The 103,248-nt window shown below is 62.3% G+C and carries 93 protein-coding genes (1 of these 93 only partly in view); 67 read left to right on the forward strand and 26 right to left on the reverse strand.

Features of this window, described 5'->3' with window-relative positions; translation table 11 throughout:
• The 10 genes from R6254_RS19925 to R6254_RS19970 form a co-directional block, all read left to right on the forward strand.
• On the forward strand, positions 1-442 hold the 3' portion of the coding sequence (locus tag R6254_RS19925; protein WP_318409422.1) for a TonB-dependent receptor. 1,685 nt of this gene lie to the left of the window's left edge; only the last 442 of its 2,127 coding nucleotides appear in the window; the start codon falls outside the window, past its left edge; the stop codon is at positions 440-442.
• 10 nt (positions 443-452) lie between these two features.
• Positions 453-1,967 carry a PepSY domain-containing protein gene (locus tag R6254_RS19930; RefSeq protein WP_318409423.1) on the forward strand — a complete coding sequence of 505 codons (1,515 nt, stop codon included), beginning with the start codon at positions 453-455 and terminating at the stop codon, positions 1,965-1,967.
• Positions 1,968-2,006: 39 nt separating this feature from the next.
• Entirely contained in the window at positions 2,007-2,483 is a 477-nt protein-coding gene (locus R6254_RS19935) for a MotA/TolQ/ExbB proton channel family protein (protein WP_318409424.1), read from the forward strand.
• 85 nt (positions 2,484-2,568) lie between these two features.
• Positions 2,569-2,928, forward strand: coding sequence for a DUF2149 domain-containing protein (locus tag R6254_RS19940; protein ID WP_318409425.1), 360 nt, complete (start codon positions 2,569-2,571; stop codon positions 2,926-2,928).
• Positions 2,925-7,109: a cobaltochelatase subunit CobN gene (gene cobN, locus R6254_RS19945; RefSeq protein ID WP_318409426.1), complete on the forward strand. Its 4,185-nt coding sequence runs from the start codon at positions 2,925-2,927 to the stop codon at positions 7,107-7,109. The genes R6254_RS19940 and cobN overlap by 4 nt, the downstream gene beginning before the upstream one ends.
• Entirely contained in the window at positions 7,109-8,122 is a 1,014-nt protein-coding gene (gene cbiB, locus R6254_RS19950) for an adenosylcobinamide-phosphate synthase CbiB (RefSeq protein WP_318409427.1), read from the forward strand. Before cobN ends, cbiB begins: the two co-directional genes overlap by 1 nt.
• Positions 8,122-9,138 (forward strand): aminotransferase class I/II-fold pyridoxal phosphate-dependent enzyme, encoded by a 1,017-nt coding sequence (locus tag R6254_RS19955; protein WP_318409428.1) that lies wholly within the window; start codon positions 8,122-8,124, stop codon positions 9,136-9,138. The genes cbiB and R6254_RS19955 overlap by 1 nt, the downstream gene beginning before the upstream one ends.
• The gene (locus tag R6254_RS19960; protein ID WP_318409429.1) at positions 9,135-10,592 is read left to right on the forward strand and encodes a cobyric acid synthase; all 1,458 of its coding nucleotides are present in this window, start codon (positions 9,135-9,137) and stop codon (positions 10,590-10,592) included. Before R6254_RS19955 ends, R6254_RS19960 begins: the two co-directional genes overlap by 4 nt.
• A gap of 61 nt (positions 10,593-10,653) precedes the next feature.
• On the forward strand, positions 10,654-13,050 hold the full coding sequence (locus R6254_RS19965) for an ATP-dependent DNA helicase (RefSeq protein WP_318409430.1): 2,397 nt from the start codon (positions 10,654-10,656) through the stop codon (positions 13,048-13,050).
• A 40-nt stretch (positions 13,051-13,090) separates the two neighbouring features.
• Positions 13,091-13,732, forward strand: a complete 642-nt coding sequence (locus R6254_RS19970; RefSeq protein ID WP_318409431.1) for a helix-turn-helix domain-containing protein — start codon at positions 13,091-13,093, stop codon at positions 13,730-13,732.
• A gap of 130 nt (positions 13,733-13,862) precedes the next feature.
• On the opposite strand, the gene R6254_RS19975 is transcribed toward R6254_RS19970, so the two are convergent.
• Together R6254_RS19975 and R6254_RS19980 are read right to left on the reverse strand one after the other, a co-directional pair.
• Positions 13,863-14,849, reverse strand: a complete 987-nt coding sequence (locus R6254_RS19975; RefSeq protein WP_318409432.1) for a Bug family tripartite tricarboxylate transporter substrate binding protein — start codon at positions 14,847-14,849, stop codon at positions 13,863-13,865.
• Positions 14,850-14,939: 90 nt separating this feature from the next.
• On the reverse strand, positions 14,940-15,869 hold the full coding sequence (locus tag R6254_RS19980; protein WP_318409433.1) for a LysR family transcriptional regulator: 930 nt from the start codon (positions 15,867-15,869) through the stop codon (positions 14,940-14,942).
• 88 nt (positions 15,870-15,957) lie between these two features.
• Between R6254_RS19980 and R6254_RS19985 the strand changes: the two genes are divergently transcribed.
• From R6254_RS19985 to R6254_RS20005, 5 genes are all read left to right on the forward strand, one after another.
• Entirely contained in the window at positions 15,958-16,767 is an 810-nt protein-coding gene (locus R6254_RS19985) for a hydroxypyruvate isomerase family protein (RefSeq protein WP_318409434.1), read from the forward strand.
• Positions 16,768-16,778: 11 nt separating this feature from the next.
• A complete protein-coding gene (locus tag R6254_RS19990) occupies positions 16,779-18,104 on the forward strand; it encodes a Rieske 2Fe-2S domain-containing protein (protein WP_318409435.1) in 1,326 nt (441 codons plus the stop codon).
• 35 nt (positions 18,105-18,139) lie between these two features.
• Positions 18,140-19,150, forward strand: coding sequence for a Bug family tripartite tricarboxylate transporter substrate binding protein (locus R6254_RS19995; protein ID WP_318409436.1), 1,011 nt, complete (start codon positions 18,140-18,142; stop codon positions 19,148-19,150).
• A 72-nt stretch (positions 19,151-19,222) separates the two neighbouring features.
• Positions 19,223-20,092 (forward strand): fumarylacetoacetate hydrolase family protein, encoded by an 870-nt coding sequence (locus R6254_RS20000; protein ID WP_318409437.1) that lies wholly within the window; start codon positions 19,223-19,225, stop codon positions 20,090-20,092.
• Positions 20,093-20,105: 13 nt separating this feature from the next.
• The gene (locus tag R6254_RS20005) at positions 20,106-21,065 is read left to right on the forward strand and encodes a PDR/VanB family oxidoreductase (RefSeq protein WP_318409438.1); all 960 of its coding nucleotides are present in this window, start codon (positions 20,106-20,108) and stop codon (positions 21,063-21,065) included.
• A 43-nt stretch (positions 21,066-21,108) separates the two neighbouring features.
• Here the strand turns inward: R6254_RS20005 and R6254_RS20010 are convergent, their stop codons facing one another.
• Positions 21,109-24,183: an FAD-binding and (Fe-S)-binding domain-containing protein gene (locus tag R6254_RS20010; RefSeq protein ID WP_318409439.1), complete on the reverse strand. Its 3,075-nt coding sequence runs from the start codon at positions 24,181-24,183 to the stop codon at positions 21,109-21,111.
• Complete coding sequence (locus tag R6254_RS20015; RefSeq protein WP_318409440.1) at positions 24,180-24,863, reverse strand: GntR family transcriptional regulator; 684 nt, start codon at positions 24,861-24,863, stop codon at positions 24,180-24,182. The genes R6254_RS20010 and R6254_RS20015 overlap by 4 nt, the downstream gene beginning before the upstream one ends.
• 115 nt (positions 24,864-24,978) lie before the next feature.
• On the opposite strand from R6254_RS20015, the gene R6254_RS20020 reads away from it, so the two are divergent.
• The 6 genes from R6254_RS20020 to R6254_RS20045 all read left to right on the forward strand — a co-directional run bounded on the left by R6254_RS20020 (position 24,979) and on the right by R6254_RS20045 (position 31,841).
• Positions 24,979-26,199, forward strand: coding sequence for a pyridoxal-phosphate-dependent aminotransferase family protein (locus R6254_RS20020; protein ID WP_318409441.1), 1,221 nt, complete (start codon positions 24,979-24,981; stop codon positions 26,197-26,199).
• Between the two features lie 71 nt (positions 26,200-26,270).
• Positions 26,271-27,239, forward strand: a complete 969-nt coding sequence (locus R6254_RS20025) for a Bug family tripartite tricarboxylate transporter substrate binding protein (RefSeq protein WP_318409442.1) — start codon at positions 26,271-26,273, stop codon at positions 27,237-27,239.
• A gap of 109 nt (positions 27,240-27,348) precedes the next feature.
• Positions 27,349-28,548 (forward strand): CaiB/BaiF CoA transferase family protein, encoded by a 1,200-nt coding sequence (locus R6254_RS20030; RefSeq protein ID WP_318409443.1) that lies wholly within the window; start codon positions 27,349-27,351, stop codon positions 28,546-28,548.
• Positions 28,545-29,321, forward strand: a complete 777-nt coding sequence (locus tag R6254_RS20035) for an enoyl-CoA hydratase/isomerase family protein (protein ID WP_318409444.1) — start codon at positions 28,545-28,547, stop codon at positions 29,319-29,321. Before R6254_RS20030 ends, R6254_RS20035 begins: the two co-directional genes overlap by 4 nt.
• A gap of 113 nt (positions 29,322-29,434) precedes the next feature.
• Positions 29,435-30,556 carry an ABC transporter substrate-binding protein gene (locus R6254_RS20040; RefSeq protein WP_318409445.1) on the forward strand — a complete coding sequence of 374 codons (1,122 nt, stop codon included), beginning with the start codon at positions 29,435-29,437 and terminating at the stop codon, positions 30,554-30,556.
• Between the two features lie 163 nt (positions 30,557-30,719).
• The gene (locus R6254_RS20045; protein ID WP_318409446.1) at positions 30,720-31,841 is read left to right on the forward strand and encodes an ABC transporter substrate-binding protein; all 1,122 of its coding nucleotides are present in this window, start codon (positions 30,720-30,722) and stop codon (positions 31,839-31,841) included.
• Positions 31,842-31,855: 14 nt separating this feature from the next.
• On the opposite strand, the gene R6254_RS20050 is transcribed toward R6254_RS20045, so the two are convergent.
• Positions 31,856-32,758, reverse strand: coding sequence for a LysR substrate-binding domain-containing protein (locus tag R6254_RS20050; RefSeq protein WP_318409447.1), 903 nt, complete (start codon positions 32,756-32,758; stop codon positions 31,856-31,858).
• Positions 32,759-33,007: 249 nt separating this feature from the next.
• On the opposite strand from R6254_RS20050, the gene R6254_RS20055 reads away from it, so the two are divergent.
• From R6254_RS20055 to R6254_RS20120, 14 genes are all read left to right on the forward strand, one after another.
• Entirely contained in the window at positions 33,008-33,913 is a 906-nt protein-coding gene (locus R6254_RS20055) for an SDR family NAD(P)-dependent oxidoreductase (RefSeq protein WP_318409511.1), read from the forward strand.
• 14 nt (positions 33,914-33,927) lie between these two features.
• Positions 33,928-34,347 (forward strand): Zn-ribbon domain-containing OB-fold protein, encoded by a 420-nt coding sequence (locus R6254_RS20060; RefSeq protein ID WP_318409448.1) that lies wholly within the window; start codon positions 33,928-33,930, stop codon positions 34,345-34,347.
• Positions 34,344-35,525: a thiolase gene (locus tag R6254_RS20065; protein WP_318409449.1), complete on the forward strand. Its 1,182-nt coding sequence runs from the start codon at positions 34,344-34,346 to the stop codon at positions 35,523-35,525. Before R6254_RS20060 ends, R6254_RS20065 begins: the two co-directional genes overlap by 4 nt.
• Positions 35,526-35,669: 144 nt before the next feature.
• Positions 35,670-36,836 (forward strand): acyl-CoA dehydrogenase family protein, encoded by a 1,167-nt coding sequence (locus R6254_RS20070; protein ID WP_318409450.1) that lies wholly within the window; start codon positions 35,670-35,672, stop codon positions 36,834-36,836.
• A 137-nt stretch (positions 36,837-36,973) separates the two neighbouring features.
• Entirely contained in the window at positions 36,974-37,960 is a 987-nt protein-coding gene (locus tag R6254_RS20075) for a Bug family tripartite tricarboxylate transporter substrate binding protein (RefSeq protein WP_318409451.1), read from the forward strand.
• Positions 37,961-38,115: 155 nt separating this feature from the next.
• Positions 38,116-39,621: a class I adenylate-forming enzyme family protein gene (locus R6254_RS20080; protein ID WP_318409452.1), complete on the forward strand. Its 1,506-nt coding sequence runs from the start codon at positions 38,116-38,118 to the stop codon at positions 39,619-39,621.
• A 76-nt stretch (positions 39,622-39,697) separates the two neighbouring features.
• Positions 39,698-40,579 (forward strand): HTD2 family dehydratase, encoded by an 882-nt coding sequence (locus R6254_RS20085; protein WP_318409453.1) that lies wholly within the window; start codon positions 39,698-39,700, stop codon positions 40,577-40,579.
• A 23-nt stretch (positions 40,580-40,602) separates the two neighbouring features.
• Entirely contained in the window at positions 40,603-41,772 is a 1,170-nt protein-coding gene (locus R6254_RS20090) for an acyl-CoA dehydrogenase family protein (protein ID WP_318409454.1), read from the forward strand.
• Positions 41,773-42,418: 646 nt separating this feature from the next.
• Complete coding sequence (locus R6254_RS20095) at positions 42,419-43,618, forward strand: CaiB/BaiF CoA transferase family protein (RefSeq protein ID WP_318409455.1); 1,200 nt, start codon at positions 42,419-42,421, stop codon at positions 43,616-43,618.
• A gap of 69 nt (positions 43,619-43,687) precedes the next feature.
• The gene (locus tag R6254_RS20100; RefSeq protein WP_318409456.1) at positions 43,688-45,052 is read left to right on the forward strand and encodes an MmgE/PrpD family protein; all 1,365 of its coding nucleotides are present in this window, start codon (positions 43,688-43,690) and stop codon (positions 45,050-45,052) included.
• Entirely contained in the window at positions 45,049-45,903 is an 855-nt protein-coding gene (locus tag R6254_RS20105; protein ID WP_318409457.1) for an HpcH/HpaI aldolase/citrate lyase family protein, read from the forward strand. The genes R6254_RS20100 and R6254_RS20105 overlap by 4 nt, the downstream gene beginning before the upstream one ends.
• 62 nt (positions 45,904-45,965) lie before the next feature.
• Positions 45,966-47,105 carry a M20 family metallopeptidase gene (locus R6254_RS20110; protein WP_318409458.1) on the forward strand — a complete coding sequence of 380 codons (1,140 nt, stop codon included), beginning with the start codon at positions 45,966-45,968 and terminating at the stop codon, positions 47,103-47,105.
• A 3-nt stretch (positions 47,106-47,108) separates the two neighbouring features.
• Positions 47,109-48,077 (forward strand): tripartite tricarboxylate transporter substrate binding protein, encoded by a 969-nt coding sequence (locus tag R6254_RS20115; RefSeq protein WP_318409459.1) that lies wholly within the window; start codon positions 47,109-47,111, stop codon positions 48,075-48,077.
• Between the two features lie 121 nt (positions 48,078-48,198).
• Complete coding sequence (locus tag R6254_RS20120) at positions 48,199-49,188, forward strand: tripartite tricarboxylate transporter substrate binding protein BugD (protein ID WP_318409460.1); 990 nt, start codon at positions 48,199-48,201, stop codon at positions 49,186-49,188.
• A gap of 88 nt (positions 49,189-49,276) precedes the next feature.
• Here the strand turns inward: R6254_RS20120 and nth are convergent, their stop codons facing one another.
• Positions 49,277-49,918 (reverse strand): endonuclease III, encoded by a 642-nt coding sequence (gene nth / locus R6254_RS20125; protein WP_318409461.1) that lies wholly within the window; start codon positions 49,916-49,918, stop codon positions 49,277-49,279.
• A gap of 127 nt (positions 49,919-50,045) precedes the next feature.
• Here nth and R6254_RS20130 point away from each other — a divergent pair, with 127 nt between their 5' ends.
• The 3 genes from R6254_RS20130 to R6254_RS20140 all read left to right on the forward strand — a co-directional run bounded on the left by R6254_RS20130 (position 50,046) and on the right by R6254_RS20140 (position 54,501).
• On the forward strand, positions 50,046-51,233 hold the full coding sequence (locus tag R6254_RS20130; protein ID WP_318409512.1) for an aminotransferase-like domain-containing protein: 1,188 nt from the start codon (positions 50,046-50,048) through the stop codon (positions 51,231-51,233).
• A 120-nt stretch (positions 51,234-51,353) separates the two neighbouring features.
• A complete protein-coding gene (locus R6254_RS20135; RefSeq protein WP_318409462.1) occupies positions 51,354-52,184 on the forward strand; it encodes a hypothetical protein in 831 nt (276 codons plus the stop codon).
• Between the two features lie 4 nt (positions 52,185-52,188).
• Positions 52,189-54,501, forward strand: a complete 2,313-nt coding sequence (locus tag R6254_RS20140) for a UvrD-helicase domain-containing protein (protein WP_318409463.1) — start codon at positions 52,189-52,191, stop codon at positions 54,499-54,501.
• Between the two features lie 168 nt (positions 54,502-54,669).
• Here R6254_RS20140 and R6254_RS21985 read toward each other — a convergent pair whose 3' ends face one another.
• Both R6254_RS21985 and R6254_RS20145 read right to left on the reverse strand, forming a co-directional pair.
• On the reverse strand, positions 54,670-54,780 hold the full coding sequence (locus tag R6254_RS21985) for a YdeI/OmpD-associated family protein (protein ID WP_412103201.1): 111 nt from the start codon (positions 54,778-54,780) through the stop codon (positions 54,670-54,672).
• 259 nt (positions 54,781-55,039) lie between these two features.
• Complete coding sequence (locus R6254_RS20145; RefSeq protein ID WP_318409464.1) at positions 55,040-56,050, reverse strand: Vgb family protein; 1,011 nt, start codon at positions 56,048-56,050, stop codon at positions 55,040-55,042.
• A 274-nt stretch (positions 56,051-56,324) separates the two neighbouring features.
• Between R6254_RS20145 and R6254_RS20150 the strand changes: the two genes are divergently transcribed.
• Both R6254_RS20150 and R6254_RS20155 read left to right on the forward strand, forming a co-directional pair.
• Entirely contained in the window at positions 56,325-57,419 is a 1,095-nt protein-coding gene (locus R6254_RS20150) for a Tle-like phospholipase domain-containing protein (RefSeq protein ID WP_318409465.1), read from the forward strand.
• 111 nt (positions 57,420-57,530) lie between these two features.
• Positions 57,531-58,325: a CHAP domain-containing protein gene (locus R6254_RS20155; protein WP_318409466.1), complete on the forward strand. Its 795-nt coding sequence runs from the start codon at positions 57,531-57,533 to the stop codon at positions 58,323-58,325.
• Between the two features lie 163 nt (positions 58,326-58,488).
• On the opposite strand, the gene R6254_RS20160 is transcribed toward R6254_RS20155, so the two are convergent.
• Together R6254_RS20160 and R6254_RS20165 are read right to left on the reverse strand one after the other, a co-directional pair.
• A complete protein-coding gene (locus R6254_RS20160) occupies positions 58,489-59,181 on the reverse strand; it encodes an NUDIX hydrolase (RefSeq protein ID WP_318409467.1) in 693 nt (230 codons plus the stop codon).
• A gap of 5 nt (positions 59,182-59,186) precedes the next feature.
• A complete protein-coding gene (locus tag R6254_RS20165; RefSeq protein WP_318409468.1) occupies positions 59,187-59,978 on the reverse strand; it encodes a hydroxyacylglutathione hydrolase in 792 nt (263 codons plus the stop codon).
• A gap of 396 nt (positions 59,979-60,374) precedes the next feature.
• Between R6254_RS20165 and R6254_RS20170 the strand changes: the two genes are divergently transcribed.
• A complete protein-coding gene (locus R6254_RS20170) occupies positions 60,375-60,815 on the forward strand; it encodes a hypothetical protein (RefSeq protein WP_318409469.1) in 441 nt (146 codons plus the stop codon).
• A gap of 192 nt (positions 60,816-61,007) precedes the next feature.
• On the opposite strand, the gene msrA is transcribed toward R6254_RS20170, so the two are convergent.
• On the reverse strand, positions 61,008-61,730 hold the full coding sequence (gene msrA / locus R6254_RS20175) for a peptide-methionine (S)-S-oxide reductase MsrA (protein ID WP_318409470.1): 723 nt from the start codon (positions 61,728-61,730) through the stop codon (positions 61,008-61,010).
• The gene (gene msrB, locus R6254_RS20180; RefSeq protein ID WP_318409471.1) at positions 61,727-62,212 is read right to left on the reverse strand and encodes a peptide-methionine (R)-S-oxide reductase MsrB; all 486 of its coding nucleotides are present in this window, start codon (positions 62,210-62,212) and stop codon (positions 61,727-61,729) included. Before msrB ends, msrA begins: the two co-directional genes overlap by 4 nt.
• 175 nt (positions 62,213-62,387) lie before the next feature.
• On the opposite strand from msrB, the gene R6254_RS20185 reads away from it, so the two are divergent.
• The 6 genes from R6254_RS20185 (at position 62,388) to R6254_RS20210 (ending at position 69,414) form a co-directional block, all read left to right on the forward strand.
• Positions 62,388-63,023, forward strand: coding sequence for a DUF2889 domain-containing protein (locus R6254_RS20185; protein WP_318409472.1), 636 nt, complete (start codon positions 62,388-62,390; stop codon positions 63,021-63,023).
• A 78-nt stretch (positions 63,024-63,101) separates the two neighbouring features.
• Positions 63,102-65,501, forward strand: a complete 2,400-nt coding sequence (locus tag R6254_RS20190) for a penicillin-binding protein 1A (protein WP_318409473.1) — start codon at positions 63,102-63,104, stop codon at positions 65,499-65,501.
• Between the two features lie 135 nt (positions 65,502-65,636).
• The gene (locus R6254_RS20195) at positions 65,637-66,857 is read left to right on the forward strand and encodes an MFS transporter (protein ID WP_318409474.1); all 1,221 of its coding nucleotides are present in this window, start codon (positions 65,637-65,639) and stop codon (positions 66,855-66,857) included.
• Between the two features lie 72 nt (positions 66,858-66,929).
• The gene (locus R6254_RS20200) at positions 66,930-67,187 is read left to right on the forward strand and encodes a hypothetical protein (protein WP_318409475.1); all 258 of its coding nucleotides are present in this window, start codon (positions 66,930-66,932) and stop codon (positions 67,185-67,187) included.
• Between the two features lie 231 nt (positions 67,188-67,418).
• Positions 67,419-67,715, forward strand: a complete 297-nt coding sequence (locus tag R6254_RS20205) for a hypothetical protein (protein WP_412103202.1) — start codon at positions 67,419-67,421, stop codon at positions 67,713-67,715.
• Between the two features lie 448 nt (positions 67,716-68,163).
• On the forward strand, positions 68,164-69,414 hold the full coding sequence (locus tag R6254_RS20210; RefSeq protein ID WP_318409477.1) for a hypothetical protein: 1,251 nt from the start codon (positions 68,164-68,166) through the stop codon (positions 69,412-69,414).
• A 7-nt stretch (positions 69,415-69,421) separates the two neighbouring features.
• Here R6254_RS20210 and R6254_RS20215 read toward each other — a convergent pair whose 3' ends face one another.
• A complete protein-coding gene (locus tag R6254_RS20215; protein WP_318409478.1) occupies positions 69,422-70,345 on the reverse strand; it encodes a peptidoglycan-binding protein in 924 nt (307 codons plus the stop codon).
• Between the two features lie 209 nt (positions 70,346-70,554).
• On the opposite strand from R6254_RS20215, the gene R6254_RS20220 reads away from it, so the two are divergent.
• Positions 70,555-71,199, forward strand: a complete 645-nt coding sequence (locus R6254_RS20220; protein ID WP_318409479.1) for a glutathione S-transferase — start codon at positions 70,555-70,557, stop codon at positions 71,197-71,199.
• A gap of 209 nt (positions 71,200-71,408) precedes the next feature.
• On the opposite strand, the gene R6254_RS20225 is transcribed toward R6254_RS20220, so the two are convergent.
• Positions 71,409-72,299 carry a dienelactone hydrolase family protein gene (locus tag R6254_RS20225; RefSeq protein ID WP_318409480.1) on the reverse strand — a complete coding sequence of 297 codons (891 nt, stop codon included), beginning with the start codon at positions 72,297-72,299 and terminating at the stop codon, positions 71,409-71,411.
• A gap of 311 nt (positions 72,300-72,610) precedes the next feature.
• Between R6254_RS20225 and R6254_RS20230 the strand changes: the two genes are divergently transcribed.
• The 9 genes from R6254_RS20230 to R6254_RS20270 all read left to right on the forward strand — a co-directional run bounded on the left by R6254_RS20230 (position 72,611) and on the right by R6254_RS20270 (position 77,013).
• Complete coding sequence (locus R6254_RS20230) at positions 72,611-72,970, forward strand: translation initiation factor Sui1 (protein ID WP_318409481.1); 360 nt, start codon at positions 72,611-72,613, stop codon at positions 72,968-72,970.
• A gap of 4 nt (positions 72,971-72,974) precedes the next feature.
• Complete coding sequence (locus R6254_RS20235; RefSeq protein WP_318409482.1) at positions 72,975-73,187, forward strand: DUF3820 family protein; 213 nt, start codon at positions 72,975-72,977, stop codon at positions 73,185-73,187.
• A gap of 130 nt (positions 73,188-73,317) precedes the next feature.
• The gene (locus tag R6254_RS20240) at positions 73,318-73,938 is read left to right on the forward strand and encodes an FHA domain-containing protein (RefSeq protein WP_318409483.1); all 621 of its coding nucleotides are present in this window, start codon (positions 73,318-73,320) and stop codon (positions 73,936-73,938) included.
• A gap of 253 nt (positions 73,939-74,191) precedes the next feature.
• A complete protein-coding gene (locus R6254_RS20245; protein ID WP_318409513.1) occupies positions 74,192-74,974 on the forward strand; it encodes a DUF2726 domain-containing protein in 783 nt (260 codons plus the stop codon).
• A 139-nt stretch (positions 74,975-75,113) separates the two neighbouring features.
• Positions 75,114-75,599: a hypothetical protein gene (locus R6254_RS20250; RefSeq protein WP_318409484.1), complete on the forward strand. Its 486-nt coding sequence runs from the start codon at positions 75,114-75,116 to the stop codon at positions 75,597-75,599.
• A 221-nt stretch (positions 75,600-75,820) separates the two neighbouring features.
• Positions 75,821-75,985, forward strand: coding sequence for a hypothetical protein (locus R6254_RS20255; protein ID WP_318409485.1), 165 nt, complete (start codon positions 75,821-75,823; stop codon positions 75,983-75,985).
• A gap of 6 nt (positions 75,986-75,991) precedes the next feature.
• On the forward strand, positions 75,992-76,195 hold the full coding sequence (locus tag R6254_RS20260) for a hypothetical protein (protein ID WP_318409486.1): 204 nt from the start codon (positions 75,992-75,994) through the stop codon (positions 76,193-76,195).
• A 145-nt stretch (positions 76,196-76,340) separates the two neighbouring features.
• The gene (locus R6254_RS20265) at positions 76,341-76,553 is read left to right on the forward strand and encodes a hypothetical protein (protein ID WP_318409487.1); all 213 of its coding nucleotides are present in this window, start codon (positions 76,341-76,343) and stop codon (positions 76,551-76,553) included.
• Positions 76,554-76,617: 64 nt separating this feature from the next.
• On the forward strand, positions 76,618-77,013 hold the full coding sequence (locus R6254_RS20270; protein ID WP_318409488.1) for a response regulator: 396 nt from the start codon (positions 76,618-76,620) through the stop codon (positions 77,011-77,013).
• A gap of 115 nt (positions 77,014-77,128) precedes the next feature.
• Here the strand turns inward: R6254_RS20270 and R6254_RS20275 are convergent, their stop codons facing one another.
• From R6254_RS20275 to R6254_RS20285, 3 genes are read right to left on the reverse strand one after another with little or no spacing between them, the layout of a single operon-like run.
• Positions 77,129-78,112 carry a Bug family tripartite tricarboxylate transporter substrate binding protein gene (locus R6254_RS20275; protein WP_318409489.1) on the reverse strand — a complete coding sequence of 328 codons (984 nt, stop codon included), beginning with the start codon at positions 78,110-78,112 and terminating at the stop codon, positions 77,129-77,131.
• Between the two features lie 40 nt (positions 78,113-78,152).
• Complete coding sequence (locus R6254_RS20280) at positions 78,153-79,298, reverse strand: CaiB/BaiF CoA transferase family protein (protein WP_318409490.1); 1,146 nt, start codon at positions 79,296-79,298, stop codon at positions 78,153-78,155.
• Entirely contained in the window at positions 79,295-80,257 is a 963-nt protein-coding gene (locus R6254_RS20285; protein WP_318409491.1) for a hydroxymethylglutaryl-CoA lyase, read from the reverse strand. The genes R6254_RS20280 and R6254_RS20285 overlap by 4 nt, the downstream gene beginning before the upstream one ends.
• A 136-nt stretch (positions 80,258-80,393) precedes the next feature.
• Between R6254_RS20285 and R6254_RS20290 the strand changes: the two genes are divergently transcribed.
• A complete protein-coding gene (locus tag R6254_RS20290) occupies positions 80,394-81,293 on the forward strand; it encodes a LysR family transcriptional regulator (protein WP_318409492.1) in 900 nt (299 codons plus the stop codon).
• Positions 81,294-81,376: 83 nt separating this feature from the next.
• Here R6254_RS20290 and R6254_RS20295 read toward each other — a convergent pair whose 3' ends face one another.
• Entirely contained in the window at positions 81,377-81,706 is a 330-nt protein-coding gene (locus R6254_RS20295; protein WP_318409493.1) for a cupin domain-containing protein, read from the reverse strand.
• Positions 81,707-81,834: 128 nt separating this feature from the next.
• Between R6254_RS20295 and R6254_RS20300 the strand changes: the two genes are divergently transcribed.
• Positions 81,835-83,406, forward strand: coding sequence for an alkaline phosphatase D family protein (locus R6254_RS20300; protein WP_318409494.1), 1,572 nt, complete (start codon positions 81,835-81,837; stop codon positions 83,404-83,406).
• A gap of 13 nt (positions 83,407-83,419) precedes the next feature.
• Here the strand turns inward: R6254_RS20300 and R6254_RS20305 are convergent, their stop codons facing one another.
• Genes R6254_RS20305 through mfd form a run of 3 tightly spaced genes read right to left on the reverse strand, consistent with a single transcriptional unit; the run spans position 83,420 to position 89,453 of the window.
• Complete coding sequence (locus tag R6254_RS20305) at positions 83,420-85,276, reverse strand: ABC transporter ATP-binding protein (RefSeq protein ID WP_318409495.1); 1,857 nt, start codon at positions 85,274-85,276, stop codon at positions 83,420-83,422.
• A 2-nt stretch (positions 85,277-85,278) separates the two neighbouring features.
• The gene (serB, locus tag R6254_RS20310) at positions 85,279-85,989 is read right to left on the reverse strand and encodes a phosphoserine phosphatase SerB (protein WP_318409496.1); all 711 of its coding nucleotides are present in this window, start codon (positions 85,987-85,989) and stop codon (positions 85,279-85,281) included.
• Positions 85,986-89,453 (reverse strand): transcription-repair coupling factor, encoded by a 3,468-nt coding sequence (gene mfd / locus R6254_RS20315; protein ID WP_318409497.1) that lies wholly within the window; start codon positions 89,451-89,453, stop codon positions 85,986-85,988. Before mfd ends, serB begins: the two co-directional genes overlap by 4 nt.
• A gap of 125 nt (positions 89,454-89,578) precedes the next feature.
• On the opposite strand from mfd, the gene ispD reads away from it, so the two are divergent.
• A complete protein-coding gene (gene ispD, locus R6254_RS20320) occupies positions 89,579-90,391 on the forward strand; it encodes a 2-C-methyl-D-erythritol 4-phosphate cytidylyltransferase (RefSeq protein WP_318409498.1) in 813 nt (270 codons plus the stop codon).
• Positions 90,378-90,869, forward strand: a complete 492-nt coding sequence (gene ispF / locus R6254_RS20325; RefSeq protein ID WP_318409499.1) for a 2-C-methyl-D-erythritol 2,4-cyclodiphosphate synthase — start codon at positions 90,378-90,380, stop codon at positions 90,867-90,869. Before ispD ends, ispF begins: the two co-directional genes overlap by 14 nt.
• 294 nt (positions 90,870-91,163) lie before the next feature.
• Here the strand turns inward: ispF and R6254_RS20330 are convergent, their stop codons facing one another.
• Together R6254_RS20330 and ompR are read right to left on the reverse strand one after the other, a co-directional pair.
• Positions 91,164-92,540, reverse strand: a complete 1,377-nt coding sequence (locus R6254_RS20330; RefSeq protein WP_318409500.1) for a sensor histidine kinase — start codon at positions 92,538-92,540, stop codon at positions 91,164-91,166.
• 96 nt (positions 92,541-92,636) lie between these two features.
• Positions 92,637-93,374 carry an osmolarity response regulator transcription factor OmpR gene (gene ompR, locus R6254_RS20335; protein WP_318409501.1) on the reverse strand — a complete coding sequence of 246 codons (738 nt, stop codon included), beginning with the start codon at positions 93,372-93,374 and terminating at the stop codon, positions 92,637-92,639.
• 270 nt (positions 93,375-93,644) lie between these two features.
• Here ompR and R6254_RS20340 point away from each other — a divergent pair, with 270 nt between their 5' ends.
• A complete protein-coding gene (locus tag R6254_RS20340; RefSeq protein WP_318409502.1) occupies positions 93,645-94,346 on the forward strand; it encodes an SIMPL domain-containing protein in 702 nt (233 codons plus the stop codon).
• A 284-nt stretch (positions 94,347-94,630) separates the two neighbouring features.
• Here the strand turns inward: R6254_RS20340 and R6254_RS20345 are convergent, their stop codons facing one another.
• A complete protein-coding gene (locus R6254_RS20345) occupies positions 94,631-95,077 on the reverse strand; it encodes a multidrug/biocide efflux PACE transporter (protein WP_318409503.1) in 447 nt (148 codons plus the stop codon).
• Positions 95,078-95,202: 125 nt separating this feature from the next.
• Between R6254_RS20345 and R6254_RS20350 the strand changes: the two genes are divergently transcribed.
• From R6254_RS20350 to R6254_RS20365, 4 genes are all read left to right on the forward strand, one after another.
• The gene (locus R6254_RS20350; protein ID WP_318409504.1) at positions 95,203-96,087 is read left to right on the forward strand and encodes a LysR family transcriptional regulator; all 885 of its coding nucleotides are present in this window, start codon (positions 95,203-95,205) and stop codon (positions 96,085-96,087) included.
• Positions 96,088-96,252: 165 nt separating this feature from the next.
• Entirely contained in the window at positions 96,253-97,107 is an 855-nt protein-coding gene (locus R6254_RS20355) for an N-formylglutamate amidohydrolase (RefSeq protein WP_318409505.1), read from the forward strand.
• A gap of 3 nt (positions 97,108-97,110) precedes the next feature.
• A complete protein-coding gene (locus R6254_RS20360) occupies positions 97,111-98,226 on the forward strand; it encodes an NAD(P)/FAD-dependent oxidoreductase (RefSeq protein WP_318409506.1) in 1,116 nt (371 codons plus the stop codon).
• A 128-nt stretch (positions 98,227-98,354) separates the two neighbouring features.
• Entirely contained in the window at positions 98,355-98,801 is a 447-nt protein-coding gene (locus R6254_RS20365; RefSeq protein WP_318409507.1) for a GAF domain-containing protein, read from the forward strand.
• 10 nt (positions 98,802-98,811) lie between these two features.
• Here the strand turns inward: R6254_RS20365 and R6254_RS20370 are convergent, their stop codons facing one another.
• Both R6254_RS20370 and R6254_RS20375 read right to left on the reverse strand, forming a co-directional pair.
• The gene (locus tag R6254_RS20370) at positions 98,812-100,887 is read right to left on the reverse strand and encodes an NADPH-dependent 2,4-dienoyl-CoA reductase (protein ID WP_318409508.1); all 2,076 of its coding nucleotides are present in this window, start codon (positions 100,885-100,887) and stop codon (positions 98,812-98,814) included.
• Positions 100,888-101,050: 163 nt separating this feature from the next.
• A complete protein-coding gene (locus R6254_RS20375) occupies positions 101,051-102,103 on the reverse strand; it encodes a quinone-dependent dihydroorotate dehydrogenase (RefSeq protein ID WP_318409509.1) in 1,053 nt (350 codons plus the stop codon).
• A gap of 78 nt (positions 102,104-102,181) precedes the next feature.
• On the opposite strand from R6254_RS20375, the gene rpiA reads away from it, so the two are divergent.
• Positions 102,182-102,853 carry a ribose-5-phosphate isomerase RpiA gene (gene rpiA, locus R6254_RS20380; RefSeq protein ID WP_318409510.1) on the forward strand — a complete coding sequence of 224 codons (672 nt, stop codon included), beginning with the start codon at positions 102,182-102,184 and terminating at the stop codon, positions 102,851-102,853.
• Positions 102,854-103,248: the final 395 nt, after the last annotated feature.

Genomic DNA, 103,248 nt, shown 5'->3' on the forward strand with positions numbered 1-103,248 from the left:
GGCGATGGTGCCGGTGCGCGGCTGGAGTGTGGACGCCAACCTGGCCATGCTGCGCGCGCGTTACGACAATTTCAAGGAGGTGGTGGGTGCGGCGCTGGTGTCACGCGACGGCAACCAGGTCGCCAACGTGCCGGAGCGCACCGCCAATCTCTGGACCAGCTACCGCTTTGCGCCGCAGTGGCAGGCCGGGGTGGGCCTGCAATACGTCGGTGAACGCGCAGCCAACCCGGCCAACACACTGACCCTGCCGGCCTACACCACGGTGGACGCCTTGCTGCGTTACGAGGTTTCGCGCAATCTGAACCTGGCCTTGTCGGTCAGCAACCTCACCGACAAGGACTATGCGATTTCAGGCAGCGCGAATAGTACGGGCACGGCCAACACGCGCTGGCTGCTGGGTGCACCGCGCACCGTTTATCTCACCGCCCGCGTGAAGCTCTGAGCGGCCGACCATGTCGTTGCATCTCAAACGGGTATTTCATAAAAGCCTGATTTTTCTGCACAAGTGGCTGGGTGTCACGCTGGCGTTGTTGTTCCTGATGTGGTTTATCAGTGGCCTGGTGTTGTATTACGTGCCTTTTCCGAGCCTGAGCCAGGCCGAACGCCTGGCCGGCCAGGCGCCTTTGCAGTTGCCGGCGGCTTGTTGCCTGACGGCGCAGCAGGCCGCGGACCAAGCCGGGCTGACGGTCAGCGAGGCCAGGCTGGGCATGCACGGTGTTGTGCCGGTCTGGCGTGTGCTGGCCAAAGACGGGCAGAGCGGTGCGCCGCTGTGGCGTGCGATTGATGCACGCAGTGGGCAACTGCTGGCACCGCTGTCGGGCCAAGCCGCCGCTGCCGTGGCCGAAGCCTTCAGCGGCCGGCGTGCCGTACACAGCGAGTTGCTGGAGCGTGACCAGTGGAGCGTGACGCAAGGCCTGAATCCTTACCGCCCTTTGTTGCGGGTCGCGATGGACGGGCCGGACGGTCTGGAGTTGTATGTCTCGCCGGCAGCGGCCGAGGTGGTGCGCGACACGCGGCGTGCCGAGCGTTTCTGGAACTGGCTGGGTGCCGTGCCGCACTGGCTTTATTTCACCGAGCTGCGCCAATACCCCAAGGCCTGGCACAACGTGGTGGTCTGGCTGGCGATTCCGGGTGTGGTCCTGGCCGTGACCGGTTTGGTGCTGGGTGTGTGGCATCTGTTTCTCAACCGCGTGCGCTGGATTCCCTATCGCCAATTCTGGATGCGCTGGCACCACATCGGCGGTCTGGTCGCGGCGATTTTCACGCTGACCTGGATGTTTTCCGGTCTGCTGTCGATGAACCCGTTTGGCATTTTTTCACCGCGTGCGGCGCCGGCCGCAGAACGCAGTGCCTGGACCGGTCCCAAGGCGCTTGTCACCTTGAACCCGGCGCAGGCCCTGGCGGCGGCGCCCGGTGTGCAGGCGCGGGAGATGGACGTGGTGCAGGTGGCAGGGCAGGCCTGGTACCGGCTGCGCGGCGTGGCTGAACAAGTGCTGGTCCGGGCCGATGGTGCGGGCGCGCCCGTTCCGCAGCCCGCGTTGCCGGACGAAACGCTGCAGGCAGCGCTGCGCGCCATGCGGCCCGGCGCCGTGACGATCACGCGGCTCACGGCCTACGACGACCTGTATTACGCCCGCGAGCGCAATGACAACACGCCTTATGCGCGGCCCTTGCCGGTCTGGCGTGCGCAATGGGCCGATGGCGTGCGGGTGTATGCCGACCCGGCGTCCAGCCGGCTGCTGCTGCGCGCCGATGCCTCCAACCGCTGGCAACGTGTGCTTTACAACGGCCTGCACAGTTTTGACTTCGCGCCGCTGATGGCGTGGCCCTGGCTGCAGGGCAGCCTCATTGTGCTGTTGTCGCTGCTGGGCACGGCCTTGTGTGTCACCTCCTGTGTGATTGCCTGGCGTGTGTTGGTGCCGCGCAAACGCCAACGTGGGCATGCACGCCCAGCGCGTCCGGCTTGATTACTCCCTATTTTTTTGACTTGAAGAAAGACTGTCCTCATGTTTGCGTTTGAAACCATTCTGTTTGAACTGGCCCGGCTGTTTTTGTGGCCAGTGACTCTGGGCGTGTTGTTGTCCTTTGTTTATGCGCTGTACACCTTGGGCGCTTTTGGCATCGAGTACGTGCAGCGCAGGCGTGACCCCAAACGCGCGTTGGTGCTGCATTCGCACGGCAACGACCAGGATCAGATGGAACTGGCCTTGCTGAAAGACCTGGAAGGGGTGCGCCTGTGCAGCCGTGTCGCGCCCATGCTGGGCCTGATCGCCACCATGATTCCCATGGGCCCGGCGCTGGTGGCCGTGGCCTCGGGCGAGTCGCAAGGCGTGGCGGCCAGCCTGGCGCCGGCTTTTGCCAGCGTGATCGTGGCCCTGGCCTCGGCCTCCATCACTTTTGTGGTCTACACCGTGCGCCGCCGCTGGTTGATGCGTGAACTGGTGATGGTGCTGGATGCGCAAGCCGTGCAGGAGAAAGTATGAGCGCCGCGCAGAACCGCTTCAAGCAAGCGGGCGCCCCCTCGGGGGGCAGCGCCGTACACGCAGTGACCAGCGTGGGGGCCACCCTATGAGCAAGCGGCAGTTCTCCATTCTCAACAGCCTGGACGCTGACGATGACGACCCGGTGTTGTCCACCATCAACCTGATCGACGTGTTCATGGTGGTCATCGGCATGTTGATGATTGCGGTCATCAACAACCCCATGAACCCGTTTGCGCAGGACAAGCTGACCATCATCCGCAACGAAGGCCAGCCCAACATGGAAATCATCACCAAGGAAGGCCAGAAGGTCACACGTTTCAAGGCCAGCGGCGCCTCGGGCGAGGGCGACGGCGAAAAAGCCGGCACCGCCTACCGCATGAAAGACGGCACCATGGTTTATGTGCCGGCCGCGACGGCGCCCGCTAACGTCGGAGCCAAACCATGAGCTGGCTGCTGCGCGTTTTCTTGTGGCTAGCGGCCAGCATGGGGCTGGCGGCCGCGCAGCCGGCTCAGTCACCCATCGTGTTGCTGAGTACCTATGTGGTGACACCACCGCGCCTGGCGCAGTTGGTGGCCGTGGCGCAGCAGGCCGGCGTGCCCTTGACCGTCGTGTCGGCTGAGCAGGACACGCCACAAGGTCTGGAGCAGGCTTTGCGCGGCGCGCGCCTGCTGGTGATTGATGCGCCGCACAGCAGCGTGGCCAACAACACGGCTGCCAAGTTTGGCGAGCTGCTGGGCAAAATCAGCACACCTTATGTGCTGGTCGGCGAGTTCAGCACGGTTGCCATAAACCAGTCGTCTGCCGCCGCACCGTTGGCGGCCGAGCGCGGTGTCAGCGCCGCCTGGGCACAGCGCCTGCGCGAGTACTGGCGTTTTGGTGGTGTGGCCAACATCGGTCTGGCGATGGCCGCCTTGAAGCCCGGGGCGAGTTTCGCCGATAGCGCCGCCTTGCCGCCTGCCGTGCAGCTGCCGCTGGCCGGTTTTTACCACCCGCGCTGGCCACAAGTCGAAAACCAGGCCGCTGCTCTGGATAAACTCCCGGTTTATGCATCAAATGTGCCTCCAGCCCAGGAAGGTCGGGCGCAAGCAGCTCCTAAAACAATAGCGATTGCGGTCAACAACGCGGTCTTCACCGGTTCCGACACGGCCTGGCTGGACACGCTGATTGCCGCGCTGGAGCAGCGTGGCCTGCGTGCTTATGCGTTTTATGGCCCGCGCCAGCAAAAAGACCTGTTCTTCCAGGCGACGCATATCGCGGGGCCTTCCGGCCAGCGGCGTGTGGCTGACCTGATCATCAACGCCGCCCTGGTCTTCAACCCGACCGAACGCAAGGCCGAACTCGAACGTATCGGCGTGCCAGTGCTGCAAACCATGCCGGCGCTGGCCATGAACCCGGCCGAGTGGGCGCAAAGCAAGGACGGTCTCGCGCTCGGCGACGTGTCGTATTACTACACACCCAGCGAACTTTCCGGCATGGTCGATGCGATGTTGATCACCGCGCGTGACAGCACCAGCGGCTCGCTGCTGCCGATCGCCGGCCAGATCAATGCGGTGGCCGACAAGGCCGCCGCCATGACCCGGCTGCAACAAACACCGCCGGCACAGCGTCGCGTGGCGATGATGGTTTACAACTACCCGCTGGGCGAGGGCAATGTGGGCGCGTCTTTTCTCAACGTGCCCAAAAGCCTGCACAACATGCTGGCCGCGATGAAAACCGCCGGTTACCAGACCGAGGCACCGACGGCCGAGCAGATCACGCCGCAGGTGTTGGCCACCATGGCCGCGTTTTACAAACCCGAAGTGGTGCAAGGCCTGCAAGCTCAGGGACTGGCTGATGTCTTGCCGCTGCCCCGTTACCTGGACTGGTTTCGCAGCCTGCCGCCGGCGACACAAAAACGCATTGAAGACTACTGGGGCCCGGCCGACAAGGCCGCCATGGTGCGTCCTTCCGGCGTGGCCGGCCAGACCGGGCAGTTGGAGCCGGCCTTTGTGATTCCGCGCCTGCAACTGGGCCATGTGGTGATCCTGCCGCAGCCGCTGCGCCATGAAATCACGGCAGCCAACTCGGCCGAGATGCGCAAGAAACGTATAGGCCACCGCTCGCAAGTGCCGCTCAGCCACAACTACCTGGCGACCTACCTGTGGCTGCGCACGCAACTCGGCGCCCATGCGCTGGTGCATGTGGGCACACACGGCACGGTCGAATGGGCGCCCGGCAAGGAGCGTGGCCTCTCGGCGCAAGACGATCCGCTGCTGGCGCTGGGCGATGTGCCCAATGTCTACCCCTACATCATGGACAACCTCGGCGAAGCGCTGACCGCCAAGCGGCGCGGCCGTGCCGTGCTGGTCAGCCATTCGACACCCATGTTTTCGCCGGCCGGTTTTCGGCCGCAGGTGCACGAGATGCACGACCTGATGCACGACTGGGAAACCGTCGCACCCGGCCCGGTCAAGGCCGAGCTGGAGGCGCGCTTGCTGGCGCATTTTGTCGAGCAGCAATTCCACCGAGATCTGAAGTGGAGCCAGGAAAAAATTCGCGCCGACTTTAGTGGTTTCATGGAAGTTCTGCACCCGTTTCTGGATGACCTGGCGCAGACCGCCCAGCCGCTGGGCCTGGCGGCGTTTGGCGAGGTGCCCGATGCCAACCGCCGTCTGTTGACCGTGCTGCAGACCTTGCGCAAGCCGTTGATCGACGCCATGGGTGAAGACATCGACGAGGTGTTTTTGCTCGACGGCGCGCGCCTGATGCAGTCGCGCCCGGCGCGCTGGTTGCAGGTCGCGCTGAAAGACCCGCAGGCCGCAAGCCGTCTGGACTTGCGCGCGGAGGACACAAAAATGCCGAAGACCTCGGTGCCCAACCGCGCCGAAGCCAAGCTGCTGGATCCACAGGTATTGCTGGCCCTGGCGCAACGCGCGGTTCAATTGGAGGCCGCGCTAGCCAACAACGAGGAGATCAGCGGTTTCCTGAAAGCGCTGGACGGCCAGCATCTGGCGACCAGTTATGGCGGCGACCCGGTGCGCAACCCAGAAAGCCTGCCGACCGGGCGCAATCTCTACGGCTTTGACCCCAGCCGTGTGCCCACGCGCCAGGCCTGGGACACCGGCGTGGCGGCTTTTGACGCCTGGATGCTCCAGCACCGCAACGACAACAAGGGCCAGTGGCCGGAAAAAATTGCCTTCACCCTGTGGGCCGGCGAGACCATGCGGCACCAGGGCGTGATGGAAAGCCAGGCCTTGCATGCCCTGGGCCTGCGCCCGCGCTGGGACGAGGCCGGCCGTGTCGTGGGCCTGGACACCGTGCCTGCGGACACCTTGAAGCGCCCGCGGCTCGACGTTTTGCTCAGCGTGACGGGTTCTTACCGCGACCAGTTCCCCACCGTGATGCGCTGGCTGGACGAAGGGGTGCAGCAGGTGGCGGCCTTGCGCGAGAAAGACAACTTTGTGGCGCGCAACGCGCAGGCCATCGCCAAAACCATGGTGGCTGGTGGTGCCAGCGCCGCGCAGGCGCAGCGCTGGTCCACCGCACGGGTGTTTTCCAACGAGCAGGGCACCTACGGCACCGGTCTGTCCGACGCGGCCCAAAACACCGACCTCTGGAAGACCGCCGGCAAGGGCGGCGGCGACGCCGAGATGAGCAGCTTGTACATGGCACGTATGGGCCATGCCTATGGCGACAAACTCGGCGAGTTGCCCGCCCATGCTGGCCAGGCGCAGGTGCTGGAGAAAATGCGCAGCGGCGCCTACGCCAGCAACCTGGCGCAGGTCGATGCCGCCTTGCTTTCGCGCACTTCCAACACCTACGGTATGCTGAGCAGCGACGACCCTTTCCAGTACCTGGGCGGCATCGCACAAGCCGTGCGCCAGCTCACCGGCAAGGACCCGGCGCTGTATGTGCAAAACCTGCGCGACAACAGCGAAGTCAAAACCGACAGCGCGGCCAGCGCACTGACCAAGGAAATGCACACCCGTTACCTGCACCCGCAATGGATTAACGCGCAAAAGGCCGAAGGTTACAGCGGCACTTTGCAAGTCCTCAAGACCGCACAGTTTTTGTGGGGCTGGCAGGTGACCGCGCCACAAACCGTGCGGCAAGACCACTGGCAGTCCTTGCACAACGTGTATGTGCGTGACCAGTACAAGCTGGGCACACGCGAGTGGCTGGAGGGCGACAACCGTGCCGCTTTTGCGCAGACGCTGGAACGTATGCTGGATGCGGTGCGTCTGAACTACTGGCAGCCCGACGACGCGACCAAAAAGGAACTGGTCCAGGCCTACCAGGAGGCGCTCAAAGCCACCGGCTTGCGCGAGAGCAATCCAGCGGTGCAGCGTTTTGCGGCAGCACAGGCGCAGGCGGCCAAGCCGGCCGCACCCAGCCAGGCCAGTCCGGCTCAGGCCGCGCCACAGCCCGCCCAGCCGGCCCAGCCGGTTGACACCAGCGCAGATGACGCCGCTCCCGCGCCGGTGCGCGGCCTGACGCTGAAGCCGCAAACCGACGAGCCCGTCACGCCGCCCGCGATGCAGGTGGCGAACAGCCTGGCGGCCTTGTTGGGTGCCGCGCTCTTGATCGCGCTGGGTGCATGGCGCCAGTCGCGCCGCGCACGTCCCCGTGTGGCGCAGGCCCACTGATGTTGCTCGCCTTGTTGTCTTTGCAAGACCCGCTGGCCTGGGTGGCCGTGGCTGCCGGCTTGCTGGCAGCCTTGTGGCTGGCCCTGGCCATTGATTGGCGCTGGGGCGAACCCGTGGCCGCCTGGCATCCGGTGGTCTGGATGGGGCGTTACCTGGGGCTGTGTGGCCAGCGCCTCAAGGCCTGGCCCCCGGCCGCGGCTTTTGTGGGTGGCGCGCTGGCCTGGTGTGCCGGTGCGGCTGTGGTCGGTGGGTTGGCGGTCGGCTTGCAGTGGCTGGTGGTGGACCAGTGGTTGCGCCTGGACCTGACGACATGGGCATGGTCATGGGCCTGGCTCGCGTGGGCGGGCTTGGCGCTGTTGCTGGCTATCGTCCTCAAACCCATGTTGGCCTGGCGCATGTTGCGCAGCGAAGTGTTGGCCGTGGAAGCGGCCTTGCAGACCTCGCTGCCGGACGGGCGCAAACGCCTGTCCTGGCTGGTCAGCCGCGCCACCGCGAATCTGAGTGACAGCGAGGTGCGTGAAAGCGCCATCGAGTCGCTGGCCGAAAACCTGAATGATTCGGTGGTGGCGCCCATTTTCTGGTTTGTGTTGCTGGGTTTGCCGGGTGCGGCGGTTTACCGCTTTGCCAACACCGCCGATGCGATGTGGGGTTACCGCGGCGAGTGGGAGTGGGCCGGCAAGTGGGCGGCGCGCGCCGACGACGTCTTGTCCTGGTTGCCCGCCCGTTTGACGGCCGGGCTGATCTGGCTGGTGGCCGGTGATTTTCGTCTGGCCGGTTTGCGTCGGGAGGCAGGACTCACCCCGTCGCCCAACAGCGGCTGGCCGATGGCCGCCATGGCGCTGGCGCTGGGCGTGGCCCTGCGCAAGCCGGGGGTCTATGTGTTGAACCAGGCGGGCCGGGCGCCCCAGGCCGTGGACACGGTGCAGGCCATTGTTATTGCATCAAAAGTGGTCCTGGCCCTTGCTGTGTTTGCGCTGCCAGCTACGGTATTGATAGCATTTGGAATGGGTTGATGGTGACTGACAGTACTTTTTCAACACGCAGCCACGGCGGACAGGACAGCCTGGGCGTGCCGCTGCATGACTTTTCCACCAACAGCCATGCCTGCGGGCCCTGCCCGCCAGCGCTGGCGGCGGTGCAGCAGGCCGATGCCTCGGTTTACCCCGACGCGGCTTACAGCGCCCTGCGCGCCCAGCTGGCGGCTTTTCATGGCGTGGCGGTGCAGCGTGTGTTGCTGGCGGGCAGTGCCAGCGAGTTTATTTTCCGCATCACGGCCCTCGCCGCGCAGCGCGGCGCGGCGGCGGTCTGGCTGCCGCCGCACAGCTACGGCGATTACGCGCAGTCAGCTCAGGCCTGGGGCCTGACTGCGGTGCCGCAGCCGGCGCAAGCGCAGTTGCGCTGGGCCTGTGATCCGTCCAGCCCGCTGGGTGCGGCGCATGCCGGTTTGGCAGAGCAGGTGGACACCGCGGCGCTGTGTGTGCTGGACCGCGCCTACGAACCCTTGCGGCTCAGCGGTAGGCTGGCCCTGAGTGATGAAAGCTTGCAGCAGTGCTGGCAACTCTGGACGCCCAACAAGGCGCTGGGGCTGACCGGCGTGCGGGCGGCTTACGTGATTGCGCCGCTGGGTGCGGACGAGGCCGTCATACAACTGGAGCGCCTGGCGCCTTCCTGGCCGGTAGGCGCGCACGGTGTGGCCATGTTGCAGGCCTGGACCACACCCGCGGTGCAAACCTGGCTGGCCGACAGCCTGGGTAGCTTGCGTGACTGGAAAACACGGCAAATCGCGCTGTGTGAATCCCTGGGCTGGACTTGTTTGCCCAGCGAGGCCAACTTCTTCTGTGCCCGGCCGGCCTTGTCACCCGCCATGAATTTGCAGCAGGTATTGAGCGAATTGCGCGCGCAAGGCATCAAGCTGCGCGACACCACTTCCTTCGGTTTGCCCGGCCATGTACGTATCAGCGTGTTGGCGCCGGCCGCGCAGGACACATTGCACAATACCTGGCAACACATCATCAAGAAAGCAGCATGAGCGCAAAAAGTGTCATGGTTTTGGGCACCACCAGCGGCGCCGGCAAAAGCTGGCTGACCACCGCCCTGTGCCGGTATTACGCACGCCAAGGCCTGAAGGTCGCGCCTTTCAAGGCGCAGAACATGAGCAACAACGCAAGAGTTGTGGCTGGCGGAGAAATCGGAAGCGCCCAATACTTCCAGTCGCTGGCCGCGAATGCCGTGCCCGAGGTGCGCATGAACCCGCTGCTGCTCAAACCCGAAAAAGACACGCAAAGCCAGGTCGTGTTGATGGGCCAGGTGAATGCCGAACTCTCACGCATGGAATGGCGCGGCCGCAGCGCCTCGGTCTGGCCCGTGGTGGCGCAGGCGCTGGACGAGTTGCTGGCTGAAAACGAGGTGGTGGTGATCGAAGGCGCAGGTTCGCCGGCCGAGATCAACCTCAAAAGCAGCGACATCGTCAACATGCGTGTGGCGCAACACGCCAAGGCGGCTTGTTTGCTGGTCACCGACATCGATCGCGGCGGCGCGTTTGCGCATTTGTACGGCACCTGGATGATGCTCGACGAAGCAGAGCGAGCCCTGATCAAGGGGTTTGTGCTCAACAAGTTTCGCGGGGATGCCAGCTTGCTGGCGCCCGGCCCGCAAATGTTGCAGGACCTGACCGGTGTGCCCACTGTTGCAACGCTACCGATGTGGTGGCAACACGGCCTGCCCGAAGAAGACGGCGTGTTTGACGACCGCAGCGTGGCTGCCGGCGTTGTGACCAGAACCGTGGCGGTGATTGCCTACCCGCGTATCAGCAACCTCGACGAATTCCAGCCGCTGAAAAACGTGCCGGGTATTCACCTGAAGTGGGTGCGCAGCCCGGCCGAACTGGCTGGCTTGAGCCCCACCGACTGGGTCATCCTGCCCGGCTCCAAACACACCAGCGGCGACCTGGACTGGTTGCGTGCGCAGGGGCTGGACCGCGCCGTGGCCGCGCACGCCGGACGGGGCGGCGCTGTGCTGGGTATCTGCGGTGGGCTGCAAATGCTGGGCGAAGCGTTGATCGATCCACACGGCATTGACGGCAACGGGCCCGGCCTGGGCCTGCTGCCGGTGGTCACGCTGTTTGAAGCCGACAAGACCGTGCAGCGCCGGCAGGCGAGTTTTTCTGCGGTGAGTGGTGCTTGGGCGGCCTTGTCGGGGGTGGTGGTGCAAGGGTACGAAATCCACCACGGCCAGACCGCGCCGCACAGCGCCATGGCCGCAGCCGGCGACATCGCGCACCCGGTCATGCCCGGGGGCCTGGCCTGGCAAAACGGCAGCGGCAATGTGTTGGGTGTCTACCTGCACGGCCTGTTTGAAGACCCTGCCGTGTTGCAGGCCTTGTTCGGCGCCAGCACCCCCACGCTGGAGTCGGTGTTTGAGGGGCTGGCCGATTACATCGGCCAGCACTTTGAGCCAGGCGTGCTAGATGGGCTGATCAGTTAGTTCTCGCTACAATACTGGTTATCCATACAGTCATTGATAACCCCCCAGCCAGCCCTCCCTGATGAACACCGCCCGCGTCCCGGAGCAGCCCTACGTCGTGGCCGTGCGTGCCCTGTGCGAGTTCACGGCCAAACGCGGTGACCTGGATTTACGTTTCACACCTTCGCCGTCCGCGCTGGAAGGCATGGCGGGCCACCGCATGGTGGCGATGCGGCGACCCGCGCATTACCAGACCGAAGTCAGCCTGAGCGGCGACTACAAGGACTTGCGGGTGTGTGGCCGGGCCGATGGTTACGACCCAGAGCTGGGGCAGCTCGAAGAAATCAAGACCTTTCGCGGCGATCTCAACACCATGCGCGAGAACCACCGTCAGCTGCATTGGGCGCAGCTCAAGGTCTACGGCCACCTGCTCTGCCGTCAGGAAAACCTGGCAGAACTCAAACTGGCGCTGGTGTATTTCAACGTCGCCACGCAGGATGAAACCCTGTTGGTCGAATCGTTCAGCGCCGAAGACTTGCGCGTCTATTTTGAAGCGCAGTGTGAAGATTTTCTAGGTTGGGCACGGCAGGAACTGGCACACCGGGCGGCGCGCAACGCCGCGTTGGTCTCGCTGCCGTTTCCACATGCGGCTTTTCGACCGGGTCAGCGTGAACTCGCCGAGGCCGTCTACAAATCAGCCAGCAGCGGCCGCTGTCTGATGGCGCAAGCGCCCACCGGCATCGGCAAAACCATTGGCACCTTGTTCCCCTTGCTGAAAGCCTGCCCGACGCAAGGACTCGACAAGGTGTTTTTCCTGGCGGCCAAAACCCCGGGCCGGCAACTGGCGCTGGATGCGCTGGCGCGTATCCAAGCCGCCGCGCCGGCCTTGCCCTTGCGTGTGCTGGAACTGGTGGCCAAGGACAAGTCTTGCGAACACCCGGACAAGGCGTGTCACGGTGACGCCTGCCCGCTGGCCCAGGGCTTTTACGACCGCCTGCCGGCGGCGCGCCAGGCGGCGGTTGATGTGGCGGCCTCAAGCTCGGGACCGCTGGACAAACAGGCGCTGCGCGAGGTGGCGCTGGACCACCAGGTCTGCCCCTATTACCTGGGCCAGGACTTGCTGCACTGGAGCGATGTGGTGGTGGGCGACTACAACTACTACTTCGACGTGAACGCCATGTTGTACGCGCAGGCGCAGGCCAACCAGTGGCAAGTCAGTGTGCTGGTCGATGAAGCCCACAACCTGGTTGAACGTGCACGCAAGATGTATTCGGCCGAGCTGGACCCGGCCCATCTGGCGCTGGCGCGGCAGGCGGCGCCCACGGTGATCAAAAAGGTGCTGGACCGGCTGGCGCGCAGCTGGCGCGAGTTGCACCAGGACCAGACAGAGGACTACCAGGTCTATGAGGACGTGCCCCAGGACTTTCGCGGCGCGCTGCAACAAACCGCCAGCGCCATCCTGGACCACCTGGCCGAGCATCCGGCGGGCATCGATGCCAGGCTGCAAAACTTCTTCTTCGAGGTGCTGCATTTCTCGCGCATGGCCGAGTTGCTGGGCGACCATTCGCTGTTCGACATCACCCAAGGCGAGGGCGGGGCGTTGCTGTGCCTGCGCAACGTGGTGCCCGCCCCTTTTCTGGCGCCGCGTTTTGCCGCCGCACGGTCGGCAGCCCTGTTCTCGGCAACCCTGGGTCCGGCGCATTATTACAGCGACTTGCTGGGCCTGCCCGACGATGTGGCCTGGGTCGATGTGGTTTCGCCCTTCAAGGCCGAACAGTTGTCGGTGCAGGTGGTGCGCGATGTGTCCACACGTTTTAAGCACCGCGACAACTCGCTTTCGCCCCTGGTGGAACTGATGGCCAGGCAATACGCGGCGGCACCTGGCAACTACCTGAGTTTTGTCAGCAGCTTTGATTACCTGCAGCAACTGGCTGCATTGTTCAAGGCGCGTTACCCGGCCATTCCGGTCTGGGAGCAGTCGCGCGGCATGGAAGAGGGCGCGAAAAAAGCCTTTCTCGAACGTTTCAGTCCCGAGAGCCAGGGCATTGGTTTTGCCGTGTTGGGCGGCGCGTTTGCCGAGGGCATAGACCTGCCGGGCAAACGCCTGATAGGCGCTTTTATCGCCACCCTGGGTTTGCCGCAGATCAACCCGGTCAACGAGCAGATCAGGCAACGCATGGAGACCAGTTTCGGCAAGGGGTATGACTACACCTACCTCTACCCCGGCTTGCAAAAAGTGGTGCAGGCGGCGGGCCGGGTGATACGCACCGAGTCCGACCAGGGCGTGGTCTACCTGGTGGACGACCGTTATGCGCAGGCGCAAGTGCGTGAGTTGTTTCCTGGCTGGTGGCAGGTCGGCTACCAGCAGGCGCGTGTACGGTGGCAGCGACCTGAGGCGCAGGACTTCAAGGGAAATCTTGATTTCCATATCGAATTGCGACACCCCCGAGCGCAGCACGAAGGGCTGAGGATGGAGTGAATTGGTTAGCCTTTTGGTTCCTACACCGACAGGTTTACCAATGAAGCACAACCACCTCAGCCCGAACGAACGCTATCAGATTCAAGCCTGGCTTGCCCAGGATCTGAGCAAGTGCCAGATCGCGCGGCGCCTGGGCCGCCATCGCAGCACCATCTACCGCGAGCTGGCGCGTTGCGAGGGGGCCTACGACGCCCAGCACGCCCAGCGTCACCGCGCCGACTGTGCCCTGCGCTGTGCCGCCAACGATTCACTGGTGTTGGTCGCAGGCCGCAACTTCATCAACAACGCTGGTGCTGCGCCGCTGAACCCTGGCGCGGGGCGCTTCCTGGTTTATTCAAGCGATCCGGCGGCGAACAGCCTCGGCGCTTTCACTCCAGCCAACACGCTGCTCGGTCACCGTTATGCCGCGAACCCGCCTTCGGATGGGTCCATGACGGGTTTGGCCGGCAACTACATGGTTTACAGCAAGGCGGCGGTTGTTTCTGTGGTGCCAACACCTCCGGCCAAACCCGGTGCCAACGGCTTGGGCAGTCCGGCGCTGAACAGCGCTTATGCCAGCGCCTTGACCGCTATCGCTGAGAGCGCGAATACCTTTAGCCGCCGGATGAATAGCGCTGTCCAGGATGACGCCGGCGCACTGGCGGCCGCCGCGGCCGAAGCCGAAAACAGCGATGCGCTGTGATCCGTGGGACAAACACAGTCGAGGGCTGGTTTGTCCTGGATTTTTAAGAAAAATAAGGCTCTAGCCCATAAGGGGTGTGCGCAGGCAGCTATTAAAAGAGTAGCGACTGTGGGCACCCCGCAGTCTGGGTTTATTGCGCCTGGAAACCGCTGGCCTTGATGATGCGTGCCCAGGTCTGGGCATACGCGTGTTCGCGGCTGGCCAGTTGTTGTGGCGACATATAACCCACGGTCAGGCCCATGGCCGTCAGTTTCTCGCGCACGTCGGGCATGGCCACCACCTTGCTCATGGCTTCGGCAAAACGGTCAATCGCGGCCTTGGGGGTGCCCGCGGGGGCGAAGATGCCGTAATAGGGCACGTCTTCAAAACCGGCCAGACCTAACTCGGCAAAGGTCGGCACATCGGGCAGCGCGGCCTGGCGCGTGCCGCCCAAGACGGCCACCACGCGGATTTTGCCGGCCTTGTGGTTTTCGATGAAATCGGGGATGGAGCCGACACCGGCGCCAATCTGGTTGCCCAGCATGTCGGCAATCATGGGTGCGCTGCCGCGGTAAGGCGCGGCCTGCAAGTCCAGCGCGTATTTCTGGCCGATCAGCTTGACCAGAAATTCCGGCACGGAAGCCGGGGCGGGCACACCCACATTGCCTTTGCCGGCTTGTGTGCTGCGCACCCAGCTCACGTACTCGTTCATGGACTTGGCGGGGGTGCCGCCGGCCACGGCGAAGGCGTTCACAAAGGTTGCGAAGCCGGCGACCGCCACAAAATCCTTGGCCGGGTCAAAGCCCGGGTTTTTGGTCACCAGCGGCAGGATGGAGACAGTGTGGTCGTGGGTCAGGAACAAGGTCATGCCGTCGGCCGGTGCGGCCTTCAGCGCTTGCGCCGCAATCTGCCCGCCCGCGCCGGCACGGTTTTCAACAATCACGGGGGTGCCCAGTTGGTCCTTGAGTTTCTCAGCCAGCGTGCGGGCAATCACGTCGGTGCCGCCACCGGCCGGAAAACCGACCAGCAAGCGGATGGTGCCGGTCTGTGCCTGGGCCACACCCGCCAGCAAAAAGGCGCTGAGGGCGAGGGCGTTGCGCAGCGTACGGAGGGCACGCGTGCTGGATGAGCTGACCATGAGGAACTCCATTTCGTGGGTGGAAAACAAGACCGGTATTTTGCAGCAATATGTATGTCGGCTGTGCAGCCGGCGTCGGCCAGGGTGGGACTACGTCGCCCCTTTTGATGTTGTCGTGATCTGTTCGCCCATCGTCTGGCACAGGAATTCCCTGAAACTGGCCGCAGCCGGTGACAGTTCATACCCCCGTTTGTAGAACAGCGAGAGATGGCGGTGCACGACTGGCGTCACGATAGGCCTTGCCACCAGGCCAAAAGGCTCAATCAGCGGCAGGGAACGGCCTGGCTGCGCCGTGATGCCGTGGCCCCATTGCACCATGCCGAGGGCGGTGGTGATGAATGAGACCTCGTGTGCCGGGTTTAACACCAGTTTTTCCGAATGTTTGAACAGGTCGCCCTGCAAGCGGGTGGTGAAATCGCGGGTGAGGCTGACGAAAGGCTGCTGCAGCACCTGGGCCCAGGTCACGCGCTTGAGTGCGGCCAGTGCATGGTCCGGCCGGCAGATCAGCCACATGCGATCGCGAAAAAGGCTCTCCTGCACCAGTTCTGGTGGCGCGGTGCGTTGTGGCGCGATGCCCAGGTCGGCCTCGCCGCTGACCACACGTGCCAGCGCTTGCTGGTTCAGCGAGTCCAGCACGTAGACCGCAATGGCCGGGTACTGTTGCCGATAACGCAGGATCAGCTCCGGCAACGTGGTGGACGCATACAGGGGCGTGCAGGCGATGCGCACCGTGCCGCGTTTTTTCTGCTCCAGGTCCTGCGTGGTTTCCAGCGCCAGCGCCAGATCATCCAGCACCTTGCGCGCCAGCGGGTAAAACTCGCTGCCCGCCAGCGACAGGACCGTGCTGCGTGTGGTGCGGTCGAACAGGCGGACGTTCATGCCACTTTCCAGCTCCTTGATCAGCAGGCTCAGCGCCGAGGGTGTCAAGTGCAGCCGGCGCGCCGCCGCCGCAAAGCCGCCAGCATCCGCGATCGCGAGAAACGCGCGCAACTGGCGCAGGGTGACATGGTTGGTATTCATTAATAAAACTCAATGCTTACTAAAAATTACTGGTTTGTCTAAACAGTGAGCGCACCTTACCATGCCGGCATAAAGGAGTTTCCCCACCATGCTGCGTTTTGATCCCAACCTGAGATGGCTGTTTACCGAAGTCCCCATGCTGGAACGTTATGAAGCCGCCGCCGCGGCCGGTTTCCAGGGGGTGGAAGTGGCTTTCCCCTATGACTACCCGGCAGCAGAAATCGCCGCGCGCCTGCAGGGCAACGGGCTGGAACTGGTCCAGATACTCTCGCCCTTCGACTGGGATGCCGGCGAGCGTGGTTTGGCCGCCTTGCCGGGGCGCGAAGAGGCGTTTCGGGCCAGCATACATACCGCGCTGGATTACGCCGTGCAGGTCGGCAAGCCGATGATTCACGTCATGCCCGGCAACATGACGCCGGAACTCGACCGCCGCCAGTGCATGGATTTGTTCCTGGCGAATATCGCCTGGGCCGCTGATCTGGCAAAACCAGCCGGCGTGACCCTGATTTTGGAGCCCTGCTGCCGCGCACGTTTCCCGCAGTTCCTCTACCACCGCATCGACGAGGGCGTGGAAGTGGTCAAGGCGCTGGGGCGCGACAACGTCAAGCTGTGCTTCGACACCTTCCACATCCAGATGGAAGAGGGCGCCATTGCTGACCGACTGCAGGCGGCTTGGCCGTACATCGGCCACATCCAGGTGGGCAACGTGCCGGGCCGCCACGAACCAGGCACCGGAGAAATCCATTTCCCCTACCTGCTGGACCTGATCGAAAAACTGGGCTGGGAGCGCTGGATAGGCTGCGAATACACCCCCTCGGGCCACACGCTGGACACCCTGGCTTGGGGCAAACCTTATGGCCTGCGTGATCCGCGCAAAGCGAGCACCGCCACCCACTGAAAGGACTTGCCATGTTGACTGCTGCCGACAATGAATTGCTGACGCGCACAGATGCGCAGACCCCGATGGGTCAATACTTCCGCCGTTTCTGGCAGCCGGTCGCGCTGTCGCGCGAACTGTCGGAAAACGACGGTGCGCCGCTGCGCGTGAACATCATGGGTGAAAACCTGGTGGCCTTTCGCAACAGCGAAGGTGTGGTCGGACTGACGGATTCGCGTTGTCCGCACCGCGGCGCGAACCTGTACTTTGGCCGCAACGAAAACTGCGCCATCCGTTGTGTGTTCCACGGCTGGAAGTTCGATCTGCAGGGCAAACCCATTGAACTGCCCAATGTGCCGCCCGGCTCGGCCTACCACCAGACCATTCGCCTGAAGGCCTACCCGACACGCGAGTACGGTGATGTCGTGTGGGCCTACATGGGACCCGACCCCTGGGACCGCGCCTTGCCGGAGGTGCCCGAGCTTGAGTTTGGTGCCTTGCCCGCCTCGCACCGTTATGTGACCAAGAAACTGCAGGAATGCAACTGGGCGCAATCGATTGAAGGTGCGCTGGACACCTCGCACTTCTCCTTTCTGCACATGCCCGCGACGGGTGTGCCGTCGAACGCGAATCCGGACGCCCCGGCTGATGAAAAACGCTTGCGCTGGATCCGTGACGACCCGTTGCCGAAGTTCTCCATCCTTGAGCACGACGTTGGTTTTGTGGTGGGCGGCGCGCGTCGGGCCGAAGGCGATACGCGTTACTGGCGCAGCGCCCAGTTCGCGCTGCCCGCGCACAGCACCACACCGTCCACGCTGCCGGGAGAAACGCATTTCGGCTACACCTGGGTGCCGATTGACGACGTCAATTGCTGGATCTATACCTATGCGTGGAACCCCGACCGGCCACTGACGGAAGAGGAAATCTTGAAATTCAAGGGCGGCCATGGTGTCATCGCCGAAGTGGATGACAAATTCATCCCCATCCGCAATCGCAGCAATGAATACCTGATTGACCGGCAGCAGCAAAAACACATCAGCTTTACCGGCGTGCGTGGTGTGGCCGAGCAGGACGCCATGATCCAGGACAGCCAGGGCCGCATTGCGGACCGCACGCAGGAGCACTTGTCGCCCTCGGACGCAGCGGTGGTCCGGTTTCGCCGTTCGGTACTGGCTGGTGCCAAGGCCCTGGCCGCCGGTACGGAGCCGCAAGCACCACTCAAACACGAGGCCTACCGCTTGCGTTCGGGCAGCTGGTTTGCCGCCGAAGGCGTGTCCTTTGAACAGGTCATGCTGGAACGATTTGGTGATCCAGTCGGGCGCATCACGGCCAACACGGCCGGCGTGGCGGCCACCTGATGACCACACCTTTCACACTTAGCAGGAGACAGGACATGACCCCTTTCAGTAATTTTTCTCGCGCGCGCCGCAGTGCATTTCGCCTGGCCCTGGCCTTGCCTTTGGCCTGCGGTCTGGCCTTCACCGGCGCTGCCCAGAGCCAGGCGGCGTATCCCAACAAGGCGATCAAGCTCATCATTCCTTATGCCGTGGGCGGCTCCACCGATCAGACCGGCCGGCTGGTGGCGCAGTCACTTTCCATTCGTCTCGGCCAGCCGGTGGTGGTGGAAAACCGCGCCGGGGCGGGTGGTACCTTGGGGCATGAACTGGTGGCCAAATCGCCGGCCGACGGCTACACGCTGTTATTCAGCGCAGCCGGTCCGCTGACCGTGACGCCGCACACCTACCCCAAGCTGAGTTACGAGCCGGTGAAGGGCTTCGAGCCGATCACGCTTGTCGCAACGCAGCCGCTGCTGCTGGTGGTCAACCCCGCGCTGAAGGTCAACACCGTCGCCGATCTGATTCGGGACGCACAAGCCCGGCCGGGCAAACTGAGCTACGGTTCTTTCGGCAATGGCAGTGCGGCCCACCTGGCTGGCGAGTATTTCAAGACACTGGCCAAGGTCGACATGGTGCATGTGCCTTACAAAGGCAGCGGGCCCGCCCTGGTGGATCTGGTGGGGGGACAGATTGACCTGATGTTCGATGTGTTCAGCACCGCCGCGCCTTTGGCCAAAAGCGGCAAACTGCGTCCGATCGCGATCACCTCCAGCGAGCGTTCCCCTCAGTTTCCCGACGTGCCCACCATGCAGCAGGCCGGCGTGACTGGTTTCGAGGCCGGAACCTGGTTCGGCGTGCTGGCGCCGGCGGGTACACCCAAACCGCTGATCGAGCAGCTGTCAAAAGCCCTGAACGGCGTGCTTGAAGAAAAAGGCCTGCGTGACACCCTGGCCGCGCAGGGCGCGATTGTGCGGGGCGGAACACCAGCGCAGTTCAGCCGGTTTTTCCTCGCCGAATACGACAAGTGGGGAAAGATCGTCAAGGCCGCAGGCGTGACGACTGACTGACGTTTTTTTGCATCCGGCATGACCGGTTTGTTGCAGCGGCTTTCCGCTGCCCCCTCTTTTTTTCTGTTCTTCATGAAACTCCTGAGTTATTCCTTTCGCGGCGCTTCCAGTTGGGGCGCTCTTGTCAATGGCCGTATCGTGGACCTCCAGGCAGCATCGCAGGGACGTGCGCCCACACTGCGCAGCGCGCTGGCGCAGTTCTCGCTGGATGACATTGAAACGCTGGCTGCCTCGCATCCGGCGACCATCGATGTGAACGACATCGCCTGGTTGCCCGTCATTCCGGATGCCGCCAAGATTTTCTGCATTGGCCTGAACTACGACGAACACCGCATCGAGGCCAAGCGCGACAAGACAGCGCAGCCCACGGTCTTCCTGCGGCTGGCCGCCTCACAGGTGGGGCATGACGCGCCGCTGCTGCTGCCGCCGGAATCGGAACGTTTCGATTACGAAGGCGAGATCGCCGTCATCATCGGCCGCGCCGGTCGTCGCATTGCTGAAGAAGATGCCTGGGACCATATCGCCGGCTACGCGCCCTACAACGATGGCTCCCTCCGCGATTGGCAAAGCCACACCACGCAATGGACGCCGGGGAAGAATTTTCCGGCAACGGGCGGTTTCGGCCCATGCATGGTGACGCGCGGGGAAATCGCCGACGGGCAGGAGTTGACCCTGACCACGCGTCTGAACGGGGAAGTGATGCAGCAGGCCACCACGGCGCAATTGATCTTCTCCATTCCACGCCTGATCAACTATTTGTCGACCTTTGTTCCGCTGGAGCCCGGCGACGTGATCGTGACCGGCACGCCGGGTGGCGTCGGTTTCAAACGCACGCCACCGGTTTTCATGCGCGCCGGTGACAAGGTGGAGGTGGAGGTCAGCAGTGTGGGTACGCTGAGCAATACGGTGGCGGCGGAAACGCTGGCGCCAGGCCAGGCCTGAGGCACACGTCGGCATGCAGAACAATCTCATAGAGGTTCGCGTTGTCCGCAAGGCCATCGAGGCCGTGGACATCTGTTCGCTGGATCTGGCGAGTGTGTCTGGCGCACCTTTGCCTCCGTTTAGCGCCGGCGCCCATATCGATCTTCATGTCGGTGGCTTTGTCCGCCAGTATTCGCTTTGCAACAACCCGTCGGAGCGGCACCGCTATCAGGTGGCTGTCTTGCGGGACCCGCAATCACGCGGCGGGTCTGCGGCCATTCACGACGGCTTGTCACTGGAACAGACGCTGAAAATCAGCCCGCCTCGCAACCATTTTTCGCTGTTGCACGAGGCACCGCACTCGCTGCTGCTTGCCGCAGGCGTGGGCATCACGCCGATTCTGTGTATGGCGGAGCGCCTGGTGAATTCGAAGGCCGCTTTCACCATGCACTATTGCACGCGATCCCGCGTACGTACTGCCTTTCGGCATCGCATCGCGCAGTCGATGTTTGCAGGGGCCGTCAACTTTCACTTCGACGAAGATGGCCCGGCGGGGAAGTTTGACCTGGTCGCGGCCTTGCAGACAGCGCCGCCCGGGACGCACCTGTACACCTGCGGGCCTGCGGGTTTTCTTGGCCATGTTCTCCAGACGGCCCGGGATCACGGCTGGCCGGAGGAGCGCTTGCATTACGAGTATTTTTCAGCCGCGCCGTCGACATTGCCGCAAGGTGCTTTTGAAGTCTGTATTGCCAGCACCGGCAAACGCCATGTGGTGGCGGCAGGAGAAAGCGTGGTGGAAGCACTCGCCCGCGAAGGTATTCATCTGCCCGTGTCCTGCGGGCAAGGCGTTTGCGGTACCTGTTTAACGGGTGTGCTGGCGGGTGTGCCCGATCATCGGGACATGTTTCTGACCTCGGAGGAGCAGTCACGCAACGATCAGTTTGCACCTTGCTGCTCACGGGCACATAGCGCCAGTCTGACGCTGGACCTTTGAGCCTGGACGGGCGGTCGCGGCATGTTGTCGCGACCGCCCATCGTCAAGGCCGCAACTGTTGCGCCATCAACACCGCCACGTGAATCGCTTCGCGCTGGGCGCCGTCCCGAATCTGGTGGCGGCAACTGGTGCCGTCGGCCACGACGATGGCGTCGGGCTGTTGGCGCACCGCCGGCAGCAGGCTGAGTTCGGCCATTTGCATGGAGACCTCGTAATGGCTGGCTTCGTAACCAAAACTGCCGGCCATGCCGCAGCAACTGGACTCGATCAGCTCGGGCTGGGCACCGGGAATCAGCTTGAGCACGTCCATGATGGGGCTCACCGCGCCAAAAGCTTTCTGGTGGCAGTGGCCGTGCAGCAGGATGGCTTGGTCCGTGGGCTGCAGTTGGGCTTTCAGTTGATCGAGCTTGCCGGCCGCCGCTTCGCGCGCCAGAAACTCTTCAAACAGCAAGGCCTGGCCGCTGATGGTCTTGGCCGCGTCGCCCAGGCCCATGACCAGCATCTCGTCGCGCATGGTCAGCAGGCAAGAGGGCTCCAGGCCCACGATGGCAATGCTTTTTTCGGCAAAAGGCAGCAGGGCGTTCACCAGTTCTTTGGCCTTGGCTTTGGCTTGGTCCACCATACCGCTGGCCAGGAAGGTGCGGCCGCAACACAGCTGTTTGCCATCTGCTATTGTTTTTGTAGCTACGTGCACGGTGTAGCCGCCGGCTTGAAGCACTTTTAAGGCTGAGCTGGCGTTGTCGGACTCAAAGTAGCCATTGAAGGTGTCGACAAACAGCACCACCGGTTTGCTGGCGGCCAAGACCTCTTCGCGACTGGCGCTGCGCGGCGCCGAGTTGAAAAAGGTTTTTGTCTGCCACTGCGGCAAAGACCGTTTGGCGGACAAACCCATGAGTTTTTCGCTCAAGGCGGCCAGGCCGGGGATTTTGTCGCGCAGGTTCAGCAGGGGCGCAAACCGGCTGGCCCAGTGGGCGTAGTCGGGCAGGTAGGCGACCAGTTTGTCTTTGAGGGTGTAGCCGTGTTTGGCCTTGTAGTGGTGCAAAAACTCGACCTTCATCTTGGCCATGTCCACACCGGTCGGGCAGTCGCGTTTGCAGCCCTTGCAGCCCACACACAGGTCCAGGGCTTCCTGCACGGCTTCGCTGGTGAAGGCGTCTTGCGCATTCAGTCCTGGCAACTGGCCAGACAGCGCCAGGCGCAAGGTGTTGGCGCGGCCACGGGTCAGGTGTTTTTCGTCACGTGTGACGCGGTAGCTGGGGCACATGGTGCCGCTGTCAAACTTGCGGCAGTGGCCATTGTTGTTGCACATCTCCACGGCTTTGGCCAGGCCTTGTGCCGGGTCACCGCCGCTGCCGGGGGCACTGGTCTGTTCGGTGGCCGGGTCGTTCTGCACGTCCCAGGCCTGCCAGTCGAGCGCGGTCTTGATCGGGATGACCTTGTAACTGGGCGGAAAACGCATCAGCCGCGTGTCGTCCATCTTGGGCGGGTTGATCATGCGGCCAGGGCTGAGCAGGGCCAGCGGGTCCATGAATTGCTTGATTTTGGCAAAAGCCTCGTTGATCTGCGGGCCAAACTGCCACTCGATCCACTCACCGCGGCACAGACCGTCGCCGTGTTCGCCGCTGTAAGCGCCCTTGAACTTGCGCACCAGTTCGGAGGCTTCTTCGGCAATCGCGCGCATCTTGGGCGCACCTTCGCGCCGCATGTCCAGGATGGGCCGCACATGCAGGGTGCCGACCGAAGCGTGGGCATACCAGGTGCCTTTGCTGCCGTATTTTTTGAAGACCTCGGTCAAGGCGTCGGTGTATTCGGCCAGGTGCTTCAGCGGCACGGCGCAGTCTTCGATAAAACTCACGGGTTTGCCGTCGCCCTTGAGGCTCATCATGATGTTGAGCCCGGCCTTGCGCACTTCCCAGAGGTTTTTCTGAGGTGCGTCATCCGTCATTTCGACCACCGAGTCGGGCAGCAACAAGTCGCCCATCAACTCGCCCAGGCGTTTGAGTTGGGGCAGCAGTTCGGCCTTGCTGGCGCCCGAAAACTCCACCAGCAAAATCGCGGCCGGCTGGCCTATCAGGGCGCTGCGAATCGTCGGTTCAAACGCCGGGTTCTGCAGCGACAAGTCAATCATGGTGCGGTCCACCAGTTCGACCGCCGTGAGTGTGCCTTCGCCGAGCTTGACGATGTGTTGCGCCGCGTCCATGGCGTGGTAAAAAGTCGGGAAGTTCACCACGCCCAGTACCTTGGCGCGGGGCAACTCGCTCAGTTGCAGGGTCAGGGACTTGGTCAGTGCCAGCGTGCCTTCGCTGCCGACCAGCAAATGTGCGAGGTTGACCGAGCCGTCGCGGGTGTAAGGCCGCTCGCTGCGCGGGTCAAAAATATCCAGGTTGTAGCCGCCTACACGCCGCATGACCTTGGGCCAGAACTGACTGATGGCCGGTTGCAATTCCTCGGCCAGGGTACGGACATAAGTGCCCAGCTCACGCGCCTTGCCGCTGCTGTTGGCGTAGGTGCCCAGTTGCAGCAACTGGCCGTCGGAGGTCCAGGCCTCTGCCCCCAACACGTTGTGCACCATGTTGCCGTAGGCAATGCTGCGGCTGCCGCAGGAGTTGTTGCCGGCCATACCACCCAGGGTCGCCTGCGCGCTGGTGGACACGTCCACCGGGTACCAGAGCCCGTGTTTTTTCAAGGCGGCGTTGAGGTGGTCCAGCACGATGCCGGGTTCGACCTCGGCCGTGCGGTTTTCAACATCCAGATTGATGATGTTGCATATGTGTTTGGCGTGGTCTATCACCAGCCCGGTGCCCACGGTCTGGCCGCATTGGCTGGTGCCGCCGCCACGCGGCACGATAGGCACACCCAGGTCGCGGCAGATGTCCAGCGCCGTTTTGACGTCGGATGCGCTGCGCGGCACCAACACACCGACCGGCATCACCTGGTAAATCGAGGCGTCCGTCGCATAACGGCCGCGGTCGGCGGGGGAGAACAAGACTTCGCCGCCGGTCTCCGCGGCCAGCCTGGCCGCCAGCCGTCCGGCCACTTCATTGCTCACCTGGGCCACAGTTTCGTAGGCGTGGGCTGCGGTTTCCCGCGTCACTTTCAAAGGCCGCGGCGCGTTCATGCTTTGGCTGCCTGCTTGGCCGCGCGTAATTGTTCGACCACGACATCGCGTTTGTTGTCCAGGTGGGCCAGCAACACGGCGCGCATGGCGGCCGCGTCGCGCTTGCTCAGCGCGTCAATCATTTGTTCGTGTTCTTTCACGGCGGTGCGCCATTTGTCGCCGTCCTGGTTGGAGCGAAAACGCAGGGCCTGCAGCCGTGCGTTGACCTGGTTGTAGGTGCTGGTGAGCACCGGGTTTTTGGCGGCGGTATTGATGGCGCGGTGAATCGCAGCGTTGAGCTGGTAATAGGCGGGCAGGTCGCGCCGCGTGTAGGCGGCCAGCATCTCGTAATGCATGGCCTTGATTTCGTCGAGTTCGGCCTCGGTGATGCGTTCGGCGGCCAGGCTGCCCGACTGGGCCTCCAGCCCGGACATGACTTCAAAGGTGTTCAGGATGTCGGCTTCCGACAACTCCACCGCGATGGCGCCGCGGTTCGGCAGCAACTCGACCAGGCCTTCGGCGGCCAGCATCTTGATGGCTTCCCGCAGCGGGGTGCGCGAGACATTGAGGATTTCGCTGAGCTCGCGCTCATTGAGTTTGGCGCCAGGCGCAATGCGGTTTTCGACCAGCATCTGGCGCAGGCGGTGCGCGACCTGCTCATGCAGGGCGGCGCGTGGGATAGGGATGATGTCAGCACTCATGCGTAAATTTTGTATGCAAAAAGTTCGTATGTCAAACACATCGTTTCCCCTTGTAAGGGTTGACAAATGAATTTTGTATGCAAAAAATGACGGATATTCATCGGAGAACCTGTTTATGCTCATGCTTGACTTTCACCCCACCGGCCGTCACTTTTTGCAAATTCCCGGCCCCTCGCCGGTGCCGGACCGCATCTTGCGTGCCCTGAGCCTGCCCACCATCGACCACCGCGGCCCCGAGTTCGGCGCCTTGGGCCTGAAGGTGCTGGCGGACATCCAAAAAATCTTCAAGACCAAACAACCCGTGGTGATTTACCCGGCCTCGGGCACCGGCGCCTGGGAGGCCGCCCTGGCCAACACGCTGAGCCCCGGCGACCATGTGTTGATGTACGAAACCGGTCACTTTGCCGCCCTGTGGCAAAAACTGGCGGCGCGTGTGGGCCTGAAAACCGAGGTGATGAGCAGCCCGGGCGCCGATATCTGGCGTCACGGCGTGCGCGCCGACCTGATCGAAGAGCGGCTCAAGGCCGACACACAACACAGCATCAAGGCTGTCTGTGTGGTGCACAACGAAACCTCCACCGGCGTGACCAGCAACATCGCCGCCGTGCGCCAGGCCATCGATGCCGCCAAACACCCGGCGCTGCTGCTGGTGGACACCATCTCCGGCCTGGCTTCGGCCGACTACCGGCATGACGAGTGGGGTGTGGACGTCAGCATCAGCGGCTCGCAAAAGGGTTTGATGTTGCCGCCCGGCATCAGCTTCAACGCGGTGTCCGCCAAAGCGCTGGAAGCGAGCAAAACCGCCAAACTCCCGAAAGCCTTCTGGGCCTGGGACGAAATCATCGAGATGAACAAGACCGGTTACTGGCCGTCAACGCCCAACACCAATCTGCTCTACGGCCTCAACGAAGCCTGCGACATGTTGCTGGAGCACGGCCTGGACGTGGTGTTTGCGCGGCATCAGCGCTGGGCCGAAGGTGTGCGCGCCGCGGTCAAGGCCTGGGGTCTGCAGATCCAGTGCGCCGACGCGGCGGTGTATTCACCCGTCCTCACCGGCGTGATGACGCCCGAAGGGGTGGACGCCGACGTTGTGCGCAAAATCATTTACGAACGTTTTGACTGTTCGCTGGGCACCGGTCTGGGCAAGCTCAAGGGCCGCATGTTCCGTATCGGCCACCTCGGCGACTGCAACGACCTGACCCTGATGGCGGCGCTGTCGGGCTGCGAGATGGGCCTCAAGCTGGCCGGCGTGAAGCTGGCCGGTTCCGGCGTGCTGGCCGCGATGGACCATTTTTCCAGCCACACCGCTGCGCTGCCGCTGAAGAAGGCGGCCTGACAAGCGTTTTCACTTTCCCGCTTTCCCGCGTTTTTTCTGACGATTTCAAAAACAACCTCCTGGAGACAAACATGCAACGCAGAACCCTTGTCACCGCCGGTGCCGCGGCACTGGCTTTTCCTTCACTGATCCTCGCGCAGAACCTGCCGGCCGGGCCGGTGCGCATCATCGTCGGTTTTGCGCCCGGTGGCGGCACCGATATCCTGGCGCGGGTGATCGGCCAGAAGCTGGGCGAGATGTGGAAAACGCAGGTCATCGTCGAGAACAAGGCGGGCGCCTCTGGCACCATCGCCGCCGACTACGTGTCCAAGCAGGCCGGTGACGGCAACACCTTGCTGATGGCGCACATCAACAGCCAGGCGATCACGCCCGCGCTGCAGAAGGTGAACTACGACCCGGCCAAGGATTTCCAGTCGATCGTGCTGGTCGGCGTCACGCCCAACTTGCTGATCTGCAACGAAAACCAGCCGGCCAAGACCGTGAAGGACCTGGTCGAGTTGTGCCGCGCCAAGCCGGGCCAGGTGAGTTTCGGCTCGGCCGGCACAGGCAGTGCGCAGCACCTGGCGCTGGAGATGTTCATGCTGGCCGCCAAGGTCAAGGCCATCCACGTGCCATACAAGGGTTCTGGCCCCATGCTCACCGACCTGATAGGCGGCAACATCCAGTACAGCTTTGACACCATGACGGCGGCCACGCCCCATGTGAAAAGCGGCAAGGCCATTGCCCTGGCGCAGACGCGCCAGAACCGCGTGCCCGCCTACGCCAACGTGCCGACCATGGCCGAATCGGGCTTCCCCGGCTTTGAGGCGACAACCTGGTACGGGCTGGTCGGTCCCGCGAAGATGCCGCTGGCCATGGCCAAACGCATGAACGAGGATGTCAACAAGGTCATGCAAATGCCCGACGTGATGGAAAAACTGGCCGCCTCGGGCGCGCAGGACGGCGGGGGCTCGACCGAGAAGTTCGGCGACTTCATGCGCGCCGAGCAGATCAAGTGGGCCAAGATCATCAAGGATGGTGGCGTCAAGGGCGAAGGCTAGAAATGGGCTCCCCCCCGAAGCGGCCTGCGGCCGCCTCCCCCTCAAGGGGGCGCCACCAGCGGCCCGGCAAAGCCGGTTCCGCGGTGGCTGCTGGTGAAGGTCTGGGCGCATGAGATCGCTTCCCTTGCAAGGCGTTCGCGTGCTGGACATCAGCCAGGTCATGGCCGGCCCGTATGCCTGCATGTTGCTGGCCGACCTGGGCGCTGATGTGATCAAGATCGAGCCGCCCGATGGCGGCGACCAGACCCGCAGCGCCATGGGTTTCAAGATGAAAGGCGCAGACAGCCTGGGCTTTTTGAACCTGAATCGCAACAAGCGCAGCGTCACGCTGAACCTGAAGTCCAAGGCCGGGCGCGAGGTCTTGCTCCGCATGGTCAAAGATGCCGACATCCTGCTCGAAAACTACCGACCCGGCGCGATGAAGCGCCTGGGCCTGGGTTACGAGGTCTTGAAGGAAATCAATCCGAAGCTGGTCTACACCAGCATCTCGGGTTTTGGTCAGTTTGGTCCCTGGTCCGACCGCCCGGGTTTCGATTTGATGGCGCAGGCGATGTCGGGCGTGATGAGTGTGACCGGTTATCCCGGTGGCCCGCCCGTGAAGGCCGGCGTGCCGGTGGCCGACATCGGCTGCGCCCTGTTTGCGGTGTATGCCACTTTGTCGGCCTACATCGGGGCCAAAAATAGCGGCGAAGGCCAGCACGTGGATGCATCCCTGTTTGACACGGCGCTGGCGTTTTCTGTCTGGGACATCTGCGACTACTGGGGCACGGGCAAAGCGCCCGAGCCGCTGGGCACGTCCAACAAAATGACCGCGCCTTACCAGGCCATGGCCTGTTCGGACGGCCACTTTGTCATGGGCGCCAACAACCAGAAACTGTGGCAACAACTGTGTGTTCTGCTGCAGCGGCAGGACTTGCTGCAGGATCCGCGTTTCACCACCATCTCGCTGCGCCTGGCCAACCGGCCCGCGCTGGAGACCGAACTGGAGCGCACATTTCTTCAGCACCCCAAAGATTATTGGGTGCAAACCTTGCTTGACGCAGGCATTCCGGCCGGCCCCATTCTCAGCTACCCCGAGGCTTTCGGCAGCGAGCATGCGCGCGCACGTGGCATGCGTATGGAGATTGATCATCCCGTCGAAGGTTCGGTGCCCAACATCGGGTTTGCCGTCAAGTTGTCAGGCACGCCGCAACAGGTGCGCCGCCATCCGCCCTTGCTGGGCGAACACACGGACGAGGTGTTGGGCGAGTTGGGCATCCAGGCCGCTGAACTGGCCGAACTGCGCGCGCAGGGCGCGTTTGCGCCATGAGTGAAGGTACTGTTCACCTGAGCATCAGCGGCGGCGTGGCGGCCGTGGTGTTTGACCGCCCGGCTGCGCGTAACGCCATGACCTGGGCCATGTACCAGCAATTGGGCGATATCTGCAAACGGCTGCCGACTGAAAGTAACGTCCGTGTCGTGACGTTTCAAGGCGCGGGCGGCGAGGCTTTTGTGGCCGGCACCGACATCGAACAATTTCAGGCTTTTCAAAGCGGCGAAGACGGCGTGGCTTATGAGCGCAGCATTGATGCGGGCATCGCTTTGATAGAAGCCTTGCCCATACCCACGGTGGCGGTGATCTCTGGCTGGACCATAGGCGGCGGCCTGGCGATGGCCACGGCCTGTGATTTTCGCATCGCCACACCGACCTCACGCTTTGGGGTGCCGATTGCCAAAACCCTGGGCAATTGCCTGTCGGTCAGCAACCTGGCCCGGCTGAGCGCCGCGTGGAGTCCACAACGTGTCAAACGCATGTTGTTGCTGGCGGAGCTGATTAGCGCAGACGAAGCGCTGGCCTGCGGTTTTTTACAGCAGGTCTGTGCGCCCGATGAGCTGGCCGCGACGGCCAGCCGCTTGTGTGAACGCCTGGCCGCACTGGCGCCGGTCACGCAAAAAGTCAGCAAGGAAGGTTTGCGCCGTTTGTTGCTGCAAGATTTGCCCGCCGCGGAAGACCTGATACGCGAGTGTTATGGCAGCGACGATTTCCACGAGGGGGTGGATGCGTTTGTCACGAAACGAAGCCCGGTGTGGAAGGGGGGCTAACACGCTTGTGCGGCTCGGCCAGAGCCCGCAGAATGCAGTCCATGAATCCGGCCTGCTGAGCGCGCTGCTTTTGGACGGGTTCATTCTTTCAACCGAAGACAGGGATGTATTTCATGAGAATTGATTTTTCCAAAGCCAGCACCTGGCTGGCCGCCTTGGGCTGGTGCCTGGCCAGCGCCAGTGCGTCTGCAGACATCGTGTTGGGCCACTCGGGCGATTTGTCCGGCTCCACCGCCGCCTTGACGACCGACTATGTGCGCGGCATGAACGCGTATTTTGACGACCTCAACAAAAAAGGCGGCATACGCGGCGAGAAGATCAAGCTGGTCAGCCTGGACGATGGTTTCAACCCCGACAAGACCGCGGAAAACACCAAACTCCTGATCGAGAAACACAACGCGGTGGCGCTGGTGGGTTTTCGCGGCACGGCCAATATGCTGAAAATCGTGCCGATCGTCCAGGCCGCTGGCATCGCCCAGATCGGCAACACCAGTGGCGCCAAGTCGCTGCGTGACCCCTATGTTCAGGGCCTGTTCCATGTGCGGGCCAGCACCACTGACGAAATCGAGGCGGCGGTCAACCACGCCTGGACCATAGGCATCAAAAAAATCGCCGTGGTTTACCAGGACGACGCTTTCGGCAAGGAAGGCCTGGAGGCCATGAATGCCGCCATGCAAAAGCGCGGCGCGGCGCCTGCTGCCGTGGCCCCGGTGCCGCGCGGCACGGTGGATGTGCTCAAGGCGATCGATGTGGTGGCGGCGGTTCAGCCGCAGGCGGTGTTGCTGATTGGCCAGGCCAAGCCGAATTCGGCGTTTATCAAGGGCCTGCGCCAGAAAGGCGTGAACCCGCAGTTTTTTGTGCTTAGTGTGTCGTCTGGCCTGCACGCCGAACTCAAGGAGCCGTCCGCCGGCGTCATCGTGACCCAGGTCGTGCCTTACCCGTTCACCGAACTGGGCAACACCGTGGTGCGCGAGTACCAGACGACTATTTCGCAAACCGCGGATAAAAAGTACAGCTACAACAGCATGGAAGGTTTCTTGAATGCCAAGCTGGTGGTACGTGCCCTGCAGAAAACCGCGGGCGCACCCACACGCGCCAAAATCATCAGCACGCTGGAGTCGTTTACCAGCGAAGATCTGGGCGGTTTTGCACTGACCTACAGCAAACAAAGCAACCTTGGTTCGCGTTATGTCAACCTGACCATGATTCGAGCCGACGGCTCGTTTGCGCGTTAAGCCGCAGGGGCCCCGGCATGCGTGTTGCGTGCAGCCGACGCAGGGTGGAGATCCGTATTGTTCTGGCTGGCACAGTGATCTAGAGTGCCTGCATCGGTCGTAAAAAATCACAACATTTTTTTCTCCGATCCATTTTTACTTTAGCCACGGAACACTTCCTCCCATGTTCGCCATCAAGAAATCAAGCCTGTCAGCCCTCTGTTTGTCTTGCCTTTTTTTGGCGGGTGCCAGCCATGCCCAAAAAGCCTGGGTGGTGGGGCAGTCTGTGCCCTTGAGTGGTAGCAACGCCAACTTTGGACGCGACATCCGTGATGGTGCAGCGGCTTATTTCAAATCCGTCAACGCCAAAGGCGGGGTCGGCGGCCTGCCGATTGAGCTGGTCGCGCTGGACGACAAGAACGAGCGAAAACTCGCAGGTGCCAACACGCAAAAGCTGCTGGAAAGCAACGAGGCCGTGGCCTTGTTTGGTTATGCGTCGGCCACCTTGAGCCTGGACGCCATGCCGCAAGCGGAAAAAGCCGGCGTCTTGTTTTTTGCGCCGTTTTCAGGCGCGAACCCGGTTCGCAAATCCAGTCCGGTGGTCTTCACCTTGCGCGCGTCGTATGGCGATGAGCTGGAGAAAATGCTCGCCTTCTGGACCGGCTTGGGGCTCAAACAAGTGGTCGTGGTGCATTACGACGACGAGGTGGGCAAGCAGAACCTAGCCGTGGTCACGCAATACCTGGCCAAGCAGGGCAAGACACCTGCGGCCTATTCGCTGCAGCGTAATGCCAAGCTGGGCGCTGCGGAGGTGGCCGATCTGCTCAAGCTCAAACCCGATGTGATCATCAACACGGTCTTGTCGGGGCCTGCCGCCGAAATCAGCAAACAAATTGTCGCGCAGGGAAAATTTATACCCACCTCCAGCCTGTCCTTTGTGGGCGCTCAGCAATACATCGAGGCGGCAGGCGAAGCCGGTGCCGGCGTTTCCATTTCTCAGGTGGTGCCCAATGCCGCATCCACCTTGCCGGTGGTCAAGGAATGCGCCAAGGCCTTGAAAGATGCCGGCGTGAACCAGGCCATGAACAGCGCCCACCTCGAATCCTGCATAGGCGCCAAAGTGCTGACGGAAGCGATGCGCCGCAGCAAAAAGCCCGGTGACGCCAAAGCTTTGCTGGCCGCCATGAAAAACCTGGGCAGCTACGACGCCGGCGGTTTTACCGTGACCTACGGGTCTGATCAGCAACATGGCAGCAAATACGTCGAGCTGGGCATGGTGACGCGCGAAGGCAAGCTGCGTAACTGATACGGCGCATGGCCTCAGGCCGCCGGCTCCCGGTAATGTGCACACAAGGTTTCAATCAGCGACTCGGCATAACGCGGCAGGGCCTCGCGGTTGCGCACCAGGATGTAACGCTCGCGCACGCTCCAGGCGTCGGTCAGTTCAATCAGCGCAATACCCATGCCGGCCTGGTTACGCCGCGCCGCTGACTCCGGAACAATACCGACACCCACACCGGCCCCAATCATGCGGCACATGCCGTCAAAACTGGACAACTGGATACGCAGCTTCATGGGTTTGCCCAGGGCATCGGTCACTTGCGATAAAAAAGTCTGCAAGGTGCTGCCGTATTGCATGCCCACGGCGTCTTCATCCAGGGTTTCGGCAAAGGCGATTTTTTTGCGGCGCGCAAAACGGTGGTTCTTGGCGGTCGCCAGCACCAGCCGGTCGGTGCTGAAATGAATCGCTTGCAGGCCCAGCGTATCCACCTTGCCGGCCACGATGCCGATGTCGGCCCGGCCGTCCAGCACACCGCGTGCAATTTCGGCGTTGGGTTTTTCCTGCAGGTCGATGTTGATCTTGGGGTTGGCCGATAAAAAACCCGGAAAAATTTCTGGCAAAAAATCCGTGACCGCCGTGGTGTTGGCAAACACCCGCAAATGTCCGCGCAGGCCGCCGCCGTACTCCTGCAGGTCGGTGCGCAACTGCTCGGCTTGCCGCAACACGCCGCGTGCGTGGTACAAAAATGCTTCGCCAGGCGGTGTCAGGCGCACGCCCCTGGCCTCGCGGTAAAACAGGCTCAGGCCGGACTGGGCTTCCAGGGATTTGACGCGTGCGCTGGCCGCGGCCAGCGACAGGTGTTGGCGCTCCGCGGCGCGTGTCATGTTGCCTTCGTCGGCGATCAGCACAAAAAGCCGCAGGTCAGTCAGGTCGAATTGCATGGCGCCATGCTAATACACGGCAGGCCAAGCCTTCGATCTCGCTTAAGTCATTTTCGGCAAGGGTTAACCCTTTGCTGGTGATCTCAATAGGGAGAATGGCGTGGCGGTCATCCGCAAGGCTTCCAAATTTCAGAAGACTGGCTGCTGAATTTGCAGATTGTTGAGGGACCGGCTTGCGGTGACGATGCCTCTTGTTCGCCGAACCGGCGCTTCACGACACATGAGGAATCAACAATGAGCGGAACAGGCATGCTGCAAGGCAAGGTAGTGGTGGTCACCGGAGCCGGTGGCGGTATCGGGCGTGACATGGCGCTGGCGATGGCGCGCGAAGGCGCCCGGGTGGTGGTCAACGACATTGGCGCGTCGGTGGCGGGCGAGGGCAGTGACGCCGGTCCGGCCCAGGCCGTGGTCAATGAAATACGCGCCGCCGGCGGTGAGGCCGTGGCCAACACCGACAGCGTGTCGCAGGCCCAAAGCGCCCAGCAGATCATCACCAGCGCGATGGACAACTTCGGCCGCATCGACTGCGTGGTCAACAATGCCGGCATTTTGCGCGACCGATTTTTCCACAAAATGGCTGACGAGGAATGGGACGCCGTGATCAAGGTCCACCTGTACGGCGCCTACCATGTTAGCCGCGCCGCCGCACCGCATTTCAAGGCGCAGGCGTCGGGCAATTACATCCACATGACCTCGACCTCGGGCCTGGTCGGCAACTTTGGGCAGGCCAACTACTCGGCGGCCAAGCTCGGTGTGGTGGCATTGTCCAAGTCAATTGCGCTGGACATGCTCAAGTTCAATGTGCGTTCCAACTGCATTGCGCCGTTTGCCTGGAGCCGCATGATAGGCGCGATTCCCACCAACACGCCGGAAGAGCAGGCCCGGGTCGACCGCATCAAACAAATGACACCGGCCAAGATTGCGCCGCTGGCCGTTTGCCTGGCCAGCGACGAGGGGCGTGACGCCAACGGGCAAATTTTTGCGGTGCGCAACAACGAAATTTTCCTGATCAGCCAGCCGCGGCCGGTCCGCTCGGTGCATCGCTCGGAAGGCTGGAGTCCGCAGTCGGTGGCCAGCCACGCCTTGCCCGCCCTCAAGGCCAGCTTTTATTCGCTGGACCGTTCGGCTGACGTGTTCAGCTGGGACCCGATTTGAGACAGGCGCCCGCTATGACTCATGCACAAACCCTTTCTGGCGCCGCCACCGGCGTTCAGGCCACGCACCAGGCGGCGTTAGACGCCGGGCGCTTGCTGATCCAGCGCTGCAGCGACTGCACCCGGCATGTTTATTTTCCGCGTGAGAGCTGCCCGCATTGCGGCTCGGCCGCGCTGGACTGGGTTGCGCCCACCGGCCTGGGCACGGTGTACGCCGTGACCACGGTGCGGCGCAAGCCCGATGCCGGCGGCGACTACAACGTCTCGCTGGTGGACCTGGACGAAGGGGTGAGGCTGATGAGCCGTGTCGACAACATCCCGCCGCTGGATTCAAAAATCGGTCAGCGTGTGCAGGCGCGTGTGCAGCTCGTCGACGGACGCGGCCTGGTGTTGTTTGACCCGCTGCCCGCGGCCTTGGTGGGCGTGGCACCATGAGCGATCTTTCCCTCAAAGCACTGCGCGGCAGCGCGGCGATTGCCGGCGTGGCGACTTTTGGCTGCGGCGAGACGCCGGGCTTCACCGACATGGAATTGCTGGCACGTTCTGCCCGCGCGGCCGTGGCCGATGCCGGCCTGAAGATGAGCGACATTGACGGTTTGTGCACCGCCAGCGCCTCGGCCACCATGTGGGCCATGCCGGTGGTCGAGTACCTGGGCCTGCGCCCGCGCTACATCGACAGCACCATGCTGGGCGGCTCCAGCTTTATCGCCCATCTGCTGCCGGCCATGCAGGCCTTGCAGTCCGGCCAGTGCAACGCAGTCCTCGTGTGTTACGGCAGTGTCCAGCGTTCGGCGCAGTTCGGCCGGCGCGAAATTGGCGCAGCCCGCCGCTGGATGGACCCGCAGCCTTACGAGGCGCCTTACGAGCCGCTGCAGCCGCTGTCGGCCTACGCGTTGGCGGCCTCGCGCCACATGTTTGAATTTGGCACCACACGCCGCCAGCTCGCCGAAGTGGCGGTGGCCGCGCGCCAATGGGCCGGTCTGAATCCTGAAGCCTTCATGCGCGACCCGTTAAGCATCGACGATGTGCTGGTCGCCCGCATGGTGTCCGACCCTTTGAGCGTGCGTGATTGTTGCCTGGTCACCGACGGCGGCGGCGCTTACGTGCTGGTGCGCGCCGAGCGGGCCCGTGATCTGCCCAAGCCCCCGGTTTATGTGCTGGGCAACGCCACCGCCGTGTGGAATCGGCAGATATCTTCCATGCAGGACCTGACCGTCACCGCGGCCAGCCAGTCAGGCCGCGAGGCTTATGCGATGGCGGGGCTGGCGGCGAAAGACATGGATGTGGTGCAGGTTTACGACGCCTTCACCATCAACACCTTGTTGTTCCTGGAAGACCTGGGTTTTTGCAAGAAGGGCGAGGCCGGCAGCTTTGTCGAAAACGGCGGCATTGCGCCCGGTGGGCATTTGCCGGTCAACACCAACGGTGGCGGCCTGTCCTGTGTGCATCCCGGCATGTACGGCATTTTTGCGCTGATCGAGGCGGTGCGCCAACTGCGCGGTGAAGGCGGCGCGCGGCAAATCGCCGGTGCGACGACCGCGCTGGCGCATGGCAACGGCGGCACCTTGTCGAGTCAGGCCACGGCCATCCTGGGCACGGCGGCGGCGCTGTGACCGGCCTGTGCAAGACAGACGCTCCTGAAAGAATAGCTGCTTGCGCCCGCTAGATAAGGGTTAGAGGCCTGTTTTGCTTAAGAAAATGTTTGAAGACGCATCCGCCCGCTAGGCCGGGCGCGGCGATATACCCAAGGAATACCCATGATCAGAGACCCCGAAACCATGACCGCCTTGCTGGATACCGTGAACCGCTTCGTGCGCGAACGCCTGGTGCCGGCCGAGAAGGAGGTCGAGGAAACCGACCAGATCCCGTCGGCCATCGTGCAGGAGATGAAAGCCATGGGCTTGTTCGGCCTGACCGTGCCCGAAGAATACGGCGGCTTTGCGCTGACCATGGAAGAAGAGGCGCAGGTGATCATGGCGCTGGGCAAAACCTCGCCGTCCTTCCGGTCGCTGATAGGCACCTCGGTTGGCATCGGCTCGCAAGGCATTGTGTTTGACGGCACGCCCGAGCAAAAAGCCAAATACCTGCCCAAACTCGCCACCGGCGAACTGATCGCCTCGTTTGCGCTGACCGAGCCCGATGCCGGCTCGGACGCCGCGTCGCTGCGCACCACGGCGATTCGCGGTACGGACGCTGACGGCGAGCACTACATCGTCAACGGCACCAAGCGTTACATCACCAATGCGCCGCAGGCCGGCATCTTCACCTTGATGGCACGTACCGACCCGACCAACAAGGGCGCGGGCGGGGTCTCGGCCTTTATCGTCGAGGCCGGCACGCCGGGTTTGTCGATTGGCAAGATCGACAAGAAGATGGGCCAGCGCGGCGCCCATATCGCCGACGTGATTTTCGAGAACTGCCGGGTCCCGGCCAGCCAGCTGCTGGGCGGCCAGGAAGGCCAAGGTTTCAAGACCGCGATGAAGGTGCTGGAAAAAGGTCGCATCCACATTGCCGCCCTGTGTGTTGGCGTGGCCGAGCGCATGCTGCAAGACGCCTTGAACTACGCCATAGAACGCAAGCAGTTTGGCCAGGCGATTGCCGGCTTCCAGCTGGTGCAAGCCATGCTGGCCGACAGCCAGGCCGAGTTATACGCGGCGCGCTGCATGGTGCTGGACGCCGCGCGCAGGCGCGACGAGGGCCTCAACGTCTCGACCGAGGCCTCGTGTTGCAAGCTGTTTGCCTCGGAGATGTGCGGCCGCGTGGCGGATCGGGCGGTGCAGATTTTTGGCGGCGCCGGTTACCTCAGCGAATACAGCATCGAGCGCTTTTACCGCGACGTGCGTATCTTCCGCCTGTACGAGGGCACCAGTCAGATCCAGCAAATCGTGATTGCCCGCAACATGGTGCGGGACGCCACGGCATGACAAGCGGCGTCACCGGCTGGTTGAGTCGGGTGGCCGTGCGCCGCCGTTAGTTGAGGGTGGGACTGGCCTGAGTCCAGACCACCGTGCAGAGCAGAGACAAAAAACAATTCACCCACCATCCCTTGAGGAGACAAGCCATGCACAGCCTTTCTATTTCGACCCGCCTTTCCCGCCGACGCCTGATGGCGGGTTTGCTCGCCAGCGCGGCGCTGGTGGCGGCACCGGCCGGTGCCCAGACCGGCCAGCCGCTGCGCCTGATTGTGGGTTACGCCGCCGGCGGGCCGGTTGATGCGGCCGCCCGGCTGTTTGCGCCAGCGTTTTCCAGGGAGCTGGGCATGCCGGTGATTGTGGAAAACCGCCCCGGCGCCAGCGGGGTCATGGCCGGCCACTCGGTGGTCAAAGCGCCGGCGGACGGGCTGCAGGTGTTTTTCGCCGCCAGCCCGACCATGACCATCAGCCCGCACATCCTGAAGTCCATGTCTTTCAATCCGGCCAAGGACCTCAGCCCGATTGCCCCCATCCTCAGTTATTCGAACGTGCTGGTGGTCGGCAAGGAGCAGCCCTTCAAAAACGTCAAGGAGTTGCTGGCCTACGCCAAAGCCAACCCCGGCAAGCTGACCTATGGCTCGGCCGGCGTGGGCGCTTCCAACCACCTCAGCGGCGAGTTGTTTGCCAAACGCACTGGTACCACGTTCAACCACATTCCCTACAAAGGCAATGCCCCGGCCATGACCGACGTGATAGGTGGGCAGTTGCACATGATGTTCGACATTGTGGGCAGCGCCCGCAACTACATCGCCTCGGGCCGGGTGCGTGCGCTGGCCGTGACCTCGAGCGAACGCAATGCCTCTCTGCCCGAGGTGCCCAGCATGCGTGAAGAAGGGGTGGCCGACTACGAGGTCGGTGGCTGGTACGGCCTCTACGGTCCGGCCGGCTTGCCCGCCGCCATCGTGGCTCGCTACAACGAGGCGACCCGCAAGGCGCTGGCTCAGGAGGAGTTGCGCAGCAAGCTGGTCGAGCAGGGTTACGAGTTGTGGCTGGGCTCGCCGAAAACGCTGTCCGACCGGGCCGCCAAGGAACTCGCCATGTGGGGCAGCGTGACCAAGGGGATCCAGGTCGAGTGAGCAAGCCCTGACGATTTACCTCCTGTTTCGCTTAACGGTTCACCCGACTGTCATCCCGGACCCCGGATCAAGTCCGGGGCAGGCTCTGATCCGGGATCCATGGATTGCGGGGCTAATCCGCAATGACAGCCTTGAATTTTCTCCAGAGACATTGCATGACTGACCAACGTATCCACTCGCTGTTTGACCAGCGCCTGAAGGAATCGCCGGACCGGCCTTTCCTGCTTTTGCCGGACATGAGCATGAGTTACGCCGACTTGGGTGCCTGGGTGGCGCTGCTGGCGCAGGAGTTGCGCGATGACGGTGTGTTGCCCGGCGATCGGGTCATGGTGGTGGCTGAAAACTGCCCCGAACATGTGGCCCTGATCCTGGCCTGCAGCCGCGTCGGGGCCTGGTCCTGCGGCGTCAATGCGCGCATGTCGGCCGGCGAAATCAAGGCCTTTGTCGACAAAGCCGATCCCCGCGTGACCTATTTCACCCAGGGCGTGTCGGAGGCCGCGCAGCAACACGCGGAGCGCGCAGACGCCCGGCCCTCGGTTCTCGCGGCCTTGCAGCGCTGCCCGGTGCGTGCCATGGCCAGCGCCGAACAGGGCGAGTTGGCGTCCACTGTGGCCGCGGTGATTTTCACGTCCGGCACCACGGGTGCACCCAAAGGTGTGTTGGTCAGCCATGCCGGGTTGCTGCAGTTTGCGCGTGTGTCGGCAGCCTCGCGGGCACTGGGGCCGGACGACCTGTCGTATGCCTATTTGCCGATGACCCACATCTTTGGTCTGGCCACCGTGCTGATGGCCTCGCTGCATGCCGGCGCCGGCCTGGTGATGCGCAGCCGCTTCGATCCGGCAGACCTGTTCCATGCACTCGCCCACCTGGGGGTTTCCAACCTGCAGGGGCCGCCCGCGATGTTTACGCGCCTGCTGGCCTGGCTGGACGAAACCGGTGTTGACAAGCCGCATTGCCCCGACCTGCGTTATGTTTACACCGGCGCCGCGCCGCTGGACATGGCGCTCAAACAGGCGGTGGAGTCCCGCTTTGGGCAGCCCTTACACCACGGCTACGGCCTGTCCGAATATGCCGGCGCCTTGTGCCTGACCCCGCGTGGCGTGGCGCGCCAGGACACCGCGGCGGGTTACCTGGTGGACGGCGCCGAACTGCGTATCGTCGACAGCAGCGGCGCCGATGCCCCGGCGGGTGAACGCGGCGAGATCTGGATGCGCGGCGTCGGTCTGATGCCCGGTTACCTCGGCGATGACGCCGCCACCGCCCAGGTGATGCGCCCCGGCGGCTGGTACGCCAGCGGCGACCTGGGTTATCTGGCAGCCGACGGCGCCTTGTTTGTCGTGGGCCGGCTCAAGGAAATGATTATCCGTTCCGGCTTCAATGTGTACCCCGGCGAGGTGGAAGCCGTGCTCAACCGCTTTGCCGGCATCCAGCGCAGCGCCGTCGTCGGGCGGCGCGAGTCCGACGGCAACGAGGAAATATTGGCGTTTGTTGAACTTGTGCCCGATGCGGCGCTCGACATGGCAGCGCTAGATGCCTTCATTCGGGAGAACCTGGCACCCTACAAACGCCCGGCGCAGGTGCTGCCCATCGCGTCGCTGCCCATGACCCACAGCGGCAAGGTGCTCAAACGCAGCCTGCTGGAACTGTATCCGCAGCCCTAAGCTTCATTTTTCATGAAGCCTTGCTCTCAAATTTGCAGATTGCATTGACAAGCATCTCGCGCGACGATCACACACCATGAATACAGACATTCGAACCCTGGACGCCGCCACGCTGGCCCATCTGCAAAGCTGGGTCGGCAAGACCGAGACCCTGAACGATGACATCACCGCTGCGCCTGTGCGTGCCTTGTCGGCCACGCTGGACCGCGACGATACCGATCCGGTGCCCGGCACGGCGCTGCCGGCCTTGTGGCACTGGCTGTACTTTTTGCCGCACCAGCGTCAGTCCGAGATCGGCCCCGACGGCCATGCCAAACGTGGTGGCTTTTTGCCGCCCGTGCCGCTGCCGCGCCGTATGTGGGCGGGCGGTCGCCTGCAATGGCATCAGCCGGTGTTACAGGTTGGTGACGCGGTCAAACGTATATCTCGCATTGAATCCGTGACCCACAAGGCCGGCCGTACCGGCGACCTGCTGTTTGTGCTGGTCAAACACGAGCTGCACAACGCCCAGGGCCTGGCGCTCAGCGAAGAACACGACATCGTCTACCGTGCCAACCCGCAGCCCGGTGATCCGGTGCCGGCGCCACAAGCTGCCGCGCAGGGCGCGGCGTGGACACGTGACATCGTGCCCGATGACGTGTTGCTGTTTCGCTATTCCGCGCTGACTTTCAACGGCCACCGCATTCACTACGACCGGCGTTACGTCACCGAAGTCGAGGCTTACCCCGGCCTCATCGTGCATGGCCCGTTGATCGCCACCTTGCTGCTGGACTTGCTGCGCAAAAACTTGCCCCAAGCCCGCTTGTCGAATTTCCAGTTTCGCGCGGTGCGGCCGGTGTTTGACATCGCGCCTTTCAAGCTTCACGGCACACCGTCGCCCGATGGAAAAACCGTCCAGCTCTGGACCGAAGACCACGAAGGCTGGCTAACCATGCAAGCCACGGCCACGCTGGCCTGATTTCTTTCTCTTAAAAAATACCCATGAAAACCCAGATCCCCACCCCCGACGCCTACCAGGACATGCGTGAAGCCTTGCGCGGCATGTTGGCCGGTTTTGATTCCGCCTACTGGCAAAAAGTCGACCACGAGCGTGGTTACCCCGAAGCCTTTGTCAACGCCCTGACCGAAGCCGGCTGGCTGGCCGCGCTGATTCCCGCCGAGTACGGCGGCTCCGGCCTGGGCCTGGCTGAAGCCTCGGTGATCATGGAAGAGATCAACTTCGCCGGTGGCAACGCCGGCGCCTGCCACGGCCAGATGTACAACATGGGCACCTTGCTGCGCCATGGCTCGGACGCACAGAAAAAACTGTACCTGCCCAAGATCGCGACCGGCGAGTTGCGCCTGCAGTCCATGGCCGTGACCGAGCCGACCACCGGCACCGACACCACGCAGCTCAAGACCACCGCCGTGAAAAAGGGCGACAAGTATGTGGTTAACGGCCAGAAGGTCTGGATCTCGCGCATCCAGCATTCCGACCTGATGATTCTGCTGGCCCGCACCACACCGCTGGCCGAGGTCAAGAAGAAGTCTGAAGGCATGTCGATTTTTATCGTCAACCTGAAAGACGCGATTGGCCAGGGCATGGCGGTGCAGCCGATTGCCAACATGGTGAACCACGAAACGAATGAAGTCTTTTTCGACAACCTGGAAATCCCCGCGGAGAACCTGATCGGCGAGGAAGGCAAGGGCTTCAAGTACATCCTCGATGGCCTGAACGCCGAGCGCACCTTGATCGCTGCCGAATGTATAGGCGACGCCTACTGGTTTGTCGACAAGGCGCGGCGTTACGCCAGCGAACGTGTGGTGTTCAACCGCCCCATCGGCCAGAACCAGGGTGTGCAGTTCCCCATGGCCGACGCCTACATCGAAACCGAAGCCGCCAACCTGATGCGTTTCAAAGCCTGCGAGTTGTTCGACGCTGGAAAGCCTTGCGGCGCCGAAGCCAACATGGCCAAGTACCTGGCCGCCAAGGCTTCGTGGGAGGCGGCGAATATGTGTCTGCAAACGCATGGCGGATTTGGTTTTGCCTGTGAATACGACGTGGAACGCAAGTTTCGGGAAACCCGGCTTTACCAGGTGGCGCCGATTTCTACGAATTTGATTTATTCGTATGTGGCGGAGCATTTGCTTGGGTTGCCGAGGTCGTTCTGAACGGATGCGCTGAAGAGATGAACCCTTCTTGCATCCCTGCTGTTTTGGTTTTGCAACTGGCCGGGGGTTGCCCGGCGGCAACTCACTTTCTTTTGCTTCGCCAAAAGAAAGTAAGCAAAGAAAAGGCGACCCCACTGTCTGCGTCCCTACGCTGCGCTGCGGGCAACCTGCGGTGCTCGGTCCAGCCGGGGTCTAGCTCGAACTCGCCTTCGGCTCAGACAATCGCGAGCCCTGATCCGTCTGGCCCTGCGCTCCTCGGCGCATACAGAAGGGGTGGGGGCGTGGGAGCGCAATCAGGTTCGGGCTCCGGCCATGGCGCGCGCTGCGCGTCATGGCCTCCCCGCATCCGGTTTTCCCCGCAGAGCCCGTTTGGCCGGACCGAGGAGCACAGCCAAAAGCGGATCAGGGCGAGCGATTGTCTGAGCGCAGCGAGTTCGAGCTCGACCCCGCTTTTGGCGCGCACCGCAGGTTGCCCGCAGCGAAGCGCAGGGATCCGGCCAGTCGGGTCGCCTTTCTTTTCCTTAGGTTTCTTTGGCGAAGCAAAGAAAAGTAAGTCGCCCGCCGGGGCGAGACCCGGCTTGCAGGCAAACCACCATCAATCCGTCAACGCATCAGCCATGGCGATCAGTGCCCGAATGGATACCCCATGACCCAACAAACAAGACCCCTCGACGGCATCACCGTCATCTCTCTAGAGCATGCGATCGCCGCGCCGTTCTGCACCCGTCAACTCGCCGACCTGGGTGCCCGCGTCATCAAGGTCGAACGCCCTGGCGCCGGTGACTTTGCGCGGGCCTATGACCAGCGGGTCGATGGCATGGCTTCGCATTTTGTCTGGGTCAACCGTTCCAAGGAAAGTTTGACGCTGGATCTGAAGCAGCCGGCGGCGCTGGCGGTGCTCAAGCAGTTGTTAAGCACGGCCGATGTGCTGGTGCAAAACCTCGCGCCCGGTGCGTCGGCGCGTATGGGCCTGGGGTTTGAGGAACTGAGCGCGGTCAACCCCAAGTTGATTGTTTGCGACATTTCGGGTTACGGCGAAGACGGTCCTTACCGCGACAAAAAAGCCTATGACTTGCTGATCCAGAGCGAAGCCGGCTTTTTGTCGGTGACCGGCACACCGGAAGAGCCCTGCAAGTCGGGCAACTCGATGGCTGACATTGCCGCAGGCATGTACGCCTACACCAGCATTCTTGCGGCGCTGTTGCAGCGCGACAAAGTCAGTGGGACCGGCAAGGGTTCACACATCGACGTGTCCATGCTCGAATCGCTGGCCGAGTGGATGGGTTACCCCATGTATTACGCCTATGAGGGTGCGCCGCCGCCGCCGCGCAGCGCGGCCTCGCACGCGACGATTTACCCCTATGGCCCGTTTGTGGCTGGTGACGGCGGCACCGTCATGCTGGGGCTGCAAAACGAGCGCGAGTGGAAGGTGTTTTGTGAGCTTGTGTTGCAGGACGCGGCGCTGGCCACGGACTCACGTTTTGACAGCAACTCCAGGCGCAATGAACACCGCGAGGCGCTCAAAGCCATCATCCTTGCAGCCTTTGCGACCATGAGCACCGCCCAGGTCAGCGCCAAACTCGACGAGGCGCAAATTGCCAACGCGCGCATGAACAGCATGGCCGAGCTCTGGGCGCATCCGCAACTTCAGGCGCGTGATCGCTGGCGCCAGGTGGCCACGCCTGTCGGTGACATTCCCGCCTTGCTGCCGCCAGGCCGTGTCAGCAGCTTTGACTACCGCATGGACGCCATCCCCGCCGTCGGCCAGCACACCGACGCCATCCTGCGTGAGCTGGGGCAGGGCGACGCGGGTATTGCCGCGCTGCAGCAGGCGGGCGCTATCTAATTAATAGCTATTTACGCCCATCCTTCCTGGGCTAGAGCCTGATTTATTCAATAATTTCTTAGATTCAAAATGACCACCAGCCCTACCGCCCAACTCGCCGCCTTTGCCGCCAACCTGACCTTCGACGCCATTCCAATCCCCGTCATACGCAAGACCGAAGACCTGCTGGTGGACTGGTTCGGCTCGGCCATTGCCGGCAAGGGCTCACGCCCGGTGGAAACCATCACGCGTTTTGCCGCCAGCATGGGACCGGCCAGCGGCGGCGCCGAGATGTTGATCAACCGCAGCCAGAGCAGCGCCTATTTCGCCGCGATGGCGAATGCGGCGGCTTCGCACGTGGCCGAGCAGGATGATGTGCACAACGGCTCGGTGTTTCACCCGGCCACGGTGGTGTTTCCGGCCGCGCTGGCCATGGCGCAAACCCTGGGCAGCAGCGGCCAGCAGTTGTTGACGGCGGCGGTGGTGGGTTACGAAGTTGGCATCCGTGTCGGCGAGTTTCTGGGCCGCTCGCATTACAAGGTGTTTCACACCACGGGCACCGCCGGCACCCTGGCGGCCGCGGCCGCGGCGGGCAGCCTGCTGGGGCTGAACGCTGCGCAGATGCAACATGCCTTGGGTTCGGCCGGCACGCAGTCGGCCGGTTTGTGGGAGTTTTTGCGCACGGCCGCTGACTCCAAGCAGTTGCACACCGCCCATGCGGCGGCGGCGGGTTTGATGTCGGCTTATCTGGCGAAGGACGGTTTCACCGGCGCCGCGCAAATCCTCGAAGGCCCGCAAGGCATGGCCGCCGGCATGTCCAGCGATGCCGACCCGGCCAAACTGACCGATGGTTTGGGCACACGCTGGGCCACGATTGAGACCTCTTTCAAATATCACGCCTCCTGCCGCCACACGCACCCGGCGGCTGACGCGCTGCTGCAGGTGATGCAGGCCCATGACCTCAAGCCGGCCGACCTGGCGCGGGTGGTCACGCATGTGCACCAGGGCGCGATCGATGTGTTGGGCCCGGTCGTCAACCCGGCCACGGTGCACCAGAGCAAGTTCTCCATGGGCACGGTGCTAGGCCTGGTTGCACGCTTTGGCCACGCGGGCCTGGTGGAGTTCGACCAGCATTTCCAGGAAGAACTCACGGTCGCGCTGCGTGAAAAAGTCGAGATGGTGCTGGACGCGGAAGTGGACGCGGCTTACCCGCGCCGCTGGATAGGCAAGGTCACCGTCACCACCACCGATGGTCGTGTGTTGCAGGGCCGGGTGGACGAGCCCAAGGGCGACCCCGGCAATACGCTGAGTCGCGAAGAAATCACCGCCAAGGCGCAGCGGCTGGCGGCCTTCAGCCAGGGCGCGACCGAAGCCGAGATGGCACGCGCCCTTGATGGTTTGTGGGCCATCGCACAGAGCGCCAAGGTCGGGAGTCTGCTGGAGAGCCGTGCATGAGTGCCATCCGCCTGGCGCGCTCCTTTCTCTTTGTGCCGGCCAATCGCCCCGAGCGCTACGCCAAGGCGCTGGCCTCGGGCGCAGACGCCGTGATCATCGACCTGGAAGATGCCGTGGCGCCCGCGGCCAAGCCGGCGGCGCGCACATCGCTGGCCCAAGGTTTCGCCAGCCTGTCGGCCGCTGACCGAACACGTGTGCTGGTGCGTATCAACGCCGAAGGCACACCCGGGCATGAGGATGACTTGCAACTGCTGGCGACTCTCGCTGAAGGCGGGCTGGCCGGCGTGGTCTTGCCCAAGGTGGAGTCGGCCACCGAGATCAAGCGCGTGGCGGTCTGCGTCGGCAACAACTGCGCGCTGCTGCCCATGCTGGAGTCGGCCGCTGGCCTGGCTGCGCTGGATGAATTGGCCGGCAGCGCGGGTGTGAGCCGGCTGGTGTTTGGCAACCTCGATTTTCAGGCGGATTTAGGCATGGCCTGCGGGCCAGACGAAACCGAGTTGCAGCCGGTGCGCCTGGCCCTGGTGCTGGCCTCGCGCCGCGCCGGCCTGGTCGCACCTGTGGATGGTGTCACGCCCGGCACCGGTGATCTGGCGCAGTTGCAGCGGGATGCCGAGCGCAGCCGGCGCGGCGGCTTTGGCGCCAAGCTGTGTATTCACCCGGCCCAGGTGGCTGCGGTGCATGCGGCCTTTGCCCCGTCGCCTGAGCAGGTCGAGTGGGCACACCGTGTGGTGGCAGGTTTCGAGGTCGCACAGGGCGGCGTGTTCGGTGTCGACGGACGCATGGTTGATGCGCCTGTGGTCAAGCTGGCCAAGCAGATGCTGCAGCACGCCAGCGGCTTGTCCAAAGCGTGAGCGCAAGCCAAGCGTGCGCCCGAGCGCAGATAGTTCAGCAGTCATCCTATGAAAGGAACGAGATGAAGGAATTCGAGACCTGGTTTCAAGGCCAGTCAGACCAGTACGTGAAAGACCTGGAGACCCTGGTCAACATCGACTCCGGCAGTCGGCACCAGGAGGGCGTGCGCCAGGTGTTCGCCTGGCTGGAGGCATTTTTCAAACAGCGCAATATCCCGTGTGAGCGGCACCACCACGGCGAGACCTGGGTGGCCCTGTCGGCAGCTGTGGGCGAGGCTGCAGCGCGCGAGAAAAACATTCTGCTGCTCGGCCATTGCGACACCGTGTTTCCTGCGGGCGAGGCCGTGCGCCGGCCGTTCAAAATCAAGGACGGTATCGGTTATGGCCCCGGCGTGGTTGATATGAAGGCGGGCGTGCTGATGAACGCCTACCTGCTACATGCCTGGCAACTGATGGGGCGTCAGGACATGGCGCTGACCTGCCTGTTCACGTCGGACGAGGAAATCGCTTCGCCGCGCAGCGCCGAGGCGGTGGCCGCTTTTTCCACCCGCAGTGCCTATGTCTTTAATTCGGAGCCCGGGCGCCCGAACGGTAACGTGGTGATCGGGCGCCGGGGCGGCGTGTTCTTTGGCCTCGAGATCCAGGGCAAGGCGGCGCACGCCGGCAATAACTTTTATGAAGGCATCAGCGCCATTTCTTCGCTGGCAGACAAGATCCGCAAGATCGATCAACTGACCTCACGCGAGGACGACGTCACGGTGAGCGTTGGCTTGATCCGCGGCGGGGTGTCGGTCAACACGGTGGCGCCGCATGCCAGTGCGGAGATTGATTTGCGCGTGCCCGACATGGCGCAGCGCGACCGCTACTACGCATTGATCGGTGACATCTGCCGCGATAACCCGAGTGGCGAAACCTCATCGCTGACCATCAAGGGGGAGTTCAAGTCCTTTGTACAGAGTGACGCCTCCAAGAGGCTGGCCGAAATCTATTTGGCCACCTCGGTCAAGCAAGGCCTGATGGTGCAGGGCCAATTCACAGGCGGTTGCTCCGACGCTGGAATTGCCTCAACCTGCGGCGCGGCCGTGATCTGCGCGGTCGGCCCCAGCGGCGGCGGCTACCACACCGAAGACGAATACGTCGACCTGGGCAGCGTGGCGCCCAAGGCCAGCATTTTGTTCAACACCATGAAGCAATTGGGATAAAGCATGAAGTCGATTTTTACAAGGTTTTTGGCCGTTTCTCTGGCACTGGGCTGCGGCCTGAACGCGACGGCGCAGAGCATGAACACCGAGCGAATCATCGTTCCTTACCCCGCCGGTGGCCCCAGCGACGCGACGGGGCGCACCTTTGCCAATGCGCTGGGTGACGCCGGCAGCCGTTTCATCGTCGAGAACGTGAGTGGCGCCACCGGCCTGGTTGCGGTGAACAAGTTTCTGGCCAACCCGAAGGGCCAGGTGTTCCAGGGCTCGCAGAACGAGGTCGTGTTGCCCGTACTCCTTAACCCAGCGGCCAAGTTCAAGTCTGAAGACTTTCTGCCGGTGCAATACGTGACCAAGACGCATTTGGTCATTGCCACGCGCAAGAACCTGGGGGTGAAGACGCTGGACGACTTCTTCGCCTTGGCCAAGAAGCGCGAGGCTGATCCGCTGTCGTATGGCTCGGTCGGCGTGGGTTCGCTTTACCACATCGTTGGCGAATACCTGGCCCGTACCAAGCAGATCAAGTTCAACCACATTCCGTACAAGGGATCGGCGCCAGCGCTGCAGGACTTGCTGGGCGGGCAGATCGACTTTTCCATCATTCCGTATCAGACCTCGCTGGACGAGATGCGGGACAAGGGCATGTTGAACATCATTGCAGTGTTCTCGAAGGACGTGCCGGACACGCTGGCAGGGGTGGAGCCGGTGACCCGTCACAAGGGCCTGGAGAACTTCGAATTCGCCAGCTTCACGGGTTTCTACCTCAAGAGCAACGCCTCCGAAGCCGACATCGCCAAGTACCACACGCTGTTTTCCAAGGCCGTGGCCAGCGACAAGGTCAAGAGCGCGCTGTCGGCTGATGGCAGAACCGTCATGCTGCCTATGTCCGTCAAGGACGCGGGCGATACCTACCGCACGGAAGTCGCGAAGTACACCAAGATGTTGAATGAGTTGAAGGACATCAAGTTCAACTGATGTGGGCGCGCAGCACACTCTGGCTTTGCAGGCTTCGGCCTGACGCAAAGCCGGGGTATTTCTCGATGGCAGAGCGGCGACGGCCGCTGTATATTTTTAAAACAATCACAAGGAGACAAGCATGAAATTCAAATTCAAAACCCTGCTGCTGGCGTGCGCCGCAGCCACCACCCTGGGCGCGGGCACACAGGCGCACAGCCAGGCCGCTTTTCCGGATAAACCAGTGTCCATGGTGGTGCCTTTTGCCGCCGGTGGCCCGACCGACGTGGTCGCCCGCATGATTGCCATTCCCATGGGCAAGGCGCTGGGCCAGACTGTGCTGGTCGAAAACACCGTCGGTGCCGGTGGCACGATTGCCTCGGCCCGCGTCGCGCGCGCCACGCCCAACGGCTACACCATCCTGATTCACCACATGGGCATGGCCACCGCGCCTGCGCTGTACCGCAAGCTCAGCTTTGACCCGCTGAAGGACTTTGAATACATCGGCCAGGTCGTCGATGTGCCCATGACCATGCTGGCGCGCAAGGATTTTCCGGCTGCCAACTTTGCCGAGCTGCAGACCTACCTCAAGACCAACGGCAGCAAGGTGTCGCTGGCCAACGCTGGGCTGGGCGCGGTGTCACACCTGTGCGGCCTGCTTTTCATGAGCCAACTGGGTGTGGAACTCAACACCATTCCCTACAAAGGCACAGGTCCGGCCATGAACGACTTGCTGGGCGGCCAAGTGGATCTGCTGTGTGACCAGACCACACAAACCGTGCCGCTGATCAAGGACGGTCGCGTCAAGGTCTACGGTGTGACCTCGCTGAACAGACTCTCCGCCTTGCCCAATGTGCCCACGCTGAATGAGCAAGGCCTCAAGGGTTTTGAAGTCAAGGTCTGGCACGGCATGTACGCCCCCAAAGGTACACCCGCGCCCGTGCTCGAAAAACTCAACGCCGCCCTGCGCACCGCCATGCAAGACCCCATGGTCAAGCAGCGCCTGGCCGAGCTGAGCTCTGACGTTCCACCGATGGACAAAATTTCCGCCGCCGGCTTGAAGACACATCTGGAAGCCGAGATCAACAAATGGGGCCCGGTCATCAAGAAAGCCGGCATTTACGCGGATTGAGGCTTTTCTTAAGGAAAAAAGGCCTGCAGCCCTTTGGTGATGGGCGCAAGCAGCTATTGATTTAATAGCGATTCAAAACCCCGGTGTCTCAAGCAGGCATCGGGGTTTTTGGCGTGAAGTCGCAGTATGGCGCCACCGCGCATTGCCAACACATCGGCTTGCGCGCCACACACACATACCGCCCGTGCAGGATCAGCCAGTGGTGCGCGTCCACCAGGTACTCGGGCGGAATACGTTTGAGCAGTTTTTTCTCCACCTCCAGCGGTGTTTTGCCTGGCGCCAGGCCGGTGCGGTTGCCCATGCGAAAGATGTGCGTGTCCACCGCCATCGTGGCTTCGCCAAAAGCCGAGTTGAGCACCACGTTGGCGGTCTTGCGGCCCACGCCGGGCAGGGCCTCCAGCGCCTCGCGGCTGCGCGGCACCTGGCCGCCGTGCAGGTCCACCAGCATGCGGCAGGTTTGCATCAGGTGTTTGGCCTTGCTGTGGTACAGGCCAATGGTCTTGATGTAACTCTCCAGGCCGTCCAGGCCCAGGTCCAGAATCGCCTGCGGCGTGTTGGCCACCGGAAACAGCTTGCGCGTGGCCTTGTTCACGCCCACGTCGGTGGCCTGCGCCGACAGCAACACGGCGGTCAGCAGTTCAAACACGCTGGTGTATTCCAGCTCGGTCACCGGCATCGGGTTGGCGGCTTTCAGGGTGGCAAAAAACGAGGCAATGTCGGCAGTTTTCATGCCGCAACTTTAACCACAATCGCGGGCCGGTTTCAAAGCCGTCAACAGGCGCTCAGGCTGGCTTAGACTTGGGGATCGTTTGTCTTTTGTAGCTAACCAACGTACTCCACCTATGCAAGCTCCGTCCCTGCCATTTGCCGACCGCCTCAACAACGTCGAAACCTCCGCCATCCGTGAACTGTTCAAGCTGCTGGGCAAGCCCGGCATCATCAGTTTTGCCGGCGGTTTTCCGGACAGTGCCATGTTTGACGTGGACGGCATTCAGGCCGCCGTCAACCAGGCGCTGACGGAAGAGCCCGGCGCCGCGCTGCAATACGGCGCCACCGAAGGCTACGGCCCGCTGCGCGAACAACTCGCCGCCTTCATGGGCACCAAGGGTGTGGACGTGGCGCCCGACGGTCTGATCGTCACCACCGGCAGCCAGCAGGCGCTGGACCTGCTCGGCAAAACCATGATTGGCCCCGGCGACAAGGTGATTGTCGAAGGCCCGACCTTCCTGGCCACCATCCAGTGTTTCCGCCTCTACGGCGCAGAACTCATCAGCGCGCCCATTGACGCCAACGGCGTCAAGACCGACGAGCTGGAAAAACTGATCGCCGAGCACAAGCCCAAGTTTGTCTATTTGATTCCCACCTTCGGCAACCCCAGCGGCGCCATGCTGAGCCTGGAGCGCCGCAAAAAAGTGCTGGCGCTGGCTGTCAAGTACCAGACCCTGATCGTCGAAGACGACCCCTATGGCGACCTGTATTTCAACGCCGCGCCTCCGCCTTCCATCCTGTCACTGAGCAAAGACGTGCCCGGCAGCCGCGAACTGATCGCCCACTGCGGCAGCATGAGCAAGGTGCTGAGCCCCGGCCTGCGCGTGGGCTGGATGATTGGCCCCGCCGAGCTGCTGGCCAAAGCCACGATGTGCAAACAGTTCAGCGACGCGCACACCAGCACCTTCGCCCAGGCCACTGCCGCGCAGTACCTCAAAGCCGGCCGCATGCCCGCCACCCTGGCCCGCGTTCGCAAGGTCTACGGCGAACGCGCCACCGCCATGGGCAATGCGCTCAAGCGTGAACTGGGCGACGCGGTGGAGTTCACGCAGCCCGAAGGCGGTCTGTTCTTCTGGGTACGACTCACGGGCGCCAACGGCAAGCTGCAAGACGCCAGCGAGTTGGCCAAGCGCGCCATCGAGCAGGGCGTGGCCTTTGTGCCGGGCGCGCCGTTTTATGCCGAGAAGCCGGATGTGGCGACTTTCCGCCTGAGTTTTGCGACGGCGGATGTGGCGAAGATTGAAGAAGGTGTGGGGCGGTTGGGGAAGGCGATTTAACTGGTCGGTAGCGCAAATCAGTTTTTTTCTACTTCGATTTCAATATCTTCAGTTGTCGCGCAAACAGCGAGCCAAGTATGAAGTTGCTGGGGGTGTCCAAAATGACAGGCAAGGATATGAATGTTTGATGCACCAAAAAATAGAGAGATTACTCAGGGGACAATATTTTCCTGTGCACATAGTGAAAACTACAATTGTTTGGACGTTCTAGGTCTCGTAATCACTGCTCGTTGTGACGTCGCGCGCGATAAAACTCCTGTGTTTAATTACGTGCCAGTAGTGTCGCTTAATGAATGGCTCTTCGTTGATGGGGCCGCTATTGCATTGGATCGCGTCGAGGCAGACTGCATAAATACGCTTAAAAGCTTACTGAAAGCAACGCAGCTTTCGGATTCTTTGCTTAGAACTCATGAGCCTCAAGCTATTTACGACGTGCATTTCCTTCCCAAAGCGGCAGAAAGAAATTTTAAGACAACATGCGACAAGTTCCTTGCAGCGGTGGCTAGGTTGGTTGAGACTCGAAACTTAATGGAAAATCAATTGGACAGAGAACGTTTCCGAACTTTGCTTGGCAGTAGCGAGGCTCTTGTCGATGGCCTATTGAAGGAACTAGCTAGCCACCGTTTAAGTGGCTACTACCTTCTTCGCGACTTGGAAACTTTCGCAGGGCAAAAGGGAAATTACGTTGCCCTGCTACGGGAGGTGCATCACATTCCCAGTGCCGTCGCGCGTCAGATCGCAGTTGGAGTTGAAGCGAGCGATTGGGATATTAAGACTGGAATTTGCCCTAAATTTCTGAATCAAGACGATATCGCGCTTCCTGTTGCTAAGCTTCGTTCTCCATGGATTGAGCATCTAATGCAGAATTTTTCGATGCTGTTTTCACGTATTGGTGTAACGGACAACAATTTCGATGAAATCAAAAAGTCTGTTTCCTCTTTAAATTGGTGAAGTCATGAAATTTTTGTACATAGATCAAGGCGCTGCCCGTGAACTGATTTCGGAAAGACGACTGCAATCTGCGGAGTTTGAGTTTGGTCGGCTTTTCGTGTCGTTTGTAAAGGGTGAGATCCCGTCACTCCGAATCGCTAAGGATGTCGCTGCCACCGAACACGCAAATGGAGGATATGTCGTAAAGGAAAAAAATAGAAGTTTTAACTTCATTGTCTACGACCTCGAAGAGAACAGCAATTTTTTGCAATTGGACTCGAACGGAATTCTTCTGGTGTTGCAGAAGACTCTTCGATTTGCAATAAAGCTCTGGGACGGATTAAAGCCAAGCGTTAACGAACGAATTCTTAGCAATAACAAGGCCGTTGTATTCCCGTATCCCATCGGGATGCAAACAGAACTTCGGGTCGCCTTTGATCGCAACCCGGATCCCAAGAGGAAAAAAGAAGGTGCACAAGGTTCACCAATACTCGCCTACAAATTTTCAGATACAGAGGGCGGCGGCGTTGACGAAGTCGCAAAATACACTAACTTTCGAAAAGCTAGTGAGAATCGGGACGACGCTTGCCGACGCGTCGAAAGTTTTCTGCAGCAAGCAAAGACTGAAGGATCCAAAATAGGTCTATCTTTGGCGGTTACTGAGTTGGCGAGTCAGGAAATGCCGAAGCCAGCTTTTCACGTTGGACTTGACGGATGGCTGGAGTCACTGACAACCGCACAAAACGAGTTCGTCACACGTGAACTTGATGTCCCACATCGTATTGAGGGACCTGCAGGAACAGGCAAAACTTTGTCGTTGGTTCTCAAGTGTCTTTATTCACTTAAAGTCGCGAAAGAGGCCGATCGCGAATACCGGACTCTTTTTGTTGCGCATAGCGAAGCGACTAAGCGAGTCATTGAAAATCTTCTTCTCACTCATGGACAAGACGATTTTTTGCAGGCTACGGGAGATGTGCTGAATAGCGGACAGTATGTGAGAGTAACTACGTTGCAGGCGCTGTGTGCTGATTTGCTGCACCAAGAAATCTCGGAGTCTGAGCTGGTCGATAGGGATGCATATGAGTCAAAGTTGGTTCAGGACTTGTATGCTGGTGAGGCAATAGAAAAGGTAATGGCGGGAGAATTTGCTTCGCATAAGGCGTTTCTTTCTCCGTCATTTCAGGAATTTCTAGCGAACACTGATCGGTGGGTAGTCGCAGAGATGTTGCGACATGAGATCAGTGTCCAGATAAAAGGTCGGGCAGATCAAGATTTGACGAAGTACAAAAAACTTCGGCGGCTAAAAGTAGGCCTGCCAATCGAAAACGAAGGTGATCACGCATTTGTTTTTCTCATGTATGAGCGTTATCAAAGTGAGCTTGTTGGCGCTGGAGTATTTGATACCGACGACGTTGTGTTGAGTGCTATTTCACAGCTGAACACTCCGATTTGGCGCAGGAGGCGCGTTAAGGAGGGTTATGACAACATCTTTATTGATGAAACTCACCTTTTTAATTTGAATGAACTTTCAGTATTTCACCGGCTTACTCGTCAAGAATCTCGTCAGCCGATTGCCTACTCAGTCGATAGATCGCAGGCTCTAGGTGACCGGGGGTGGACAAACGAGGCATTTGAGTTCGCGTTTAGTCCATCTGCGGCACTGAAAGAATCGGCCCCAACTGCAGTCAACTCAATCTTCAGGTGCTCGCCTGATATCGTCAATCTGGCTTTCTCGGTCACGTCATCTGGGGCCACACTTTTCACAAACTTTCATAACCCACTGACGATGGCGATAAGCGCCTTCACTGCAGAGGAGGAGCGGAAGACCTCCCAGCCGGTATTGAGGCACTACACCTCTGATGAGGGCATGCTTGTTGACGCATTTCATCGGGCTGAAATTCTGTCTAAAGATATGGGCGTGGCGAAGGCGGATGTCGTCATCATCGCTTTTGCTGATGATCTCTTTAGAGAGCTGCAAGCGCGTGCACGAGCTCAAAATAAGCCGGTTGAAGTTGTGAAGAGTCGAGGAGATTTGGAGGCTGTGAATAGAGCTCGTGGATCAGGACGATTTGTCCTTACTGCGCCCGAGTATGTTGGTGGACTTGAGTTCGCTGGGGCTGTGCTGGTTGGGGTGGATGGTGGGCGCGTTCCTCAAAAAGGCGGTAGTTCATATGAGGAAAGCCAGAGTTTTTTGAGTTATGCATCGCATCAGCGCGTCTATGTGGCCCTCACCCGTGCGCGCTTTCGAGTCGAAATTCTTGGCGTCAAAGCCCGCGGCGTTAGCTCTCTACTTTTGAGTGCGGTCGATGCAAAATTGTTGGAGGTGGTGGATGTTTGAATTGGCCTTTTCCGGTCTAAATCAACATACCTGATTTGCAAAGTATGTCTGCTATGGTCAATTTGTTCTTTCAATGACGGTAGCATTTAGCCTAGCGCTGATGATGCATTTTCATCGGCTGCTGGCGCACGGATGTGTGATGCAGCGACGCTACTAAAAATATAGCTGCTAGCGCCGTTGCGGATAAACCATCTCCCCGCGCGCCAGCATCTGCGCAAACTCGGTAATTCGCCGGACGTGCGTTTCTGGCTTCTTGGCCGTCTGCAACCGAAACAGCATGGCATGCCAGCTCTACTCGTTCACATTAGCAAAGAACTCTGCCGCGCCGGGCGGGGCGTCAAAAGCCGCTTGCAGGTCGGCGGGAACTTCCGCCCGGCTGACAGGATCGTGGACCACGTTCCAACGCCCATCCTTACGTGCGCGTTCAATTCTCGCTAGGCCCGGTGACTGCGGGGTGAGCACGCATAAGTTGTATCTGCCCCTACTAGCCATACTAGCGACAGTCAGTGAGGGCCCGTCTGGAAAGCCTTCACGACATTCACCCCGTCCTGATCACCGAAATAAACTCCGTCCCGCTCTCCGGCAGCCAGACCTCGCCCGACCGGCCCAGTATCTGGCGGATGCTGGCGGCGGGGCGCGGCAGGGGGAGCACGTCGAACTTCTCTGTGCGCGGGTCGAAGCGCAGCATGACGTTGTGGCTCCATTCCGAGGCCCAGACCATGTCTTTGTCGTCCACGTACACGGCGTACACGTGCGGGTCGGCTCCTGGTGCTTTCCAGGTGCGCCAGCTGTTGGCGCCCGTGCCCAAGGCCGGGTCGTGTACCGAGAGGTTGCCACTGTTCCATTCTGACACCCAGATGCGGCCACGGCTGTCAGACCAGACGCGGCGCGCGCCCTGGCGCGGCGTGGGCGGTTCGACGATGCGCGAGTTGCCGGTCTTGCGGTCGATCTGCGCGATGAAGGAGCCGGCCAGCGAGCACCACCAGATATCGCCCTGGGGCGTGGCGCAGATGCCGTAGGGCCCGCGCCCGCGCGGTGACTCTTTCACGCTGACCACGCCACTGCGCGCGGCGACCTTGCCGACGTAGCCGTTTTGCCCGGTAAACCACAAGTCGCCGTCGCCATCAAAGGCGCAGGTGTTGAGGTTGGTATTGGGCGTGCCGGCGGGCAGGGGGAAGAGCTTGACCTCGCGCGCGGGCCAACTCACGCGCACGATGGCGTTTTGCCCGCCGTCGGTCAACCAGGCCGCACCGTCGGGCCCGGCAATGACGCCGTGCGGCGACGAGCCGTTGCCTAAAGCGATCAGTTCCGACTTGCCCGTGCCCGGGTCAAACCAGCCCAGGTGGCCGCTGCGTTGTGCCGAGAACCACACGCCGCCACCGGGCGCGGGCGCCAGGTCGTGTATGCCGGTGGTGCGCGGCGTGTTCCGCGGCCAGGATTGCAGGCGCGTGCTTGGCGCCTGCGTGCGTCCGGTGCGGGAGAAAAAAAAGGCGGCGGGCAGCGCCACCAGGGCGCTGCGCCGACTGAGGTGAAATGGATGGGCCGGCATGGCAATACCTCCTGCGCGTTCGATGTTGGCTTGCAGTACCCAGCCATTCTGGCGGCAAGGCGTGGCTCCATGCAAGGGCGCACGCGCTTGCCGTTTTGCGACAAGGGGAAATGACGCGACCCTATGATCAAGGCGCATTCGCGCTGTATCGATACACAGCCCTGGGCGGCATGAATGAGGCGACAAGCAACCTTGACACGCGCCGGCGTGAGGGGCACATTCGGGGCTTCCGTCCAGTCTGTTGGGATGGATGACCTACGACGAGGAGATAACGATGGAAATCGTTGATGCTTCTAGTTCACTGCGCGCTACGCTTGCAGTCGCCTCGGTAACGATCTGCCTGCTGGTCTGCGGGTGCGCGACCCCCGTGCCGGCGGATTTCTGCAAGCCGCTTGTTCCCGAATCGGTCATGCCACAGCATGCCGTCGAGGTCGAAAAAGGCGCGCCGTTGGTCTACAAGAAACACGAGCTTGCGCAGACAGCGATCGGATATGCCATCTTCAGCAACAACGCTTACGACAAGAACGAAACGTTCTTGGCACTGCCGGACGGCTGGCATGACTTTTGCGCGAAGGCCAGGGACGACGGCAGATGTCCAGCCATCACCAAAGGCGAAGGCTTTCAAGCCAAGGTCTACGTCAAGAGTTCGTCCGACGGCGATCAGCTGCCATCAGAAGTCGTCCTGGCGTACCGGGGCACCACCAGCTTGAATGACTGGTTCTTCGGCAACTTCTTCAAAGGCCAATACGAGCGCGTCAACAACTTCGTACTCGAAACGCTGACAGCGCTGGATGACCGCTACCCGGGCCTGGTCGCGAAAATTGAAGCCGGGCAGGTGCCCCTCGTCGCTACCGGTCATTCGCTTGGCGGTGGACTCGCTGAGCACACGGCGTACTGCTTCACCGGTCTCGACGTACACGCGGTTTCGTTCGACACCTCACCTCGAAACTTTAAACGCAGTTGCGAGCCGGAGCCAAAACACGGCGTCGACTACAAGCCCGCGTTCAAAAGGTTTGCCACCCAACCGGATGAAGCGAATCTGGACGATATCCAGAGAAATAAAATCCACCGCATTCATCAGTCGCGAGAAGTCTTGAGCCCGCTTCGCTTCTTCTTCTCCGACAAAGATTACGCCGATACCCGCTACCACTTTCTTCACGGAAAGCCGACCAGCCGGCATAGCATGACGGCGATTGCCATGGGCCTTACCAAGTTGGCCTCGTGCCCGATGGCGCTTGAGCCCAACAAGACCAGTCCCCCGGACGGGGCGGCGAGAACGAGGTATGAGGCGATTTGCCCGGGGGCGGTGAGTCCGTGCTTTGACACTCAAGCGCTGAGGACCGAGTTCATGAAGGCTATGGATAAGTAGGCGGTCGAGCCGGTCGCACCATTCCCGACGACCTGGTAGCCTGCGGTGCATCTTTCTGGCCCCCGTCATGGGTTGCCATCCCCTCCAACCTTTACCCTGCAAGGAGAACGCATGAAGTACCCCGGACGCATCATCAAGCTTGGCGAACAGGACGCCGGCATCGTCAAGGCCTTGAAAACACAACTGAACCGCGTGCTAGCGGCGCGGAGCAACGTGGAACTCAAGCTCAATGTCGACGACCCGAACTTTGGGCCCAAGATGAAGCAGGCCGTGCAGCTCTTCCAGGTGCGCCACGTCGACGCCGAAGGCCGGCCGCTGAAGCCCGACGGCGAGGTCGGTTCCATCACCTGGGCCAGCCTGTTTGGGCCCGAGACCGTGACGTCCAGCGACACGGCGGCCGATTCGTTCCTGGCCAGCGTGCTGAAGATCGCGGCCGGCGAAGAGGCCAAGAAGGTGCGCGAGCAGCCGAAAAATTCGAACCGCGGGCCCGACGTCGAAAAATACCTGCGCCGCACCGGCCTTGGCCCCGGCTTCGCCTGGTGCTGCGCCTTCCTTTACTGGTGCTTCGACGAGGCCGCCATCGCCGCACAAGTTGCCAACCCGATGTTCAAGACCGCCGGTTGCCTGGACCACTGGAACAACGCGCAGTCCAAGGGCGCACGCCGCCTCGTCAAGAGCCAGGCCATCGCCGACCCCTCGCAGGTCCAGCCCGGCATGATCTTCATCATGGACTTCGGCGGCGGCGCCGGCCACACCGGCCTGGTGGAAGAGGTGGCGGGCGGCCTGATGACCACGATCGAAGGCAATACCGACGCCAGCAAGACGCGCGAAGGCGGTGGTGTGTACCGCTTGCACCGCAAGATTGTCGAGGTCAACAAGGGTTTCGTTGACTACGCCGGGCTCTGACAGGCCCGACCCCGCCACGACCGTCTCGATGGTGTCGATTGCCGTCTTGACGCAGATGAGTACCGGGCAATTTCTATCGGGAGCCGTTTACTTCATGGGCGAAGTGGTCGTACTCATGGTCGGCCTCGATGACGCTATCAAGGCAGTGCAGTAGATCGGGCGCTCATTTCCAGGCGAACGCCGGCTGCTCGAAATGCGCCACGCGGGTGGTCCGGCCCGCTATGCAGACCTCGCGAAACTGGTAGAGGATGGCCGCCGTCGGCGCCGCAATCCAGTGGTCGCCGACGGGCATGCGCAGCACGGGGTGTGCGCCGTGTCCTTCGTGCGCCAGCATGGGGGCGTCTGCGCGCAGGAACTCGGCGACAGGGATGCGGTGAATGCTGGCCACTTCGGCCGGATTGGGCCGGATGTGCTGCGCTGCCCCCGCCCAGACGACAACCGGGGTGATGACAAAACCCGAGCGGGTGACGAAATCATCGAGCCGGCCCAGGATGGCGCTGGCATCGAGTTCCAGGTGCACCTCTTCGGCCAGCTCGCGCAGGGCGGCGTGCTCCGCTGTTTCGCCGGCATCAATGCGCCCTCCGGGCAGCGCCCACTGCCCCGCATGCTTGCGCAGCTGGACGGAGCGCCGCGTCAGCAGCAGGGCCGCCTGCGTGCTCCACGCCGCATGCTGCGGGAAACCCGGCAGTTCGGCGCCATGGCCTTCGTCGGTAATGACCACGGCCACCGCCGCCTGTTGCTGGTCGCTGTGTTGTTCGGGTGAAGCCGTCTGTACGGTGAAGGCGTGCAGCTTCTCCTGGATGAGCGTTCTGAGCTGCTGGTCGCGCTGCATGATGCGGGCTGTGCCTGTCACCACGTTTGTCACCATTTATTGCGCAGTTCCCGCAGCTTGGTGAACACCGTCCTGGCATCGGGCTCGTCCGGCAGGTCTGGAAAGCTTTCGCGCAGACTGGCGATCACGCTGGGGCTGCTCAGGCGCAAGAAGGTATTGATTTCCTTTTCCTGCGCAAGCGTGGTGACGGCCGACTTCGCAGGGTCATGCTCGGCCACCGTGGGCAACAGCGCTTTCGCGGCGGCGTTGTCGGGCTCGCGGTCCAAGGTGAACCGCAGGTTGTTCTCGATGTAGTCGTGGCCGGGGTAGACCCGGGTGTGGTCGGGCAGCCGGGCCAGTTGCTCCACGAAGGTCGCATACAGCGCGTTGACGTCGCCGCCGTTGTGGACATTGCCGGCGCCCGCATTGAACAGCGTGTCGCCCGAAAACAGCGCCGGCTGGTCGGTGTGCGAGCGCAGGCAGATGTGGCACATCGTGTGGCCGGGCGTGTCCAGGCATTCCAGCTCGACGGTCTTGCCGACCTTGATCACATCGCCGGCCTTCACGCCCCGGTCCACGCCCGCAATGCGTCCGCCGGCCTTGTGGTGGGCGATCAGCCTGGCGCCGGTGGCCGCAATCACGGCCGCGTTGCCGCCGGTGTGGTCGTGGTGCTCGTGGGTGTTGAGAACCTGGGTGATCTGCCAGCCCTTGACCTTGGCGGTCGCCAGCGTCTTTTCATGATCGAGCGGATCAATCGCCAGCGCTTCGCCGGTTTCGGGGCAGGCGATCAGGTAATTGAAATTGCGGTAGGCGTTACCGGTCCAGATGCGTTCGACGATCATCGCGGGCTCCAAGGGCTTGCTAAGGGTGCGCGGGTCATTTTAGGCCGCACGCCTGCAATCGATGGCCTGCTGAGGATGTGGCCGCCGCCAGCATCTCCAGTCCCTGCACTGTGGCATCCCAGCCCATGCAGGCATCGGTGACGCTTTGGCCATAGCGTCCTCTGATAGCTATAGAAATGATAGCTGCTTACATCCGTTTCACCCGGGGTGCAGCCAGATTTCATAAAAAATTGACGGAAACCACAGTTCAGTCGGCCTGCGTCCGGGGCGGCGGCTTGCCCGTTGGCCTCGCCTGGTGTGGGCAGGCCCATCAGGTCGTCGATGTTCAAGGGGGGCGTGACCAGCCAATCCTTCGCTTCCGCACATGAAATGGATGTGGAAGCCACAATGGCAGACATGCACACGATGCTCAGGCTTTTTGCGGGGCTGATGCTGGCCGGCACGCTGGCGGCCTGTGACCGGCCGCCCGATGATTCGCGGGCGGAGGCGATCCAGGTGCAACTCACGGGAACGTGGTTGCGGGACTATGAAGAAAACGGAACCCGGGTGCGCCGTGTGCTGGTGCTGGCGCCGGACGGTTCCTTCAGCGAAATGTCCAAAGCCACCGACCACGACGCGCTCATGGCCGAGCACAGCCACTTGGGTGAATGGCACTTTGACGGCACCAACCTCAAGCGGCGTTACACCAGCATCGATGGCCGCAAACCCTCTGCGCCTGCCTTTCCGTACACAGCCTTCGAGATCAGGTTCGAGTCGCGCAACGCGTTCATAGGCGTCGACCATGTTCGAAAACGCGAGGTGCGCTACCAGCGCGTGGCGGATGGCACGCTGCCTTAGTACCGGCGCGAGTGTGTGTGGCATGGATTGAGGGTCAGGCCCGCAATGACAGCCGAGCTGGCTTTGCGCTCTGGGTGCTATGCAATATATAGCTGCGCGCGCCCGTTCCATATGGGTTAGATCCCGTTTTCATTAAGAATTCAGGTGAAACGCAAGTTTTGCCGAGCCTGGTCGCCCCACCCAATGATGGCCCTACTTGCCAGCTTGCGACACCAGCACCGGCTTGTCGCGGTACAACTCCGGCATCATGGTTTTAAGGTTCTCGATTTTCGGCAGGTCAAACCGCGCGATGTAGGGCTGGCGCGGGTTCAGCGTGGCGTAGTCCTGGTGGTAGGCCTCGGCGGGGTAGAAGGCGAGCGGTGGGGCCAGTGGTGTGAGCTGGGTCACGATCTTGGCGGGGAAAACTCGGGCCGCGTCCAACTGCGTGATATAGCGCTCGGCCACCTGCTTCTGGTGGGCGTCCTGGTAAAAAATGGCAGAGCGGTACTGCGTGCCAGAGTCCGGGCCCTGGCGGTTGAGTTGTGTCGGGTCGTGCGCCACTGAAAAGTAAATCTGCAGCAGCTTGCCATAGGAGACCTGCTTCGGGTCATAGGTGACCTGCACTGATTCGGCGTGCCCGGTGCGGCCCGAGCCGATCAGGTTGTAGCTGGCGGTGGCTTTGCTGCCGCCGGCGTAACCCGACACCGCGTTTACCACGCCCTGCGTGTGCTGAAAGACCGCCTGCACGCCCCAGAAGCAGCCGCCGGCAAACACGGCAGTCTCGAGGGAAGCTGTTGTGGCTGAAGCGGCTGCGGGCGTGTCGAGCGCCGCTGCGGGCAGCTTGACGGCTTTTTCTGCTGCCGCGCTGCCGCCGAGCAAAACCCATGCAGATAAGGCGACTGCGCCTGTGATCGACAGAAGTTTGCCAATCATCATGTCGCCTTGAAGTTCATCGCCAAGCCGTTCATGCAATAACGCAACCCCGTGGGTTTGGGACCGTCGTCAAACACGTGGCCCAGGTGCCCGCCGCAGCGGCGGCACAACACTTCGGTGCGTTTCATGAACAGGGTGGTGTCGCTTTCTTCCACCACGGCTTTGTCCAGCGGCTGCCAGAAGCTGGGCCAGCCGGTGCCGCTTTCGAACTTGGTGGCCGATGAGAACAAGGGCAGGGCACAGCCCGCGCAGGAAAAAACGCCGGCGCGTTTTTCCTTGTTCAAGGGGCTGGTGTACGGGGTTTCCGTGCCGGCCTTGCGCAAGACGCGGTATTGGTCGGGCCGCAGCAGTTTTTGCCATTCGGCTTCGGTGTGGCTCACCTCGTAGGGGCGTGCGGCCTGCGCAGGCCCGCTTGCCAGCAGGCCACCGGCCAGCGCGGCCGACAAAGCACCCAGGTTTTGCAGGATGTTTCTTCGGTTCATCATGGTGTTTCCTTTGCTCAAACCATTGTGGCGCGGGTGCTGGCCGGTGTTGCAAGGCGTTGCTGACGGTGAGGACGCCAGCAGGGCTAATCGGTGCCAGACGGGTTTGGGGGCGGTCTGGCGACGCGGGTCTGGGGATTCTGGGAAAATCATGGTTTTCCGTCTTACAGAGTTCCCCATGCCCCTGCCTGTTCCCCAAGCCCGAACCCACTTGCACACACGCGCCGTTGTCTACCGCGGTTACAGGCGCGAAGACGGCCTGTGGGACCTCGAGGCCGAGATGACCGACACCAAGACCTATGCGCTGGAGCGCAGCGACCGCGGCGCCATGCCGCCGGGCACACCGATCCACGGCATGGCGATACGCGCGACGGTGGACGACAACATGACGATTCACGAGATTGTCAGTTCGAGTGACCACACGCCATTTTCCGAATGCCAGCAGGGCACGGACCCGATGCAGCAAATGGTGGGCGCCACCATGGGCCCGGGCTGGCGCCAGGCCATTGAACGCGCGTTAGGCGGCACACGCGGTTGCACCCACCTGCGCGAGTTGTTGTTCAACATGGCGACGGCGGCCTACCAGACCATTCCCGTTTACCGCGACCATTTGCGCCGGCAGGCGGGCATCCCCGAGTCTGACAATGCCGGGCCGCCTTACCACCTGGGCAAATGTATTGCCTGGGATTTTGACGGCCCGCTGGTGGCGCGCAAACACCCCAAATTTGTGGGCTGGCAGCCTTTGAAGCGGCAGAAGGACTTGGCCAAGCCGGCGGTTTCCGACGCTGAAGGCGGCACCAGTTCGACCAGCTAGGCGTGGCGCGGGCAGGCCAGTGGCTTGCCGCCGCCGTCCTACAGGCCCCGCATGCGCTCCGTTCTACACTGGCGTTTGATGAAAAATATCCTTATCCGCGCCCAACCTTTTGTTACTGAAATCATGGAGCGCCTGCGTCACCCGACGCGGCGCGGCGTGGCTTTGTCGCTGGCGGCCATTCCCGTCTTGCTGCTGCTGTACACGTTGATCCTGATTCCTTTCACACCCAGCATCAAGGACATCCAGAAAGCCAAGTCGCAGCAGCCGGCCTCGGTTTTGTCGGCCGATGGCAAGGAACTGGCCTTGTTCAAACGCGCCAACCGTGACTGGGTCAAGCTGGCCGATATTTCGCCGAACGTGGTGAATGCACTGATCTCGACCGAAGACCACCGCTTTTACGAACACCACGGCATTGATTTCAAACGCACGGCCTCGGCCGTCTTGCACACTTTTGGCGGCGACACCCAGGGTGGCTCGACCATCACGCAGCAACTGGCGCGCAACCTCTACCCCGAAGAAGTGGGCCGTGCGCGCAGCCTGACGCGCAAGATCAAGGAAGCCATCACGGCGTTGAAGATTGAAGCGGTCTACAGCAAGCCGGAAATCCTGGAAACCTACCTGAACACGGTGCCGTTTTTGTACAACGCCTACGGCATTGAAATGGCGGCCCGTACTTATTTCGACAAGTCGGCCGATTCGCTGGATGTGCTGGAAAGCGCCACGCTGATCGGCATGCTCAAGGGCACGAGTTATTACAACCCGGTGATAAACCCCGACCGTGCCAAGCAGCGCCGCAACACCGTGCTGGGCCAGATGGTCAAACACGAAAAGCTGGACGCCCGAAAGCTGGAGGCGCTGAAGAAAAAGCCGCTGAAGATTGATTTCGAGCGGCAGACCGAGCCCCTGGGCGCCGCACCGCATTTAACCCAGTATTTGCGCCGCTGGCTGATCGACTGGGCCGACCGCCACGACTACAACATTTACGCCGACGGGCTGGTGGTGCGCACCACCATCGACTCGCGCCTGCAGAAGCTGGCCAACGAGGCCGTGGCGCGCCAGGCCGACCGGCTGCAGGGCGTGGCCAACAACGAATGGGGACCGCGTGCCTGGGCCGCCAAAAAAGACCTGGTGCGTGCCCTGGTGCGCGAAACCCCCGAGTACAAGGCCGCGCGCGAGGCCGACCTGAACGACGAGCAAGCCGTCAAACAACTGCTGGCCGACAACACCTTCATGCAGGCGCTGCGCCAGGACAAGACCCGCTTGCAAGCCGGCTTTTTGGCGATGGACCCGAGCAATGGTTATGTGAAGGCCTGGGTCGGCAGCCGCGACTTTGCCAAGGACCCGTTTGACCATGTGCAACAGGCGCGCCGGCAGCCCGGCTCGACCTTCAAGCCTTTTGTCTATGGCGCGGCTTTTGAGCAGGGCGCACGACCCACCGACACTTTCATGGACGATGCGGTGGAAATACCGCTGGGCGGCGGCGCGGTCTGGCGGCCCAGCGACGGCGGCGCACCCAGCGGGCAGCCCATGACCCTGCGCGAAGGCCTGATGTATTCCAAAAACACCATCACCGCCCAGGTCATGCAAAGTGTGGGCCCGGCCAAGGTGGCCAGCCTGGCCCAGGCTGCGGGTGTGCGGCAAAGCAAGCTGGAGCAAGTGCCTTCACTCGCGCTGGGCACCAGCCCGGTGACCCTGAAAGAAATGGTGTCCAGCTACAGCACCATCGCCAACAATGGCAACTACATCGAGCCCATCGTTGTCATGCGTGTGGAAGACCGACACGGCAAGGTGCTGGAAACCTTTCATCCCAAGGCGCCCGAGCAGGCCATGTCGCTGGCCACCGCGCAAATACTGGTGGACGTGATGCGCGGCGTGATCGACCAGGGCACAGGTGTGGGTATTCGCAGCCGTTACGGTATCCAGGCCGATGTGGCCGGCAAGACCGGCACGACGCAGGACAACACCGACGGCTGGTTCATCCTGATGCACCCGCAACTGGTGGCGGGCGCCTGGGTCGGTTTCAACGACAACCGCGTGACGCTCAGCGATTATTGGGGGCAGGGCGCGCACAGCGCGTTGCCTATCGTCGGTGACTTTTTTGCGCAATCGCTGCGCACGCGGGTGCTGGACCAGCGTGTGCGTTTTGCCGTGCCGCAAGATGCCAGTGCGCCGGACCCGATGAGCCGGGTCAACGACTGGTTCAATGCCTTGTTCCCCTCGGGCACGGTGCCGGCCGGGAAAAATGCCGAGCCCGGTGTGGTGTTGCCGCCCGAGTCGAGCACGCAGCCCATGCCCGTCATGCCGGCGGACGGGGGCTTGCCGCCGGTAGTGCCTCAACCGATCGCGCCTTCGCCGGTGCTGGCGCCCGGCATCGTGCTTCCGCCTGCACCGCCGCAAGTCGTGCAGGCGCCGGAGCGCAGCAGCGGCGGCATCCCGATCTTGCGGGAGTCCACCCTGCCCGATAACGCCAACCGGTAAAAATCAAGCCGCCGCAGACGGCCTGCAGCGGCCTTGCCTACAATCGACCGGCGCGCGCAGCAGGCTGGGCATTTCTGCCCGGAAAGACTGGCTGGCGGCGTCTTCGTCTTCGATTTGCCCCAACCCCCACTTCCCATGACCACCGGCACTGCCACTCTTTCCGCGGCCACGCGTCGCTCGATTCTTCTGCTCTCGTTTGCGACCTTCTCTAGCATGGCGGTACAGCGGGTGTGTGATGCCATGTTGCCCGAGCTGTCCCGCGCTTTTTCCGTGAGCCTGGCGCAGGCGGCGCAAGTGGTGTCGGTGTTTGCCGTGGCCTATGGTCTGGCGCAACTGGTGTACGGCCCGCTGGGCGACCGGCTGAGCAAGTTCGGCATCGTGACCTGTGGCACGCTGGTGTGTTGTGTGGGTTGCTTCGTGTCGGTGTTTGCGGGCAGCCTTGAGTTGCTGGTCTGGGCCCGTGTGCTGGTGGCGCTGGGGGCGGCGGCCGTGATTCCGCTGGCGATGGCCTGGGTGGGTGATACCGTCGCCTACGAGCTGCGCCAGGAGACCCTGGCCCGCGTCGGCCTGGGCACCACCATGGGCCTGGTGAGCGGCCAGCTGGTGGGTGGTTTTGTGACCGATGCCCTGGGCTGGCGCTGGGCTTTTGTGTTCTTGACGCTGCTGTTTGGCGTGGTGGCTTGCCTGCTGTATGCCGACTGGCGTCGCCAGCAGGCCGCGCCCGTGGTGGCTCCCCGCGACGAGCCGGAGGTGCGCACGGGTTTTGTGGCGCAGGCGCTGGGCATTCTCACCGGCCGCTGGTCACGTATCGTGCTGCTGGTGGCGTTTGTCGAAGGTGCGGCGGGTTTCGGCGCGCTGGCGATCTGGGCCTCGCATTTGCACGGAAAACTGGGCCTGTCGCTCACGGCGTCCGGTGCGATTGTTGCGCTGTTCGGTCTGGGTGGCATGTTGTACATGACGGTGGCGCGCCGTTTGATCCGCCGGCTCGGTGAACGCGGCCTGGCTAGTTTTGGCGGCGGCCTGGCCGGGCTGGCGGCGATGGTGTTAGGCCTGACGCCCTGGTGGGAGCTGGCCTTGCCGGTGAGTTTGCTGGCGGGTTTTGGATTTTTCATGTTTCACAACACCTTGCAAGCCAATGCCACCCAAATGGCGCCCACCGCGCGCGGCACAGGGGTGTCGCTGTTTTCCGCCTGGCTGTTCCTGGGCCAGTCGGTCGGTGTGTTGCTCGCCGCCAGTCTGAGTGCGCTGGTCGGCTCCGGCGCCGTGATCGCGTTGGGCGGCGGCGTGCTGGTGGCCCTGGGGACCCTGTTTGCACGCGCGCTGCGCCGGCGCGATGAGTGGATGCAGCCGGTGTGAGCCGGCTTTCACCGCCAATCCGTGATTCAATCGAAGGCTTAGCCCTTCAACGTACTGCGTAATCGACACACCATGGCCACAGCTCAGGGCATCACCACCGCCGACTACAAACTTTTCCCGTCGCCGCGCAACCGGCACCGGATGCTTTTCCCGCGCCAGGTGTTTGTGCCTTACCCCTACATGCTGATCGACCTGGAGAGCTACAGCTTCAAGGGCAAATACAGCCTGTTTGCCGCCTGCCGACTCAGCGACGGCAAGATGGGGCAAGTGGTCTCGCTGGAGTTGCCCGAGGACGATGTGCGCTTCAAGGCCAGGTTTGTGCCGGATTGAATGAAAGTTACGAGAAAAATTGGCCTCCAGCCCAGCTGGGTCGGGCGCAAGCAGCTATAAATTTGGTAGCGATCGAAGCCTCGCATCGTTTCCCCCTCAGTCACCCCCATGGCCACCGCGTCACGCAAGACCGCTAAAAAAAGCCCACCGGTTGCGGCAAAAAAAGCCGCCGCCAAGCCACGCGCTCCACGCGTCCCTCGCACGCCGCGCAGCCACCGATACCACGTCTATGTGATCGAACTCTCGGACGAGGTCTGGAACATAGGGCGCTTTCGCCGCGCCAACCCCGACTACCAGTTGGGCAAACCCTTTGTGTATGTGGGCATGACGGGGCTGGACCCCGATGTGCGTTTTGACAAACACAAGGCCGGCATCCAGTCCAATGTGTACGTGCTCAAGTACGGCATACGCCTGCTGCCCGGGCTGTACACCATGTACAACCCGATGCCGTATGAAGGCGCTCGGGATATGGAAGTCGAGTTGGGGATTGCGCTGCGCGAGTTGGGCTATGGGGTTTGGCAGGCTTAGCTTCGTCGTCGTATTGTTTGATGGCTGGATCGTGTGGAGGGGCGAAGCTCAAGGTTGAGCGCCAATTCAAAAAAACCTTGCGCGATGTTCGTACGCGGGTCTTCCGTAACGTAAACCGTGAATAGGAAACGGTCTGTCGCCCGATCAGCTACCAGGAAATGGTCAAGAGAACGAGGATGGAGTTCCTGCCGAGGATGGCTCCGCAGCATTGATATTGCAGACACAGGGCTGCAAAGCCGTAGCGTTGTTTCAGAAAATCCCTTTGCAAAGTACAGGACGCTGCCTATAATTTCGCCTAGGTGCCCACCCTGCTTGCACACGAGCAAAAACAGGCGATCTATCCCATTCTTTCGTTTTGCCTCAGTTCGACCTCTATTCAGAGCATGTCGTCGGGAATTAAACGTGTGCGTACGCCCGGCTTCACATGCTCGCTAAAGAAAGGTTGATCATGAACGCCAAAATGTTTGCACACCAAACCCAAGCTCGACTGGAAACGGCGACCGGGCTTCGTTTCAAGCGCACCCACATCTACGAACTCCTCGCGGCAGCCTTGGGGGAAAACTCCTACGCAGCGCTGGTGACCCGCGGACTGCTGTGCCCCTTGCCATCTGAGCCCCTGAGAAAGCGCTATGCGCAGGTCGATGCAGCCAACGCTGAATCACGGGCGACAGCCCTTGGCTATCCCTCCGACCAAACTGCGCCGCTCGCGGAAATTGTGTGTTCCGAACTCCAAACCCATCACCTGGGCGTCGTTCCACTGGAAGACATTCTGAACAGGCTCTTGTTCGGATTTGCAGAACTTTCTGTAGACGAGGATGGCGCTGACGATGAAGACGATGATGCATGGGATGACGACGAAGATGTTCGCGCAAGATATGACCATAAGCTCAACGAATGCTTGGAACTTAAAAGCCCATGGGTTGTTGAGGGTTTACGGACTGCGGCCGAACGTGGCGATGGACGTGCGCACCTAGCAATGGCCCTTTTGGTAGATGGTGATCTCTACGAAGACGAGGAAGACGCGTGGGATGGGGTACCTGACTCACGGTCTGGTCTGTACTGGTACGAGCGCCAACAAAAAGGTGAAGCGCTGACGGGTGTGGAGAAAGAGTGGGCCAATGGATATGCCGACCGTAAGCAGCAACGTGAAGATGCAGATGCAGCGCGTGTTTGGCGCCAAGCCTCCGCCAAAGAACATCTGCAAAACGCTGCCGCCCTGGGGCAACATGACGCCTTGCTCTTTCTGGCTGACCGGTATGGGGACGATCGTTTCTTTGACCTGAAGAATCCCATTGTGCAAGCCGCTCCCATGTGGATTGCGGACATTGCGGACCGCGTTGGCCGCTACGAATGGGTCCCAGCATGGACAACCCTGGCTGCAGAACAGGGCCACATCGGGGCCATGAGAGAGCTTATCCAAAACGCACACCGGAATGACTCTCTCAAGTCCTGGACCTGGTTTTATCTGGCCCAGCTCCATGGAATAGACCTAACGCGGGACAACTATCATGCGATCCACGAAGACGGGAGCAGCTACGACGATGACCTGGGTGGGGCAATGTTTGCGGACGGTGAGGATGGTGTGAAGCTACCTGGCGCTGATGAGAAAACCAAAGCGCAGGCAAGTGCACTTGCACAGACACTATTCACAAATGGATCCGAGATCGAGTCCGTGACGATGACCACGGGCAAGGGCTGAACCCGCATCAAGCCGCAGCCTCTTCCCCCAACCCCCAGGCCGCCAGCGTGTAAGCCCCACCATGCACCACGCCTTGCCCCATCGCCATCGTCTTCTTCCGGCTCAACACATCGGCGCGGTATTGCGGCCGGGCGCTGTTGGCGACCGCTTCGGCGAGTTGTGCGCGACGCACACCTTCCGGCGTGCCGGCGGGCAGGGCGGCGGCGAGTGCCAATGCGTCTGGCTTGAAGCCGCCGTTTTGCACATGCACATCAAACGCCAGCAACACCCCCAGCTCGCTGTGCAGCTTCAGCGTGGCCGCTGAGGTGGCGCAGGGCACGAAGTAGCGGTCATAGGCGCGCTGCATCTGGATGCGTTTGATGGCGGCTTCGTCGCCCAGCCGTGCAAAGGCTTGTACCCAGGGCGCGGGCAGGTTTTGTTTGCCGGGCCCGGAGCTCATGGCATCGGCCCAGGCGATTTGCTGGGCCAGCGGCTGGGCGGTGATGACTTGCCATTGCGCGGCCAGCGGGCCCATGACACGGACCAGGGTGCCGGGCGATTGCTGTTCTGCGGCCGTGAGGATGGCCTGGATCTCGCGGTTGGACTGCGTGAAACCGATCACGTCCCAGGTGATGCCGGCACCGTCGAAGTTGCCTTGGGCCAGGCCGAAGCCGTGGCCTTCAAAGGCGGCGGTGACCTGCAGACAGCGCTCGAACAGGCTGGGCAAGGGGTCGGGGGTGAGTTGCTGCCAGGTCGCGCCATCGACGGCGCCGGTGACGGGCAGGGCGCGTGTGGTTTGCAAAGCCTGCAAGGCGGTCCGGGTGTTGCCGCCGAAGTCGCCATCGACAAACTTGAGGGGGTCGCCGGCGACGAAGCCCTGGCGCTGTAGATCGGTCTGGATGCGTTTGGCGATCATGCCCTTGCATCCGCGCGAGAAATAAGGTCGTGCCATGAGGGTGCTCCCGGCCAGCTGCTTGTTGCGGCGAACCGGCCCGCGCCTGGCCAACACGGGCGGTTGCGGGGCCAGTGTTGCGGCGGGGCCGGCCTTTGTCATCCTCTGTTTGGAGGAGGTGCGGGCGGGGCGGGCCGCTGTCACGCCGGTTGCACGGCGCCCCGGCGCCTCCCCGTAAACTGGCGGTATCACTATACGGAGACATTCCCATGCTGACCCTTTGCGGCTCCCCGATTTCCAATTACTACAACAAGGTCAAACTCGCGCTGCTGGAAAAAGGCGTGCCTTTCACCGAGGAGTACGCGGCCACACACAGCAGCGACGAGGCTGTCCTCAGCGCCTCGCCGCTGGGCAAGATTCCTTTTGTCCGTACGGCGCAGGGCGGGCTGTGTGAAAGCCAGGCCATCCTGGACTACATCGAGGCCACCTGGCCGCAACCGGCCTTGCTCCCGGCCGATGCTTTTGCCGCGGCCAAGGTGCGCGAGTTGACAACTTTCATCGACTGGCACCTGGAGATCGTGGCGCGCCAGTTGTACGGCGCGACTTTTTTCGGTGCCGCACCACTCAGCGAAGGCAACCTGGCCCGCATTCGCCAGCAGCTGGAAAGCAACATCGCTGCTTTCAAACGCCTGGCGAAGTTTTCGCCCTATGTGGCGGGCGACAGCTTCACCCAGGCCGACTGCGCCGCCTTTGCCAGCCTGCCGCTGGTGGGCATGGCCAGCAAGGCCGCGTTTGGCGAAGACCTGCTGCTGGCCGGCGGCATCGACTACAAGGCCTATATCAAGCTGGTTTCCGAACGGCCGGCCGCGCAAAAAGTGGTGGCTGACCGCAAGGCGGCGCAGGTCAAGGCATAAGTTTCATGACCTTGGCGCAACTGATGGAGATGGCCGTGGTCACGGCCTACCGCGTGGGTGGGCATCTGTTGCTGCACTGGGCCGATGACCCGGCGCTGCTGGCCATCGTGTTCTGCTGACTCTCAAAACCATAGCTGCTTGCGCCCGTCCCATCAGGGCTGGAGCCGTATTGGCGGCTTAAACGCGGCTAGCGCCGCGTTGTGAGCGCCTCAGCCCCGCAGATTCTGGTTGAAAAAATCCACGGTGCGTTGCCAGGCCAGTTTGGCGGCGGCCGCGTCATAACGGGGCGTGGTGTCGTTGTTGAAGCCGTGTTGTGTGCCAGGGTACTGGTAGGCCGTAAAACGCGCCGAGGCGGCCTTGAGCGCGGCTTCGTAGGTGGGCCAGGCGGCGTTGATACGTTCATCCACCGCCGCAAAATGAATCAGCAGCGGGGCTTTGACCTTGACCGCGTCTTCGGCCTTGGGCAGGTTGCCGTAAAACGGCACGGCGGCGCCCAGGTCGCCGAGTCGGGTGGCGAGCAGTTGCGAGATGCCGCCGCCATAACAAAACCCGACCGCGCCGTATTCGCCGCTGCAGTCGGGGCGGCTTTTCAGCAGCCCGGCAGCGGCCACAAAGTCTTCAAAGGTTTTGGACTGGTCGAGCTTGGGGAACAACTCGCGTGCCTTGTCTTCGTTGCCGGGGTAGCCGCCCAGTGGCGTCAGGGCGTCGGGCGCGAAAGCGATGAAGTTGTCCAGCGCCAGCCGCCGTGCGATGTCCTCGATGTGCGGGTTCAGGCCGCGGTTTTCATGAATCACCAGCACGCCGGGCAGCTTGCCGGTGGCATGGGCCGGTTTGGCCAGGTAGCCTTTCATGCTGCCGTAACCCTTGGGCGAGGCGAACTCCAGCATCTCGGTCTTGAGGCGCGGGTCGTCCTTAGGCACTTGCTGCGCTGCAGCGAAGTTGGGACTGAGGGCTGTGAGCAACATGCCGGCCGTCATGCCACCGACGGCAAACTTCTGGGCACGCTCCAGAAAACCGCGCCTGTCCAGGCTGCCATGCACATAGGCGTCAAACAAAATCAGCAGTTCCTGGTCAAAGTCCTGGGCCGTTTGACGTGGCATGGGAGGCTCCTTTTAAAAAAATGCAGCATACAGGCGCTGGCCCGCCTTGGCAAAGCCGGGCGACGGATGGAAAAATGCCTGGATGTTTGCCAGTGCTGCGCCTTTCGCTATAAAAACAGGAGCTACTTGCGCCAGTGTGGATTGGGCTGGAGCCCTTTTTTTCTTAAGAAAAGTTAAATACCAGGTTTGCGCGGTGCGGCAGGCGGCGCGCGCCGGGCGTTATATGATTTGGCGCCGGGGCATCTCAGCCCCTCACTGCCAAACATGGGAAAGAGATTCATGCGGGATGTCAAGGAAGCGGCCAGCCAATGATGAAAAATAAGGCCACGGGCGGCCTGGTGTACTCCACCGATGCCGGCCGGATGTGTCCCACCTGCCGCCGGGCGCTGACCGCCTGTGTCTGCCGCCAGGCCAAAGCGGCGCCGGCGTCCGACGGCATCGTGCGGGTCTCGCGCGAAACCAAGGGCCGGGGCGGCAAAAGTGTGACCGTCATCAAGGGGCTGCCCTTGCCGGAGCCGGCGCTGGTCCAGCTGGGCAAACAGCTTAAAACCGCTTGCGGCTCCGGCGGCACGGTGAAAGACGGCGTGATCGAGGTGCAGGGTGACCATGCCGCGCTGGTGATGGATTTTCTGCAAAAGCAGGGCTGGACCGTCAAGCGGGCCGGCGGTTAAGCCGATGAAACCTGAAGACCTGCAGCTGTTGGTGACGCGCGAGATGCCTTTTGGCAAACACAAGGGAACGCTGATGGCCGATCTGCCCGGCAACTACCTGGCCTGGTTTGCGCGCGAAGGCTTTCCGAAAGGGGAGACCGGCCGCCTGCTGGCGCTGATGCTGGAAATCGACCACAACGGGTTGGCGCCGCTGCTGGAGCCCTTGCGGAAACGCTGACCGATCGTCCTTCCTTACAGGCTGTTGCCTGAAATTTGGCTTGCGGCAGGAACCGGCGGGCTAGGATGGGCTGCCGCAGCGCGATAGGCGCGCCAGCCGGCCCTGAACATTGCCACTGTCCGGAGGACTTATGCCGCAACTTATTGCATCGGTCGAGGGGGTCGAAGTCAAACATGTCTTCCTTCGCAAGGACCGGACCACCTTGGGCCGGCGGCCGTACAACGACATCGTGTTCAACAACCCGGTGGTCAGCGGCGAACACTGCGTGTTTGAGCTGCGGGGCCTGGCGGATGTGTATGTTGAAGACCTGGTCAGCACCAACGGCACTTACGTCAACGGCAAGATGATCAAGTACCGGCAACAGCTGCATGACCACGACATGCTGGCGATAGGGAATTTCCGCATTCAGTACCTCTCCGCCTCGGAAGACAGCAGTTACCACGCCACCGACGGGATGAAGCTGGAGACACCTCGTGTTGCAGCCGGCGTGTTGCATGCCAGCTTCAAGGTTTTGTCGGGCTCCTCGGCCGGGCTGGAGGTGCCGGTGGTCAAAGCCGTCACCACCTTCGGCAAACCCGCGGTGAGCGTGGTGGCGGTTTCACACCGGCGTGATGGTTATTACGTGGGCCACATGACGGGCGATATCCGGCCCACACTCAACGGCAAGCCTGTCAGTGCCGAAGCCGTGCCTTTGGCCCACAACGATGTGCTGGAACTGGCCGGAACCAGCATGCAGTTTTTGCTGGCCTAGCACCAGGCGCGTGAGCGCTTCCGGCGCTAAAACGGCGTGATGGGCGCACCGACTTTTTTGTAAGCACTGGTTAAATGCGCTAGAAAATGCGTGGATTGCGCTTCACACGCACAACTGTTCGACAAGCCGTATCTCCCGGTATCTTTTGGTAACGCACCCGCAGGCCGTTTTGGGGCTGTTGCGGTATTTGTGATTTATGCTGCGGCAGGCCAAACCGTCTGGCCCTGGCACAAGGAGAAGTAGCGTGAGTCCGATGACATGGTTGATGTTGGCGCTTGGCGTCGTTATGGGCGTCGCCCTGAGCGTGCTGCTGCATGGGGCCTGGGTGCGTCGCCATGCGAGCCGCAAGCTGCGTCTGCCGGCGCGCTGGTTGCTGAACGCCAGGGGTCTGGTCACCAGCGACGAGCAGGAAGTGTGGAAATGGCTGCGCCAGGTTTTTCCCGACCATGTGGTGATGGTCAAGGTGCCGGTCACACGTTTCACCATGCCCAGCACCAAAAGCCGGCCGCAGAAAAAGGACCAGCCTTGGCATGACTTGTTGAATGGTGTTTATTGCACTTTTGCCGTGAGCAGCCTGAACGGCAAGGTGGTGGGTTGTGTGGACCTGCCGGGCAAACACGGCCTGACCAAGGCTCAGCGCGACCTGAAGGAAAGCCTGTTGCTGGAATGCGGCATCGGTTACACCACGGTGCGCACCAGCAGCCTGCCTTCGCGCAGTGCAATGCGTGCGGCTTTTCTGGGCGAGGTCCCCATCATGGAGTCGGAAGCCCAGGAAACCCGCGGCGGTAACAGCAGTTTTCATGCGGCGCTGGACGAGTTCACCAAGGAAAAAGTCCGCGCCGCCAAGGATGCGGCCCTGCAGGAGATCAAGGACCAGCAGGCCGATCCCGATCCGCAGAAAAAAAGCCGCAAGCTGGGTAGCAAGCCGGAGGGCTCCGGGGCTTTCACGGCGCAGGGAAAAAAAGACCGTTTGGCCGTGCAGTGGGAAGATTCTTTCACCATGCCCGGCGAGAGCCAGCCCGCGCGGCTGTCCTGACGCCCGCCAGGGGACGCGCGAAAGCCCTGTCCTACAGAGGCTCGGGTCAGCGGCGGCAGGCCGTGGCGATGAAATCCCTCAGGTCAGCGGCCCTGGTCTTTCTAGACTGAAGCTTCCTTCAAAGCTTGGGAGCTTGAGCATGATGACCTTGAAAAATTTTCACCTGCGCGGACCGCTGACCGGTCTGGGACTGTCCCTGTTGCTGGCGGCCACCGTGGCCATGGCGCAGGTGCCGATCACGGCCACCGGCACCACCGGCATCGATACTTCCGGCGACGCCCGCAAGGAACGCGCCGCCTGTCTGGAGGGTCGGACCCAGCAGGACCAGGCCACCTGTCTGCGGGAAGTCAACAACGCCGCTGCGTCAAAACGCGCGGGCAAACTCGACAACAGCGGCGCGCAGTTTGAGGCAAATGCGCGCCTGCGCTGTGAAGCGCTGTCCGGCGAAGACCGCACGGCCTGTGAAGCGCGTGTCATAGGTTACGGCAACAGCAGCGGCAGCGTGGCCGGCGGTGGCGTGATCCGCGAGGTCGAGACGGTGGTGCTGCCGCCAGGCGCGACCTCCGTGCGTATAGCCCCCCAGACCAGCGCGCCCGTGCTGGTGATGCCGGTCCCGGCGAAATAAATCTGGCACCGGCGTCTCATGGTGCGGCCGCAGTTGCGATTGCGCCTGAGGTGTCAGACGGCGCCGACAGCATCTTGGCCGCTCTGCCTATGGTGGAGCCGCGGACGGACAAGCCATGATCCCTCATCGTTTGCAACTTCCGGCGCCTGCCATGAAACCGAATCCGTGTCTGGGCCTGCTGCTGGCGACGTTTTTGAAGCCGATGTTTTAAAGGTTTAGTGATGACCCTCACCACACGTCCCAGCCAGCCGGAAGATCTGCCGCCCTTGCAGCCTGGCGGAAAACCCATGCCCAGCCCGGCGGAACTGCCGGTCGAGCCCGACCTGGGCCCGGTGCCACCCCTGGCGCATCCCGAAGACCCGGGTGTGGCGCGTCCCGCGCTGTGAGCCGCCATGATCCCGCTTGATTTGTTTGATGCCCAAAAAGCGCTGGCCGACTATGACGCGGCACGTGCCGACTACATGAAGTTCCTGAGCATGAGCCCGCCCGACGACAAGGCCGTGAACGCCGCCATGGTGGCCATGGACGAAGCCCACATTCGTTTCAAGCGAGCCATGGGCGACCACGATGCGCCCACCCATCTGCGGCCGCTCTGACGGCCCTTGCCTCCACGATTCGGGGTAGGTGCTTTCCCACAGACCGATGTAGTGCCGGCCTATGGCCCGGCGCATTCAGCCTGCCCAAAATCATTTGAGGACAGGCTATTTGCGGGCCTGACTATGGCGCCAATCGGGGGATGACATGCAGGCACAAGTGATCACGTCTTACATGCAGCCCACGGTGGCCCTGGCAGATTACGATCTTTTGCGAGCTACCTACGACTTGCTGCTGCATTCCCCGGTGCCGAATCCGGCCGCCCTGGACGCGGCCTTTGAGGCGCTGGATGCAGCCCATGCGCGGCTGAAGGCTGCTCACCAGCAACAGCGGGCGCAGTGGTTGCTGTTATTGAATTGAGTCCGGGCGCGGCCTGCAAGCTGCCCGGGTTGGTGAATGCTTCCCGTCAAAGATTGGACAGCTCGTGGCACTCATCACCTATCTCGTCGAAGGCAACCAGAAAATTCTGGACACCCTGATCGAGACGCTGGAAGAAATCGCGTTGGTGAAAGTGATCGGCCATGCGGCCACCGAGGCGGAAGCGACACGCTGGTTGACCTTGCACGATGGCCATTGGCAACTGGCCGTGGTCGACATGTTTCTCGAGGAGGGCAGCGGCCTGGGCGTGTTGGCCGGTTGCCGCCAGCGCGAGCCCTACCAAAAAGTGGTGGTGCTGACCAATGACGCGACGCCCGACATTCGCCGGCGCAGTCTGGCGCTGGGTGCCGATGCGGTGTTCGACAAATCCCGCGAACTCGATGAGTTTTTTGCCTACTGCCTCACCGAAATCGCCAGGGACATGCCCTTGCCGGAAGCTTGAGTCAGTCGGTTTTTCTGATATTCAGAAGAGAATAGGCCTCTAGCCCAGGAAGGGCGGGTGCAAGCAGCTATCAAAAAAAGAGCGACTGAGGCGAGGCGGCAGCCGCCGATGGGGCTCAGTCCAGCTTGACGCCGGCCTTTTTCACCAGCGCGCCCATGCGCGCCACCTCGCTGCGAAAGTATTGCGCCGCCACGTCGGGGGAACTGCCGTGCAGCAGGTAACCTTGGGCGAGCAGCGCGTCGCGCACCTCGGGCGTGGCCAGCGCGGCTTTGAACCCGGCGTTGAGGCGGTTGACCTCGGACACCGGCAGGCCGGCCGGACCAATCACGCCAAACCAGCCGTCCAGCGCATAGTGGGGCAGCCCCTGCTCGGCGATGGTGGGCACGTCGGGCAGCAGCGGCGAACGGACCGGTGTGGACACACCCAGCGCACGCAAGGCGCCCGACTTGATGTGTGGCGCGGCGACGCTGATGGCGATAAAGCCCATCTGCACCTGGCCACCGATGATGTCCGTCAACATCTGGCCGGTGGCGCGGTAAGGCACATGTTTGATGTCGATCTGCGCTTCATTGACCAGCATCTCACCGGCCAGGTGGATGATGGTGCCGTTGCCCGAGGACGCGTAGTTCAGCGTTCCCGGTTTGGCCTTGGCCAGGGCCACCAGTTCCTTGATGTTTTTGGCCGGCAGCGACGGGTGGGCGACCAGCACAAAAGGCAGGGCGCCGACCACCATGATGGGCGTGATGTCGTTGATCGAGTCGAAGGGGATGGACTTGTAGACATTGGGGTTGACCACGTGGTTGTTGGACACAATCGCGATGGTCGAACCGTCCTTGGGCGCCTTGACGAGTTGCGCCGTGCCGGTGATGCCACCGGCGCCCGGCAGGTTTTCGATCACGACAGGCTGGCCCAGCGCTTTGCTCAGGCCGTTGCTCATGGCGCGGGCGGCGGCATCCACGCCTGAGCCGGGGCCTATCGGCAAAATCATCTTGAGCGCTTTGTCGGGTGCCTGGGCGTAGGCGCCGGGCAGCGCCAGCGCCAAGCTGGCGAAAGCGGCGAGCGTGACGAGTTGCCGGCGCTGAAGAGGGATGGGGTTCATGAATGTCTCCTTTTTTATGTGTCAGTGATCTTGTGTGGCCTCAGGCCTGCACGGCCAGTGCCTCCAGCACTTCGCCGGTATGTTCGCCTATGCCGGCCAGCGGCTGGCGCACACCCAATCTGCGGCCAGCCATCAGCAGCGGCAACAACACCACGTCGGTGCTGCCGCCGTCCTCGGTTTGCATGGGTGTGATGCCGCCGCTGGCCCGCAGGTGGGTATCGTCCAGCAACTGCTCGGGCCGCATGATGGGGGCATAGGGCAGGCCGGCGGCTTCGAGTTTGGCGCTCAATTCGTCAGCCCGGTGCTGTTTCAGGATGTCGCCCAAGGTGCGCAGCAGGGTTGGGCGCAGGGCGACCCGCTGGGCGTTGGTGCGCAGGGTTTCGTCGGCGGCCAGTGCCGGCTGGTCCAGGATGCCGCACAAGCTCAGCCAGTGTTTGTCGCTGACGGCGGCGATGAACAACTGTTCGCCCTCGGCCAGGGTGAACACGTCGTACACGCTCCAGGCCGACACGCGGGACGGCATGGGTGGCGGCGGCTCGCCGGTCATTGAATATTGCTGCATGTGCTGGGCATTGAGGAACACGCAGTTTTCAAACAGCGCGCTTTGTATTTCCTGGCCTTTGCCGGTGGCGCGCCGCTCGATGATGGCGGCCAACACGCCGATGGCACCGAACATGCCGCCCATGATGTCGTTCACGCTGGTTCCGGCGCGTAAGGGCCGGCCTTCGGGGCCTGTCATGTAGGCCAGGCCGCCCATCATCTGCACCACCTCGTCGAGCGCCGTCCGGTGTTCGTAAGGCCCGGGCAGAAAACCTTTGTGCGAGACATAAATCAGCTGCGGAAACTGCTGGGACAGGCTTGCATGGTCCAGGCCCAGGGTCGCCATGCGGCCGGGACGGAAGTTCTCGATCATGATGTCGGCACCGCCTATCAGCGCCAGTGCGCTGGCGTGGCCTTCCGGCGTATCGACATCCAGCACCACGCTTTTTTTGTTGCGGTTGAAGCTGCGGAAAAAACCTATGCCCAGGCCCGGCAATTTACGCGTGCGGTCGCCGCCCGGCGGCTCGATCTTGATGACCTCGGCGCCCAAGTCGGCCAGGATCATGCCGCAGGTCGGGCCCATGACCATGTGGGTGAACTCGACCACGCGGATGCCGGCCAGGGGGAGAGGAGGGGTGTGGGTCATGCGGCAGCAGTCAGTTCAGCCGGCGCGTCAGCGGCCAGCAGGGTTGTGGGAAGGCCGGCGCGCCACAAGGTGCCGTGCAGGGTTTCACCGTCCAGCCAGGCGGCGACACGCGCGCGCAAGGCCAGCAGGCGGGGGAGGTTGATGCCGGTGGGCAGGCCCATGCTGGCCAGCATGTAAGCCAGGTCTTCGGTCGCCACGTTGCCGCTGGCGCCGGGTGCATGTGGGCAGCCACCTATGCCGGCCAACGAGGCGTCAAAACGGGTGATGCCGGCCTGTAGCGCGGCGTACACATTGGCCAGCGCCAGCCCGCGTGTGTCGTGGAAGTGCCCGCACCACAGGCGTTCGCCGGCGATCTGGCGGACCTGCGTGAACAAGGCATGTACCGCGGCTGGGTCGGCATAACCAACGGTGTCGGCCAGGCTGACCCGGTCCGCGCCCGCATCCAGTGCGGCCTGCAGCAGGCGCAACACTTCAGCCGGCGCGACATGGCCCTGCAGGGTGCAGCCAAACGCCGTGCCGACGCCGCCTTCGACCAGCGCGCGTGAACCACTGGCATCACGCGCCGCACAAATGCGTGCCAGCTCGTTCACCATTTCATCGGGTTCCTTGCGTACATTGGCGCGGCTGTGGGCGGCACTGGCCGACATCGGCACCAGCAGCAGGTCGGCACCGCTGGCCAAGGCGGCGAGTGCGCCCTGGAGATTGGGCACCAGCACCGACACCCAAAGGCCAGGCAGGGTTTTGGCAAAAGCCACGAGTTCGGCCGTGTCCGCCAGTTGCGGCAGCAGCCGGGCCGGCACAAAGGAGCCAACCTCGATTTCGCGCAGACCGCAGTCATAAGCCTGCTGTAGCCATTCGATTTTTTGTGCCGTGGGCAAGACGCGCGCGATGCTTTGCAGGCCGTCGCGCAAGCCGACCTCGCGGATGACGATACCGGGGCGTGGGGTGGGAGGGGTCATGGGTTCAGTGCAGGAAGTGCTCATATGTGCTGAAGTTTAGGAGTTCCATAAACATTCACAAAATCAATTTCATCAGCATCAACGTTCCAGATTGGAATGTCATAATCAAGCCATTTTCCAACTCCAAAGGTAGCTTGTGCGTGACCTGGACCTGACTTCCCTGCGGCTGTTTGTCGCGGTCTGCGAGACCGGTAACATCGCCCGTGCCGGCGAGCAGGAACACATCGTGGCATCCGCCATCAGCAAGCGCCTGGCCCAGCTCGAAAACACCGTGGGCGCGGCTTTGCTGGTGCGTGGTCGGCGCGGCGTGTTGCCGACGCCGGCGGGGCTGGCGCTGCTGGAGCATGCCCGAGCCATGCACGCCAGCGTGGGCCGCATCGAGCGCGACCTGGCGGCTTATGCCTCGGGCATCAAGGGGCATGTGCGTATCCTGGCCTCGGCCTCGTCGATTGCCGAGTCGCTGCCGGAAGACGTGGCGCTGTTTCTGCAGGACCCGGCGCACCGGGATATCCAGGTGGACATGGAAGAACGTGTCAGCGCCGAGGTGGTGCGCGGCCTGAAAGACGGCAGCGCCTCGGTCGGGGTGTGTTGGGACGTCGCTGATTTTGAAGACCTGGCCTCGCGCCCCTACCGCAGCGACCACCTGGCCGTGGTCACCCATCCGGGCCACGCGCTGGCGACGCGCAAGACACTACGCTTCGAGCAGACCTTGGGCTATGACCATGTGGGCCTGCCGCCGTCCAGCGCGGTGCAGATCATGTTGCAGCGCGCGGCGGCCATGGCCGGCAAGCCATTGGCTTACCGCGCGGTGGTTTCCACCTTTGATGCCGCCATGCGTGTGGTGCGCGCCAACCTGGCCATCTGCGTGGTGCCGCGCGAGGTCGCCGAGCCTTATGCGCAGGTGCTGGGGCTCACGGTGATTCCGCTGACCGATGCGTGGGCGAAACGGCGTTTTGCGATTTGTTTTCGTGCCTACGCCAGCCTGTCGCCGGCAGCCCGCCTGCTGACCGACCATCTGGTGGCGCAAGCGCGTTAGTCAAGCATGAAAATGCTTTTTTACCCATATGGGATGGGCGTAGTCAGCTATCAAAAGAAGAGCGACTCAGCCCGCGGCGGCATTCAGGGATGCAGCAAGATGGTCACCAACAGCGAGGCGTCGCTGTGGGCTTCCAGCGCATGGGGCTCGTGGGCCGGCAAGGCCATGAGTTCGCCAGCCGCCAGCGCCTGCTGACGCCGTGGCGTGTTGATCCGCACCTCGCCCTCCAGACAGTGGATGGTGATCTCGCCGGACACATGGTGCTCGGGCACGGTTTGTCCCGCGGCCAGCACCAGGCGCATCAGTTGCAGCTTGTCGGTCTTGAGCAGGCTGTGGGTTTTGACTTCGTGCAACTGCCCGGCCAGGGGGCGCAGATTGATGACATCGAGCGGCTGGGCGTGAACGAGGGCCATGATGTTTCTCCGTGGGGTGATTTTTCCTACAGTAACCAGCCTGGCCCGGCTTGTCTAGACGTTTGTCGGCAGAGGCGCATCGATTTGTCGCCATGATCAGCGACACTCATCGTGAGGACAAGCCACACATGACACCATCTTTTTCCAGCCGCCGCCACCTTCTCCAGCTCGCCACCGCCAGCGCCGCGACCTTGTGGCTGCCACGCAGCGCCTGGTCCCAGCCGCGCCTGGGCAGCAACCCGTTTGCGCTGGGTGTGGCCAGCGGTTCACCGACCCATGACTCGGTGGTCTTGTGGACGCGCTTGATGCGCAAGGACGACCCGGCGCCGGTCACCGTGCGCTGGGAAGTGGCACACGATGAACATTTTTCCCGCGTGGTGCAGCGCGGCCAGGCGCAGGCGCTGGCTGGACTGGCACATGCCGTGCACGTGGAGGTGCCGGGGCTGGAGGCGGATCGCTGGTATTTTTACCGCTTTCTCGCTGGGGACGCCGTGAGTGCCACTGGGCGCACCCGCACCTTTCCCGCGCCGGATGCGGTGGTGGCCAGGCTGCGCCTGGCTTACGCCTCGTGCCAGCGCTGGGAGCACGGTTATTTCAGCGCCTACCGCCACATGCGCGAGGAGAACCTGGACCTGGTGATGTTCCTGGGCGACTACATCTATGAATACCCCGGCGCCAGCAAGGCCGTGCGTGCGCCTACAGGCGGCTGGGTGTTAACGCTGGACGATTACCGCCAGCGTTATGCCTTACACAAGGGGGATGCCGATTTGCAGGCCATGCACGCGGCCTGCCCGTGGCTGGTGAGCTGGGACGACCACGAGGTGCAAAACGATTATGCGGGCCTGAGCGAAGGCAACAGTGGTGTGCCGGTGCCGGACTTTGCCGCGCGGCGCGCCGCTGCCTACCAAGCGTTTTATGAACACATGCCGGTGCGTTTGTCGGTGCTGACGAGGGCCGTGGCGGGGCTGGCCAGCGGCGCCGAGATGCGTATCTACCAGCGCCAGCCTTATGGGCGGCTGGCTTCGCTCTACATGCTGGATGGCCGGCAGTACAAAGATACGCAGGTGTGCAGCCGTGACGGCAAAAAAGGCTCCAGCACGCTGAACCCGGCGAACTGTCCGTCATGGAACGATCCGGCGCGCAGCATGTTGGGTCGGCCGCAGGAACAGTGGCTGGACGCTGAACTCGGCAAGGCCGCCAGCCGGGAAAGCGGCTGGAACGTGTTGGGCCAGCAGTCCTTGTTTGGACAACGCGATTTTCACAAGGGACCGGGACAGGTCTTGTGGAACGATGGCTGGGACGGTTATGCGGCGGCGCGTACACGCCTGACCGGCGCCTTGCGCCAACATACGGTCGCCAATCCGGTGCTGCTGGGCGGCGATGTGCATGAAAACTGGGTCGGCCATGTCAAGGCCAACTATGCGGATGCCGCCAGCGCTGCGATTGGTGTGGAGTTTTGCGGCACCAGCATCACCTCGCGTTCGGCCGGCAACGCCAAAATTCCCGCGATCCTGGCCGAAAATCCACACTTCGTTTTTGCGGACTCGGAACGCAAGGGTTACGGCGTGGTGGAGTTCACGCCGCGTCAGTTGAGCACCAGCTTGCGTGTGGTGAGTGACGTGACCCAGGCCGACAGCGGCATTGAAACGCTGGCGGCCTTTGTGGTGCAGGCTGGCCGGCCTGTGATCGAGAAGGCTTAGACCGTAAACAGGCCTAAACCAGCTCGGCGTCCTCGACGTTGTCGGCCAGGAAGCCGCCGCTCTGGTGCGCCCACAAGCGCGCATACAAACCGCCGTTGGCCAGCAGGCTGCGGTGGTCTCCTTCTTCCACGATGCGGCCCTGGTCCAGCACGATCAGCCGGTCCATGGCAGCGATGGTCGAGAGGCGGTGCGCAATGGCAATCACCGTCTTGCCTTGCATCAAGGTGTTGAGGCTGCTCTGGATCGCCACTTCCACTTCGGAATCGAGCGCGCTGGTGGCTTCGTCCAGCAGCAGGATGGGTGCGTCCTTGAGCATCACACGCGCGATCGCAATACGCTGGCGTTGCCCGCCCGAGAGTTTGACGCCGCGTTCGCCCACATGGGCGTCGTAACCCTTGCGGCCATGCGGATCACTCAGGTGGGCGATAAAACCATCGGCCTCGGCGCGGCGTGCGGCGATGTGAATGTCCTCTTCGGTCGCACCGGGCCGGCTGTAGGCGATGTTGTCGCGCACCGAACGGTGTAGCAGCGAGGTGTCCTGGGTCACCATGCCGATGTGGCTGCGCAGGCTGTCCTGGGTCACCTCTTTGATGTCCTGTCCATCGATCAGGATACGGCCCGCGTCCAGGTCGTGAAAGCGCAGCAGCAGGTTGACCAGCGTGGATTTGCCGGCGCCAGAGCGGCCAATCAGGCCGATCTTTTCACCGGGTTTGACGGTGAGATTCAGCTTGTTGATGACCGGCGCCGTGTCTTTGCCGTAGCTGAAACTTGCCTGCTCAAAACGGATCTCGCCGCGTGGCACTTCCAGCACGCGGGCATCGGGCTTGTCGACAATGCTGCGCGCACGTGTCAGGGTATTGATGCCGTCCTGCACCGTGCCCACACTTTCAAACAGGCTGGTGGTCTCCCACATGATCCAGTGCGACATGCCTTGCAGGCGCAGCGCCATCGCGGTCGCAGCCGCCACGGCCCCCGCGCCTACCGCGCCGCGTGACCACAACCACAGCGAGGTGCCGGCCATGCCGATGATGAGCGCCATGCTGAGGGCGTGGTTGACGATCTCGAACAGACTGACCAGGCGCATCTGGCTGTGGCCGGTTTTCATGAAGTCCAGCATGGCGGCGCGTGCAAAACCGGCTTCGCGCTGGGTGTGTGAAAACAGCTTGACCGTGGTGATGTTGGTATAGGCGTCGGTGATGCGGCCCGTCATCAGTGAACGCGCATCGGCCTGCTGCTTGCCGATGTGGCCCAGCCGCGGCACAAAATAAACCAGCGTCATCATGTACAACACCAGCCAGATCAGGAAGGGCAGCACCAGCTTGAGGTCGAAGGAGCCTGCCAGCACCGTCATGGTGATCACGTAAGCACCCATGGTCACCAACACGTCGGCCATGACAAATAAGGTGTCGCGCACGGCCAGCGCGGTCTGCATGACCTTGGTGGTCAGGCGCCCGGCAAACTCGTCCTGGTAAAAAGACAAGCTCTGACCCAGCATCAGCCGGTGAAAATTCCAGCGCAGGCGCATGGGGAAGTTGATCGCCAGTGTCTGGTGTTTGACGATGGTCTGCAGCGCGACCACCAGGATGCTGGCCAGCACAACCACCAGCAGCAAGCTCAGCATGGGGCCGTGCGCCTGCCAGAGTTGCGTCGGCGGCGTGCTGGACAACCAGTCCACGATGCGGCCCAACATCGCAAACAGCAGCGCGTCGAAAGTCGCCATGGCCGCTGACAGCAGGGCCAGCAACAGGAGGTAGCCACGCGCGCCCTGTGACGCGGCCCAGATGAAGGCGACAAAACCTTTGGGTGGCAAGGTCGGCTCGGCATCGGGGTAGGGATGCAGCAGCTTTTCGAAACGCTTGAGTAAAAACATGGTCAGCGGACGACTTCCAATAGGCGGTCCAGGCCGCCAGCATTGATGGCGACCATGGCTTGCTCGCGCACCTTGGGTTTGGCGTGATAAGCCACGGACAGGCCGGCCACGCCCATCATGGGCAGATCGTTGGCACCGTCGCCCACGGCAATCGTCTGGTCGGGGCGGATGCCCAGCTTCTCGCAGGTTTCCAGCAACATCTTGCGTTTTTCTGCGCCGTCGCAAATGTCGCCCCAGGGCTGGTCCACCAGGCGCCCGGTCAGCAGGCCGTTCTCGACTTCCAGTACGTTGGCGCGGGTGTAGTCGATGCCCAATTCGTCACGGATGCGGTCCGCGAAAAAGGTAAAACCGCCGCTGACCAGCAACACCTTCATGCCGGCCGCCTTGCAGGCGTGCACCAGTTCGGCCGCGCCGGGGTTGAGCCGCAGGCGCTGGTGGTAGACCTCGTCCATGCTGGCCACACTCACACCCTTGAGCAGGGCAACACGCTTGCGCAGGCTGTCGTTGAAGTCGGTGATCTCGCCGCGCATGGTGGCTTCGGTGATGGCGGCGACTTCGGCCTTTCGGCCCGCGGCATCGGCGACCTCATCGATACATTCGATGTTGATCAGGGTCGAGTCCATGTCGAAGGCGATCAGCTTGAAGTCGCTGAGCTGGAGGTCGGGCGTGGCGATGTTGACAACCAGGCCGGGAGAGATTTCAGCGGGGGTCATGCGGGCGTGGTTTCCGTGGTGGTGGGTTTTCCGAGCGAGCGCAGGACGTCGCGCACCATTTGCGCACGTTCCTTGGGCTCCTTGAGTTCGCGTTCAATACGCAGCTTGTCATTGCCGGCCAGCTTGATGTGTTTGTTCTTCTGGATCAAATGCATGATGGCCATCGAGTCGATGGGCGGGTCTTTCTTGAAGGTGATGTTGATCACGTTCGGGGCGGCATCCACCTTGACCACGCCATACGGTTTGGCAATCACCCGCAGGCGATGCACGTCGATCAGGGTTTGCGCCTGTGCCGGCAGCTTGCCGAAGCGGTCGACAATTTCTTCGAGCAAATCGTCGATTTGTTCGGTCTTTTTGGCGGTGGCCAGCTTTTTGTAAAAGGACAGGCGCAGGTGTACATCGCCGCAATAGTCGCTGGGCAGCAGGGCCGGCGCGTGCAGGTTGATCTCCGTGCTGACATTGAGCGGCGCCAGCAGGTCCGGCTCGCGGCCGGCCTTGAGCGAAGCCACGGCCTCGTTGAGCATTTCGTTGTAGAGCTGGAAACCAATTTCCATCATGTTGCCGCTCTGGTTTTCACCGAGCACCTCGCCGGTACCGCGAATTTCCAGGTCGTGCATGGCCAGGTAAAAGCCGGAGCCGAGTTCTTCCATCTGCTGGATCGCTTCGAGCCGCTGGCTGGCCTGTTTGGTCAGGCCCTCGATGTCGGGCACCATCAGGTAGGCATAAGCCTGGTGATGGCTGCGGCCGACCCGGCCACGCAACTGGTGCAACTGCGCCAGGCCAAACTTGTCGGCGCGGCTCATCACGATGGTGTTGGCCGTTGGCACGTCGATGCCGGTTTCGATGATGGTCGAACACAGCAGCAGGTTGTAGCGCTGGGCGATGAAGTCTTTCATGACTTTTTCAAGTTCGCGTTCTGGCATCTGGCCATGCGCGACGGCGATGCGCGCCTCGGGCAGCAGGGCTTCGAGTTTTTCGCGCCGGTTCTGGATGGTCTCGACCTCGTTGTGCAGGAAATAAACCTGGCCACCCCGTTTGAGTTCGCGCAACACGGCTTCGCGGATCACCCCGTTGTTTTCAGAGCGCACAAAGGTCTTGATCGCCAGGCGGCGCTGCGGCGCGGTGGCAATCACGCTCAAGTCACGCAGGCCTTCCAGCGCCATGCCCAGGGTGCGCGGAATCGGCGTGGCGGTCAGGGTCAACACATCGACCTCGGCGCGCATGGCTTTCATCGCCTCCTTGTGGCGCACGCCGAAACGGTGTTCCTCGTCGATGATCAACAGGCCCAGGCGCTGGAACTTCACGTCCTGGCTCAGCAGCTTGTGGGTGCCGACCACGATGTCCACGCTGCCATCGGCCAGCCCCTTGATGGCGGCGCTGATTTCCTTGCCGGAGCGGAAACGGCTCATCTCGGCGACCTTGACCGGCCACTTGGCAAAACGGTCCACCAGGGTCTGGTAATGCTGCTCGGCCAGCAAGGTGGTGGGTGCCAGCAGGGCCACCTGTTTGCCGCCGGTGATAGCGATGAAGGCGGCACGCAGCGCAACCTCGGTTTTGCCGAAGCCCACATCGCCGCAAACCAGCCTGTCCATGGGCCTTGGGCTGATCATGTCCTGGATCACGGCGTGGATGGCGGCGCGCTGGTCGGCGGTTTCCTCAAAGCCGAAGTCGTTGGCAAAGGTTTCGTAGTCGTCAGGTGAATAACGGAAGGCATGGCCTTCGCGCGCGGCGCGGCGCGCGTAGATGTTGAGCAACTCGGCAGCCGAGTCGCGCACCTGTTCGGCGGCCTTGCGTTTGGCCTTTTCCCACTGGCCGCTGCCCAGGCGGTGCAAGGGCGCTTCCTCGGCGCTGACGCCGGTGTAACGGCTGATTTGCTGCAACTGGCTGACAGGCACGTACAAGGTGGCCTCATCGGCATACTGCAGGTGAAGAAACTCGGTTGTGCCCTGGCCCAGATCCATGTTGATCAGGCCCTTGTAGCGGCCTATGCCGTGGGCGCTGTGTACCACCGGGTCGCCGACATTGAGCTCGGAGAGGTCCTTGATCAGCGCCTCGACATCGCTGACCTGTTCCTGTTTCTTGTTGCGCCGGCGCGTGACCGCACCGGCCGCAAACAGCTCGGTTTCGGTGACGAAATCAATGTCGCCCGCCAGCCAACTGAAGCCGGTGTTGAGTGCCGCCGTGGCAATACCCAGCTTTTCGCTGCTGGTTTGAAAGTCTTCCAGCGAATCAAAGGCCGGCGGGCTCAGGCTGCTGGCGCGCAGAAAGTCGAGCAGGCTTTCGCGCCGGCCGTCGCTTTCGGCCAGCAGCAAGACACGTTGCTGGGTGTTGCGGATATGCGCCTTGAGCCTGGCCAGCGGGTCTTCGGCGCCGCGTACCACGGACATTTCACCGAGCTTCTGGAAATAGGCGTTGTCGGCCACATCCTCGACCGCCGCGCGGATGGCCAGCTGAGCGTAGTCGTTGGCGCGCGCATAAAACTGCTCGCTGCTCAAGAACAGGGCCTCGGGCGGCAGCGCCGGGCGATCCGGCGCATCCTTGACGAGGCGGTAGCGGTCTTTGGTGTCTTGCCAGAAACGCTGGAAGGCCGGCTCCAGGTCACCGTGCAAGACCACCGTGGCTTGTGGGCCCAGGTAGTCGAAGACCGTGGCGGTCTCTTCAAAAAACAGCGGCAGGTAATACTCGATGCCGGCCGTGGCCACGCCGTTGCCGATGTCCTTGTAAATGCGGCTTTTGGTCGGGTCGCCCTCCAGTAGTTCGCGCCAGCGGCTCCTGAACTTGGCGCGGGCATCGTCGTCCATCGGAAACTCGCGGCCCGGCAGCAGGCGCACTTCGGGCACGGGGTAGAGGCTGCGCTGGCTGTCCGGATCGAAGGTGCGGATGCTGTCGATTTCGTCGTCGAACAGGTCAACCCGGTACGGCACGGGCGAACCCATGGGGAAGAGGTCGATCAGGCCGCCGCGCACCGCGTATTCGCCGGGGCTGACCACCTGTGTGACATGGCTGTAGCCGGCCAGGGTCAGCTGGCTTTTGAGTTTGGCTTCGTCCAGCTTTTGTTTGACCTTGAACTCAAAGGTGTAGCCGGCCAGAAAACTGGGCGGCGCCAGGCGGTACAGCGCGGTGGTGGCCGGAACGATGACCACATCGGCGCCCGTGTCCTTGTCGCGCTGGCTGATGCGCCACAAGGTGGCCAGCCGCTCGCTGATCAAATCCTGGTGCGGCGAGAAGGTGTCGTAGGGCAGGGTTTCCCAGTCGGGAAACAAGGCGCAGCGCAGGCCGGGCGCAAAAAACGCAATCTCGTCGATCAGCCGCTGCGCGGTGGTCGCATCAGAGGTGACGATGGCGGTCAGCCGTCCGCTGGCTTTTTCCTTCAGCCCCAGCTGCGCCAGCAAGAGGGCATCGGCCGAACCGGTGGGCTGGGGCAGCGTGTAGCGTTTGCCGGGAAGCAGTTTGGGTAAATCCATGTATGCAGTCGGAAAAAGTAACGGGGAACGGCGAAAAAAGGAAAACACCCCAAACCGTGTGGAGTGGGGTGCGCGCAGCTCTGGCTAGCCTTTGTAAGCGTGATTTTAGAATCTATGATGAAGTCATGACGACAAACAGTCCCAAATCCCTGATTCCCCGCTTTTTTGCGCTGATCCCTTGTGCGGGCCAGGGCACGCGGGCCATCGCCGACCGTACGGCGCAGCAGGCAGGCACAGCTTTGCCCAAACAGTACCAGCCGATTGCCGGCATCCCCATGGTGCAGCATACCTTGCAGGCTTTTGCCCAGGTGCCACGCATCGCCTCCTGCCTGGTGGTGGTCGCGCCCGGTGATGATTTTTTCAGCCAGCAGAGCAGCGCCGCGTATGGAGTCGCGGCCTGCGGCGGCATCAGCCGCGCCGCGACCGTGCTGAATGGCCTGGCCCAGCTGGCGAGCACCGGCGCCGAGCCCGACGACTGGGTGCTGGTGCATGACGCGGCGCGTTGCCTGATCACGCCGGCCTTGATTGAACAACTGATAGACGCCTGCTACTCTGACCCGGTGGGTGGCTTGCTGGCCCAGCCGGTGCCTGACACGCTCAAACAGGGCCTGGATGGCCGGGTGCTGGTCACGGTGGACCGGGCGGACAAGTGGCTGGCGCAAACGCCGCAGATGTTTCGCCTGGGCGCGCTGCGGCAAGCCCTGCAAATGGCCGTTACCCTGGGCGAAGCCGTCACCGATGAGGCCAGTGCCATGGAAGCTGCCGGGCTCACACCCAAGCTGGTGCGCGGCAGCGCGCACAATTTCAAGGTCACATACCCGGAAGATTTTTTGCTGGCCGAAGCCTTGATTCAATGCAGAAGCTCCCACACCGCCGCCAACCTCGCAGTCGCGCCTACGAAAGCCTCACCCGATGAATCCCGCCATGAATCCGTCTGAGCCGCCATCCTTTCGTATCGGCGAAGGTTGGGACACGCATGCGCTGGTGCCGGGGCGACCCCTCATCATCGGTGGCGTGCTGATTCCGCACAGCGCCGGTTTGCTCGGTCACTCGGACGCGGATGTGCTGATCCACGCCATCATCGATGCCTTGCTCGGTGCGGCGGGGCTGGGCGACATAGGCGGACATTTTCCGGACACCGACGCCCGTTTCAAGGGCGCCGATTCAGTGGCCCTGCTGCGCGAAACCGGTCGTTTGCTGGCCGAGCGCCAGCTGCGTATTGGCAACATCGACAGCACCGTGGTGGCGCAGGCGCCCAAACTTGCCCCTCATATCCCGGGCATGTGTTTATGTATTGCCGAGGCCCTGGGGCTGGATGCCGGGCGTGTCAATATCAAAGCCAAAACGGCGGAAAAGCTGGGCCCAGTGGGGCAGGGCTTGAGCATTGAAGCACGTGCCGTGGCGCTATTGTTTTAGGAGCTTCTTGCGCCCGTGGAATAAGAGTCAGAGGCCGATTCAATGCATAGCTGGCGCGCAGCAAGCGAGTGTGGGGGCGATCCTTTTCCCCACCAGCCGGGGCCGCGGATCTGGCTTTGCCAGTCCGCAGGCGCAGCGCCCCCTCGGGGGGCAGCGACCACACGCAGTGGCGAGCGTGGGGGCGATCCTTTTCCCCACCAGCCGGGGCCGCGGATCTGGCTTTGCCAGTCCGCAGGCGCAGCGCCCCCTCGGGGGGCAGCGACCACACGCAGTGGGGAGCGTGGGGGCTTTATTTCAACCCCTCCTTAGCTTGATATGCGCTGCCAGCCCGCCGGAACTGGTATTCGCCAGCGCAAAAACACCACCCATGCGGAGCATGGTTTTTTCAACAATCGCCAATCCCAGGCCGGCGCCGGTGGCGGCGGTGCGTGCGGCATCACCGCGGAAAAATGGCTTGGTCAGGTTGATCAGTGCGTTAGGCGCGACGCCGGTGCCGTGGTCGCGCACCTTGATCAGCACCCACTGGTCGCGTTCCTTGGCGATGATCTCGACCATGGCGATGCCGGTTTCCGGCGTCTTGCCGTAACGCCTGGCGTTTTCCAGCAGGTTGGCGATGACGCGGGACAACTCCACTTCGTCGGCCAGAACGACGATCTGGCCCGGCAGGGTTACCGTGACACGCATGTCGCTGTATTCCCCCACCGCATAAACGGCCGCCTCGATGATGTTGTTGAGCGACAGCGGCAACAACTGCGGCGCGTCGGGCCGTGCGTAGTCGAGGAATTTGTCGATGATGGCATCGAGCTGGGAGATGTCGGCGGCCATGTGGGCTCTGGCCTCGGGGTCAGCCACACTCATCTCGGTTTCCAGGCGCAGGCGCGCCAGTGGGGTGCGCAAGTCGTGCGAAATACCGGCCAGCATGATGACCCGGTCTTCCTCGATCTTGGAGAGCTGCTCGGCCATGCGGTTAAAGCCAATGTTGACCTCGCGAATTTCGCTGGTGGCCACCTGCTCGTCCAGCAGGCTGGCGTCGAAGTCGCCGTCACGCATGCGGCTGGCAGCAAACGACAGTTGTTTGAGCGGGCGGTTGATCAGTCGTGCAATCAGCGCCGCGCCGACCAGCGACAAAATGGCAGCGGTGATCAACCAGATCAGCCAGGTGCCGCCTTGCACCGGCCCCAGGCGCGAGGGGTCGGTCAGCAGCCAATAAGAGTCGCCATCGATGGAAAACCCGACCCACAGGCCGGGCTTGCCGTTGACTGACTTGGCGACCACCGTGCCTTCGCCCATGCGGGCCTCCAGCTCGTCGCCTATGCGTTCGCCGAAGGGGTCGTTGACAAACAACTCGTACTTGTCGCGCGGCTCGCGCGGCGAAATACGCACGCCTTCTTCGTCAGCCAGGGTCTTGATCAGCCAGACCCGCGTGATGGAGTCCGAATATTTCAGCGCGGCGCGGCTCAAGTTGACCAGCGAGGCGAGTTGCTGGGCGCTTTGTACAGCGCGCGGCTCGACCTCCAGCGCCCGGAAGGTTTGCAGCCAGGCGATGATGCAGCCGATCAGCAGCAGGGCCAGAAAGAAAAAAGTGCGCCAGAACAGGTTCAGGCCGACGCGTGGACGCATTTCCAGCGGGGCGGGAGCCGTTTCCAGGGGGGCGGGGTTGGTTGCTTGCATGCAAAACCGGGTAGGGAGGCTGGCGGTGGGAAGAGCGGAGGCGAAGCTGGCGCGCCGGACCCCGGGATGGGTCCGGCGGCAGGGTACTTGGCTGGATCAGTTCGTGCCGTCCGGCACAAACACATAACCAATGCCCCAGACGGTCTGGATGTAGCGGGGCACCGCCGCGTCCACCTCGATGAGTTTGCGCAGGCGTGAGACCTGCACGTCCAGACTGCGGTCAAAAGGCTCGAACTCGCGACCGCGTGCCAGCTGGGCGAGTTTCTCGCGTGACAGCGGCTGACGCGGATGGCGCACCAGCGTCTTGAGCATGGCGAACTCGCCGGTGGTCAGGGGCAGCTCTTCGCCGTTTTTCTGCAGCGTGCGCAGCCCCATGTCGAAGGAGAAGGGGCCAAAGGTGACCACTTCCTGCTCGCTGGAAGGTGCGCCCGGCACTTCGGTGGCGGGACGGCGGCGCAACACGGCATGGATACGTGCCAGCAGTTCGCGCGGGTTGAAGGGTTTGGACAGGTAGTCATCGGCACCGACTTCCAGGCCGACGATGCGGTCCACGTCTTCGCCCTTGGCGGTCAGCATGATGATGGGTGTGCGGTCGTTGGCAGCGCGCAGGCGGCGGCAGATGGACAGGCCGTCTTCGCCGGGCATCATCAGGTCCAGCACGATCAAGTCCACGGCGTCGCGCATCATGATGCGGTTCAAGGCCTTGCTGTCTTCAGCCAGGATGACCTCGAACCCTTCTTGCGTCAGGTAGCGGCGCAGCAAGTCGCGGATGCGAACGTCATCGTCAAGAATCAGGATCTTGTCGGCGCGGGGTGTGTTGCTAGCTTGTGTCATTGGTGTCATCGTAATTTGTAACAGAGCAATTTTGAGGGCCAAAAAAAGAAGATCCCCGTTTTTGGGGGCATTTTGACACACTGTTACAGATGTTTCGGCTGTAATCAAGCGGGACAACAGGCAGACGCAGACCGCCGCCTAAGCTTGCGTCGGCGGCCCACGGCAACTAGCGGCAAATGCTGACAGCCCAGGCGCTCAAAAGCAGCTATCTTCGCGCCTTGTCGCCGGCTCCAAAAAAGCCTTCTTTATTTATTCCATGGAAAGCCAGACTTGAAAAACACGAAAAATCTGATTGCAACTTGCGCTTTGCTGGCCTGCAGCACCGGTCTGTGGGCCCAAAATATTCAGCCACCGCTGCAAAACGTGGCGCAGTTGTCGGCCAATGGTTCGGTGGAGGTGCAGCAAGACCTGCTGAGCATCGCCATGAGCACCACCCGCGACGGCAGCGACGCCGCCACGGTGCAAACCCAGTTGAAGCAGGCGCTGGATGCGGCGCTGATCGAGGCCAAAAAGGCCGCGCAACCGGGCCAGATGGATGTGCGCACCGGCAACTTCAGCTTGTATCCGCGTTACAGCAAGGACGGCAAGATCAACGGCTGGCAGGGCCGGACCGAACTGGTGCTGGAAGGCAAGGATTTCCCGCGTATCACCGGCACGGCCGGCAAGATCCAGACCCTGACCCTGGGCAGCGTCAGTTTTGCGCTGAGCCGCGAGCAGCGCGCGCGTGTCGAGGGTGAGGCTCAGACGCAGGCGATCGAAAGCTTCAAGGCCAAGGCCGCCGAGGTCTCGCGCAGTTTTGGTTTCAGCAGCTATAGCCTGCGCGAGGTGGCCATCAATGCCAACGACCAGGGCCCGATCCGTCCGCGCATGATGGCGATGGAGGCCAAGGCCGCCGACTCGTCACCGATTCCGGTCGAGGCCGGCAAAAGCACGGTACTGGTCAACGTCTCAGGCTCGGTGCAGATGAAATAAGGGTTTAGAGCCTGTTCACGATCTCGATGGGGCCGCGCAGGCGTCTTTTCGGGATGGGCTGCAAGGCGCGGTGCGCCGCCAATAGCGAGCTATTGGCAAGCGCCGCAACGCAGCAGAGCGCCCGAAAAGCCACCTGCCCTTCGGGTTGGGGCGAAATCGGGCGATTTGCCCACCAAATCCCTTGCATGGGCATCAGCCCATGCTGCGTGATCTTGGCGAGCAACTCATCCCGATTGCGTCCCAACGCGACCCCATGGAGATTGTGAACAGGCTCTAAGGCAGCCTCAGGCTGCCGATACCTCGCGGCTCTTGCGCGCAATAAGGACGGCGCGCAGGTGGTCATAGCCCCAGTTGAAGACAAAGGTGTAGGGCAGGAAAAACAGCACGATGCCGATGTCCAGCACAAAAGCTTCCCACAGCCCGATGTCCAGCCACCAGGCGGCCAGGGGCACCACGGCCAGAATCAGGCCGATTTCGAACAGCACCGAATGCACGGCGCGTGCGCCCAGCGTGCGTTTGAAGCCCAGGCGGCGCTGCGCCCGGTCAAATACGCTGTTGAACACCATGTTCCAGGTCATCGCGATCAGCGAAATCATCAGTGTCAGCAGACCCATGTGGGCCAGCGAATAATCCAGCAACCAGGCGCCCAGGGGCGCACAGATGGCGATGGCCAGTACCTCGAAAACGAAGGCGTGGAAAAAACGTTCTTTGACTGATTTCTGGAGACTCATGGCTAACTCTGGATAGGTTGTTTGATAGGTTTTCTGTATTTTTATCGATTATTTGGATGGGTTAAAATCAATAACCATCTAAAAAATAGATAGGTAACCTGCCAAACCACCCTGATTACCCCGCCATGCGCCATTCCCCGGAAGCCCTGACCGCCTTTGCCGAAGCCGCCACCCTAGGCTCGTTTTCGGCTGCGGCGCGCAAGCTGGGCAAAAGCCAGTCGACCGTCAGCAGCGCCATCGCCAACCTGGAGATTGACCTGGGGCTGAGCCTGTTTGACCGCAGCAGCCGCAAGCCGGCGCTGACCGAACACGGTCGGGTGTTACTGGGCAAGGTGCAGGAGATCCTGGCCGCCAGCGACCGGCTGGATCTGACCGCCAGCCAACTGGGTGGCGGGCTGGAGGCCAAACTTAGCGTGGTCTGGTCGGACACCTACCAGTCCGACCGGTTTGAAGACATGTTGCTGGCCTTCGAGCAGCGTTTTCCCGACCTCGAATTTGAATGCCTGATCGCCGAACATGGGGACCTGGTCTCGCTGGTGCAAACCGGCCGTGCCCACATCGGCGTGGTGGGCGCGCAAGGCATGTACCCGCCCGACGTGGGTTCGGCCACGATTGCCGAGCAGTCGGAGATCACGCTGTTTGTGGCCAGCACCCACGCCCTGGTCGGCATGAAAGACATCACGCCCGATGTGCTGGCGAATTTTCGCGAGCTGCGGCTGGACACCTACCTGGGCCGGGCTGACCAGGTCATGCCTGCCGCCCGCCGTTCCTGGTCGGCGCCCAGCTACCTGATGCTGCTGGAAATGGCGGTGCTGGGTTTTGGCTGGGCCGCGATCCCGCGCTGGATGGTCACACGTTTTGCGCAGGGCACCCTGCATGAACTGGATGCCCGCGGCTGGCCGCAACGGGTGCCGGTGGACGCCGTCTGGTCGCGGCAGCGGCCGCTGGGCCGCGCCGGCACCTGGCTGCTGCAGGAGATGCTGGCAGCGCCTGTCAAGCCCGATTCTTAAGAGAAATATGGCCTTGGCCCAGGTAGGTCGGGCGCAAGCAGCTATAAGTTTTATAGCGAATCCGCAAGGGCCACCATCCCGATGCCTTCTTTTCTTCCCCCTGTTCCGGTGTGAGCAATAACCCGGACAGGCCCTTTCTTTCCCGACCTCGTCACAATCCAAGCCATGACTTCTTCACTTGTTCGTTCTTTGCCTGGCACCACAGCACTGGTGCTCGATTCTCCCCACAGCGGCACCGCCTATCCCGAGGACTTTGCCTTTGCCTGCGCGTTGCCGATGTTGCGCCGCGTCGAAGACACCCATGTCGACAAGCTTTACGACTTTGCGCCTGCGCTGGGTGCCGGCTGGGTGGAGGCTTTTTTCCCAAGCAGCTACATCGATGCCAACCGCGACACCGCCGAGATCGACGTCAGCTTGTTTGACGAAGCCTGGCCCGAGCCTGTGGCTACCGATGCCAAGGTGATGGCCAAGGTGCGTTTCGGCAAAGGCCTGATCTGGCGCCTGGCCGGGGGCGACGAGCCGATTTATCAGCGCAAGCTCAGCGTGGCCGAAGTGCAGGCGCGTATCGCCACCTGCTGGGTGCCTTACCACGACGCAGTGGCCCAAGCCATCGACACGGCGCACGCGCGCCATGGCTACAGCATCCACCTCAATTGCCACGCCATGCCGGCCACGGCGCCCAGCCAGGGCAGCGAATTTCCGGGCGAGGCCCATGCCGACTTTGTGGTCGGCACCCGTGACGGCTCCACCGCCAGCGAGCCTTTGGCCCAACTGGTGTGCGCGCACCTGACCAGCCTGGGTTATAGCGTTGCCTACCACCCCAACAAAGGCGTGGAACTGGTGCGCCGTTATGGCGAGCCGGCCGAGCAGCGCCACAGCATCCAGCTCGAAGTCAACCGCAAGCTCTACATGAACGAAGAGACGCTGGCCATGAACGACGGTTTTGCACCTTTGAAAACCCATCTGCAATCGCTGGTGCAGTTGCTGCTGCAAACCGACCCGCGCACCCTGGCCCACTAAACCATGGAGCAGGTCGATTGTGTCGTCATCGGAGCGGGCGTGGTCGGCCTCGCGGTGGCGCGTGCGCTGGCGTTGCAGGGCCGCGAGGTGTTGCTGCTCGAAGCCGCCCATGCCATCGGCACGGGCACCAGTTCGCGCAACAGCGAAGTGATTCACGCCGGTATTTATTACCCACAAGGCTCGCTCAAGGCCCGACTGTGCGTAGAGGGCAAGCAGCAGCTCTACGCTTACTGCGCAGAACGCGGCATAGGCCACCAGCGCTGCGGCAAACTCCTGGTCGCCACCAGTCCGGCGCAGGCCGCGCAACTGCCCGCCATCCTGGCCCAGGCCGTCGCCAATGGCGTGACCGACCTGGTGCAGCTGACACGCGACGAGGCGCAGGCCATGGAGCCGTCACTAGCCTGTGTGGCGGCCCTGCATTCGCCCAGCACCGGCATTGTGGACAGCCACGCGCTGATGCTGGCGCTGCAGGGTGACCTCGAACATGCCGGCGGGTTTGTGGCCTTCAATTCGCCTCTGGCCCGCGCTGAATGTGCGCAAGCAGCTATCACTTTGGTAGCGGAGGACGGCACGGTGCTGGTCGCCCGCAGTGTGGTCAATGCCGCCGGCCTGCAGGCGCCGGTACTGGCGCAGCGCTTCCTGGGGCTGGATACGCGTTTCGTGCCGACCCCTTATTACGCCAAGGGCAATTACTTCACCTTGTCCGGCCGCTCGCCCTTCAGCCGCCTGATCTACCCGGTGCCCGAACCCGACAGCCACCTGGCCGGCCTGGGCGTGCACCTGACCCTGGACCTGGGCGGGCAGGCCAAGTTTGGCCCCGACGTGCAATGGGTGGACTCGCCCGACGACCTCGTGGTGGACCCGGCGCGCGGCGACGCCTTTTACGCCGAAGTCCGCAAATACTGGCCAGCGTTGCCCGATGGGGCGCTGATCGCCGGTTATGCCGGCATTCGCCCCAAGATCCAGCCACCAGGTGCCGCTGCCAAAGACTTTGTGATCCAGGGGCCGGACCAGCACGGCGTGCCTGGCCTGGTCAATCTGTTCGGCATCGAGTCGCCGGGTTTGACGAGTTCACTGGCGATAGGTGCTCACGTGGCCGGGATGTTGGCAAACGCTTAGGGCGCAGAGCCTAGTTCCGCCTTCGGCGCCTGTCGGGTGTTTTTCTGACAGGCCGTTCGTGGCCCCTGCGTTACCATCCACCCACCCCTGTTTGATGCGCTATTTGCGCCCCGCCCTGGAACCGCGACATGAGCCTTAATCCGCTGGCCGACCTTGAAACCGTGCTCACCACCGCTGGCCTGCACCAGGGGCTGACCTTTCTCAATCAACGTGTGTCTCACCGTTTTACGGCTATTTACCGGCTGGATGGCCTGATGATGCGGGTGGTTGACATGGTGGACAAAGAGGGCGGGATGGACGCTTCCACATTGGAAGCCGTGCCTTTGGGCGACAGCTTTTGCCAGTTCGCGATGAAGGAGGGCCGGTTTGTGACCACACAATCCAGCCAGGACACACGTCTCAATGTCCACCCCTACCAGGGCGTGGTCGAAAGTTATGTGGGCCTGCCGCTCACCCGTGGCGCCGGCGAGTTGTTCGGCACTTTCTGCCACTACGACTTTACGGGGCGACCCATCAGCGACGAAGAGTATGTGTTTCTGACCCAGGTGGCGAGCTTGTTGCCGAAGTTTTTGTAGGCGGTACGGATTAAATCGCGGCCGCCACCCGCGTGCCCTGGTTGATCGCCCGCTTGGCGTCCAGTTCCGATGCTTCATCGGCGCCGCCAATCACATGGGTCTTCACGCCAGCGGCCCGCAGCGGCTCCAGCAACTCGCGCAGCGGCTCCTGCCCGGCGCAAAGCACGATGTTGTCGACGGCCAGCACAGTGCCGTCCAGGCGTTTTTCGCCGAAGGTGATGAACAGGCTTAAGGCCGAACCGTCTTCACCAATACGTTCGTAGTTCACGCCTGAGAGCATCTCCACGTTTTTCATCTTCAGCGCGGCGCGGTGTATCCAGCCCGTGGTTTTACCCAGACCCGCGCCCAGCTTGCCGGGCTTGCGCTGCAGCAGCGTGACCTGGCGTGCGGGCGGGGTGATCTGCGGGCGTACCACGCCGCCACGCGCCTCGGCAGGGTCGGCCACACCCCATTCAGCCAGCCAGGCGGGCAAGTCCAGCGCGGTGGAGTGGCCGGGCTGCGTGACGAGGAACTCGGCCACGTCAAAACCTATGCCGCCCGCGCCTATCAGCGCCACACGCTGGCCCACGGGCTGACGCCCCAGCAACACGTCGATATAACTGAGCACCTTGGGATGCTCCTGGCCGGGGATGCGCGGGTTGCGCGGCGTGACGCCGGTGGCGAGGATGACTTCGTCGAACTTCTGCGCGATCAGATCGGCCGCCGATACACGGGTGTTGAGTTGCAAGCGCACGCCGGTGCGGCTGATGCGCTGACCGAAATAACGCAGGGTTTCTTCAAACTCTTCCTTGCCGGGCACACGTTTGGCCAGGTTGAACTGGCCGCCTATCCTGTCGGCGCCGTCGTACAGAAACACCGCATGGCCGCGTTCGGCCAGGGTGGTGGCGGCGGCCAGGCCGGCCGGCCCGGCGCCAATCACGGCAATCCGTTTTTGGGCGGGCGCGCGCCTGATGATGAGCTCCAGTTCATGGCCGGCGCGCGGGTTGACCAGGCAACTCGCCAGTTTGGCCTTGAAGGCATGGTCCAGGCAGGCCTGGTTGCAGGCGATGCAGGTGTTGATCTCGTTGCTGCGACCCTGCGCGGTTTTGTTGACAAACTCAGGGTCGGCCAGAAAAGGCCTGGCCATGCTGACCATGTCGGCACAACCGTCGGCCAACACCTGTTCGGCGACCTCAGGCATGTTGAGGCGGTTGCTGGTGACCAGCGGAATCGCCAGGCCGGCGGCGCGTAATTCTTCTCGCAGCTTTTTCGTGACCCAGGTGAAGGCGCCGCGTGGCACCGAGGTGGCGATGGTGGGCACACGCGCCTCGTGCCAGCCTATGCCGCTGTTGATGAGGGTGGCGCCGGCCGCTTCCACGGCTTTGGCCAGCAACACCACTTCTTCCCAGCTGCTGCCGTCCGGGATCAGGTCGATCATGGACAGGCGGTAGATGAGGATGAAGTCGGGTCCGACCGCTTCACGCGTGCGCCTAACGATTTCGATGGCCAGGCGCATGCGCTTGGCATAAGGGCCGCCCCAGTCATCCGTGCGCTGGTTGGTGTGTGTGACCAGGAACTGGTTGATGAAATAACCTTCGCTGCCCATGATCTCGACGCCGTCGTAACCGGCGTCACGCGCCAGTTGGGCGCAGCGTATAAAAGCGCGGATTTGCCGCTCTATGCCAGCTGCGCTGAGTTCGCGCGGGGTGAAGGGCGAGATCGGGCTCTGGATGCGCGAGGGTGCCACACACAGGGGGTGGTAGCCGTAGCGGCCGGTGTGCAAAATCTGCAGCGCGATTTTGCCGCCTTCCGCGTGCACGGCATCGGTCACCTGTTTGTGGCGGCGTGCCGCACCAGACGTGGCCAGCATGCCGGCAAAAGGTTTGGTCCAGCCGGCGATGTTGGGCGCAAAACCACCCGTGACCATCAGGCCCACGCCGCCGCGCGCCCGCTCTGCAAAATACGCGGCCATGGCCGGGAAGTGTTTGCGCCCGTCTTCCAGCCCGGTGTGCATGCTGCCCATGAGCACGCGGTTTTTCAGCGTGGTGAAACCCAGGTCCAGTGGGGCCAGCAGGTGCGGGTAGGGTGAGGTCGGGCTAGCAGGCAAATGCAGTTCTCCAATGCAAAACTGCCTGCATGGTAGTCGCTGGCCACGCTGTTCGAAGTCGCGGCTGGCGCTCTAGGGGATGGGCTCTACCGCGACCCCGGGCAAACCCTGTGCCTGGCAGCCGCTACTAATTTAATAGCTGCTTGCGCCCGTTCTGATTGGGCTAGCGGCTGTTTTTAATGGCCAAAGCGGCCTGCTGTACAAGTTCCGGACCTTTGTAGATGAGGCCGGTGTAGATCTGCACCACGTCGGCGCCGGCCTTGATCTTGGAGACGGCGTCCGCGCCGCTGAGCACGCCGCCCACACCAATGATGGGAAAACTTTTGCCGAGTGCCGCGCGCAACTGGCCGATGACGCGGTTGCTGGCGGCCAGCACCGGGGCGCCGCTCAGGCCACCAGCTTCTTCAGCGTGGGGCATGCCCTTGACGGCGTCGCGGTTCAAGGTGGTGTTGGTGGCGACCACGCCGTCCATGGCGTGGCGCTTGAGCGTGGCGGCAATCACGTCGACCTGGGCTTCGTCGAGGTCGGGTGCGATTTTCACGAAGAGGGGTACCCGTTTGCCGTGTTGCGTGGCCAGGGTTTCGCGGCGCTCGGCGATACGGCCCAGCAAGGCGTCCAGCGCTTCGTCGCTTTGCAGCGCGCGCAGGTTTGTGGTGTTGGGGCTGGAGATGTTGACGGTCACGTAGTCGGCATGCGGGTAGACGCCGTCCAGGCAGATCAGGTAGTCGTCCACCGCGTTTTCGATCGGTGTGGCGGCATTTTTGCCGATGTTCAGGCCCAGCAGCAGCGGGTTTTTGTTGTTTTTTCGGCGGAAGGTGGACTGTTGCACGTTGGCGATAAAGGCGTCCAGCCCGTCGTTGTTAAAGCCCAGGCGGTTGATCAGGGCATGGGCTTGCGGCAGGCGGAACATGCGCGGCTTGGGGTTGCCCGGCTGCGCCTTGGGCGTGACGGTGCCGACTTCAACAAACCCAAAACCCATGCCGGCCAGGCCGTCGATGCAGCGCGCGTTTTTGTCCAGCCCGGCGGCCAGGCCGACCCGGTTGGGAAACTTCAGGCCGGCCAGCTCGATGGGGTCGTTCACGCGGTTGCTGCAATAAGCCAGCGCCAGCGGCGTGTGCTGGGTGCGCGCCAGCGAGGCCATGGTCAATTCGTGGGCGGTTTCTGGGTCCAGGCCAAATAAAAATGGGCGGGCGAGAGCGTAAGGGAGCAGGGACATTGGATAATTTGCTTTGTTCTGTGCGACAGCCCATTGTCGCAAAACCCCACCCACTGACCGCAACCCGAGCCTTTTGCCATGACCCAAGACGAACTCAAAACACTGGTGGGCCAAGCGGCCCTGCACTATGTCGAGCCCGGCACCATCGTTGGCGTCGGCACCGGCTCCACGGTCAATAAATTTATCGATGCGTTGGCCAGCATCAAACACACGATTGCCGGAGCGGTATCGAGTTCAGTCGCATCGACCGAACGGCTGAAAGCGCTGGGCATCCAGGTGTTCGAGGCCGGCGAGGTCGATGAGCTTGCTGTCTACATCGACGGTGCTGACGAAATCGACCACGCCGGTTACATGATCAAGGGTGGTGGCGCGGCCCTGACACGCGAAAAAATCGTGGCGGCCCAATCACGCAAGTTTGTCTGTATTGCCGACGAATCCAAGCTGGTGCAGGTGTTGGGCCAGTTTCCGCTGCCCGTGGAAATCATTCCCATGGCCACACAACGCATCGTGCGCCAGTTTGCAGCGCTGGGCGGCACAGCCACGGTCCGCCTGAAAGACGGCCAGCCGCTGCTGACCGACAACGGCCAGCACATTCTGGACGTGACCGGCCTGAAGATCAGTGATCCGCTGGCTTTTGAAAGCCAGGTGAATCAATGGCCGGGGGTGGTGACGGTGGGTGTGTTTGCGCTGCAAAAAGCCGGCGTTTGTCTGCTGGGGACGGCTAGCGGGGTCAAGACCCTGACGTTTTAAGGCGCTGGTCGGTACATCGCGTTCCTGCTGGGTTTGTTGAGGTTTCCTTTGATTCCTGGGCGAGTGATTTGCCAGCATTGCCGGGGGTAGCCCGGCAGCTACTCACTTTCTTTTGCTTCGCCAAAAGGAAAGTAAGCAAAGAAAAGGCGACCCCGCTGTCTGCGTCCCTGCGCTCCTCGGCGCAGACAGAAGGGGTTGGGGAGCGGGAGTAGATGCGGGGAGACAACGAGACCGCCATTCATGCACGGGTTTGCAGCACACATAGCCAAATAAAGTCCCCCTCCATCGCCCAGCGGGGCGAGGGGAATACGAAGGGACTTCCCACTTCACGGTAGCGGCATCAAGTGCCAAGATTGGGTTGTTGAATTCAATCTGAAACCTATATGAAGGAGAAG

The organism is Polaromonas potterensis (genome assembly GCF_033446725.1).
Taxonomy (GTDB): domain Bacteria; phylum Pseudomonadota; class Gammaproteobacteria; order Burkholderiales; family Burkholderiaceae_C; genus Polaromonas.

Excerpts from the sequence above, each read along its gene's own strand:
- R6254_RS20030 (WP_318409443.1), top strand. The coding sequence starts at position 27,349 with ATGAGATCGCTTCCCTTGCAAGGCGTTCGCGTGCTGGACATCAGCCAG.
- R6254_RS20375 (WP_318409509.1), bottom strand. The coding sequence starts at position 102,103 with ATGTCCCTGCTCCCTTACGCTCTCGCCCGCCCATTTTTATTTGGCCTG.
- rpiA (WP_318409510.1), top strand. The coding sequence starts at position 102,182 with ATGACCCAAGACGAACTCAAAACACTGGTGGGCCAAGCGGCCCTGCAC.
- R6254_RS20150 (WP_318409465.1), top strand. The coding sequence starts at position 56,325 with ATGGAAATCGTTGATGCTTCTAGTTCACTGCGCGCTACGCTTGCAGTC.
- R6254_RS19975 (WP_318409432.1), bottom strand. The coding sequence starts at position 14,849 with ATGGTCAGCTCATCCAGCACGCGTGCCCTCCGTACGCTGCGCAACGCC.
- R6254_RS20055 (WP_318409511.1), top strand. The coding sequence starts at position 33,008 with ATGCTGCAAGGCAAGGTAGTGGTGGTCACCGGAGCCGGTGGCGGTATC.
- R6254_RS20200 (WP_318409475.1), top strand. The coding sequence starts at position 66,930 with ATGGCCACAGCTCAGGGCATCACCACCGCCGACTACAAACTTTTCCCG.
- R6254_RS20235 (WP_318409482.1), top strand. The coding sequence starts at position 72,975 with ATGAAACCTGAAGACCTGCAGCTGTTGGTGACGCGCGAGATGCCTTTT.
- R6254_RS19960 (WP_318409429.1), top strand. The coding sequence starts at position 9,135 with ATGAGCGCAAAAAGTGTCATGGTTTTGGGCACCACCAGCGGCGCCGGC.
- R6254_RS19930 (WP_318409423.1), top strand. The coding sequence starts at position 453 with ATGTCGTTGCATCTCAAACGGGTATTTCATAAAAGCCTGATTTTTCTG.
- R6254_RS20095 (WP_318409455.1), top strand. The coding sequence starts at position 42,419 with ATGACCCAACAAACAAGACCCCTCGACGGCATCACCGTCATCTCTCTA.
- R6254_RS20190 (WP_318409473.1), top strand. The coding sequence starts at position 63,102 with ATGAAAAATATCCTTATCCGCGCCCAACCTTTTGTTACTGAAATCATG.
- R6254_RS20050 (WP_318409447.1), bottom strand. The coding sequence starts at position 32,758 with ATGCAATTCGACCTGACTGACCTGCGGCTTTTTGTGCTGATCGCCGAC.
- R6254_RS21985 (WP_412103201.1), bottom strand. The coding sequence starts at position 54,780 with ATGCTGTTTCGGTTGCAGACGGCCAAGAAGCCAGAAACGCACGTCCGG.
- R6254_RS19990 (WP_318409435.1), top strand. The coding sequence starts at position 16,779 with ATGTTGACTGCTGCCGACAATGAATTGCTGACGCGCACAGATGCGCAG.
- R6254_RS19970 (WP_318409431.1), top strand. The coding sequence starts at position 13,091 with ATGAAGCACAACCACCTCAGCCCGAACGAACGCTATCAGATTCAAGCC.
- R6254_RS20275 (WP_318409489.1), bottom strand. The coding sequence starts at position 78,112 with ATGAACCCCATCCCTCTTCAGCGCCGGCAACTCGTCACGCTCGCCGCT.
- R6254_RS20060 (WP_318409448.1), top strand. The coding sequence starts at position 33,928 with ATGACTCATGCACAAACCCTTTCTGGCGCCGCCACCGGCGTTCAGGCC.
- R6254_RS20350 (WP_318409504.1), top strand. The coding sequence starts at position 95,203 with ATGCGCCATTCCCCGGAAGCCCTGACCGCCTTTGCCGAAGCCGCCACC.
- R6254_RS19955 (WP_318409428.1), top strand. The coding sequence starts at position 8,122 with ATGGTGACTGACAGTACTTTTTCAACACGCAGCCACGGCGGACAGGAC.
- R6254_RS20155 (WP_318409466.1), top strand. The coding sequence starts at position 57,531 with ATGAAGTACCCCGGACGCATCATCAAGCTTGGCGAACAGGACGCCGGC.
- R6254_RS20080 (WP_318409452.1), top strand. The coding sequence starts at position 38,116 with ATGACTGACCAACGTATCCACTCGCTGTTTGACCAGCGCCTGAAGGAA.
- R6254_RS20085 (WP_318409453.1), top strand. The coding sequence starts at position 39,698 with ATGAATACAGACATTCGAACCCTGGACGCCGCCACGCTGGCCCATCTG.
- mfd (WP_318409497.1), bottom strand. The coding sequence starts at position 89,453 with ATGGATTTACCCAAACTGCTTCCCGGCAAACGCTACACGCTGCCCCAG.
- R6254_RS20185 (WP_318409472.1), top strand. The coding sequence starts at position 62,388 with ATGCCCCTGCCTGTTCCCCAAGCCCGAACCCACTTGCACACACGCGCC.
- R6254_RS20005 (WP_318409438.1), top strand. The coding sequence starts at position 20,106 with ATGCAGAACAATCTCATAGAGGTTCGCGTTGTCCGCAAGGCCATCGAG.
- R6254_RS20035 (WP_318409444.1), top strand. The coding sequence starts at position 28,545 with ATGAGTGAAGGTACTGTTCACCTGAGCATCAGCGGCGGCGTGGCGGCC.
- R6254_RS19995 (WP_318409436.1), top strand. The coding sequence starts at position 18,140 with ATGACCCCTTTCAGTAATTTTTCTCGCGCGCGCCGCAGTGCATTTCGC.
- R6254_RS20300 (WP_318409494.1), top strand. The coding sequence starts at position 81,835 with ATGACACCATCTTTTTCCAGCCGCCGCCACCTTCTCCAGCTCGCCACC.
- R6254_RS20305 (WP_318409495.1), bottom strand. The coding sequence starts at position 85,276 with ATGTTTTTACTCAAGCGTTTCGAAAAGCTGCTGCATCCCTACCCCGAT.
- R6254_RS20120 (WP_318409460.1), top strand. The coding sequence starts at position 48,199 with ATGAAATTCAAATTCAAAACCCTGCTGCTGGCGTGCGCCGCAGCCACC.
- R6254_RS20245 (WP_318409513.1), top strand. The coding sequence starts at position 74,192 with ATGACATGGTTGATGTTGGCGCTTGGCGTCGTTATGGGCGTCGCCCTG.
- R6254_RS20330 (WP_318409500.1), bottom strand. The coding sequence starts at position 92,540 with ATGCAAGCAACCAACCCCGCCCCCCTGGAAACGGCTCCCGCCCCGCTG.
- R6254_RS20070 (WP_318409450.1), top strand. The coding sequence starts at position 35,670 with ATGATCAGAGACCCCGAAACCATGACCGCCTTGCTGGATACCGTGAAC.
- R6254_RS20215 (WP_318409478.1), bottom strand. The coding sequence starts at position 70,345 with ATGGCACGACCTTATTTCTCGCGCGGATGCAAGGGCATGATCGCCAAA.
- R6254_RS20195 (WP_318409474.1), top strand. The coding sequence starts at position 65,637 with ATGACCACCGGCACTGCCACTCTTTCCGCGGCCACGCGTCGCTCGATT.
- R6254_RS20360 (WP_318409506.1), top strand. The coding sequence starts at position 97,111 with ATGGAGCAGGTCGATTGTGTCGTCATCGGAGCGGGCGTGGTCGGCCTC.
- R6254_RS20100 (WP_318409456.1), top strand. The coding sequence starts at position 43,688 with ATGACCACCAGCCCTACCGCCCAACTCGCCGCCTTTGCCGCCAACCTG.
- R6254_RS19985 (WP_318409434.1), top strand. The coding sequence starts at position 15,958 with ATGCTGCGTTTTGATCCCAACCTGAGATGGCTGTTTACCGAAGTCCCC.
- R6254_RS20075 (WP_318409451.1), top strand. The coding sequence starts at position 36,974 with ATGCACAGCCTTTCTATTTCGACCCGCCTTTCCCGCCGACGCCTGATG.
- R6254_RS20230 (WP_318409481.1), top strand. The coding sequence starts at position 72,611 with ATGAAAAATAAGGCCACGGGCGGCCTGGTGTACTCCACCGATGCCGGC.
- R6254_RS20260 (WP_318409486.1), top strand. The coding sequence starts at position 75,992 with ATGATCCCGCTTGATTTGTTTGATGCCCAAAAAGCGCTGGCCGACTAT.
- ispF (WP_318409499.1), top strand. The coding sequence starts at position 90,378 with ATGAATCCGTCTGAGCCGCCATCCTTTCGTATCGGCGAAGGTTGGGAC.
- cobN (WP_318409426.1), top strand. The coding sequence starts at position 2,925 with ATGAGCTGGCTGCTGCGCGTTTTCTTGTGGCTAGCGGCCAGCATGGGG.
- R6254_RS20010 (WP_318409439.1), bottom strand. The coding sequence starts at position 24,183 with ATGAACGCGCCGCGGCCTTTGAAAGTGACGCGGGAAACCGCAGCCCAC.
- R6254_RS20265 (WP_318409487.1), top strand. The coding sequence starts at position 76,341 with ATGCAGGCACAAGTGATCACGTCTTACATGCAGCCCACGGTGGCCCTG.
- R6254_RS20295 (WP_318409493.1), bottom strand. The coding sequence starts at position 81,706 with ATGGCCCTCGTTCACGCCCAGCCGCTCGATGTCATCAATCTGCGCCCC.
- R6254_RS20045 (WP_318409446.1), top strand. The coding sequence starts at position 30,720 with ATGTTCGCCATCAAGAAATCAAGCCTGTCAGCCCTCTGTTTGTCTTGC.
- R6254_RS19980 (WP_318409433.1), bottom strand. The coding sequence starts at position 15,869 with ATGAATACCAACCATGTCACCCTGCGCCAGTTGCGCGCGTTTCTCGCG.
- cbiB (WP_318409427.1), top strand. The coding sequence starts at position 7,109 with ATGTTGCTCGCCTTGTTGTCTTTGCAAGACCCGCTGGCCTGGGTGGCC.
- R6254_RS20240 (WP_318409483.1), top strand. The coding sequence starts at position 73,318 with ATGCCGCAACTTATTGCATCGGTCGAGGGGGTCGAAGTCAAACATGTC.
- ompR (WP_318409501.1), bottom strand. The coding sequence starts at position 93,374 with ATGACACAAGCTAGCAACACACCCCGCGCCGACAAGATCCTGATTCTT.
- R6254_RS20025 (WP_318409442.1), top strand. The coding sequence starts at position 26,271 with ATGCAACGCAGAACCCTTGTCACCGCCGGTGCCGCGGCACTGGCTTTT.
- R6254_RS20020 (WP_318409441.1), top strand. The coding sequence starts at position 24,979 with ATGCTCATGCTTGACTTTCACCCCACCGGCCGTCACTTTTTGCAAATT.
- serB (WP_318409496.1), bottom strand. The coding sequence starts at position 85,989 with ATGACCCCCGCTGAAATCTCTCCCGGCCTGGTTGTCAACATCGCCACG.
- R6254_RS20000 (WP_318409437.1), top strand. The coding sequence starts at position 19,223 with ATGAAACTCCTGAGTTATTCCTTTCGCGGCGCTTCCAGTTGGGGCGCT.
- R6254_RS20015 (WP_318409440.1), bottom strand. The coding sequence starts at position 24,863 with ATGAGTGCTGACATCATCCCTATCCCACGCGCCGCCCTGCATGAGCAG.
- R6254_RS20345 (WP_318409503.1), bottom strand. The coding sequence starts at position 95,077 with ATGAGTCTCCAGAAATCAGTCAAAGAACGTTTTTTCCACGCCTTCGTT.
- R6254_RS20285 (WP_318409491.1), bottom strand. The coding sequence starts at position 80,257 with ATGACCCCTCCCACCCCACGCCCCGGTATCGTCATCCGCGAGGTCGGC.
- R6254_RS19965 (WP_318409430.1), top strand. The coding sequence starts at position 10,654 with ATGAACACCGCCCGCGTCCCGGAGCAGCCCTACGTCGTGGCCGTGCGT.
- R6254_RS20065 (WP_318409449.1), top strand. The coding sequence starts at position 34,344 with ATGAGCGATCTTTCCCTCAAAGCACTGCGCGGCAGCGCGGCGATTGCC.
- R6254_RS20280 (WP_318409490.1), bottom strand. The coding sequence starts at position 79,298 with ATGACCCACACCCCTCCTCTCCCCCTGGCCGGCATCCGCGTGGTCGAG.
- R6254_RS20365 (WP_318409507.1), top strand. The coding sequence starts at position 98,355 with ATGAGCCTTAATCCGCTGGCCGACCTTGAAACCGTGCTCACCACCGCT.
- msrB (WP_318409471.1), bottom strand. The coding sequence starts at position 62,212 with ATGATGAACCGAAGAAACATCCTGCAAAACCTGGGTGCTTTGTCGGCC.
- R6254_RS20170 (WP_318409469.1), top strand. The coding sequence starts at position 60,375 with ATGCACACGATGCTCAGGCTTTTTGCGGGGCTGATGCTGGCCGGCACG.
- R6254_RS19935 (WP_318409424.1), top strand. The coding sequence starts at position 2,007 with ATGTTTGCGTTTGAAACCATTCTGTTTGAACTGGCCCGGCTGTTTTTG.
- R6254_RS20145 (WP_318409464.1), bottom strand. The coding sequence starts at position 56,050 with ATGCCGGCCCATCCATTTCACCTCAGTCGGCGCAGCGCCCTGGTGGCG.
- R6254_RS20140 (WP_318409463.1), top strand. The coding sequence starts at position 52,189 with ATGAAATTTTTGTACATAGATCAAGGCGCTGCCCGTGAACTGATTTCG.
- nth (WP_318409461.1), bottom strand. The coding sequence starts at position 49,918 with ATGAAAACTGCCGACATTGCCTCGTTTTTTGCCACCCTGAAAGCCGCC.
- R6254_RS20165 (WP_318409468.1), bottom strand. The coding sequence starts at position 59,978 with ATGATCGTCGAACGCATCTGGACCGGTAACGCCTACCGCAATTTCAAT.
- R6254_RS20115 (WP_318409459.1), top strand. The coding sequence starts at position 47,109 with ATGAAGTCGATTTTTACAAGGTTTTTGGCCGTTTCTCTGGCACTGGGC.
- msrA (WP_318409470.1), bottom strand. The coding sequence starts at position 61,730 with ATGATGATTGGCAAACTTCTGTCGATCACAGGCGCAGTCGCCTTATCT.
- R6254_RS20225 (WP_318409480.1), bottom strand. The coding sequence starts at position 72,299 with ATGCCACGTCAAACGGCCCAGGACTTTGACCAGGAACTGCTGATTTTG.
- R6254_RS20255 (WP_318409485.1), top strand. The coding sequence starts at position 75,821 with ATGACCCTCACCACACGTCCCAGCCAGCCGGAAGATCTGCCGCCCTTG.
- R6254_RS20040 (WP_318409445.1), top strand. The coding sequence starts at position 29,435 with ATGAGAATTGATTTTTCCAAAGCCAGCACCTGGCTGGCCGCCTTGGGC.
- R6254_RS19940 (WP_318409425.1), top strand. The coding sequence starts at position 2,569 with ATGAGCAAGCGGCAGTTCTCCATTCTCAACAGCCTGGACGCTGACGAT.
- R6254_RS20220 (WP_318409479.1), top strand. The coding sequence starts at position 70,555 with ATGCTGACCCTTTGCGGCTCCCCGATTTCCAATTACTACAACAAGGTC.
- R6254_RS20090 (WP_318409454.1), top strand. The coding sequence starts at position 40,603 with ATGAAAACCCAGATCCCCACCCCCGACGCCTACCAGGACATGCGTGAA.
- R6254_RS20210 (WP_318409477.1), top strand. The coding sequence starts at position 68,164 with ATGAACGCCAAAATGTTTGCACACCAAACCCAAGCTCGACTGGAAACG.
- R6254_RS20110 (WP_318409458.1), top strand. The coding sequence starts at position 45,966 with ATGAAGGAATTCGAGACCTGGTTTCAAGGCCAGTCAGACCAGTACGTG.
- R6254_RS20355 (WP_318409505.1), top strand. The coding sequence starts at position 96,253 with ATGACTTCTTCACTTGTTCGTTCTTTGCCTGGCACCACAGCACTGGTG.
- R6254_RS20250 (WP_318409484.1), top strand. The coding sequence starts at position 75,114 with ATGATGACCTTGAAAAATTTTCACCTGCGCGGACCGCTGACCGGTCTG.
- R6254_RS20105 (WP_318409457.1), top strand. The coding sequence starts at position 45,049 with ATGAGTGCCATCCGCCTGGCGCGCTCCTTTCTCTTTGTGCCGGCCAAT.
- ispD (WP_318409498.1), top strand. The coding sequence starts at position 89,579 with ATGACGACAAACAGTCCCAAATCCCTGATTCCCCGCTTTTTTGCGCTG.
- R6254_RS20135 (WP_318409462.1), top strand. The coding sequence starts at position 51,354 with ATGTTTGATGCACCAAAAAATAGAGAGATTACTCAGGGGACAATATTT.